We start from the raw sequence: 111898 nt of genomic DNA on the forward strand, positions 1-111898 counted from the left end.
GCCAATCCGCGAAAGAACGATTCTGCGTATCTGGCGTTGAGCAATCATCCAAACATCGAGTTGAAGTTGTTTAATCCAAGCGGCGTGAGGCAACGCAGCGTCATGCGCGCTGTGGAAATTGTATTGCGACTTTTCGCGTTGACCCGGAGAATGCACAACAAGGCATGGATCGCTGACGACCACGTCGCAATCGTAGGCGGGCGGAACGTTGGCGATGCCTATTTCGACGCAGCAGAAACCAATTTCCGCGACCTGGACGTGCTGCTCCTCGGTCCTGCCGTGCAGCAAACCGCCGAAATATTTGAGGCATTCTGGGCCTGTGAGGACGCAAAATCAATTAGTGTCCTGGGATCAGCTGCTGAGAACGAGCATTGCGATTTGTTTGCGGGAAGCGATCTCGAAACCCAATCAATGCTGTTGAACGGGATCGGTGACCGAGGATCCATCGCAGAGTTCATCGCTGCCAGCAACGACGTGCATTGGGTGGATCGAGTTCGGGTGATTTCCGATCCTCCAGAGAAGGTGAGGGGTTGGAGACGTCGCAGCTGGCTTACGAAGGAATTGCTTCCCCTCATTCAATCGGCCCGCACCTGTCTGGAAATCGTATCTCCCTATTTCATCCCCGGCAAAAGGGGCTCCGCGATCCTGTTAGACCTCGTCAGCAACGGAGTTGACGTTTCGGTTTTGACCAATTCCTTGGCCGCTACAGACGTCGCCGCAGTCCATGGAGCTTATGCGAACTATCGCAAGCGATTGCTGAGGAATGGCGTGAAACTGTTCGAGCTCCAGCCCTTCACTCGCCGACAGCCAATCTCTGTGTTTGGCTCCAAGGGTGCCAGTCTGCACACCAAATCGTTCACGGTTGACGACAGGGCTGGGTTCGTCGGTTCCTTCAATTTTGATCCCCGGTCAGTGTCTTTGAATTCGGAGATGGGCGTGCTCTTTGAGGATGCCGAATTAGTCGGTGAACTTCGGCACTTTTTTCAAACTGAGATATCACCAGAAACCAGCTATCGGCTGGAACTAAAAAACAATGTGCTTCACTGGCATGGATACGACGAAGGCAAACTGCAAGAATACACACACGAACCAGAGGCCGGAATATTTCGCCGGGTTCTGGCGGCCTTGGTCCGCCACCTTCCGGTTGAGTCTCAGCTTTAGCCAGGCCCACATAGATAGCATAGGTGCTAACGGCGGGATCGACGCGGCGTTCTTGCCGCGTCGGGTACGGCATACCTGAAGAACGGCGACGTGCATGTGCCAAGCACCCGGGCCCGCGGCGGGAAGGCCCGGAGCATGAAAGCATCGGCCCTCTGGCATTGTCAGCTTGCTGCCGCCGATCGCGTGAAGACGATGGTGACCTTCGTCCCTTCGCCGGGGCTCGAGGCGACGTTGAACTGTGCCTTGGCGTTTTCGGTCAGCGAGCGCGCGATCAGCGCGCCGAGCTTGCCGGGCTTGGGCCATGTCTCCCCTTCCGGCAGGCCGATCCCGTCGTCCGCAACTATGACCAGGCAGCCGTCGCCATCGGCGATGCTGTGCAGCTTTATCGTCCCGCCTTCACGCCCTTGGAAGGCATGCTTGAGTGCATTTGTGAGCAATTCGTTCACGACCAGTCCCGTTGGCATGGCGACGTTGATCGACACCGGATAGGTATCTACCTTCATGTCGAGGCGGATCCCCTCAACTGCATGCGACCCCATCACCGCGGACGCGATCTGGCTAAGATAAACGCCGAGATCGACATCATCCTTCTGCTCGTCTGCCGATAGCGTCTGGTAGAGGATCGCCAGAGCGTCGACGCGCCCGGCGAGCCTCTCAAACCTTTTCTGGTCGGGCTCGGTCGCGTTACGGGTTTCCAGACGGATCAATGCGGTGATCATCTGTAAGTTGTTCTTCACCCGGTGCTGCAGTTCGCGCAGCAGGGTGTCCTTCTCGCGGACGCGCTCCTCCACCAAGCGCGCTTCTTCAGTTTCGCCATGGGATGAGACGTCGACCAGAGCCACCAGTCGGAAGCAGTTCGTGCCGTTGTCGTCCACGATGATGTTTGAATAAACGTCGACAAGAGCCGGGTTGTCCCCGACGCGCTCCAGCCGGAAGGTGCCGACGAAATCGGTTTCCTCGACCAAGGCCTCGGGCAGTGGCCGGCCCTTCTGCTGGTGGATGCCAATGCCGGAAAGTGCTCCCCAGTTTTGCCGGGTAAGCTCGGCTGCCTTCAGGCCTGACACTTTTTCGAATTCTGGATTAGCATAGACGACGCGCTCCTTGGCGCCCAAATCCGACACGGCGATAGCGATCGGCACCTGGTCAAGAAATTTTTTGAACTGCTCGCTTTCCAGCGCGGTGGCAAGGTCAGGCGTATCGAGCAATTGCTCAACTGTCTGGGCCTTGTCTGAATCTGATGTCACCTTGGTCGCCTGTGCTTTGCGTGGGAGCTTCAGTCTCAGTCATGCACGTTGCTCGACACCACCAACGCTGGAAGCGGCTGAGCGATGTCAGGAGTAGGACGAGCCCGCGTCACGGAGCGGCAGAGCCATGGGCAACACAGGCCGTCTTGCTGAGAGTTCAGTCAACCTTGCGTCACTTTGCACGGCTACGACCTTTTTCCAACAGCGTTGTGCCAAAATCCCGTCTCTGCCAATCGAAATTGACGATCTGGACCTCGCCGGAATTGCCGACAGAATGTTCCAACTGGCAGCGGCGGCTCCGGTGGCGGCATGCGGTGGCCAAACCGCACCCCGCATGTGCTCACCCAGGTCTGGCTGGTTCGCCGCGACACGGTCGGGCGAAACGGTATGCTGCGCGGGCGCTGCGCCGGTTCCGGCCGCCTTAGAGTTGCCCGGTTGGCTCGCGGGACCTATCGGGTCATCGCCTGGGATACCGCGGCCGACAGGCAAACGGCGGAATGGCAAGCGAATTCCGACGGCTGGCTGAAACTTGATGTGCCGCCGTTCTCTGCCGATGTCGCGCTTGCCATTCGCCGGGTCTGAGCACGATGGAGACTGCCTGACGGTGTTCATACGCTCGCAATCTGGCTTGTCATTGCCCATGATGAGCCGGTCCTTGCAACTTTGTCGCTAATGCCGATGTCAGTGATCTGCGCGCTAGGTATTGCGCTCGCCCGAACGCGACTGCTGGTTGGCTGCATCGGCCGATCCGCCCAGCGTGTCCGCGACCGTGGCACCTCGCGCACCCATCGGCTGCTGCGCACCTGTGGTGGTGTCCTTGGCTGTCTGGTGCTCCATCTCGGCATTCAGCTCCGCCCCCACAAACAGGACAATCACAGAGATCCAGGTCCACATCATCAAGCCAATGACTGCCCCCAGAGCTCCATACGTCGCGTTATAGTCGGCGAAGTTCTCAAGATAGTACGAGAACCCTATCGAGACTGCGATCCAGACCACAGCCGCGAAGAAGGCGCCCCATGTCGCCCATTGCCACTTTGCCCTTTCGCGGCTTGGGCCGTAGCGGTAGATCAGCGTGATCCCCAGGCCGACCAGGATCAGCATCATCGGCCACCGAAAGATCCACACAAGGGTTTCGGTCCAGCCGCCGAGGTTCAGCAGCGCAAGCATGGCCGGCACGACCCCCACCGAGACGACAAAGCCGATACCGATGAGGATTGCGCCAAGTGTGAAGCCCAAGGCCAGAAGATTCAGATGGATAAAGCCGCGCTTTTCACTCTCCTCGTAGGCGATGTTCATGGCTTCGAATAGCGTCTTGATGCCGTTGCTGGCGCTCCACCGCCCGAAGGCAGTACGCCGCCGAGGAACGCAATGTGCTCGGCGATGGTCTGAGGATCGGCGACAAAACCGTAGATGGACACGAACGCGGCAAGCGCTGGAAAGAGCGCAAGGAGCAGATAGAATGCGGCCCCGGCCGCGATCAGCATAATACGGTCCTCGGATACCTCAGCAAAGACCCGCCACAGCACGTCCTTCCAGCCGCGACTGGGAATCTCTGACGGCCATTCGGCATCCCGCCCGCGGCCCGCCCTTCCTGCACGCCGCTCAGGTTGCACATGATCTTCGTAAGTGCCGTCGGTTGTTTTCTTCGACATGGCTGCCGGCCCGAAGCATCTTCTTCGCGCGTCAAACGTATGAAAGCGCCAAAGGATGCAGGTGTGGCGCTTGCGCCATGCCCGCTGCGCACGTTCGACAACAAAGCCCGTTGCGCACCCCTCGATTATACAAGCCCATAGCCAAACCACGCTGACTGGTGACACCGGACCGCTGAATAGACCCGATGATCGAAAGCACCGTCTGTGCAAATCGGTTTGCCTCGTTGATCGATATCTGTCGGCCCTAGCCGCGCCTGACCTAGTGGCACCCGAGAATACAGAAATCCTGCCATCAAGCTGGTAGTATCAAGCCTTGCACCTCAGGGAGAACTTGGTTGCGCAGTTCCCAAGGACAGCCCCAGTAGTCGAAGATACCGCCATCAACGGTGTTTTGGCCGCAGATCACAAACACGCCAGTGCCAAAACGTTGCTTCAGATGTGTGGCCAACCAGCCCACAAAGCCCGAGTTGTCGACGCCAGGTGGGAAATGAAACCTCCAGATCACGAATGCCTCGGGAGTTTCGCACTCGCTTTTCACCAATTGGCTCCACACGCTGTCGTCGCGGATCAGCGCCAGCGCTTCAGTGTTCACTTTGGCCGGAAAGTCGGCCAACGAAAACTCATCGAAAAAATACGGTACGTCAAAGACCCTAAGGCGACATTGCTTTATTACACTTTTGAGCCGAGTTGTTATTTGCCTCGATGTTTCTTTAGAGATATTAACGATTGGAGTGTTCCTTTGATTTCATGTGCGTCGGGATCGTCGCGACCATTGCTTTGCTGTGTTTGCATCGCCCGGCTCCGATCATTGCTAGGCAGTCATCCGCAGGAGTGCGACGGTGAAGGATTACCGGCGTTCAACGTCACCGGGACTCCATCGCTGGGCTTCTGGCCAAGCTGGGAACATCGGAACCAGGCTCCGCACTACAAGCTTCGGGGCAGATGCACTCGCACCCGGTCTACATCGAAGAGCCGACACTGATTCACGACGCGCGCGGCTCAACGCACAGAACCGCCGCCAAGCGGCGCGTCCCTTCCTCGATGTCTCCTTGCTGGGCAGTTGCGAACGTCAGTCGTAAGGTATCCAGGTTCGGATTGTCGGAATAAAACGGCCCTCCCGGAACATATACGACGCCGTGAGCAATGGCTTTTTCAACGACGTCTTCGGCGTTGATATCATTGAGTAACTTTACCCAAACGAACAGCCCACCTTTCGGCTGCAGATACTCGACCCTGTGACCGAGATTTCGCCTGAGAGCCTCCGAAAGCAGCTTGCATCGTTCAGAATAGGCCTTCCGGATCATCAAAAGATGTTCGGGGAGGCGGCCCGATCGAAGGTAATACTGAGCAACATACTGAGTGTACGTGCTCCCTTGGAGATCCGATCCTTGCTTTGCAATTGTAATAGGCTGAACCAGGTCTGAAGGAAGAACAGCCCAGCCAATGCGAAGACCTGGAGCCACGATCTTGGAAAGACTACCAAGATAGCAAAACCAGGGCGCACTTTCCTTACTTTTGTCCGCAAACGCATAAATCGGTGGCGCAGGCGGTGAGCCGAAGTAGATGTCACCGTAGGGATCGTCTTCGACAACAAGCACCTTCTGCCGAACGGCGACCTCAGCTATTAATCGGCGACGTTCGATAGAGGTCAGCCAGCCGGCGGGATTGGAGAAATTTGGGATGACGTATATCATCCGTGGTCGCAATCCCTGATATCTCAGCTCAAGGATCTTTCTTTCCAGCGCGTCTGTTCGCAAGCCGTCATTGTCGCTGTCGACTCCAAGGACGTTGGCGCCGCAAAGCCTGAACGTTTGAATTGCCGTCGTGTAGGTTGGCCGTTCGACAAGCACAACGTCACCTTTGTCCAAGATGACTTTGCCAATTAGTTCGAGCGCCTGTTGAGCGCCCGTCGTGACGATTATCTTGTCGACGTCCGTTCTCAGGCCTCTCCGATTCATAATCTGTACAAGCTCCTCGCGAAGGCCGATGACGCCTTCAGTGGCTCCATATTGGAGAGCGGAATGGCTATTTCTGCTGAGAACCGCGCCTGCGGCCTCCTGGAGTTCGGAGACGTCGAAAAGTTCGGGTGCCGGCAAGCCACCCGCAAAGGAGATCATTCCCGGTCGCGATGACGCCGCCAGCATTCGTCGTATCGCTGACGGCTGCAGATTCCGAACCCGACTGGACAATCTGCCCTCTGAAATCTCAGTCATGACGATTCCTTCCAATTCCCCGCTAGGTTACGCTTGACATCGTTGATAAATTATAATTTCTAATAGCGCAACACTGGAGGGGAAATTGGATTCAAATGCACTGCGCGCGATCATAGAGCGGTACCCGCGGCTGAACCTTGCTCATCTGCCTACGCCTTTCGAGCGGATGGAGCGTCTTCAGGCCTGGCTAGGCGTCGACAATCTCTGGGTCAAACGGGACGACCTGACCGGCCTCGGCATGGGCGGAAACAAGGTGCGGGCGCTCGAGTTCATTATCCCGGACGCACTCGCATTGCAGGGCGATGTGTTGGTTACTGCCGGTGTCATACAGTCCAATTCTGTCCGGCAGGTCGCTGCCGCTGCAGCGAAACATGGATTTGGGTGTCATTTCGGCATGATAGTAGATCGCGTTTCCGAGATTGATCGCGACTACAAACAAAGCGGCAACCTTCTGCTCGACTACCTTTATGGGGCGACTCACGAGGTGATGAGCTTTCGTGACGACCGCTCTCGCAGGCTCAGCGAGATTGCTGCGCGCCTGTCTACCGAGGGGCGCAAACCATATGTGGTGCCTTACGGATGCGCGAACCGACTGGGTGCTATGGGATACCTTAATGCAGCTCTCGAGGTTGCTATCCAGGCTGAGGCTTCGGATGTGCGGCTTACCCATGTTGTCCACGCTAGCGGCACGGGCGGTACGCAAGCCGGGCTGATTGCAGGTTTCGCAGCGCTTGGTTTGGACATCGAGGTAATCGGTGTTGATATTGATGCGGAACCCGAGGGTGTCCATCGGCGAGTTGCGACTATTTTGCGCGAACTTGCGATTGAGATAGGTCTCGATTTCGCCTCGCTCGAAAGACGTATCATCGTTGAGCCGAACTACTCAGCTGGGGCCTACGGAGTGGCGGAAGCACGAACGGTCGAGGCGATAGAAATCGCAGCAAAGTACGAGGGAATAATTGTTGATCCAGTCTATTCCGGAAAAGGTCTGGCGGGGTTGGTAGGACTAGTTCGGCAAAAGCGCTTTACCAAAGACGACAGAGTTCTCTTTTTTCACACTGGAGGATCACCTGCTATTTATGCGTATCGCTCCCTGTTTCCGGAGTTCACATGAAGTCCGTCGAGATAGAATCCAGTGTTTTCTTCGCCAACTCACTTCAGATTCGTGTTGTGCAATCGGTTTCGATCGTCGGGGCGGCTAGTGCTGGTCTCTTGGTCGCGGACGGGGGGGCGTGGTGGTCGGGAGGGGCTGCGGGATTGTTTTTACTCTGCTTTATCTCGACCGTGCTGCTACGACTCGATGTCCGGCGAAGTTCGATCGCGTTTCGAGTTGGCCCTTTCACGTGCGGGGTCGATCCGCGGCAAATCGCTCTTATCCAAACGATTGAATGCGAGGAAGCCTCATTCATTGATATTCAGCAGTTCGATGGACGCTGCCTTCTGATCCCCTGCGCGATGTTCAGCAAGAATCGAATAAGCCTAATGCTCACTAGGGCAGAAGAAGCTTCAAATGGTGCACACAAATGGCCGTAAAACGCGACGACATTCGAATTGATGAACCGCGAGAGATGTCGCCGTCTCGCAAGCGACATCTAAGTGTGGACGCCGATACCCATCCAACCGCAACAACATTTGCCACAGAGCGACTCCGCAAGGCCATCCTCAATGGTGAACTCAAAGCGGGCGATCGATTGCAGCAGCATTCTCTCGCCGCAAGCCTCGGTCTGAGTCATGTGCCGCTTCGGGAAGCATTCCAGCGGCTCGAATTCGAGGGGTTCATCGCGATAAACCCGCGGCGTGGCGCCTTTGTGGTCCCGCTAACCGCGAGGGATGCGGCCGAAATCTATGAGTTGCGCGCAAATCTCGAAGCTGCGGCACTATACGCGTCAGTATTACAAATCTCAGCGGAACAAATTCTTGTTGCGACTGAAATTTGTCAAGAAGCGGACCGCACACAGGATAATATTGGATACGGGGAGTTGAACTGGCAGTTTCACCGGGCGCTTTACGCAGCCTGCGACCGACCGCGCACGATGCACTTGATTGAAACGCTTTGGCAAAATGCCCGTCGTTATTCGATGCTCCTTCGCTATCGAGCGCCGTACATTCGAAAGTCCCAAAGAGAACATTGGGACATCTTGGAAGCGGTGCGAAATAGAAACGTCGACTTGGCCGTCAAACTATTGCGGTCGCACATCGAAGCGGGTTCTGCACGTATTGTCGGTCTTCTTGAAAAGTAATGACCGGCCATCTGTAATTGTGAGGTCAAATGCTGACACGAGAACAACACGAACGCGCTGCATGTATTCTTGTTGATGCCGATAAAGCGCATCGTCAGGCAACTCAGCTCTCGACAACATTCCCAGAAATCACGATCGAAGACTCGTATTTGATTTCTAGTCTTGTTCACACGAGACGCGTCGAGGCAGGTGCGAAGCTAATCGGTCATAAGATAGGCCTGACTTCGAAAGCGATGCAGGCTTCGTCGCAGATCGAAGAACCCGACTTCGGATATCTGCTCGATTCCATGTTACTCGAGGACGGGGCCAAGGTTAAATTCGCGGATTTCTGCGTGCCTCGCGTTGAACTCGAACTGGCATTCGTGCTCTCGAAGCCTTTGGCGGGGCCAGGAATCGGGTTGCTCGATGTCTTGCGGGCGACCGAGTATGTCGTGCCGTCAATTGAGATTATTGACGCCCGTGTTCTGAATCCGCGGCGCATCACTGACACCGTGGCAGACAATGGTGCTGCTGCTGGCATCGTTATAGGTGGTCGTCCGGTAGGCCCGGCCGAAGTCGACCTGCGATGGGTCGGCGGAATTATGTATCGCAACGGCGAAATCGAAGAGACTGGTTTGGCCGCGGGCGTGCTTGGACATCCGGCGCGAGCGATAGCTTGGCTCGCTAATAAGGTCGGTCGTTTCGGGACTGTTCTGCAACCTGGCCACATTATGTTGTCGGGGTCCTTCATTCGCCCTGTCTTCGCACAGAAGGGCGATACGCTACAGGGTGATTTCGGCCCCCTTGGGTCGGTCGCGGTTCAGTTCGTTTAGCGGAGGGCTGGCTATGAAGATGCCGGTAAATGGGTTCAAAGCGCGGCTAACTGCAGGCCCGGTGCAAATTGGATTCTGGACAAGCTTATGCAGTGCCACAGGCGTTGAGGTGCTTGGTCAAACGGGTTTCGACTGGCTCCTGATCGATACCGAGCACGCTCCGAATGAGTTGTCGGACGTGTTGAGCCATCTCCGAGCAAGTTCGCTAGGGGATTCGGCCTTGGTCGTAAGGCCAGCTTGGAACGACGCCGTACTGATAAAACGAATTCTGGACATTGGCGCAGCCAACCTCTTGATCCCGTTCATCCAGAATGAAACCGAAGCGGCCGCAGCCGTTAAGGCGACCCGCTATCCACCTGTCGGCACTCGTGGCGTGACCGGTAGCGCCAGGGCCTCTAACTATGGCAAATTTGAGGACTACTTCGCGCGCGCGAACGAGGAAATTTGTGTCATGGTGCAGGTCGAAACGCGTTCTGCCCTCGATAAGCTCACGGACATCGCAAGCGTGGAGGGCGTTGACGGAGTGTTTCTCGGACCGTCGGATCTTGCCGCATCATTCGGTCACCTCGGACTGCCTCAGAACGGGGATGTGCAGAGCGCACTTCGAGACGCAGTACGCCGCCTCCAGGATCTGGGAAAGCCCGCGGGCATTCTCACAACAAACCGAGAAGAAGCGGAGCGTTATATCGAGTGGGGCTACCGGTTTGTCGCGGTCGGAACAGACATCAATCTTCTGTCTCGCGAGGCGACCCGTCTAAGGGAGTGCTTCCGATAAACAACTTTGTCAGACAGATAGTCTATCGGAAAAATATTATAATATATCTAATATAACGTATGGGCGACAATAGGGAGAGTGAAATGGGCGTTTTTTTGAAGTCTCTAGCGGGCTTGGCTTTGGCATCGGCCTTTCTCGGTGCCATAGCCATATCGGCATTTGCGCAAACGACTGTGTCAACTGGACCCGGAAACAGCCCGATTTTAAAGCGGATCGCGGATCGGGGTTCTGTCGCGATAGGTCACAGGGAGGCATCGACACCGTTCTCATTCCTAAACTCGGAGCTGAAGGTCGAGGGATATTCGATCGATTTCTGTTTGAGAATTGTGGATGCAATCAAGGCGCAGTTGGGTCGCTCGGACCTGAAGGTTCAGTATGTACCTGTGAATGTCACCAGCCGAATCCCCCTGGTCGCAAATGGTACCGTGGACCTCGAATGTGGCACGACAACGAATACTTTGCAGCGCCAGGAGCAAGTCGACTTCTCACCGATCATTTACGTCACCGGCGCGCAAATCCTCGTGCCCTCGTCAAGTACAATCGCTGATTATGAAGGCTTGGCAGGCAAGAAGGTTGCCATGCTCCAGGGGTCGACGACGGAATCTAGACTTCGCGCGCTGAGCGAGAAAGAAGATCTTCGCATCGAGTTTTTGTTCGTGCGCGACAATGCGGAAGCTGTCCTGTTGGTGCAGTCGGGCCGGGCGGATGGGTTTGTAACGGACGGCGCACTGCTCAAGATCTTCGCCGCAACGAGGGCTAAGCCGGCAGGGTCGCTGAAAGTTGTCGGGCGCCTGCTTACATACGAACCTTACGGCGTAGTGATGCAGCGAGGGGACGCCGACTTTTCGCTTCTGGTCCGCAAAGCATTCGCTGAAATTTTCAGGTCAGGCGATGCGGATAGAATTTTTGAGAAGTGGTTTGGGACCTACGACATCAAGCTTGATGACCAGTCAAGGGCGGCGTTCAACCTTCAGGCGATACCACGCTGAGCGAACAATTTCTTAACGAGAGCGAGCCGCCGTGAATTACCGCTGGAACTGGGGCATAGTAATTACGGAACCATACTTGGGATGGCTTGTCTCGGGCTTGACTTGGACGCTCTTGGTGGCGGGCGCGGCCTTCTGCATTGCCATGCTAATGGGAGTGTTCGTGGGAATTATGCGAACGCTCCCTTCACGCACCGCTCGAATGGTGGGCGCAACCTATGTGGAAATTTTTCGAAACATTCCGCTGCTTCTGCAGTTGTTCCTTTGGTATTTCGTACTACCCGAAGTAGTGCCGGACAGTGTCGGCCGCTTTCTTAAGCGCGACATGCCAATGCCGGAATATTGGACCGCTGTGGTCGGGCTTGGATTATTCTCGGCGTCGCGTATAGGGGAGCAAGTTCGAGCAGGGATCGAGGCCGTCGGCCGCGGTCAAGCGATGGCGACTGCCGCCAGCGGACTGTCTCGTTTCCAGTCGTATCGCTATGTGCTGATTCCCTTGGCCGCTCGGAATATTCTTCCGCCCATGACCTCGGAGTTCTTGAGCCTGATCAAGAACTCATCTCTCGCACTAACGATTGGCGTTTTGGAACTGACGGGGCAAAGCCGACAAATCGAAAGTATAACTTTCCAAGGAATCGAGGCCTTTACCGCAGCCACTGCCATTTATTCAAGCCTTACCTTGATTGTAGTCGCTCTAATGAGAAGAGTTGAGATTGCTGTGGCTATCCCCGGAACTGTGGGTCATGGGTGAAATGGGATCCCTCGATCAGAACGTCATCGTTCAGTCCGCCCCGTTCCTGTGGGAGGGCATGAAAACGAGCTTTCTCCTTCTTGTTCTGGCAATGGCAGGAGGAATAGTCCTCGGAACCGCTATCGCGGTTGTTCGCCTTCTCGCGCCTCAGCCGATTGCAGTAATCGCGGCTGGGTATGTGAACGGCCTACGATCGCTTCCGCTCATCATGGTGATCTTCTGGTTCTATTTCTTGATGCCCCTGGTTGTGGGTCGTCCGGTCGGAGCATTCGCATCTGCTTTGATAGCGTTCGTCCTGTTCGAAGCAGCATATTACAGCGAGATCATACGCGCCGGAATTCAAGGAATATCGAAGGGGCAGGTATCGGCCGCCACGGCGTCGGGTATGACCCAGCTTCAGGTATATTGTTACGTCGTGCTGCCGCAAGCATTTCAAAGAATGATCCCAATCCTCCTGACCCAAGGGATCGTCCTATTCCAGGACACGTCGCTCGTTTACGTCGTCGGGCTGCACGACTTCATGACTGCCGTCACCGTGATAGCCAATCGCGAGGCTGCACTCGTGGAGCTGTATGTTTTCGCGGCCATTATCTACTTCGCGATAAGTTTTTCGGCGTCCCGCGCCGTAAGCCTGTTACGGCAGCGAACTGCCGCCACACGAGAACGCCAATGAGTTTTGCATCCAAAGACGCATCTTTGGCGTCCCTCTGCTGGTGAAGAACGAGATCCGATGAAACCGACGATAATGATTGACAAGGTCAGCAAGTCTTACGGCTCGTTGGAGGTCTTGAGGGAGTGCTCAACAGCGGTGCGCAAAGGCGAAGTCGTTGTGGTCTGTGGACCGTCCGGTTCTGGAAAATCGACACTGATCAAATGCGTCAATGGATTGGAAACGGTGAACCGCGGCGCAATCGAGGTGGACGGTGTATTGGTCACCGATAGGCGAACCGATTTGACGAAATTGCGCGCACGCATTGGCATGGTATTCCAGCACTTTGAGCTTTATCCGCATCTCACCGTCGAGCAGAACGTTACCTTGGCTCCAATGAAAGTTCTTGGTCGTTCGAAGGACCAGGCGCAGGAAAAGGCCCACCTGCTCCTTGAACGAGTGGGATTATTTGACAAGGTCGATCGGTTTCCAGGTCAGTTGTCAGGAGGGCAGCAGCAGCGGGTAGCAATTGCACGCGCATTAGCGATGGATCCGATTGCAATGCTCTTCGACGAGCCTACGTCGGCTCTTGATCCGGAGATGATAAACGAGGTGCTCGAAGTAATGACCGGTTTGGCCGCTGATGGGATGACAATGATGGTCGTAACACACGAAATGGGCTTCGCCCGGAAAGTTGCGCATAGGGTCGTCTTTATGGACCAAGGTGAAATTGTCGAAGATGCAAATAAGGCCGATTTTTTTGCCAATGCTAGGAGCGAGCGGGCACAGCAATTCCTGTCAAAGATCCTATCCCACTGAAATAGCTTTGGGAGACCTGAATGTTCAAGCCTAAGGCGTAAGGTGGGCCTAGCGCACGCTAGCGCGCAGGAACCGCACCCTGGCAAGGATATTTGCTCGGGCTGGGGAAGATGCGAACTGTGGATTCCCGCTCGCTTCCAAATGCCACGCTGGCGCCACAAAGCGGCTCGCGTGATCCGGTCCGCGCCGAAGCACAAGGTCTTGGCCGGGCCCTGGACCTCGTGCAGTTACCTGGGACAGGCGTCCAGCCGTCGGAGTTCATTCGCCCTGCGGGGAGGTGCTTCATCAAATCGAATCCTGTCCGTCCAGAATGGGCGTCTCTCCATCGCCTTTTGTCTCACCGTAGTTTCGCTGTTCCTTCGAGTGCCCCTGGAGCCATCGCGGGAGACGGCTCAAAATCTTCAGGACCGTGTAGATGACGCTTCTCGACCTCACGTTCAGAGACTTCGTTGACGCACTCGAAACGGCCCATGATGCGGATGGCCTCAAAGCTGCCGCTGATCGGTTCGCTGTGCGCTTAGATTTCAAATGGTTCGCTTATCTCGGGTTTGCGGAACCAACACGCAAGGTGCTGTCATCGTATCCAAGTTCATGGGCTCGGCAGTACCTCAATCAGCGATATGAGGACATTGACCCGGTCGTCATGACAGCCAGATCATCGCAACGGCTGTTTCAATGGGATCGTCGAACGCTGCGATCGCCCACAGTTTCCCAGCAGCTATTCTTCACCGAGGCCGCCAAATTCGGCATTCACAGTGGCGTGACTGTTCCGATAAGGGGAGGCTTCGGTCGCTTTGCAGCGTTCACTCTCGCAGGCAATATGGACGCAGGTGTCGACGTTCGCTCAACCAATTTGATGGATAACCTGCAACTTGCAGGGCTCTACTATCATGCTCACGTTTATGCGAAACTCCAGCTGGGTCTCACGCGGCTGGCTGATGCACCACTCACTCAACGGGAGCAGCAGTGCCTGTCCTGGGCGGCACGCGGCAAGAAGATGCCGGAAACAGCGAAAATTCTTGGCATCACCACGCGAACAGTCGTTTTCCATCTCGAGAATGCGCGGTCGAAGTTGAACGCATCCACGGTCGCTCAAGCCGTAGCTGAGGCTTCTCGCCGAGGCCTGGTCTTGTCCTGACGACCACTCGCCTTGACGATCACTCGATCCTGCTTCCCAGCTGGGGCAGCTGGCGCAGTATCACCCTGGTTCACTGTTGCGGGCCATCTCCGAATTCGGCGCCTGCTGAGTACAGCCGTCATTGCCAGTCAGCCAAATACACGCTGCGGCGTCCTTTTTTACTTACCCTGTAATATTCTACAGCTACGTGGACCGGCTCGCTGTGCTCTTTTGTCCTGCAAACAAGGAGCCATGCCATGCGCGTAATTCAAGTGTCTTACCCCAATTACTCTGAACTTCCAGATTTGATCGCCGGCATGCACCGACTGCGCTATCGTGTTTTTCGGGATCGTCTCAATTGGGACGTTTCGGTTTCAGGCGATATGGAAATCGACGCTTTCGACACGCTTAAGCCGACATACATCATAGCTGCCGACAAGAGCGGCTCGGTGGTCGGCTGCGCGAGGCTGCTGCCGACGACCGGGCCGACGATGCTGGCAAATACATTTGCCGCGCTACTCGGGTCGAACCGCCCTCCGCGAAGCGACAAGATATTCGAAAGTTCGCGCTTCTGTGTTGACACCAGCTCGGCTGCCAGTGTCGGCGCAACTGGTCTTCGCGACGCGACGTTCAGTCTGCTTGCCGGGATTCTCGAATGGGGGCTCCGGGAGGGCCAAGACTCGGTGGTCACCGTAACTGACGTTCGATTTGAGCGCATTCTGAGGCGCGCCGGGTGGCCGTTGGAACGCTTTTCTCCACCTACCCCAATTGGCGACACGAAAGCACTTGCTGGCCATCTGCCGATCTCTGAACCCGCGTTGAATAACGTGCGCGAAATGGGTCAGCTCCAAGGGCCCGTGCTCATGGTTGGCCACGCTCCGTTAGCGGCGGCGTGATCTTGGCCGTTGCAAGTCGATAATGTCCATCGAATTGCGCCACCTCCGCTACGCTGTTGCGGCCGCACACTACGGCAGCTTCCGCAGTGCGGCGGAGGCGCTTGGCGTCAAGCAGTCGTCTCTTAGCCGTAGCATTCGCCAGATGGAGGATCGCCTGGGCGTTACGGTGTTTGAGCGATCGAGCAGCGGCGTACGACTGACAGTCGCCGGCACTGAAATTCTGCGCACTTCCCGCCATTTGGTTGATGGACTGGAGCACATGGTCGCCTCGGCGAAGGCCGTGGGCCGAGGAGAGGCCGGCCGGTTGGCCATCGGTTTCTACACCTCGCTGTCGGCGGGTAATTTGTGCGCAAGCCTTATGGAACTAGCGCGACGATTGCCGCAACTGGAAATCCGCGTTGTGGAGGCAGCACGAACGAACCTCTTCGCGGGCTTGGAGCATGGCCAGCTCGACATTGCCATCATGACTGGCGAACCCGCCGTTCGCGAAAGGGGAACAATGGCCTTGTGGAGCGAACGCATCATGGTCGCGCTGCCGACGAGCCACTCGCTGGCGGCGAACGAGATCGTCTATTGGACCGACCTTAGATGCGAAACTTTCCTGCTAAGCCAGCGCGACCCCGGACCGGAACTGAGGAATATCTTATTGGCGAAACTGGCTTCGCCCCGCGTCCAGCCCAAGGTTGCCAACCAGGACGTCAGTCGCGAAAGCCTAATGGGTCTCGTCGGGGCTGGTTTTGGGATTAGCCTGATCTCTGAAGCTGGTATCGGTGCCAGTCACGCCCGCGTTGTCTATCGCGATCTGCAGGACGGCAATGGCCCGAGCCGGATCAGTTACGCTGCCTATTGGCAGAGTGACAACGACAATCCGGCTCTGCTGGCCTTTCGCAGGCTCTTGGAAGAGCGCTATCCCGCGCCTTCGAGCTAGATTTACCGCAAGCGCCGCGCCTTTGCGAATCCCCGATCCGTCGCCATGAAGCGCTCGATCATCGGCACGATCAGCCTGGTCGGTTCGCTGACGGACTGGCCAGTCTCCCGGCCGAGAATCTCGGCATAGGCAATGAGGTCGCGATGCAGGGTGGCCGGAAGTTCGATGGAGATCTTGACCGGCTTGTCGTCGGCAATGGCCCCAAGTTTCAGCTTCGCCATGGATCACCCTCCATAGGGTTCGAGGACGAGGTCGCGGGTGACGATCACGCGTACCGGGAAGCCAGGCCGGATCGTTAGCGTCGGCGCGACGCTGAGTTGTCGGCGTACGATCTGCTGGCCGGCGTCGTTAATCGTGTCCTGGGCGCCGTTCTGGATGGCTTGGACAAGCTTGTCCTCATCGTCGGTCGCTAGTTCCGCTCCGACGCTGAGCAGCGTTGATAGGCCGGCCGCCTTGGCGAGATCCCACCAGTGATAGTCGACGCCGTCCTCGAGACCGGCATAGCCCTCGGCGTCGGTGCCGGGTTGCCGCTCCAGAACGATAGACCTGCCATTCGGCATGATGATGCGGATCCAGACCAGTAGTACGCGGCGCTGACCGAAGCCGACGCTGTTGTCGTATTGGCCGATCAGCCGCGCGCCCTGCGGGATGATGAGGATGCGTCCGGTGGGACTATCATAGACGTTCTCGGTCACCTGAGCGGCGATCTGGCCGGGCAAGTCGGAGCGGATGCCGGTGATGAGGGCCGCCGCGATGATCGATCCGGCCTGCAGGACGTAGCGCGAGGCCGGCGCTGCAATGCGATCGGGGCTGACCGTGCGCCGGTCGACCGGCGCGTTGAGGAAGGCGGCCTGCCGTTCCTGTGCGGTGGGTGTGGCAGGCTCTGGCGCGAGGCCAAGGCCCGCCAGCGTTGCCGGCTCCATCGCCGGCGTATTGCCCGGCGCGGGCGCCGGCGTGGCCGCTACGGACCGCGTTTCCGTGCCGGCGAACAGCCGGCTGGTGCGCGCGGCTTCGATTTCCTGGAGCCGGTGCTGTTCCTCGGCGCTGACCCCTTGGACGGGCTGACCACGGTTCTGGGAGTTGAGTATCGGACGCCCCAGATCTCCTGGAAGTGGCGGCCCCAATTGTGGAACATTGGGCTGCGGCACCCCGGAATAGTCGTGCGGCAGTCCGGCGAGTCCATCCGCCGTGGTACTGTTGTCGGTTGAGTACAGTTCCTCGTTGCCGGGCCCGCTATGACGTGTTTGCAGCGCGTAAATCAGCGCGCCGCCAATGCCGAGGCTGGCGACCAGGCTGATCCCTGCGAGGACACGCCTAGACAAGCGGGTGACACGCGGTGCCTCGCCACGCAGGCGCATGGGCGCTGGATCAGGCGCTTCGCCACCGACCGGCGGCCGTCCATCCTCTTCCCGGTCCTCCCTCATGACGCGGGCCTTCCGTCGCTGCGCACGATGCGGACGCGCTGCTGCTTGCGGCCGCTGCCGAAACGCAGTTCGGCGGCGGCGAACATCCTGTCGACGATCATGTGATTGCCGCGGACGCGATAGTTCACGAGTTCGGAGGTGTCGCCCTCGGGGCCGACGATGAACAGGGGCGGCATTTCACCCTGGCCGATGCCGCGCGGGAATTCGATGAAGACCTGGCGGCCGTCGTCAAAGGCGCGGAGTGGTCGCCACGGCGCGCGGTCACCTTCGATCGAATAACGGAAGTTAATCGACGCGAGGTCGACGCCGGTGGCGACGGGCTGGGCGGACTCGGCTCGAGCGTTCTGCCGGCGCAGTGCGATGAGCTGGTCCTGCGGATATTGCCAGGATACGGATGCCATGTAGGTGCCGGTCGTCGAGCGCAGTTCCATATGGTACGTGCGCCGATCGGTATTGATGACGAGATTCGTCGTCAGGTCCGCACGGGTGGGCTTGACGAGGATGTGGATCTGGCGTGTTGCGCCCGAGCCGCTTTCGGTATCGCCAATCACCCAGCGCACCGTGTCTCCGGCGGCGACTGGACCGGAGCCGACGAGTTGCTCGCCAGGCTGCAGTGCGACGTCGGTGATCTGTCCGACCGCGGTATAGACTTGATAGAGCGCGCCCTGCGTAAAGGGATAGACCTGCATCGCATTGATAAAGCCGTCACGAACAGGCTGCATGCGCGCCGCGGCGTTGGCCTGATTGACTCGGGCGGTGGGCTCGCCCGGTTCCTGCGTTTGACGTGTTTCCTTGACCGGCTTCAACTGGCCCGGCAAGGGCAGGGGACGGGGAACTTCAACGACCTGGACCGGCGCCGGCGGCGCGGGCGCTAACACTGCTGGCTGCGGATCGTCGTAGGAAATCTGCGGCGGCTTTTTGGTGGCGCAGCCACCAAGCGCCGTTGCGGAGAGCAGCAGGAGCGGAAACACGGATTTACGGAAGTGAGGAAATCCGGCTTTCCGGGGTTCCGGTCTCACGGCGCTATGGGGATAAAGTATCATTGGCCCAGTTCCTTCGACCAGTTGATGGCGTTGACGAAGACGCCGAGAGGGTTCTTGCGCAGCCGCTCAGTGTCGCGCGGCGGCTGGATCACGACCGTGATGATCGCAGTCCAGCGCTCAGTGGATGCGAGCGAACCGTCCTCGTAGCGCCGTTCCACCCAGGCGACGCGGAAGCTATCCGGAGAGGCGCGTATGACGCTCGACACCTCGACGGCGATCTGCTGTTTGCCGACCTTGGAGAAAGGTTCGTTGGCGCGGGCGTAGTCGTTGAGCGCCAGCGCGCCGCGGTCGGTCGTGAAGTCGTAGGCCCTGAGCCAGTTCTGGCGAACGATGATCGCGTCGGCTGGGATCGAGCGGACCTGTTCGATGAAGCGGGCCAGGTGCCACGCGATCTGCGGATCGGTCGGGCGGTAATCGGCTACGGCCGGTTCGACGGCTTGTGCCTGTCCGATCCGGTCAACCTGCACGACCCACGGCACTACCGTCCCACGCGCCGATTGCCAAACCAGCGCTGCAGCGAAGCCACCGGCGAGCACCAGTGAGCCAAAGGCCATCAAGCGCCAGTTCTTCGCCTGGACACGCGCCGAGCCGATCCGGTCATCCCAGACCTGCGCGGCCTTTTGGTACGGGGTCTCGGGTTCGGGTGTCTTGCCGTAGTGGGTGGAGGGTCGTTTGAACATCAGCGGTCCCCTTCGGAGAGATTGACGGATGAGCCGCCGCCATGGGCGTCGCCCGATCGGACGGCGTGGCTGATAGCCGAGACCCCATGGCTGACAGTCTGGGAGCGCTTCATGCTCTTAGCCCAGGCGGGCGGTGTCGAGGAGCCGGGGGAGATGGACGGATCGTTCGCGGCCTCAGCCGTGCTGCCGACCGAGCCCATGGTCGAAGAACGCCCAGTCGCCTCGAACGCGGAATCCGCGCCACTGGAGAAGCTCTGCGCCATGCTGTCGGCAGTGCGGGACGTGGAGCGTCTGAGCGGCGATGTGGCGGCGCTGGCTCCGGCGCGCACGACGCCGCCGAGGCCCGAGGCAACGCGGGCTGCGCCCGTCTGGCCCGCGGAAGCGAGGCTGTAGGACGTCGCGGCGCCGCCGGCGAGCGCGGCGCCGCCGCGCGCCGCAGCTGAGGCACCACCTGCCACAGCGCCGAAACCCCCTGCGCCCGTTCCAAGGGCAGCACCGCCTGCCATCACCAAGCCGCCAGCAGCGAGACCCGTGCCGACAGCGGCGCCGGCGCCAACTTGGGGGCCGCCCGAGACGAGGCCATTGGCGATGCCCGGACCGAAGATACCAAGGCCGAGCAGCGCGAGCGCGGCAAGCACGATCGCCATGGCGTCGTCGATTGTGGGTGTTGCCCCCACGAAACCAGTTGTGAATTCGGAAAAGAGTGTCGAGCCAATCCCGATGATGACGGCGAGCACCAGCACCTTGATACCGGAGGAGATGACATTGCCGAGTACCCGCTCGGCCATAAAGGCGGACTTTCCGAAAAGGCCGAAGGGGATCAGCACGAAGCCCGCCAGCGTGGTCAGCTTGAACTCGATAAGGGTGACGAAGAGCTGGATCGCCAGGATGAAGAAGGCGAAGAGCACCAGCGCCCAGGCGAGAAACATGCAGGCGATCTGGATGAAGTTCTCGAAGAACGACCAGTAGCCCATCAGGCCGGAGATGGAGTCGAGCAGCGGCCGGCCGGCGTCCAAACCTGTCTGGGCGACCTTGCCGGGGCGCAGAAGATCCGCGGTCGAAAAGCCGGTGCCGGACGCTTTGAGGCCGAGGCCGGCGAAGCTCTCGAAGACGATGCGGGCGAGATTGTTCCAGTTTCCGATGATGTAGGCGAACACGCCGATGAAAAGCGTCTTCTTGACAAGGCGGGCGATGATGTCGTCGTTGGCGCCCCACGACCAGAACAGGGCGGCCAGCATCACGTCGATCACAATCAGCGTGGTGGCGATGAAGGCCACCTCGCCACCGAGCAGGCCGAAGCCGGAATCGATGTAGCGGGTGAAGACTTCGAGAAAGTGATCGATGACGCCGGTGCCACCCATGACCCTATCGGGCCTCCGGCCGATCGATCGCCGGCGGCGCGGGGGCCAGGAAGCGGCGGCGGTTCTCAGCCCAGATGCGTAGGCATGCCGGATCGCGCGTGCCCGCTTCGCCAAGCTCGCGGCACCGGATCAGCTCGCCGCGCAACGGATCGGCGCTGCCGGCCTCCCGTGGGCCGACTGAGGGGATCGCGGAGCGATCTTCCTTCCGGGTCAGCTCGAGCGCGGTCGCCACCACGGCGACCGTGACGAACACGATCGCGCCCAGCCGGGCGAGCATCTTTCCGTCCATGACTTTGCCTCAGTCGCCGTTCTGGAACATGCGGGCGTTGCCCGGCTGGTAGCCGGCGCCAGGCGTCAGGAAGCGGCGGCGCTGCTCGCGGCCCTGTTCGGCGGCCGCGGCCTGCTCTGACGATTGAAGCGCCTGCGCCCGGCCATTCGCGGCGACCACGGCGGTCAGGTCGGCCAGCTGCTGCGCCTGGAGGCCGAGAAGCTGGTTGCCGGCCTGCGCCGCCTGCAGCGCTCCGGTGGCGCCCTGGCTCTGCCCGATGAGCGCGGACATCTGGGTCCGGTTGGTGTCGATGTTGCCGACGACGCCGGCTTGCACGCGCATGGCGTCCTGGAGGCCGTCGACGGTGTTCTGCCAACGCTCGCGAGCTCCCGTGATCATCTCCTGGTCCGAATCAGAGAGCGCGGCGCTGCCGTAGGTCGTCTGGAACGCCTGGTCGATCTGCTGGACGTCGAAAGCAATGTTCTGCGCCTCGGAAAGGAGTTGCTGCGTCTTTTGGACAGACTGCTGCAGCTGCTGGAGCGAGGAGAAAGGCAGGCTGGCGAGGTTGCGGGCCTGGTTGATCAGCATCTGCGCCTCGTTCTGGAGCGAGGTGATCTGGTTGGTGATCTGCTCCAGTGCTCTGGCGGCCTGAAGGACATTCTGCCCATAATTCGTTGGATCGAAGACGATGAGCGCGTAGGCCGATGTCGTGAGCATCGGCGATAGCACAATGGGCGCGGTCACCAGGGCCGCCGCGAGGCGCGCAATGCTGGAAGGGGAACTCTTAATCATGGTTGGGTTGTCTCCTGGTTTTGAGGACTGAGGTTCGTGAGATCGGGGATGAGGTCGGCCGCCCACGCGACGCCATGTGCCCGAAGCCAAGCGGGCACGAAGCCATCACGACCGGCCTCAGCGAGGACGCGTTCGATCGCGGCCTGGTCGGACTTGGACGAGGTGGCGGTGAAGGCGAGCGCCACGTCACCGAGCCCAAGTTCGAACAGGCGGTTGCCGCGACGGCTCTGGCAGTAGTAGTCGCGCTTCGGGGTTGCCCGCGCGAGAATCTCGATCTGCCGATCGTTGAGGCCGAAGCGCCGATAGATCGCCGTGATTTGCGGCTCAATCGCACGCTCGTTCGGCAACAGCAGTCGCGTCTGGCAGCTCTCGATGATGGCGGGCGCGATCGGGCTGCGGTCGATGTCGGAGAGCGACTGCGTTGCGAACACGACGCTGGCATTCTTCTTGCGCAGCGTCTTCAGCCATTCGCGGAGCTGGCCGGCAAACCCCTCGTCGTCGAGAGCGAGCCAGCCTTCATCAACGATCAGCAGCGTTGGCCGACCGTCGAGGCGGTCCTCGATGCGATGGAACAGATAGGAGAGCACGGCCGCCGCCGCGCCCGTGCCGATCAGTCCTTCAGTCTCAAAGGCCTGGACGGACGCCTCGCCGAGCCGCTCCGTCTCGGCGTCGAGCAGCCGGCCGTATGGACCGCCGACACAATAGGGTCGAAGGGCCTGCTTCAGGGACGATGATTGCAACAGGACGGAGAAGCCCGTCAGCGTGCGCTCCGCCACCGGGGCCGACGCGAGCGAGGTCAGCGCCGACCAGAGATGCTCTTTCGCTTCCGGCGTAATGGCGACGCTCTCGCGCATAAGGATCGCCACAATCCAGTCCGCGGCCCAGGCGCGCTCGCGCGTGTCATGGATACGCGCGAGCGGCTGGAGCGAGACGGACGCCGCGGCGCCCTCGGTCAGGTCGCCACCCAGGTCATGCCAGTCGCCGCCCATGGCGAGCGCCGCAGCGCGGATCGAGCCGCCGAAGTCGAAGGCGAAGACTTGGGCTTGGCTGTAGCGCCGGAACTGCAAGGACATCAGCGCCAGCAGCACCGATTTGCCGGCGCCGGTCGGACCGACGACGAGGGTGTGGCCGACATCGCCGACGTGGAGGGAAAACCGGAACGGGGTCGAACCTTCGGTCCTGCCGAAGAGCAGGGGGGGCGCTGCAAAATGTTCGTCCCGTTCCGGCCCCGCCCACACCGCCGAGAGCGGGATCATGTGGGCGAGATTGAGTGTGGAGATTGGCGGCTGCCGGACGTTTGCGTAGACTTGGCCGGGCAAGCTGCCGAGCCAAGCGTCGACCGCGTTGATCGTCTCGGCCATCGCGGTGAAGTCGCGGCCCTGGATGACCTTCTCGACAAGGCGCAGCTTCTCGTCGGCGATGCGTGGATCCTCGTCCCAGACGGTGACGGTCGCTGTGACATAGGCTTGCCCGATCAGGTCGGAGCCCAGTTCCTGGAGCGCGAGATCGGCGTCGGCTGCCTTGTTGGCCGCGTCGCTGTCGACGAGCGTCGACGTCTCGTTGGTCATCACCTCCTTGAGGATCGCGGCGATCGACTTGCGCTTGGCGAACCACTGCCGGCGAATCCTGGTGAGGAGCTTCGTCGCATCGGTCTTGTCGAGCATGATCGCGCGGGTCGACCAGCGATACGGAAAGGCGAGCCGATTTAGTTCGTCGAGAACGCCAGGTGTCGTCGAGGTCGGGAACCCGACGATGGTGAGAATGCGCAGGTGTGAGTTGCCGAGCCGTGGCTCGAGGCCGCCGGTTAGCGGCTCGTCCGCCAGCAGCGCGTCGAGATACATCGGGATCTCGGGCAGGCGCACGCGATGGCGCTTCGTCGAGACCGTCGAGTGGAGGAATGTCAGCGTGTCGGCATCATCGAGCCATGCGCATTCGGGCATGAAGCCCTCGACGAGTTGGAGCACCCGATCGGTGCGATCGACGAAGCCGCGCAGGATGGCGCGGGCGTCGACGCCGCCTCGCGCCTTACCCTCATAGAGCCAGCTCTCGGCGCGCGCGGCGTCCTCGGCCGGCGGCAGATAAAGGAAGGTCAGGTAGTAGCTGGACTCATAGTGCGCGTCTTCTTCTTCGAAGTCGGCTTTGCGTTCGGCGTCCACGAGGGCGGATGCCGCGTCGGGGAACCGGCTCTCGGGATAGCGTTGCGCCGGCAGCCGGGCGGCTTCGACGAAGATCGCCCAGCCGGAGCCGAGCCGGCGGAAAGCATTGTTGAGACGGCTGGCGACGGCGACCAGTTCGGCCGGCACCGACGATTCAAGATCCGGCCCGCGAAAGCGCGCGGTCCTCTGGAAGGAACCATCCTTGTTGAGGACAACGCCTTCCCCAACCAGCGCTGCCCAAGGCAGGAAGTCGGCCAGGCCGGAAGAGGCGCGGCGATATTCGGCAAGGTTCATCATGACGGGTTTCCTGATCCTTGCCTCAGACGTTCAAGTGGGCGGGGATGCGCAAATGCCGGCGCACCACATCGACGAACATCGGGTCGCGCTTGGCGGCCCAGACGGCAGCGAAATGGCCGATCGCCCAGAGCAACAGGCCGACCAGCCAGAGCCGCAGGCCAAGGCCGAGTGCCGCCGCCAGCGTGCCGTTCAGGATGGCGATCGAGCGTGGCGCGCCGCCGAGAAGGATGTGGTCGGTCAGCGCGCGGTGAACCGGGGCTGTGAAGCCCGGAACTTCGCCACTGTGGTCGAGGGCGCCACTCATCAGATCAGCGCCCCGCCGCCAAACGAGAAGAACGACAGGAAGAAGGAACTGGCCGCGAACGCGATACTCAGTCCGAACACGATCTGGATCAGCCTGCGGAAGCCGCCCGAGGTGTCGCCGAAGGCCAGCGTCAGGCCGGTGACGATGATGATGATCACCGCAACGATCTTGGCGACCGGCCCCTCGATGGATTCGAGGATCGATTGCAACGGGGCTTCCCAAGGCATGGAGGAGCCGGCCGCATAGGCAGATGGCGCCAGAAGAAAAGTGACGTAGGTGACGAAGGCGGCGGTTACGATGTGACGGTGGAAATTTGGGGCGTGACGGATCATGGACGATCTCCTTGGGGCTCGAGCGTTGCTGGAGTGATGACGTAGTCGCCGGTCTGGCCGAGGCCCTCGACGCGGGCGAGTTCGGCGAGACGGCGGTGCGAGCCGCGACCGGAAAGCACGGCCACCAGGTCGATGGTTTCGGCGATCAGCGCCCGCGGCACGGTGATGACGACTTCTTGAATGAGCTGATCCATCCGGCGGAGCGCGCCTAGGGCGGTTCCGGCGTGAATGGTGCCGATGCCGCCGGGATGTCCCGTGCCCCACGCCTTCAAGAGACCTAGCGCCTCGGCGCCGCGGACCTCGCCGATGGGAATGCGATCGGGCCGCAAGCGAAGCGATGAGCGCACCAGGTCGGAAAGCGAGGCGACGCCGTCCTTGGTGCGCAGCGCGACGAGGTTGGGCGCGGCACATTGCAATTCGCGCGTATCCTCGATCAGCACGACGCGATCAGAGGTCTTGGCGACCTCGGCCAGCAGCGCGTTGGTGAGCGTGGTCTTGCCGGTCGAGGTGCCGCCGGCGACGAGGATGTTCTTGCGGGCCGCAACGGCCGCGCACAGCAGTTCGGCCTGGTCGGCGGTCATGACGCCGCTGTCCACATAGTCGCCGAGGGTGAAGACGGCAACGGCGGGCTTGCGGATCGCGAAGGCCGGAGCCGCGACGACGGGCGGCAGAAGGCCTTCAAACCGCTCCCCCGTTTCGGGCAGCTCGGCCGAGACGCGCGGGCTACCGGAATGGACCTCCGCGCCGACGTGGTGGGCGACGAGGCGGACGATGCGCTCGCCGTCGGCGGGCGACAGCCGCTCGCCCGCATCAGCGAGCCCGTGGGAAAGACGGTCGACCCAGACCCGCCCGTCGGGGTTGAGCATCACCTCGACTATTTCGGGGTCTTCCAGAAATCTGGCTATGGCTGATCCAAGGGCCGTGCGCAGCATGCGAGCGCCACGGCTGAACGCCTCAGACTGCTGGTAGGAAATCGCCATGTCGTCCCCTTTTGCCAAAGGACCGCAGCGGCGGTTCTGGCTCGGGGATGATTAGAAGAGACAAGGATCGAGCCTTTGCAACAACTACAATGCAGCGTCGTGGTGTAGCGTATGAATACAGGCAAACGACGAGGGGCCGGATGCCTGGCGTCGGTTTGCAAGGACTAATCAGCGCTCATCGCCCGACTCGCCCGTGTCGCTTGCCGAACTGGCACTGCCGATGTCGTCGGGAATTTCCCGCAGAAAGCTCTGTCCTTTCTGCAGCCGCCGACCCAGCGCTTCGATGAACCCCTCGAACCGCTCGCGGCCTTTGATTTGCGCCGCGGCTTGGGCGTCGTTCGGCAAGGGCGGCGTTATGGTCAGCCAGAAGCGGACGAACAGCGCTAGCGTCTCCGCGGTAACACCGAGATCGCGCTCCATGCGCTGTACCTGTCGCGAGAGCCGATCGAGGCGACGGGTGAACGCCGCCTCTCGCCGGTCGGCGCCGTCTGGTGACAGGAAGGAGGCGACCGCCGCCTCGACGATCGCCGAGCGGGACAGCTTTTTGCGATCGGCAAGCTCGGCGATTTGCTTCAGCATCGCGGGCGGAAAATAGACGTTCATCCGGTCGCGCATGATCGAGCCTCACATCTCGATGCCGTCGTTGGGATCGAGCGCGACCTGGCGGGCGACGCCGCGCATCTGCTGGCGCAGGATGCGGCCCTGCCGGGCGGCGTCTTCGGGCTCGTCGTCATCGATGATGGCGAACTCTTCCTGCGACCTCAGTCCGCTGGTCTCCCTCGCGATGGCGACGTGATCCGGCAGCTCGGGTTCTCGCCGCAGGCCGCTATTGGCCGTGTCCTGCGGGGCCTCCCCAGCATCGGCCAGGAGCGCGGGCGAAGGCCTATGCGGCGCAAGTGCTGACCAGTTGTCTCTGCGCGCGGATCTGCCGCTCTTGGCCGGATCGGGGGGCGGCAGGACGCGCTGCTTAAATCGCTTGTCTTCGTAATAGCGGGCCTTCTTAGCGCGGATCGGCGGGGTACCGGCCACCATGACAATCTCGTCGCCGGGCGGGAGTTGCATTACCTCGCCGGGGGTGAGCAAGGGTCTCGCCGTTTCCGCGCGCGAGACCATGAGGTGCCCGAGCCAGGGCGATAGCCGGTGCCCGGCATAGTTCCTCATCGCCTTCATTTCGGTAGCGGTGCCAAGCGCGTCCGAAACGCGCTTGGCCGTCCTCTCGTCATTGGTCGCGAAGCTTACGCGGACATGGCAGTTGTCGAGGATAGAATTGTTGGCGCCGTAGGCCTTCTCGATCTGATTGAGCGATTGTGCGATGAGGAAGGCTTTCAGGCCGTAGCCCGCCATGAACGCCAAGGCGCTCTCGAAGAAATCGAGCCGGCCGAGCGCCGGAAACTCGTCGAGCATCATCAGGACACGGTGACGTCGGTCCTTCGCATGAAGATCTTCGGTGAGGCGCCGGCCGATCTGATTGAGCACCAACCGGATGAGCGGCTTCGTGCGCGAGATGTCGGAGGGCGGCACGACGAGGTAGAGGGTCGCCGGACTGGGGTCGGCGACGATGTCGGCGATGCGCCAGTCGCAGCGGCGGGTCACCTCGGCAACGACTGGATCGCGGTAAAGGCCAAGAAACGACATCGCCGTTGAGAGCACGCCGGACCGCTCGTTGTCGGATTTGTTCAGCAGTTCGCGCGCCGTAGAGGCGACGACGGGATGCGGGCCGGCATCGCCGAGATGCGGCGTCGTCATCATCGCCGCGAGCGTGGTTTCGATTGGCCGTTTGGGATCCGACAGGAATCCGGCGACGCCGGCCAGCGTCTTGTCGGTTTCGGCGTAGAGAACATGCAGGATCGCGCCGACGAGCAGAGAATGGCTGGTCTTCTCCCAATGATTTCGCTTTTCGAGCGAACCCTCGGGATCGACCAGCACGTCCGCGACATTCTGGACGTCGCGCACTTCCCACTCGCCGCGGCGCACTTCGAGAAGCGGGTTGTAGGCAGAGGACTTTGCATTCGTGGGGTCGAACAGCAGCACCCGCCCGTGCTTGGCGCGAAAGCCCGCCGTGATCTGCCAGTTTTCCCCTTTGATGTCGTGGACGATAGCCGAACCTGGCCAGGTGAGGAGCGATGGCACGACGAGGCCGACGCCCTTGCCGGATCGGGTCGGCGCGAAGCACAGCACATGCTCGGGTCCATCGTGGCGGAGATAGTCGCGATCGAGCTTGCCGAGCACCACGCCGTCAGGGCCGAGCAGACCGGCGGACTTGACCTCGTTCGGTTTCGCCCAGCGCGCCGAGCCGTAGGTCTCGACATTCTTCGCCTCGCGCGCCCGCCAGACCGACATCCCGATCGCCACCGCGATGGAGATTAAGCCGCCGGAGGCCGCGATGAACGCGCCCTCGACGAAGATCGGCGGCGCATAGGCGTCGTAGAAGTACCACCACGCAAAGAATGACGGCGGATGGTAGAATGGGACGCCCGCCAGCTCGAACAATGGCGCGCCGAGTTGCGGCTGGAAGCCGAGCCTCCACGCCGTCCATTGCGTTGCGGCCCATGTCGTGGCGAGCACGATCAGGAAGACGATCGTGATCTGGCCCCAGAGAATTTTCGTGGCGGACAATAGCAGGCTCCTCGACAGCAAATGCCATCAAGGTCGGTGGTCTGTGGAGAGGATTGCAAGGCGTCATCTTCGCGGGTCGCAGTCCCGGCGACACTAGAGAACATATACAGGAGAAAGAGCAGGCGGGGGGTGGCCCATCTCTCCGTCAGCCGCCGGCGAAGGCAGTGGAACGCTCGCACTTATGAAGCGTCCCAGGCGTCGGCAGCCATCTCGCGTTCTCCTTGGGAGTGTCATTTCATCATGATGACTTTGCCCAGGTCGGCGAGGCGCTCGATTACGTGATCCGGTCTGAATGGAAACCGCTCCATGTCAGCCCGCGTGCTCACACCAGTAAGTACAAGCGCTGTTTTCAAGCCCGATTCCAATCCGGCGACGACGTCCGTATCCATTCTGTCACCGACCAGAATCGTATCGGCCGCACTTACTCCTAGCCGGTCGAGCGCGCTTCGCATCATGAATGGGTTCGGCTTCCCAACGAAGTAGGGCTGGCGGCCGGTAGCCTTCTCGATCAGTGCTGCAACCGCGCCGCAGGCCGGATGGAATCCGCGCTCTGTCGGGCCGGTCGCATCCGGATTGGTGGCAAGAAACCACGCGCCCTTTGCCACAAGCTCGGCGCCAGCGGCGATCTGGTTGTAGTGGTACGAAGTGGTGTCTCCGAGGACCACGAAATCGGGGCTGAATTCCGTGATCCGGCAGCCAGCACACCGCAAGGCCTCGACCAGCCCATGGTCGCCGATGACATAGGCGGATGATCCGGGCTTTTGCAACTCGACGAACCGCGCTGTAGCCAGTGCCGAGGTGTAGATGTGTTCAGGGGCTACCGGGAAGCCAATCGCCGTGAGACGCTCGGCATGATCTTCCGGCGTAAAGCGAGAGTTGTTCGTGAAGATTTGAAACGGCTTGCCAGTGGCGACCAGCGCCGCGACATAGTCGACCGAGCCTGGAATTGGTTGGCCGCCGCGGACCAGAACCCCGTCCATGTCGAGAAGGTGCGCTATGATCATCGTATCTCAACCCTCGATGTCTTTGGGTGGATCTGCGGCTTGAGCACGTGCTGTGTCAGTGTGGTAATTCGCGAAAGTGCCGGCAAAATACTCATTCAGAACGTTGGGGGAAGGGTACCTAATCGCTCGTGCGGTAACGGGATGTCGCAGCGTGAAGAAAGGTCGGCGACGTAGTCCGGTCGCCGGGCGCGCTGGCCCAGCCGCTGCGTGGATGCTTTGCATATGCGAGGCATGTCTGCGATAGACGGACCGTGATCGGCCAACGCCTGCCATCCTGCACCCTTGAAGGGTCCGTTCCGCTGGCGACAGTGAATGGTGGGGGTTCCCTGATTTCGCAGCCTTGTAAGTTAGAAACCAAGCCCCCGTTTACGGCCGTAGCTCCATTCGATGCCGCCGCCATCCCGGGCGACGCCGGCGATATGCTGGCCGAGCTTCTTTTCGAGCGGAGGCGACCACGGCACGAGCTGGAAGCCGAGGCCGTTGTCGATCATTGCGAAGCGGCCCGACGTCAGCGTGAGGCGCTGACGGTAAACTCCGGCGACATGATCGCCGGCGGTCGCCTTCATGTGCGACAGGCCGGTTTCGGCCGAAAGCCGCGCGGCGGCGGCATCCAACTCTCGACGGCTCAGCGTGTTGAGGAGGTCGCGCTGCAGGATGATACGCTGGCCTTGTCGTCGGGCGAGCCCCTCCTCGGCGAGATGGTCTGCACGGGCTGTCATGGCGTCGCGCACCTCGCGGCCGAAACCGGCCAGCGAAAGCGGCATCGGCTCGCGCTCGACGAGGCGATGATCCAGCCATGTCGCGCCCGGCGCGGTGATCTGGCGGTTTAGGTCGAAGTCCGAGCGGTTTGCGAGCACGAGCGTCGGCCGTTCGTCCTCCGGCCTGCCAAAGCGACGCACCTCGACGATGCCGCCGATCGGCGGTGAGTGCTCGAACGCCTCGATGCCGCGGAAGCGGACATGATGCGCACGGCCGTCGGTGCCGTCGATGACCGCGTAGGCCTCTCCGGTCAGCTCGTTCTGAAGCCCCTTGTCCACCAGCCGGCCGATGATCGGTGCGCTTGTCGCGCCTGTGTCTATCGCGTAGTCGGCGACACCGCGATCTTGGCCGCGCTCGGCTAAGGCGCTGTGCATCGTCTTGATGATGTCACCGCGCATTCCGAGGTCGCGGAGCGAGCGCTCGGCTTCAAGGCCGACCATCCATTCGCCGGGACCGGTCGGGGCGGCGAGGCCCATCTTCTCCAGATGCTGGATCCGGCCGATCATCAGGCGACGGCTTTCGGGTTCGGCGGCGCCGGGTGCTTGGGGGCGCAGGTCGATGTACCCAGTCTCGTCGGCCGCGATGCGGATCTCGACATCGAGCCGCGTCCAGCGCTCGGCTGTGATCTCCTTCTTCAGGGCGTTGCGGATTTCGTGCTCGGGTCGTGGTCCGAGTTCGATCGCCACGAGTTCCTCGGCGCGCGAGCGCAGGCCACGGCTGATATAGTCTCGCGAGATCACAAGATCCGCGCCGGTGTCGTCGACGCCACGTACCAGCAGATGGACGTGCGGGTTGTCGGTGTTCCAGTGATCGACAGCGACCCAATCGAGTCGCGAGCCAAGATCGGCTTCCATCTGCTTCGCGAGGTCGCGCGTGAAAGCGCGAAGGTCCGTCATCTCGCCGGCGTCCTCGGGCGAAACGATAAAGCGGAAGTGATGCCGGTCGTCCTTTGAGCGTTCAGCGAAAGCTGCGTCATCGGCGCGGTCGCCGCCAGCGTTGAACATCACCGCCTTTTCGCCGTCGCGGGTCACGCCGTCGCGCTTCAGATAGGACAGGTGTGCGGATAAAGGGGCGGAGCGGAAAGCGCGGCCCGAATGCCGGGCAATCCGCGCGGCGACGACGACACGGCGACTGGAGGAAAAGAGCCGGTTCCGGCTGAAGTTCATCCGGCCACGGCCGAAACTCGAGCGGCCCAGAACCGGCGAGCGGCTGCTCCTCGGCGTCGAGCCGGACGGGCCCGCGCTGTGGCCGGCGCGCTGGACGGCCCGCAGCACCTGGTTGATGAAGCTCTTCGCCTTGGGCGCGCGGGTGCTGCGGATGCGTCCTGGCCGGGCGCGAAAGTCGCCGTCGCCGTCGCTCATGGCTTAGCTCGCCAATGAAAGCGCTAAGTGAACGGTGCCGGAAACAGCGTTGAAATCGTTGCCAAAATCCTCAGGCGCGGCACGCGCCCCGACCGACAGGCACGCCGGAAAGCAAGCCATATCAATGGCTTGGATGACGACCGGCGAGCCTCTTTTATCTTGCCGTCCTGCCGTTGTGTTTCCTCGCCACTCCTGCAATTCCGTCCGACCCCCACCACTCCACGCGCCGCTGCGCGATCCTGCGAAACTCTTCATCGCGTGCCCCCAGACCCAGGACGGGCGACGAACAGGCCATCGGACAGGGGCGAGATGGCGGAGAGATCGTGCACCGGAGTAGCTGCTGGCGCGTCATCGAGCCGGCCATCGCGCTGCGCAGGATCGACAGCCGGCGTGTGCTCGGACTGGTAGGCGAACAGCGGTGCGCGCGTCCAGTTATTGCGCTCGACGGCCTCGGCTACGAAAGGGCGGTCGATCTTTCCACCTCCGACAAGGGGTGCGAGGGCGGCGACGTAGGCGCGGGTTTCGGCTGGCAGTGCACGACGGCCCGCGAGGTATTCCTCGTAGCGGCCGGGGCCAGCATTGTAGGCCGCGAGGAAGCCTGGAGAACCATAGCGGTCATGCATCTCGCGCAGATATGCCGCGCCCGCCAGGATGTTGTCGCGCGGGCTGTAGGGATCGCTGCCAAGACGGTGGCGAAGACGAAGGTCCGTCCACGTGTCTGGCATGATCTGCATCAGCCCCATGGCGCCTGCAGGTGAGATCGCCCGGACGTCGCCCTGGCTTTCGGCGCGCATGACGGCGCGTATCCAACTCTTCGGAACGCCGAAGCGCTGCGACGCCTCGGCGATGATAGCCGCGTAGGGATCGTCGGCAGCCGTCCGTTCGATCCGCGCATTCTGCGCGACCGCGGCGGGTGGCAATGCGGCGACCGAAAGGAACCCGGAAAGGAGGAGGAATGCGCGGCGGCAGGCGACCTTGGGAAGGCCGGCGGCGGAGCGGTCGCGAGCGATCGGCATGGCGTCAATCCTGCTCGCCGTGCCTGCGCGGACCGTTCCACTGCAGCGACCACGACGCATTATCGGCATCGGATCGGAACAGATTGGCCCGGATTGGCTGCGTGAAGAGGGGATCGTCGAACAGCAGCGAGAGGTACTCGCCGGCCTTCTCTCCGGTGCGCTTCCAGCCGGCGCCAACCTCCGGCCCATCTCCGTCATCGCCGAGATGAACGCGGTAGTCCGGCGCGTTCTCGGCGTCCGACGGCTCGGCCGGAACCAGCGCGAGTTGGACGTCGAGTGTGAGCGTGCGGAGGTGGCCAGAATATCCGGACTTCGTGCGGGTGAACTCTCCGATCTGTGGCATTGAAGACTCCTTTCTGCGGTCGGCCTTGGAGGTTCAGGCGTGATCAGTGGGTTGGAGCGCGCCATTCGTAGCGGCCGGTCCCGTCCTCGTCGGTCCACAGCGGGACCGCGCGGCCGATGATCAAGCTGGTCGCAATCGGCCCGAAGTAGCGGCCATCGAGGCTGGCGCGAACGTCCCAGTTCATGAGGAAGACTTCGCTGCTGGGGATGCGACGGCAGCCCTGCCAGGCCGGCAGCGGTCGACCGAGCCGGTCGCGTTCGCGGGCCGTGCCCATCTCGATTGCGTCGACCGTGATGGTGCTGCCGGCGCGACAGACTTCCTGTCCAGGAAGGCCAGCGACGCGCTTCATCAGCGGCACACCGCGCGGCAGGTAGCCGTTGTCGGCAAGGAAGCTCGCCAGTGGTTCCGGAGCATCGACAGTGACAAGATCGCCCGCAGCAAGCCGCCCTGCCGGGCGGATGCGGTAGAGACCGATCGGCGTGCTGGCTGAAGCGTTCCAGATCAGCTTCGGGGTGACATGGATGAACGACAACCCGCCGATCGCGAGCACGGCGAAGTATGTCGTCATGACGTAGCCGAACCGCGTCATGGTTCGGTCCTGCTGCGCTGAAGCCAGGCGTGATGACGCTCGCGGGAGTAGGGGCGGGGCTCGTGGCCGGCGTTGAGACGGTTGTGGACGTGTCGCCAATGGTCGGGCGCGACATCGACGGGATCGATGCCGAGCGCCTCAATGGTGTCAATCGCCTGCAGCACGCGCTCGACCTTCGGCCAGCGGTCGACTTTCAGCAGGATATCGCCGCCAGGTCTGACGAAGGGGAGCGTCTGGAACGGTTCGCCGTCACGAACCGTGCGCAGGATATCGATGCGCGAGATGATCGTGCCGAAGTCGTTCGCCGCCCAGCGGACGAAGGCGAAGGTCGTGTTGGGCGCAAACCCGACGACGCGGTGGCGTTGGTCGAGAACCTGCTCGTAAACCTTGTGGCCGAACCTGATCCAGTGCTCGATCCTCTTCTCGATCCACGTCAGCTCAACGAGGGTTGTGGATGGTATGGCGCCGTCGGGCTGTCGGCCGCCGCGCATACGAGGCGTCTGGTTTGGGGTCACGGAGTGTCTCCTTGGCTTTCGGGAAATTCGCGGGCGAGCAGGTCGCGCAGCATCTCGGCGACGGTCCGCCCGCGCTGGAAGGCGACGATCTTGATGCGACCGCGCAGCTCGGGTGTGACGTCGATCGTCAGCCGGGCGATGAAAGCGGAGCCGTCACTGCTTCGACCCGGCGCTATCTCGGATTCCTTGATCCAGTCCTCGGCGGTGCCGGGACGTGCGGCGAAGCCGCGCTTCGGGGATCGCCGAATCATGGTGCGATCCTCCCGGCCTCGGCGGCGAAGGCCACAATCTCGCGTGAAGCCGGGCTATCCTCGTCTGTCTCAAAGACGAGGCGACCCGATTGTGCGGCATCGGCAAAGGCGACACGCTGGCCGATGGTCGTGGCGAGCACCGGCGGATCGTGATCGGCCAGGGTCTCGGCCGTTTCGCGGGCGATGACGGTACGCGTGGCGCAACGATTCAGCACGAAGCGCGCAGCAAGTTCGGGGCGGTAGATCCGTGCCTCGCGGATCAACACCAGCATCTCGGCTGACGCCCAGCCGTCGAACGGCGACGGCTGAACCGGGACAAGCGCAAGATCGGCGGCGAGGAGCGCCGCGCGCATCAGCGGGGCGACACGGGGCGGCCCATCGATGACGATATGATCGGCACCACGGGCCAACTCGGGCGCTTCGCGATGCAACGTGTCACGCGGCAGGCCGACAACTCCGAACAGACGCGGCAGACCTTCGCGCGCCCGCTGTTGCGACCAATCGAGCGCCGAACCCTGCGGGTCGGCGTCGATCAGCGTGATGCGCTTTCCCGTCCTGGCCCATTGTCCGGCGAGATGCAGCGCCAGCGTCGTCTTGCCGACGCCGCCTTTCTGGTTGAGGAGCGCTACGATCATTTTGCCCCTCGCGGCTTAGGTTCGAGGGGAAGTTCAGGTGTCGGAACACCGGATTTACTGAAAGACGTATGCGAGGGGAGGTGGGGCTGAAGCGTCTGCTTTTCGCCGTGACTGCCGTCTTCGGCAGAGCTTTCAAAAGCGCTTCTCGCGCTATCAGAGTTAGATTCTATGTTAGATTCTAAGTTAAGTGCGCTGGTTTCGCTTGCCGTGCAGTGGGTTAACTCCTGTTTCGGTTCCCGATAGCACGAGACCCCGGTTCCCGATGGCACGATAGTGCGGGTCCCCGATAGCACGAGGCCGTGCACAGGTTTCGCCTCCGGAGATGGCTCGAAGGCGAGCAGCACCCGGCCGCTGATCTCGACCTCGATGAAAAGGGTGTAACCGGGCAGCGGCTGGCGACGGACGATATCGCGCAGTTCGAAGGAAAACCGCTTGAAGGGCGAAAGGCTGCCGGACTTCAGATAGAGATGGCGGAAGTCGAAGCGCCAGCCGGCGCGCTGGCGGCCGCCATGTTTGCGCACGAGCCGATAGAGCCAGCGATCGAGCCCACCCGTCAGCGAAAAATAGTCCCGATCGATGGTGAGCACGAGGGCCTCGTCGAGGACCGCCCTGTAGAACCAGTCGGGGACGATCAACTCGATGCCGGCGGGACGCCCGCGCCGATCCGTGCGCTCGACTCACTCGTTGATCCACGAGAAGCGGTGCCGACGACCCTGCGCGGGCTGGCGGATCGTCGTCGCCACCGTTGTCGCTTGCAGGCGATCGAGCGCCGCCTTCAGGCGCTGGTAGTCGCGAGCGCCGACGCCGCGTCCGATGAAGGTGAGAATTTCGTAGGGCGTCGCTGCCATCAGGCGCGACGTGCGGAGTCCGGCGTCGCGCGCCTCGACGATCTGGCTTGCGGCCCAGATCAGGATATCCGCGTCCCAGATGGTCGCCATACCATGTTCGGGCACGGCTTCGACGCGGATGACAACGTCCCCGGCGGAGAAGTCGATGGGCTGTATCCGATGGGATTTGGAGAGGCTGAAGAAAGGATAGGCCATGAGATCCTGCGTGTCTCGGGGTGCGAGATCGCTGCCGCGCGCACGGAACAGTTGGAGTTGTCCACGTTCCGACATGGGGCGACGGCGCACCGGCATTGAGGAAACCGGCGCGACGGTCAGCGGGCGTGACGGCCAGCGACGACAGGCGTCACGGCCTCATGGCGCTTTGCGGGAAGAACAGTGCCGCGGGGATCGGAGGTCGAAGTAACGGCGCCCCGGTCCGCCCAGGCCTGCAGGTCGTCGATCGCGTAGACAACCCGCCCGCCGAGCTTTCGATAGGATGGGCCGGTCCCGTAGGTCCGGTGTTTCTCCAGGGTGCGGCCGGACAGACCCAGGAATCGAGCAGCTTCGGGAGTACGCAGAAAGCGCGGCGGCAAGCCGGTGAGGTTGGCGGACATGATCGGGCCTCCGTGGGTTCATTGAGGCCGCTGGCGATCAGCGGCGGACGAAGGCCACGGTGGCGGAGAGGCGTCGCGAGGGGGAATGGCGAAGAAGGGTGAGCTAAATTCGCACCCCCCCGGAGCGTGTCAGGATCTGCGGCGATGGCGCAGGAGCTTGCGATAGCCGCCGGCGATCATGGCGCGGCCGTCCTTGACGAGGTCTATGGTGCTGTCTCGAAGCGCCGACGTCTTCCAGGAATTTGCTGCGACGCGCGGCGCGCCGTAAATGATGCTTGCGATCTCACGGTAGCTCGCGCCGTTCATGCTGCCGTCGACGGCCTGCAGCATGTGGCGCAATCTGCGGCGCTGCTGAGCCGTCTGGCGGGTATCGGGGAAGACGCGACGGCTATGCAGCGAGCGCCAGAGACGCGTGACGGCGTCGATGCGATCGAGGCCGTTGGCGTCAAGCGGAACAAGGGCCGCCAGCGGCTGATCGGGCCGCGCATCGCCGAGCACCAGAAGGCGGATGGCGGCGGCACCCTCGCCATGAACAATGCTCAGCCCCTCAGGGCCGAACTGCGCGTTGCGCGGATCGAGTTTAGGTGGTGCAACGCTGTCCAAACCCGGCAATGCCGGGATCGCTGTGAGCATGACTGTGCCCGGATCGGCTTCCGGCGCCCAGAACACCGTTGTCTCGATGGCACTGAAAGTGGGGTGGACAGGGAAATCGCAGCCCCCAGCGCATTCGAAGCATGTTCGCCAGGCCCTCACGGTCCGCATCGGAGTGTTCGATTTCGGCGTAGTCGCGCTGATAATCGGCATTACGGCGCAGCCATTCCCATGCGAGGTCGGCGGCGACAAGGTCGTCGAGGTAGTCATACGTCGACGAGGATCGCCACTGTGATGTGTCCGGCCGCATCAATGTCCTCCGAGCGTGCATGTCTCGTAAATGCTGGGAGCGACACGATTGCCGGATGGGAAGACCTCGGGAAGCCCTCACGTGGACAACGCGCGATGCGGGCGTTGCATCGCGGTCGAGCTAGTGACGGCCCTCGCGAACAAGCTTGCGGTAGCCGTGCTCTGTCATCCAGCGTGCGCGGGCAAGATGGGTGTCGTAGACGCGGCGGGCTCGTTCGGGTTCGAGGTCAGCATTTAGGCCAAAGAGGATCGAAACCGCCTCGTGCCAGTCGGCGCCGTCCGCCGCCGCGTCGAGAAGGCGCATATACAGCGTCATGTGCTCGCGATCGTACTTGGTGAGCTCTTGGCTCTCCGGTGGCTGGTCCAGAAACGCTTCTTGTGTCACGCCGATCTCCCGCCAGCCATCGCAGCGTCTCCATCATCGTTAGCAGTATCGGCTGGCAGGTGAATGCGCGAGTGCACGAAGGCATCGCGTGATGCGCGCGGCGCATCGCCGCCCGTCTGCGAGAGGCTAGGACGAACGCGGGGAATCGATCTTCGCACGAACAAGCATCACTCCTTCCCCTTGGTCGGAGGACAGAAAGACGATACCGCTGCTCTCAAGGGTCCGGCGCACCTGATCGCGTGTCGTCTCGTACACCTTGAAGTCGTTCTCAGACTCAAGGCGCTTCAACGCGGTCAGCGATACCAGGGCCTTCTCAGCGAGCGTCTCCTGCGTCCAACCAAGCAACGCGCGCGCGGCCCGCGTCTGTCGGGCGGTGATCATGCATGACCACCTCCTACAGACCTAAATGCGCACGCCAGAACTACGGCTAAAATAGTCGTTCTTGACTGACATAGCGAGAAAAAAGTGCCACGCGAAGCAGGCTTTTGGGGAATTGAGCCCGAACTGATTCGGTCGCCCGAAAAAGGGCTTGGCCCCGCCCGGTGTCCGGGCGGGGCGTTGTTCAGACTGCCTACTCGCCGTTACGGCGGCTGGGGCGGGACCAGATGAGGCTGAAGCCTTCGCCTTCCTCGTCGTCGAAGAGGTTGGCGTAGATCGGGGCGTTGAAGCTCGGGTCATCGAGCTTGAGGCCGAGGTAGTCGCGGCCCTCGTGGGAGGTTTTGGACCAGGCGGCGCCGATCTCGGCGCGGCCGACGAAGACGCGGTGGCTTGGGGCGTTCTCGCCGATTTGGCGGCTCTCGGGGACGATGCGGACGTTCTTGGTCTGAAGGCTCAGGGTGACGATTTCGCCGGTGAATTCGTTGCCGGACTTTTTGAAGGTTCCAATGGTCGCCATGGTAGTTCTCCTTGATCTCTGCTTCGAGCCCGCACCATTGCGGCCTCGATGGCGATCGGCAGGCCGGAGGCGATCGACGCGGCATCGCTTGCGGCCGCAGCTTCAGCGGAGGATGGCAGCCAGTCGACTTTGTTGTTTCGCGAGGAATGACGGCACAGCCGGCAGGGGAAGAAAGTCGATCGGCGCCATTGCCGCATAGGCGGTCGAGGCGTAGCCGACCTTCGGTCAGATCAGGCCATTGATGAGGCCGTTTTGGAGCGGTCGACCTGCAAGAGGATCTCGAGCGAGAACATGGCGACTATCGGTAACTTCAAATAGCCGGCATTGCTCGACGGCGCTCAGCCCGCTTTTCGACCATATCCGCGATGGCACCTGAATGAGCGCTCCCAGGGAGGAGACCGCCGTTGCATCTGCGATCAACGACCGCTCGAGGTTGTCATAGCGGTCAATGCCAGACGGGGGGCACTGCTTGCGTCTGTGCCGTGGGGGTGGAACCCCTTCGGCTTGAACGCTCCGTCCGTGGCCCTGACGCAGTGAGGGGCGGCTTGGTAGTGATCCGTGCTGTCCCGGCCGCCCTCACGCTCCGAATGGCGCCTAGCCGCGAGCGACGCCTCGCATGGCTGGCTCGGGCGGTGCCACCGCCAGCAACCGAACCCAAGCGGCAATGCCGACGGCGATTGCGCCGACGATCGAGAAAGCGATTTGCCAGCCCACGGACGGCACGGCGAGCGTCGCAAGACCATGTGTCGCGTGATAGCCGGCGACCGATGCTGGTGCGGCAAAGAGGAGCGCGACCGCAAGGCGAGCCCAGACCGGGCGAACGCATGTGAAGGTGATTTGGCCGACCGCGAGCGTCGCCCCGGCGGCGGCGATGCCGACGACGAACGCGCCGAGCGGACCCGCGCCGGTGCCGAAGGTCCACATTCCGGCGGTCACGCCCACGAAGAACGGAAGCGCGTAGACAGCGAGCGTGAACAGGAGCCAGCAAAGGAATCCGATACCGGCATGCAATGGAGGATGCCGAGGAAGATCATGGTGGTCGTCTCCGTGAGAAAAGGTCTGACGGTTTGCGCCTCCACCACCACCACGGCGCAGTCTGAACTATAGCCGAAGATGAGCGGCCGCGGGAGCGGAATCCGGCAGGACTTCCGCTCCCGCGGCGAGGTGCCTCGTCACGAGGCGAAAGGATCGATCTCGTGGACGATGGCGGCGGTATCGCCATCGTATTCACTGGCGGGCATGACGCCGAGGCTGCCGTCGCCGGCCTGAAAGATGACGATGGTGACCATGAGGGTTACGGCGAGGCTGAAGGCGAAGGCGTGAGCGTCGTTGAGTGACATTGTTCGGCTCCTGTCCTTGAAGGCGGGAGACCATCCCCCGCGCGACAGGCGCCCGATGTGTCCGGCCCGTGGCCGCAATCACCGCAGGGGCGAAGCCTCAAGGCCGCGCGCCCGCGTAGCGGACCCTTTACGGGTTGATGGCGTCAGGGCATGGGCCGGACCAAGGATCAGCGCTCTTGGAGCGGGGGAGGTGTTCGCTTGCCCAGGAGCCTGTGTCACGAGCCCTGAACGCCCATTGCCCCTTTCTGCCATCGGCGCGGGGTATCGGTCAGATCGTTTGGGAGGAATGCTGTTATGGCAGAATTCAAGGATCGCGATCTGCATTTAGTGAAGAAGGCGTTGGCCATCGCGGTGCTGGCGATCGAGCGACAGCCGGGGCCGTTTCAGTCATCATCAGATCAAAGCGACATGAAAGCGCTGCTGGACCAGCTGATCGATGGCGATGCGGAACTGGAGCACTATGCACGCGCTGCCCGTGTCGGGGTGACGGGCAAACCAGACTGAAAGCCGATTTTCGGTGGAAATGGCGATACGGCTTTGCGGAAATACAGCGGCCCTCACCCGCCGTCCTTCTTGCGGAAGTCGTAGGCATTGATGCCGAGCTTTCTCGCCTTGTCGGCGAAGTTGTCCTGGATGCCGGTGCCCGGAAAGACGATGATGCCGATCGGCATGACGCCCAGCATCTGATCATTGCGTCTGAAAGGTGCGGCCTTGGCGTGCTTGGTCCAATCGGGCTTGAAGGCGACCTGCTGCACGTTGCGATTGTCGGCCCACTTGGCCGCGATCAATTCGGCTCCTTTGGGCGATCCACCGTGCAACAACACCATGTCGGGGTGCTTGGCGTGAACCTTGTCGAGGACGTCCCAGATGAGCTGGTGATCGTTGAAGTCGAGCCCGCCCGTCAGGGCGATCTTCGGGCCTGTGGGTAGCATCACCTCGGTGTCGGCCTTACGTCGGGCGGCAAGGAAGTCGCGGCTGTCGATCATCGCCGAGGTGAGATGCCGGTGGTTGACCATCGATCCGGTGCGCGGCCGCCAGGCCGATCCGGTGTGCTGCTCGTAGTGGTCGCCGGCCTGGTCGCGCATCAGCTCGAAGGCGTCGCGCCGTTCGATCATGGTCTGGCCTTGCGCTGTGAGGTTTTCGAGCTCGACCGCCTTGATCTCGGTGCCGTCCTGTTCGCGCTGCAGCCGGCGCTGCGCCTGCTCGTTGTCGTCCAGTTGCCGCTCGATCCGCATCACGGCGCGGTGGAAGACGTTGGCGATGGACCAGAGCAGGTCGTCGAGGTCGGGTTCGAGGCGCGTATCGGCCAGGTTGGCGAGGAGGGCGTCGAAGATGTCGGCCACGGCTCCGGCCACATGATCGCCATCGGGGAGTGGCCGCGGGTCGGGCTCATCCGCAAATGCGCGCCAGCCATAGAGCTGGAGTTCGGTGAGGACGTGATCGGTGGGCGACGCTGCGTGGTGCGGTTCGGAGTCGTCGTGTGCGCTCATGGGATGTTCCCGTCGGTGGGACCGCGACCCCTCGCGGTCTTCATGGCGACGAAAGCCCACGGGCGGGATGGCCTCGCACCCGGAGCGACGCGGAGGGCCGGAGCGGCAGCGGAGGATGGCAGAGGCCGCCTATTTTGCCTCGCGATGGAAAGGCGGCGCAGCCGCCGCCGGAAAATAGTCGGCCGGCGCCATTGCCTGGCCGGACCGTTTGTGGGCCCGATCGCCCTCTCGAAGGCCGGTCGTGGCTCTCTCCGGCGGTGGCTCCTGTCCGCGTGACGCCGGCTTCGTGAACCGCAGGGCGCGCGCTCCATCCCGGTTCAGGCCACACGTTCGAGGAAACGATAGCGATCCCGGCGAACCAGTTGGTCCGCGACCGACTTGCGAAGCGCGGCGAGGCCCAAGTAGCGGAGATCATCGTTGAAGTCCTCCATCCTCGGCGAGAGGACGATCGCCTCGATCCCGGCATCGATCGCCCGCTCGATCAGGCTGTCGCGGGCACCGTCACCGGCCGGATCGTTGTCGCGGATGATGTAGAGCCGGTTCAGCGTCGGCGGGAACAGGATGGCAGCGAGATGCGCCGCCGAGAGAGCTGCCGCCATGGACATGTCGGGCAGGGCGCATCTGAGCGAAAGCGTCGTCTCGATGCCTTCGCCCGCTGCCATGACGCTGCCGGGCACTCCGAAGCGGACGGCGTTGCCCAACAGATCGCCCATCGCCCGGCGCGGTGTGTCGACGGGTGCCTTGCCCAGACCGTCCGGCGCAAGCCAGGTCCGGTGCGCGCCGGTCAGCCGCCCATCGAGATCGGTGACTGCGGCGATCATCGCCGGCCAGGTTTCGGTCGGTCCATGGTCGTCAGGCCGATAGTAGCAGCGTGGATGAAACCGGAGCGATCCGGTTCCGTGCAAAGTCGTAATGCCACGTTCACGGAGGTACGTTTCCACGATGGTTCCGATGATCGGCTGCGACATGCCCACCAGCCGGCGGGCTGCCTCCGATGAGCCGGCTGGAGCCTGGACACTCTGCCGGACAGGAGATGCCAGACGCGCTGCTTCATGCGACAGGCCGAGAAAGGCCCGGGCTTCCTTGGCGACATCTGCGAAAGCTCTGAGTCCAAGCGCCTCGCGCACCACGTCGAGCAGATCGCCATGCTCGCCGGTAGCGGCGTCGGTCCAGTGTCCGGCCGAACCTCTTGCGGAGTCCGCAAGTCGGACGAACATGGAGCGACCAGGCGTGTTGCGCACATCGCCGACGGTCCAATAGTTCCCCTGGCGGCGGCCATTGGAGAGATAATGCCGGCAGACCGCCTCGGCCCGGTCGGCGAGGCGGCGTGCCAGCTCATGCGGCGGTTCGCGCATGGTGACCTCCTTCAAAAAGAAAGGCCCGCCGTTGCCGACGGGCCAGTCGTAGGGTCGAGAGGACTATTCGGCAGCCATAATCGCTTCGACGCCGACCTCGTCATCATCGGCGATGCCGTCGTCATCAGCCATGGCCGTTTCGTCCGCTACCTCCGCCGTCTCTACGACGGCCAGTTCCACAGCCGACATGTCGGTGACCGTCTCGCGGCCCGGCGTACGGAGCGGCTCGGGCAACCAGCCGGTGCCGTTAAGCAGCGTCGTCGCCTCCGTCGCCATGTCGCCCTTCTTGAGATGGGCGATCCGGTCGGCAGCGCGCTGGCCCTTCGCTTCGGCAACGGCCTGAAGGATGCGCGCCTTGGTCACGCGACCGAGGAACGTGTCGACGGTCGGCTTCCAGCGCGCCGACATGTCGAGGTCGATGGCTTCCGCCAACTGATCGGCATGGACGAGCGCCCGCGGCCGACGGTTCCAGGCCTCGCTGACGCCATTGACCGAGAGGCTGACGACATGCGCGAACAGAGCCGCGCGGCTGTCACTGTCCCAGTCGCCCAGCGCGTCCCAGAGGCCAGTCGAGTCCTTCGGCAAGGCCTTCGTCCAGCTCTCATGCCGGGCATGGATCGCCTCGGCGGAGACGCTGTCGTTCAGCCCTGGCGCCTGGGCGCCGAAGCTGACGGTCTTGAGGTCCAGCTCAAGGCAGCTATCCGAGCCATAGTGGTAGAAGACCTTAAGCGTCAGGGCATGCAGCGCTGCGTGGAAGGCGATATCGGGATGCTCGCCGAGGGCGTGCCGGAGACCGAGCGTTCGATGCGCCGTCAATTCCGTCATCAGACGGTCGGAGATCGGCGAAAGACCCTCGTCTTCCTCTGGCTCGGGCACGGCGTCACTGTTGGTATTGTGGTCGCCATCGGCATCGTCGCCGACTGTCTCTTCCTTACCCGTTGCGCCATCGGACGCATTCTCGGGTTCGGCTGGTGCTTCATCCTCGGGCCGGACATAGCCCCGATCGACGCGCAGGCAACCATCGCCTGCGATGCTGATGAAGGCGCCGGCACGACCGATTTCATCGGCATCGAAGGATAGCGGCCGTTCGTCGAAGGACTCGAGTGCTGTCTCTAGTTCGCCGAGCCGCTCGTCGACCTCGTCGGGAAGCTCGTCCGCGCCTTCATGCTCCGCGACGAGGCGGTCGAACTCGGCCTTGAGCGCGTCGCGCGTGGCTTCCTCCTCGGCCGTGAGCGGCACGGGTTCACCATGGAGCCGCCGCAGACCATAGGTGTGCCCATAGGCAAAGTCAGGCGCGGCCTCGGTCCATTTCCAGCCCTCGGCGGCAATCGCCTCGGATTCGGAGTTGAGCTTGTCGGCCACCATCTGGTCGACGACGGCGACATCCCGCAGCCAGCCACCATCGTCACCCTCGAACAGGTCACGCAGCACCGTGCCGCCGGCTTCTACATAGGCGTCGAGGCCGATGAACTGGGCGCGCTTGTCGGAGGCACGGATGGCGCCTTCGGTTAGCATACGCCGGATGGCATACGCCGACTTGTCGTAGGAAGCCTTCAGCCGCTCGAACACCTGCTCTTGGCGAGCGTGGTCGCCCGAGACGGTGAACGCTTCGAGTTGGGCGAGCGTCATGCCGTCTTCGGCATAGATATCGAGCAGCACCGGAGAGACCGATGCGAGCTTGAGGCGCTGCTTGACCACGTTCACCGAGACGAAGAACGCCGCGGCGATTTCCTCCTCGGCCTGACCCTTCTCGCGCAGGGTGAGAAACGCCCGGAACTGGTCGAGCGGATGCAGCGGCGCGCGCTGGACGTTCTCTGCTAGAGAGTCCTCCTCCGCAATGCCGCCCTCGCGGACGACACAGGGGACTGGCGCGGTCTTGGCCAGGCGCTTCTGCTTGACGAGCAGTTCCAGCGCCCGGAAACGCCTGCCGCCGGCCGGCACTTCGAACATGCCGGTCTCAGTGCCGTTTTCATCGACGACCGGGCGGACGGTGAGACCCTGTAGGATGCCCCGGCGGGCGATGTCCTCGGCGAGTTCCTCGACCGAGACACCGGCCTTGATGCGCCGGACATTGGACTGGCTCAGCACGAGCTGGTTGAAAGGCACGTCGCGGGAGGGCGACAGGGTGATGGTGGGCTTCTTCTTGGCAGTAGCCATTGGGATGTACTCCGCGACGGGCGGCCGGGAACCTCTCTCGGCCTCCAACCCGTCACGAAAATCGGCGCCGCCCTCTCACTCTGAGGGACGGCGCCGCAAATCCTGGCTCCCGGAAAGGCACGCAACCGGAGTCACGTAAATCCGCATCGCCGGCTTTGCTGAAATCAGGCGACCCTGTCGAGGAGCTTCTTGGCCTTGCCCTCCAGGTCGAGCCGGGCATCCTGGTGCGGCTTGTCCCGCGCCACGGCGGTGATGCCCTGCACGAAATCGAAGACGCTCGCGGGCTTGCGTCCTTCCTCGGCGAGCACGGTCTCGATGATCTTCGCTGTGTCCGCCTTGGAGAATCCGCGCTTGCGGAGGAACTCCATGCGATCCTCGTCGCTGCGGGCGACGATCTTTTCGCGCGCCGCCCGGATGCCGTTGACGAATGGCATGGGCGAGGAGTTGGCGAAACGGGTCAGCGCCGGCGCCGCCTGGTGTGCGAATCGTGAGGCGGCATATTTGGAGTGGCGGATGGTGATCTCCTCGAAATCCTCGACGCCCCAGAGATTGCGGTTCTGGCACACGGCGCGAAGGTAGAAGCTGGCGATGCCGAGCGTTTTCGCGCCGACCTCGGAATTCCAGCAATAGAAACCCCGGAAGTAGAGATCGGGCGAGCCGTCCGGCAGCCTGCCTGCTTCGATTGGGTTGAGGTCATCGACCAGGAAAAGGAATACGTCGCGATCCGAAGCATACAGCGTGGTGGTATCCGAGGTGATGTCGACACGGGGATTGTAGATACCGGTCGACCAGTCGAGCACGCCGGGGATCTTCCAACGCGTGTCGCCGGTGCCATTGCCGGCGATCTTCTGCACGGCCGCAACCAGTTCGTGATCATAGATGCGCCCATAGTCTGGGCCGGTGACGGCGCGGAGCTCGACGCGCCCGTTCTCGACCTCGAGCGTCTTGACCTGCTCGGCGCGGTGCGCGGTCAGGCCATATTGCAGGTTGATACCGGCGAGCGGTGCCGGAAGTTGACGCAGATAGGTCGCCGGCGCGCCCACAATGCCGGCGAGTTGACCAAAGCTCCAATGCGTCGGGGCGACCGGCCTGTCGGCACCCGGAAGCACAAGGGCAAGCCGCTCGGCATCGTCGCGGCTGGCTTCGACCCGGATCGCGGCGCTGTCGACGGTACGGGTCCGGCTGCGCTCGGACCGCCCCTGCACAGAAGCCATCAACGCGGACAGCGAGAGGTAGCGCTCATCAGCCGGGCGGTTGAACCACTCCGAGGAAACACGCCCGATGCGCTCGCCGCGGCTCGCATCCACCTTGTAGCCGCCGGGCGCGTCGCGGCCGGCATCGATAGTCACTGAATTGTTCATGAGAGTTCTCCATGACGGGCGCCGGAAGCCTCTCTCCCAGCCCTTCGCCGTCATGGCCCTCCAAACCGCCCTCTCACTCTCGCGATGCGCAAGACCGACACTGAGAGGAGGGGGCTACGCGCTGTCGGCGCCGTGCCGCGTCAGGGATGGAAGCCCGAAGGGTGAAGACCCGCAGAGCGGGGCTTCAGCGTCAGCCGAGAGCCCGGCCCGAAGGGACGCCCACCTCGACTCATTTGCGTTTCGCGATAGAGTGCGCGGCATGTGCAATGCCTACGAACAGCATGTGAAATGGGTCGAATACGTCCAGATGATGCAGGCGCTCGAGCTTGGCATCCCGACGCAACAGACCGAACTCGATTTGCCAGAAAGCGACGACATCCGGATCAATGACATGGCGCCGGTGATGCGCGCTGCCGGCAACGGCATTGAATTGGTGCCAATGAATTTCAGCTTCCCGCCATCCAATCCGAAGGGTGGCCCAGTCTTCAACTACCGCTCTGACGGCCGGCATTTCGACAAGAGCAACCGATGCCTCATCCCTGCATCGGCCTTCTTCGAATTCACGGGCAAGAAATACCCGAAAGCAAAACATCGGTTCACGCTGAACGATGCGCCATTCATGGCGATCGCCGGCATATGGCGCGAAGGCGCAGATGGCTCCAGCCCGGCCTTCGCCATGCTGACCACCGAACCTGGTCCCGATATTGTTGCTTATCACGACCGCCAGGTGGTGGTCCTGCGTCCCACCGACTGGGCGCACTGGATCTACCTGACGAAGACAGAAGCCGAACTGCTGCGCCCCTTGCCGGAGGGCTCGCTCGCTGTTGAAACCGTTCGGCAGGGGTCGGACTAGGGCCGCGTGGGCAGGCCAAACGGCCGGAATGGGCTCATTCCACCGGCAGCTTGCGAACCATTGCGGACAATGGCGTCTAATCTCAACCTTCTTTTTGAAGCAGGTAACGGCTGGTCAAATAAGTCCCGTCTATCAAAGCATCCCGCACGATGTGGGGACGCAGATCAGCCGAGGCAAGCTCTGCAATGGGTATCCAATGCTGGCGCAGATGGGGCTCGTGGCTCTCCGCATCTCGCCGATCCAGCTTGACCAAGAAGAAGTGCTCTGCCGGTTGAATGGCATTGCCCCGGTGTCGAAAGTGGTTCTCGACGCAAAATAGATACTCACATTCGACGAGCCGCACGTTTGTCTCTTCTTCGAACTCTTTCTTCAGCCGGGTCTCGAACGTATCGCCCAGTTCGTATTCACCCCCAATGAAGGCATAACAAGCGCTCGGATCGTCGGTCGGCTGCTGAACAAGCACGCTCCCGCAGTCCACCACAATCCCCGCTACGCGAACTCGTGGAATGCGCCGTGACGCGACTGCTTGGAAAAACTGATCCTGTCTAAATGTCATTCGCTCACCCACAATAACATTGAAGCGCATCTGCCAGATCAACTGTGCTGGGCGCCAAAAGCAGGCGCAAAATCCAGAATGCCGATAGGCGGATCGCCATTGAAAACGATCCACTGGACCTCACGAGGATCGATTTGTCCGTAAGTTAGCTGCCCGTCACTCTTGAACCCGAAACGGCTGTAGATTGCGGGATTCCCCGTCAGAACACAGCCTCTCGCCCCATCCTCTTCGAGCAGCTTTAGACCGGCTTTGACCAGCGCTCGGCCAATTCCCTGCCTCTGGCGTTCCGGTTCAACCGAAATCGGTCCCAGTCCAAACCAGCCATCATGTTTGCCGTCGATTGCAACCGGAGAGAACGCCACATGTCCCGCCAACTTTCCTCGGACTTCAGCGACCAGGGAAATTGTCAGATCCCCACTTTCCCGCAGGAGATCAATTAACGGGGCTTCCGTTCCATCGCTGAAAGACATTGGCGCGAAGGCACGAATGGTAAGCTGATGAATTGACTGATAATCTCGAGGCTCTTCGGGGCGAATGAGCAAAGCGATCTCTCTGACTTGCCACTCCGCGCCTACAGCGCGCTGCGTGATCGTCTCACATTGAATGTCCGCTTTCCACCGAGGCTGTGTGGAAACTCTGCTCCGGTAGAAGTGTCTGTAGCGCGGTCTCAGTTAGTATTGTTGACCCATGGATGCCGGTATTGATCATAGACGGCCTGTGTTGGCGCGGGGAAGTCTGGATCGGCAAACGAACCAACACCGACGGCGATGACGTCCGGCTTGCGCTGAGGCTCCCAAAAAACCGTCGAGCCGCAGTCAGGACAAAAGTGAAATCTCACCGGAAAGCCGCTATCGGACTGGCGTGAGTAGCACTTGCTCGGGCCTCCTACTTGAACATCTTTCCGGTCAAAAAAGCAGCAACACCGTAGGTGCTGCCGGTCCGCTTCTGACATGCAAGGCAGTGACACAATGATACTTTGCTCGGCTCGCCCGCGCAGGTCACGCGGAGGCTTCCGCAAGCACGGGTAGCCAGTCTCGCCATGGCGGTCCCCCTTTTTTCTTCACCCTATCAGTATTTCTGTTGAGCCAGAGATCGCAACGGCACCCAAACACGACATGGACCGCCTCCGTATTATTGCTCAATGATGAGCTTCCGGGCTGCCGTATCGAGCAATGCCATCGAACCAATCGGGACCGACAAGGGGCTGTACCCATGGCCCAAAGGCAACCCGCCGAGAATGGGAACATTGAGATCGCCGAGATGGTCGCGGAGTAAATCGATGATCGTTATGCCACTGCTTGGTTTGAAATTTGTGAATTGACCTACCGCGATTCCCACTACGCCAGCCAAGTGCCCGCCCTTACGAAGCATCGTCAGATGCCTGTCGACCTGGCCGAGATACATCTCGACCGCCTCCATTAAGAGGATTGCTCCATTCAGGTCAGGCAGGGCCCAACCTGCGGCGGTCGCGATCATGTCGAGGTTTCCGCCAATCAGACGTCCCGAAGCTGTTCCTGTGGTCGTAAGAGCGGATGTCGCCTCTTCTTCTCGGGAAAAGATGACGACATTTTCAGACCTCATCAGGAGTCTTTGGAGAGAAGAGCTGGTTTCCTCGGCAATCTGCCCGCCGTCACAGCCATAGAGTGCGCCGTGGATGCCGATCAATTGGCAGTGTTTCCACAGGCTAAAGTGAAGGATGCTGATGTCACTGAAGCCGACAACAAACTTCGGGTCGTGCCTGGCAGCCTCGAAATCCAGCCGATCAGCGATGCGATAGGATCCCTTGCCGCCCCGAGTTGCGATGATTGCACGAATGTCCGGATCGCGGAGGGCAGCATTGAAATCCGCCAATCGCTCTTCGTCGGTTCCTGCCAGATAGGCGAACTTCCGAAAGGCATTCTCGCCGAGATCGACCTTAAGGCCCCAGTTCTCAAGCACTGCGGCTGCCAGCAATACCCGTTCCCGATCTGGCGTGCTTGCAGGCGAGACAAAACGGACCCTGTCGCCAACGCGCAATCTCGGCGGCATCATTCCATCGGCCCTCCCTGTCGGATCACTGATTCCTTGGAACGAGTATCGCATGACGCGAGCCCAAATGGAGGAAGCCCTTTCTCGACCGGGCCCACTATTGTCCTGATGATGGTGAGTTTTGCGGTACCCGAAGACAGTTGAACGACGGCTATCTGTATCGACAGGCGCAAAGCCGAGTGGCAGGAAACCACCCCATCTCAGCCGGCGCTTTTGCGTTTACGGCTGGCCGGACGATGCGAGCACTATCGAAAGTCTCTATTCTTCACCTTGATCGGCTCAACGTGCAGCGTTGGATCGACGAGGTCCCGTGGCCGCAGACCCTTCGGCAAGCTTCGCGGATCAATTCCAGGCCCACCATGATGGGCATCGTCGCCCCGCCCATGCGGAAGCGGAAACGGGGTCTCGCGGTTGCCCACACTGGCGAGTTCACCCGAAAGGTCGGTGAGCTCGTGCGCGACGAGATGCACCACCTCGCCCTCGCGCTGAATCTTGCCGCGGACAGCGAGCATCGAAGACGAGAGCAGCACACGGCGGAACTTCTCGAAGACCTTGACCCAGACGACGACATTGGCGGCGCCGGTCTCGTCTTCCATGGTCAGGAACATCACGCCCTTGGCCGAGCCCGGCCGCTGGCGGACGAGGACGAGGCCCGCCGCCTCCAGCCAGCGGCCATCACGCGCCTGCATTGCGTCGCGGCAGGTGACGATGCGACGGCGGGCAAGATCAGCGCGCAGAAAGGACAGCGGGTGGTTTCGAAGGGTCAGTCCGACGTGACGGTAGTCCTCGACGACTTCCCGGCCGGCCGTCATCGGCCGCAGTGTCATAGCCGGCTCTTGGATTTCCGAAACGGTTTGCTGTTCGCGAGCCGAGGCCGCCGCAAAGAGGGGCAGGGGTTCGTCACGCAAGCCGTTGAGCGCCCATAGCGCCTCGCGGCGCGCGAGACCCAGATCGGAGCGGAAGGCGTCAGCCTCGGCGAGTTGGACCAGAGATGCCGCCGGCACACCAGCGCGCTGCCAGAGATCGTCGATCGATGCAAAGGGCTCGTCGGCACGGGCCGCAACGATCGCGGCGGCGTCGGCATTCGCTAGCCCCTTGACCAGGCGCAGGCCGAGACGGACGGCGAAGCGTCCATCCTCGCCCATCGGCTCCAGCGTGCAGTCCCACCGACTGGCATTGATGCAGACCGGCCGGATTTCGACGCCATGGGCTTGGGCATCCCGCACGATCTGGGCCGGCAGGTAGAAGCCCATTGGCTGGGAATTGAGCAGCGCGCAGCAGAATACATCGGGATGGTGGCATTTCATCCAGCTCGACGCGTAAGCGATAAGCGCAAAGCTGGCGGCATGGCTCTCGGGAAAGCCGTAGCTGCCGAAGCCTTCGAGTTGCTTAAAGGTGGTCGCCGCGAATTCAGGCGTATAGCCGTTGGCGATCATGCCGCCGATCAGCTTGTCGCGGAACTTGCTGACGCCGCCCGTGTGCTTGAACGTCGCCATGGCGCGGCGCAACTGGTCGGCTTCGCCGGCACTGAAGCCGGCGCAGACCATGGCGACCTGCATGGCCTGCTCCTGGAACAGCGGGACGCCCAAAGTCTTGCCGAGTACGCGCTCGAGCTCGGGGGTAGGGAACTCGACCGGCTCCTTGCCCTCCCGGCGACGAAGATAGGGGTGGACCATGTCGCCCTGGATGGGGCCGGGGCGCACGATGGCGACCTCGACGACGAGGTCATAGAAGGTGCGCGGCTTGATGCGAGGCAGCATCGACATCTGGGCGCGGCTCTCGATCTGGAAGACACCGATCGTGTCCGCCTTGCGGATCATGGCATAGGTCGCCGGGTCTTCGGCCGGGATGGTGGCCAGGTCGAGGATCATGCCCTTGTGCTCGGCCAGCAGATCGAAGCTGCGCTTCATGCAGGTGAGCATGCCGAGCGCCAGGACGTCGACCTTCATGAATTTGAGAATGTCGATATCGTCCTTGTCCCACTCGATGACCTGGCGGTCGACCATGCGGGCCGGCTCGATCGGCACCAGATCGTCGAGCCGGTCATTGGTCAGAACGAAGCCGCCTGGATGCTGCGACAGATGGCGTGGCGTGCCCTCGAGCTCCTGCGCCAGCTCAAGGGTCAAGCGAAGGCGCCGGTCGCCAAGATTGAGATTGAGATCCTGGGCACGCTTCTCGTCGATGCCTTCCTCATGTCCCCAGACCTGGGAGGAGAGCAGCTTGGTGAGGTCCTCAGGCAGACCGAGCGCCTTGCCGATATCGCGGACGGCGCCTTTGGTGTGATAGCGCACCACGGTCGAGCAGAGCGCGCTGTGGTCACGGCCGTAGGTTTCGTAGACCCACTGCATGACGATTTCGCGCCGCTCATGCTCGAAATCGACGTCGATGTCGGGTGGCTCGTTGCGCTCCTGCGAGACGAAGCGTTCGAAGAGGAGATTGTTGCGCTCGGGATCGATGCTGGTGATGCCCAGCACGTAGCAGACGGCCGAGTTGGCGGCCGAGCCTCTGCCTTGGCACAAGATGTCCTTGCTGCGCGCGAACTGCACGATGGCGTTCACAGTGAGGAAGTACGGAGCGTATTGCAGGATTTCGATCAGGCGCAGTTCGTGTTTGATGAGCGCCACGACCTTGTCAGGCACACCCTCTGGATAACGCCGCTTCGCGCCTTCCCAGGTGAGCTGTGCGAGCGCCTGCTGCGCTGTCAGTCCGGGCAGCATCTTCTCCTCCGGGTACTGGTAGGCGAGTTCGTTGAGGGAGAAGTGGCATTGCCGCATGATCTCGACGGTGCGCGCGAGGGCTTCCGGGTAGCGCGAAAACAGCCGCGCCATCTCCTCAGGTGGCTTGAGATAGCGGTCGGCATGGCGCTCGCGCCGGAATCCCAGCTCGTCGATGGTGATGTTGTGGCGAATGGCGGTCACCACATCCTGGAGGATGCGCCGGCCGGGTTCGTGGAAGAGAACATCGTTCGTCACCACCGTCGGCACGCGCATTTGGGTGGCGAGGTTGGAAAGGTCGTGCAGCCGGACGTGGTCGTTGGGCCGGCGGCGCAAGGTTAGTGCCAGATAGGCGCGTTCGCTGAAGGTTTCCCGCAGGCGACGCAGTTGCAGGGCGCAGGTGTCGTCGGCGCGATCGGGCACGAGCACTGCGATGAGACCCTCCGCATAGTCGGCCAGGTCGCTCCACTCGAGAATACATTTCGCCTTGCCGCCGCGTTTCTTGCCCAGGGTCAGTAGCCGGCACAGCCGGGAATAGGCGGCTCGATCGGTCGGATAGACGAGCAGGGAGATGCCGTTCACGAGATCGAGGCGGCACCCGACGATGAGCCTGACACCGGTATCCTTGGCGGCCTGATGGGCTCGGACGACGCCGGCCAGAGAATTGCGGTCGACGACTGCCAAAGCCTCAATGCCCAGCGCGGCCGCCTGCGCGAAGAGGTCGTCGCAAGAGCTGGCGCCGCGGAGGAACGAGAAATGGCTGGTCACCTGCAATTCGGCATAGCACTGGGTGGTCATGCGTAGACCCCATGCAGGAACCATTTGTGGGAACCGGTCCCAGGATCCTCGCCGTCACCGGCGCGATAGATCCAGAAACGTTCGCCGGACTCGTCCTCCACCTGGAAATAGTCGCGTACCGCGATCAGTTCGGCATCACGCTGCCACCATTCGCCGAAAACACGTTCAGGCCCGTCTGCTCGCGCGACGCGATGCCGGATACCGCGCCAACTGAACCAGACCGGCGGATGGTCAGGGAGCAGCGCCATCGTTTCGATGGGTTCGGGGTTGGTCAGCAGACGCGGCGGGCGAGGCCAGTCACCGGGCCAACTCGTCCCCTCGTCCGGCGCATTCGGGGCGATGCGGCGGACTGAGCGTTCGGGCACGTCACTCTCGACCGGGGCAAAGCGGTAGAGCCGCTGCTCGCCAATTCGGTTGGCAAGCACGTCGATCAGATCGGTAATATCGGGCTCCGGCTCCTCGACCAGTGAGGAGATGATCTGCTTGGCTGCGAAGGGCTCGGCGAGCGTCGCGGCCAGGGTCATCACCTCAATGCCGAAACCGGGATCGACAGTCTCGATCCGGTCGGTCAGGAGACGAGTCAGCCGTTTGACATCGCGCACTGGCACGGCGGTGCCGACGCGAATGGCCTCGATGCGGTTGTCGACGCGATGAAACAGCAGGTCCAACCGGCGGGCGCCGAGCCCCTTGGCCTCAAGCGCCTCGCAGAGGGTTGCGACGAGCTTGCCGGTATAGCGGGCTATGGTCTCGGCGGCGCCGATCGGCTCGCCGAAGGCCTGGCGAACCTCGATGAGTTCGGGAGAGCGGGCGGGCTCGAAGGGTTCGCTGCGCCGCCCCATCGCCTGGTCCAGCCGACGGCCGAGTTCGGGCCCGAAGCGAAGGGTGAGAGAGGCGCGCGGCGCCGCCTCGACTTCGCCCACCGGCTCGAAGCCGAGTGTGAGCAAGCCCTCGACGATATCGTGGGGAAGCCGCAGCGCGCCGATCGGAAGACCGCGCATGATCGCTGCGGCTTGCCCTGCTGGCGCGACGAAGGTCGGCCGGGCGAGGAACCGCGCGCAGGCATGAGCGGCCCCCCAGGTGTCGGCGACGGCGGCACGTGCCTCGATGCCGGAGGAGGCCATGCGCGAGACCAGCCCCTCAAGCATCGTCTCCTCACCGCCATGCAGATGGTCGGCGCCCGTGGTGTCGATGATGAGGCCATCGGGCGGATCGGCGGCGACGATCGGTGCATAGCGCAGCGACCAAAGTGCCATTCTCTCGAGGGCCTCGGCGTCGCCCGCTGGATCAAGATCGAAGCTCTGCAGGTTGGGCACCAGAACCTGAGCCTTGCTCGCCGGCATGCCCACGCGCAGGCCGGCGGCGCGTGCCGCCGCATCGGCGGCCAGCACGAGCCGCCGGTTTCCCTGCCGGCCGAGCATGACGATCGGGGTTTCAGCCGATGGCGCGGACTGGCCCATTGCGCGCCTTAGGCGATCGATCGGCCAGGTCGGAAAATAGAGCGAGACGACCCTTGTCATCGCAGGCCTCCACTTCAAAATCGGCGCTTTCTCCCGCCCGTACCCGGATCAGCTCGAGCTGCCAGCGAGCGCGGCCGATACCGGGGACCGGCAAGGGACGGGAGGGGAGCGCGGTGACCCGCCAGCGGGTGACCGCGGCGGTTGGTTGTCCGAAATCGGTCGCTTCGGTTTGTCGTCGCCAACGGCGGATAGCGATGCCGATGGCGCCGGAGGCTTCGGCGGCGAGTTGCAGTCGGCGGGAGGCGGTCATGGAGAGGCGTGCCAGTTCGGCAACGACGGCGCCTAGACTGCCATGGCGAAGCCCTTCCTCGAAACAGGCGAGCACGGAAGCTTCGTCGCCCGCCTCGACATAGACGACGCGGCCGGGCGGCAGCCCGGCCTGGGCGAGGGCAGGGGCGAAGAGATCCTGCCGGGTGACGCACCAGAGCACCTTCCCTTTGGTGCGGGCGGCAATGCCGGCGGCAAAAAGCGCCGCCGCGGCGCCGTCAATCGCCCCGTTACGGCCGCCGGCAACCTCGTGCAGCGCACCGAGCGCCAGCCCGCCTCCCGGCAAGACTTTGTCGATCGTGGTAACGCCGAACGGAAGTGTCGCACGGTTGCGCGCCCGCCCGCCTTCGAGGCGTGCGATTCGCTCGCGAAGTGCGGCGATAGCAGGGCTGGCGGCCGGCTGACCCATGAACGAAACACTCTCAAACTCTCTTCCCAATGGATTTCGGGGCTGATATGTTCCTTATTTGTTCTCTTGGTGTCCGAGAGTCAATCGGACTCGTTGCGTCCCTCCGAGAGTTGATCCCAGGCTGCACTCCCTCGAGTTGCGGTCTATCTTGAACTGCCGACAGGTGTGACGCAGGGACGACGAAGTGGGCGAACGAGTTGACGGCGGCCAAGAAGGGGATGCGGCGGGGGGTGGCACGGCCTTCCTTCGCAAGATCATCCATGTCGACATGGATGCCTTCTTCGCCTCGGTCGAACAGCGCGACAATCCGGACTTGCGCGGCAAGCCGGTGGCAGTCGGCGGCTCGGCGGCACGCGGGGTGGTGGCCGCTGCCAGCTATGAGGCCAGAAAGTTCGGGGTGCGATCGGCCATGCCCTCGATCACCGCGAAGCGCAAATGCCCCGACCTGATCTTCGTGCCGCCGCGGTTTGATGCCTACCGGGCCGTCTCCCAGCAGATTCATTCGATCTTCGCCGAGCACACGCCATTGATCGAGCCACTGTCACTCGACGAGGCCTATCTCGACGTCACCGACAATCTGCAGGGCATTCCGGTCGCTACGACGATCGCGGAGATGATCCGCGCCAAGATCAAGGCCGAGACCGGCCTGACGGCCTCGGCCGGTGTCAGCTACAACAAATTCCTGGCCAAACTCGCCTCCGGCCAGAACAAGCCGGACGGGCTGTTCGTCATCACTCCGAAGCAGGGTCCCGCCTTTGTCGAGGCCTTGGCCGTGCGGAAATTTCATGGTGTCGGCCCTGCGACTGCCGACAAAATGGCTCGGCTCGGCATCGAGACCGGTGTCGACCTGCGGGCACAGAGCCTAGCGTTTCTCGAGGAGAAGTTCGGGAAGGCGGGTCCGTACTACTACTGGATCGCCCGGGGCATCGACGAACGCCCGGTGCGGGCCGACCGCGAGCGCAAGTCCGTGGGAGCCGAAGACACCTTCGCGAGCGACCTGTTTGATCTCGAAAGTGCCCGCAAGGAGCTGGCGCCATTGGTCGGTAAGGTGTGGCGCTATTGCGAGGCAAGATCGATCCAGGGTCGCACGGTGACATTGAAGGTGAAATTCGCCGACTTCCAGCAAATCACACGCAGCCGCACGATCGGAGGCGTCATCGAGAGCGAAACCGACCTAGCGACCGTCAGCGGCACGCTGCTCGAACAGTTGTTTCCGATCGCCAAGGGAATCCGCCTGCTCGGGGTGACACTTTCAAATCTAAGCGGAACGGCATCCGAGGCCGATCGGCAGATGTCACTGACGATCTAGGACTGGCTGCACCTATCGAACCGCTTTTCGGATCCGCTCCGTCAGCGTTTGTTCGACGTCGAAATAGCCTTCCCAAGGGTCGGGCTGCTGGGCTCGAGCAGCGGCAGCGAAAACGTCAAATGCGCTGGCACTTTTGAATGTCGGCAGTTTATCCCAAGTGACGGGTACGGCGCATGACGCACCGGATCGCGCCCGCGTCGACCACGGGCAAATTGCCGTCGCACCCTGGCCGTTGCGCAGATAGTCGATGAACATTCGGCCCTTGCGCCTCGCCTTGCTCATGTTCGCGACGAAGCGGGACGGATCCGTGCGGGCTAGCAGTTCGGCGAAGTCCTGGCAAAAGCCCTTCACCGCTTCCCAGTCAGCCTCGGGAACGAGTGGCACGACGACGTGAACGCCCTTGCCACCCGATAACAGCGGCCAGGATTGGAGTCCAAGTGCCTCGAGAACCCCGCGGATGTCGAGCGCGGCCTGCTTGACGTCACCAAAGCCCAGGCCCTCGTCGGGGTCGATGTCGAAGATTATCCGGTGCGGCAGGCTCGGCTGCTGGCGCAAGCTGCCCCAGACGTGGAATTCGAGCACGTTCATCTGGACGCCGGCGATCAGCCCAGCCAGGTCGTCGACCCAAAGAATGCGGCTCCCCTTGCCGGACATCTTCTCCAACTGGGCGTCATGGATCCCTGGCAGCTTGTGCTTCTGAAAGAAGGTCTGTTGCAGGTCGCCGTCGGTGTCGCGCACCAGCGAAAGGGGCCGATCCTGGATGTGCGGCAGCATCTTCTCGGCAACCGCGGCGTAGTACGCGGCGAGCGTCGCCTTTGTCACCTTGGTGCCGGGATACATGACCTTGTCCGGATGCGTGAGCTTGATGCCGACCGCAGCTGCGATCTCCTTGCCGATCGCGGGATCGAGATCAGCGGAGCCAGGCGTCGCCGGCGCCCTCGGCATTTCCATCACTACCTGATCGGCTCGCTTGTCTTCACGCATACCCTCGAAGCTTGGATGTCGCAGGCTGCCGTCGGGGGTCACCTCGGAATAGGTAACCTCAGCAACAAGCTCGGGCTTAACCCACACTGCGCGGCGCGCAATGTCGCGCGGCACGGACGCGAAGACGGGTTTGTCGAGACGGCGTTTATCCAACTGCACGAGGATGGTTCTGCGCATGGCCTGAGTAAACCCGGTGCCAACACGGCCTCGGTAGATCAGCTTGCCGTTCTCATAAGTGCCAAGGATTAGCGAGGCCATGCCGCGGCCGGTGTCGCTTGGGCGGTAGCCGCCGACCACAAATTCCTGTCGTTTCGTGCACTTGATCTTGAGCCAGCTGGCGGTGCGGTCGCCGACATAGTGACTGTCCTCGCGCTTGGCGATGATGCCCTCGTGGCCGCCGGCGCACATTGTATCGAAGACCTTCTTCCCGTTGTCGGCGATATGGCTGGAGAACTGCAGGATGTCGTCGGGGTCCCTCTCGCCCAAAAGATCCGCAAGCAGTTCCTTGCGCTCGAGTAAGGGCCGGCTGGAGAGGTCCTCGCCGTTCAATTCCAGCAGGTCGAAGGCGTAGAACTTGAGCGGCATGCCTGCGGCGATGCCGGTTTTCAGCATGGAAAAGTTGCTGCGGCCCTTGCTGTCGATAGCCACGATTTCGCCGTCGATCAGCGCCGAGCCTTTGGTGAGCGCCTGAAGCGGCGGCAGGATCACCTTGAACTGGCGGGTCCAGTCATGGCCGTTGCGCGTGTAGACGACGACCTCCGATCCCGAGATCGCGAGTTGTGCGCGATAGCCATCGAACTTCATTTCGAAGAGCCAGTTGGCGCCAACCGGTATATCGTCGGTCAGCGTGCAGAGCTGAAACGGACGAAATTTGGGTAGAGGGTATCGCGGGGTAGATTCCGAGTCCCTGCGCCGTGAGCGCTTCTTGCTGAGGGCGGCCTCTACTGCCGACATGCGGAACTCGAATGCATAGTACGATTCAATACTCTGCCATGGTTTCAGTTCCACTCTGCGCGCCGATGAATTGAACCGGAAGAGTCCGGCCGCGTTATTGGGAATTGGAACGCAATCCCTGGAGGAAGAAATGGCCACTACTCAAACAACTCGCGGGCGCAGCCAGGACCGCGCAAAGGTCGCCGGCGGGCAGGACCATGAGGTGAAGTACGAGGCGGGCAAAACTGGGTCGAGCAAGGCTGACGTCAAGTCGGCCGTGAAATCGGTCGGCAACAGTCGAAAGAAGGTTGAGGACAAGCTCGGTAAGAAGTGAGCCACGGCCGGGAGGGCAGATGGTTCGCATCGCCACCTTCAATGTGAACGGCGTCAATGGCCGGCTGCCCGTGCTCCTCAAGTGGCTCGCGGCTACCAACTACGACATCGTCTGCCTCCAGGAACTGAAAACGTCCGACGACAAATTTCCGGCCGTCGCGATCCGCGAGGCAGGGTACGGCGCCATCTGGCATGGCCAGAAATCCTACAACGGAGTGGCCATCCTAACTCGAGGGACGGACCCGGTCGAACGCCGGCGCGGCTTGCCTGGCGATCCTGATGACACCCATAGCCGCTACATCGAAGCCGACGTGAACGGGCTCATTGTTGGCTGTCTCTACCTGCCAAATGGGAATCCGGCGCCTGGTCCCAAATTCGATTACAAGCTGCGCTGGTTCGACCGCCTGACCAGCTACGGCCAGGACCTGCTCAACGGGGGCGCGCCGACTGTGCTGTGTGGAGACTACAACGTCGTTCCAACTCCGATTGACGCCGTGGCGCCCCGACGATGGCTGGGCGACGCGGTTTACTTCCCTGAGAGCCGGCAAGCCTATGCCGAGATGCTCGAGGATGGGTGGATCGATGCGGTTCGGCGCATCCATCCGGAGAAGGGCGTCTACACCTATTGGAATTTCTCTTATGGAGGCGGCTACGATAGGAGTTCGGGCCTGCGTATGGACCATCTGCTGGTGAGTCCGTCGCTGCTACACAAGCTCCGCGGAGCGGGGGTGGAGGTCGAGTTGCGAGGGTGGGAGAAGCCAAGCGATCATGCGCCAGCGTGGATCGAGCTTGAATAGCCGCCAACCGGGATGCTTGAAAGCTGAAGAACGGGAACGGCTGCGGGCTCTTGGCGAGTCACGGCAGCGAGTTACCCTGTCCTGTAAGGCAGCGCCATCTGTCCGAGAGCGGGCGCTGCGCATCGCCCAGCCGTACTGAACGCCGGCTGACATTACCTTCCATCCTGACACGAATGTGCAAACCTGAGTGTTAGGGTCTGATCGCGTTACGTCACCGTTCGACAGCCTCGAAGCAAATGGAGAGTTCGCCACGTCCAGGATCAACCGCCGCGCCTTGCTCTTCCACTCCGGCAGCGCAGCCGTCGCCTCGACGGTTGCGGCAACTGCACTCGGCAAAGAGCCGACGGGCCAAGACCCAGAACCGTCCAATAGATTGCGAACGATGATTGACGTGCACAAGACAGCATACTTGTCCTTCGTCGAAGCCTTGCACGAAATAGGCAGTGGCAGAAGCGACTCCGCCAGAGTCAGCCGAGAGGAGGAGAGGGCGCTGCTCGCGATCTGCGACTATTCCTCGGTTGGGGAAGGGGATCGTCTGGCCAAGGCCAGATATCTTTTAGAGATCGAGGCGCGCGGCGAACTCGACCTCGCAGAGCACATGCAGGCTGTTCTCCGATCGACGATGTGGAAGAAATGATATGACCGGCGCGCGGACAGTCAGCTGCTGAACGTCTGGTATGCGCCGCATGTCCACCGTTCCAATCAGTCGCTTGTCTTGCCACTGCTGCCGTCGGTACGATGGGTCGACGATGACCTAACCATAGGCACCATCGAGATGCTTATTGTGGAACAAATCGCCTTCTGCCTTCTGGGCCCTGTCACGGCGGGTTCGATGTCTGCAGCGATCACAATCCGGACGTTAGAATCATCCCCGGCGGCCGGGTTTGAAAGAGCAGGATCGTCTGGCGGTCGCCGATAGATGATAACTGCACGTGGCTGATCGGGGATATCGTCAAACTTGCCGGAATGGATCGATCTGGGCGGGCCTCGACTGCTCGTCATCTAGACTAGCGTGGCGCCAAAACGTTCAACATAGCGTCGCAGGCAACCCGCCGAACACGGATGAGACTGACAAACCCGTTCCGTCGGACCGCAGGACTGCTTAATAGACGGTTGCGGCGGTTTCGTAGCAACCCCTGAGTTCGTCGGCAGGTATTCAAAGGTTCAAACGAATTTCCGTTCTACCGGATGGAATGGCGCTCCGAAGAGAATCGAACTCCTGACCGCCAGATTCACACTGTAGGGGTCACGGGTTCGAATCCTGTGCCGCCCACCAATTTATTCAGATACTTAGACGGGTTCATGGCTGTAAGGTCTTCACCATGTAACTTTCATGTAACCGCCCCAGATTGCAGGCTAGGAGCATGACGCCATAATCCAAGATGTGTAAGAATAGTCCCATGACACTTCGGCCGGACCCGACCATCCATCGCCTCCTGATCTCTTCGACCGCCAGGTTTGTGGGAGAGTACGAAGCTGACGGGATTGCCATAAATCTGGCGTGGCCTGATATGATGCGCACAACTGTCGTCGGGTCTTCCAAGCGAACCGCCTTGGTTATTTCCTTCGAAGCCCCAGAGCCACCGAAGGTCGTTGGGACAGTTATACCTAACTACGAACATGTTGGAGATCACGTCGGCGCCTATCTGGCTGTTCTCTTTGGCAAGCGCTTTGACAGCCTTGGCATTGTGGAATCCCACGGAAGGTTTGGTTTGCCAGATGCCAGCGCCTACGGCGTCCCCTACCGGATCAGCAGTCCGCATAATAGCGATCTTCCTCGGGTAGATATTCCGGTTCCCCTTAATTTCACCGAGGTTCAACGGATCCATAAGCTGCTTCACGGCGAGACCGACAATGTCGATGTCCTGCGCCGGTTCAACGCGGCTTGCCAGTTTTACTACCGGGCCGTCCGCAATGTTGATAGCGACCCGGAGGTAGCCTACTTGCATCTTACGATGGCAGGGGAGATTCTTGCAGGTGCGGAAGACGTCTCCGACGTCGACCTGCTGGATGAGCAACTGAAAGCCGTACTTGACCAGGTAACTACCGCTCTCGCTGACCGTGGAGCAGCCGCTCGATTCCTGCGCTCACGCCTTTATCAGGTGAAACGCCGCTTCAAGCATGTCCTCAACTCCTTCCTAGACAGCGATTTTTTCGGTCGAACAGAAGCCGAACATGGCTACGGCCGGCTCAAGCACGAAAACATCGGGGATCGCCTCGCCGCTGCCTACGATCTCCGCAGCAAATATGTGCACTCCGGAGAATCATTTGGCAGGTGGATAAGTCCGGGAAGAAGCAATGACGAGGTGCAACTTGGCCGGCCCGTCGTCGCGGACAAGGAGTTTAGCCGCACGCTTCAGATGGCGCCGACCTTCGTGGGCCTTGAAAGGATTATGCGCTATTGCCTGCTCCGGTTTGCGGAGACGCATTTCGGTATCGACTTGGCTACTGAAAAGCCCACGGTACCCTCGGGTGCAACCGCTAACGCCGAAACCTAGGCGTCCAGCTCTCGACCAGATCACGTTCCTCGTCTTCTTCGGTGACCTCGTCCGGCTCACCGATTGAAGTGGAACTGAGGATCGTCAGCACCTTTCCATAGCTGCCAAGTCCGATAGCTTCCTCGGATACCCAAGCTGCTTGGGGGCCACCGAACCAGTCCCGGATATCGATTTCGCCGGTTATGACTTCTCCCGCGAGGACACGTTTTGGATCAGACGCAAGCTGGAGGGCTGCCGTGCCAGCTGGGACGGACGATCCCTTGTGGATCCAATCGAGTTTCGGAAGCGATTTCATCGCCTCCGACCGGTAGCAGTAATCGACAAACCGACCGGTGCTCAGGATCACCGCAACGGCCGCGTCAGTCAGTTCAGCCAATCGGATAGCGGTTGCCGTCAAGGAGGTCTCGCAAAGTTGGGCCATCTCCTGAACAAGGGCAAGCGACGGATCCCGACCCTTCACCGCATTTCTGAAAGGGACGGTCGGCATAAGCAGGCCCGCTGCAAAATGATCGGCTTCCAGTTCATAAGAGTTTTCGGTCACAAAACCGGCTCTCGAAACATGAACCCCGTCACCCGGCAGCACGTGGTCAAGGTGGCCTGGGAGAAAGTAATGACCGAGCTCATGGCTGACGGAAAACCGCTGGAATCCCTTCGACGCAATGCTCGTAGCGTAAATGATTCCGAACGTGTTCCCGAAGCGCTGCAGCATCCCGGATACGCCTTCGACTTCCGGCGGCTTGGCTTGGACGACTATGTCGCGACTCGCCGCTATCGCGAACGGATCCACAGGCAACGTCGTAATGCCTTCTTCGGACAGAAACCGCTCCGCCTCCTGTCTGGCGAGCAGAAGGCGGAATCGGCTCATCAGCTACTCGCCTTTCTTGGCGTTGCGCTCCGACAGGAGCTTGAGAAAGTCACGGGCGATCTCCCGGTCGTTGCCAGTGAGTTTGCCCACGTCCCGGAAAAGAGGATCGCCTGCCTCGGCAAGGCCGGGTTCCTCGACGCGCCCCAGAAGGAAGTCGGTCGTCATGTCCAGGGCGTTAGCAAGGCGTCTCAACGTGTCAAAAGAAGGTTTCCGCGTGCCAGTCTCGAAGTGGGCAATTGAGCTGGCAGGCATCCCCGCCTGCGTTGCGAGTTCGCTTTGGCTCCAGCCGCGGATTTCACGCGCACGGCGCAACCGCTGCTGAAACATTACGGAGGGAAGAGGTTGGTCGGTCATGTCTACTCCGGCATGTTTAACTTGACGACCTGCGATAGGTCTCATATATGTAGACATATATCTCATGTCTTGTTCGACAAGGGAAGGGAAAGTCACATTATGAGTTTGCAGCACGTTGCCCACGCGGACCTGGTCCGCTTCGCGGCCGAGAAAGTTAACCTGCCGAAGGAGCAGGCGGACGAGTATCGCGCCCAGGCGCGCCGGCTTCGGGAAAAGCTTGAGGGCTACCTGTCCGAGCATCCTGACTTTACCCTCCGTAAGATGATGCTGTCGGGCAGTCTGGCCAAAGGGACCGCATTGCGTTCCCTGAATGACATTGACGTGGCCTGCTACATCAGCGGGGCAAACGCGCCGAACGATGTTCAGGCCTTGCTTCAGTATCTTGCCGAGCGGCTTCGAAAGGCCTTCCCCAATTTCAGCCCTGACCAGGTCCAGCCGCAGACCTATAGTGTGAGCGTATCGTTTCGCGGTTCCGGCCTTGACGTTGACGTGGTGCCGATCCTGTATGACGGGGATTTGCAGTGGTACGGCAACCTGGTGAGCCAGGATGACGGCACCTTCCTGAAGACAAGCATTCCGCTCCATCTGGAGTTTGCCCGCAAGCGCAAGACGGCACAGGAGACGCATTTCGCCCAAGTGGTGCGGCTGGCGAAGTTCTGGACCCGGGTGATGAAACGGGAGCGAGACGGCTTTCGCTTCAAGTCCTTCATGGTTGAGATGATCCTCGCGCACCTGCAGGACAAAGGTGCTGATTTCTCAAATTATCCTGAGGCCTTGCAGGCGTTCTTCACCTACATCGCAACCAGCAACCTGCGCGAGAAGATCGTTTTCGCTGACTACTACAAGCCTTCAACCGTCGGCAGTTTCGCCGAGCCGATGCAGATCATCGACCCGGTTAACGCCCTAAACAATGTCAGCCGCCTCTATAGCGCCCAGAATGTCGACGCGATCGTCGAAGCCGCGCTGGACGCTGGCGACGCCATCGACGCGGCACGGGCGGCGCCCACCAAGGGCGAAACTGTCTACTACTGGCAAAAAGTTTTCGGCTCGGCATTTCAGGTATAAACCCATGACACAGAGTTTCACCTATACCGACACCACGACTTTTACCGTCACCCATGCCCAGCACATTGCGGCAAAGGTCGCCACCGACCTGAAGCGGATGCAGCGGTTCTATGGCGTCCCCTCGGATTCCAAGATCAGCGAGTTCGAGCAGGAGATCGTGGTCATGCTGAAAAAGAAACTGGTCGAGACCGTGACCTACGGTTTCAAGCGGGGCGACGCCTGGATTGAACCCACCCTCAGATACACCGCGCAGGAGTTGAGCGGCGTCGGCGGTGTCGACGACGATCCGGGCAAGATCCGACCGGGCGCCGACATCGCCAGCGCCTCCTTCTACTCGTACATGACCTTTACAAGTGCGTACTTCGCCCTGTCGACATCCGAGCGTGAGGCGCTCGGCCTGCCCTTCATCAGGGGAGGAGCCGAGCAGCCGGGGGTTTCGGGATACTTCAGTGATGACCGCGTCTATTCAGCCGGTGGCCGTGCCCTGAACCGATCAACAGTAAGGACATTCTGATGAACGCGATCACGATCACCGAAGGCATTTTCGAACGCCGAATCACTTACCCGGACTTTTCGGCGCGCGACAGGCTTTCGCGCCTCGTCGGGCTAGACGATCAGAAAACCCGGCTTACCAAGGTTCTCTCTCTCCTCGTCAATCCCACTGGTCTGGAAACCTGGGCGAAGCAGAACCATCCACAAATGAAAGCGCTATTGACGACCGTTCTGCGGCGCCCGCCGCTGGTGGTGCTTGCCGGCGATGTGGGCTCAGGGAAAACTGAACTGGCAGAGACTATCGGTGACGCCGTGGCACGCCAGGAGGATATCGAAATAACCTTGCTCCCCCTAAGCCTATCGGCTCGGGGACAGGGTCGTGTCGGCGAGATGACCCAGTTGATCACGTCGGCGTTCGATTATGCCATCTCGGAAGCAACAAAGCTGAAAGGTGCGTCCGGGCGCGCACGTGGCGGCATTATCCTGCTGGTTGACGAAGCCGACGCCCTCGCACAGTCCCGCGAAAACGCTCAGATGCACCACGAGGATCGTGCGGGTGTAAATGCCTTTATCCGTGGCATTGACCGGATTGCCAGTGCTGCACTTCCGGCGGCAGTGATCATGTGCACGAACCGCCTGAGCGCGCTCGACCCGGCTGTGAAGCGGCGGGCCGCAGACATATTGGCATTCGGCCGTCCCAACGCGGATCAGCGCCGCGCACTGTTGACTACCGCCTTGTCAGAACTTGCTTTCTCACCCGGCGACATCGAGAAACTCGTCGTGGCTACAGGGTCGCGCAAAGACAGCCCACTCGGGTTCACGTTTTCTGACATCATCCAGAGACTGCTGCCGTCGATCGTGCTCGATGCCTATCCGCGCAACCCCGTTAGGCCTGCCCGAGCAGTTGAAATTGCTGTGCTGATGGCGGCGACACCGCCATTCCAGGATGGAGCTGTTTAATGAGCTGGTCGCTGCCAAGGCTTCTCGAGGGTCTGCACAACGAGATGCAGCAGAAACTGGAGACGACGCGGGCCGTCTTCGGACATCCTGTCACCAAAGGCAACGCCAGTGAGGCCGTATGGTTGAAGCTGCTCCAGACCTATCTGCCGCAGCGCTACCAGGCAGAGACGGCGCATGTGGTCGACAGCAACGACAAATTCAGCGACCAGATCGATATCGTCATCTTCGATCGCCAGTACTCGCCGTTCATCTTCAAGTACGAGGGGCAGATCATCGTTCCTGCCGAAAGCGTCTATGGGGTATTCGAGGCGAAGCAGGCGATCAACGCCGAACAGGTCGAGTATGCCCAGAAGAAGGTCGAGTCGGTTCGCAAGCTTCATCGGACAAGCTTGCCGATTCCGCATGCCGGGGGCACGTATCCAGCGAAGTCCCCAATCCCGATTCTGGGCGGCATTCTAACCTTTGACAGCGATTGGACACCGCCCCTCGGCGTGGCGCTTCAGAAGGCCCTTGGCAAGGGGAATGGTGACCAGCGCCTGAACATGGGCTGTGTGGCAGCTCATGGCAACTTCCGGTACGACAGCAGCATTGCCGATTATCAGCTCATCCCGGCTAATCGTCCGGCGACCGCATTCCTGTTTGACCTGATCGCCCAGCTGCAATTCAGCGGGACCGTACCGATGATTGATATCCGCGCTTATGCTGAATGGTTGGCCAAGTAGCCGGCACGGAGTGCCATCAAAGAGCAATTTAGAGGTTTGCCGAAGCTGCAGCGTAGTTGCTCAACTTTGCGAGGTTATCGTTGAATCGATCGATTTTATCGCAGATATTTTGCGCAAGCCGTTTCTGGACGTCCGTGGAAGCATTGCCGGACCGCAATAGGTAGCTGATATCCCCTCGAATGGTTGACCTCCCGAACGATCCGAACACGGCATCGAAAAGCGTTTCCGAAAATTCTTTGCTCTTGTCGTCACCGCTCATGCCTGTAAGCGCAGCGTCGAGGCCCTGAAGCAAATCGTCAACATCCGTAGCAGTCGCCTCAAGCTTCTCACGCAGTTCGACTTGGAGATCCGGCAGAAGGCCCTCACGGACCACAGCCTCAAGCGTGGTGATCATTCCACCCCGAACAAAGGATAATTGTCTTGCCTCGTTCGCACGGTGATGATTGGCTTGCATCCGCAGAAATGCACTGACGACCCGCTTCAGCAATTCATCCTGCTCGTTCGAACGACGACTGATGTCCTGCTCCCAACGTTGTCTCTCGACCTCTTCAGCCGGTGGATGCGTGACGGCCAAGATATTTGTCAGCAGACCTGCTCCGGGAATGAGTTCCACCACGCCTTCAGCTGTGCCACGCAGGAGTGCGCGGCGCGGCTGAGATTTAGGCGGCATGATCGGGCCTGGGTCGTCGGTCACGAGTGTTTCTTCCTTTCGCAAGCACAGTATCATAGAAGCCAGTGGCGATGCGATTGCTAGCTATGGACTTCAGGAGGTTGTCGATTCGTATTGTGGCTGGACTTGGCCCCCCCATCGGGTGGTCTACCGCCTCTACTTATGTCGCGGTCGGGCCGGAAAACGCGGAAATCCGGAAAGCCGTGTGAGACCTAGAGAGCGGCGAGAGGGCGCTTTCCGCGAGGGGGCGACGCCTGCGCGTTCGTTTTGATCGTTAACCCATAGAATGCAATCACATGCGGATCCGGTCTCTATCGGGTGTAGATGCCGGATGGTCGAGACGCAGGGCTTCGATTTGGAGCGCTCATAGTGTAGGCGTTCCGCTAGCCGCGGAATCGCAAAGCACCTAAAGTCAGGATCAACCAAGGTTGAGCCTCAACGCGATGCGCGTGAAGGCTGAAACCGTTCAATATCAAGGGATTAATTCTGTAATGCCAATTGCCACCATGAATGAGCTTACTTTTGCCGGGTGGTTGGCAGAATTCACGGCAGTCAGGACCGCAGCGAGAGACACAGCGGGAGAGGTCACGCTCGTCGCCGCAGCCGCGATCGAAGAACGTCAGGTTGATGAAAAAGGGACTGTCCGGCGCTGCGATATCAGGTTCAACAGCCCCCGAGGTCGGAAACTCGCGAGCGGAGAGCTTAAGCGACCGGAAGTTCCCGAGGGCCGCGACGTTCGTAGCGAGGCACTCCGGGCTGACGCGCGGCGAAAAGCGCTGGCCCGTGGGCTGCCCTATTACTTCACCTGCAATATTGCTCAGGTCGCTCTGTACGAGGTCGCTGCTACGCCAAGCGAGGAAGATCAAGAAGTTGATTTCGTTGAGCTCGCTCCGATAAAGAATTCTTCCGAGGCTCCGGCTTACCGGGAAAAGATCCGGGAGGAATGGACACGCTTCCTTGACCGCCTGGAGAACAGGTTGGCGGCTGTCGAGCGAAGAAGACCGTCGGTCACTTCGGCTGACGTGGTGGCATTGAGGGATGGCATTTTCGCAATATCGTCGGAAGCTGCCCAGAGGGTCATGCGGCGTCTGGCGGCGGATCCAGCCTTGATTGAGGAAGTACGAACTGAGGCAGCTGCTTCCTTTAACTTCCCCGCCACCCTCAACCCGGCCCTGCCTTCACGCTTCATGGAAGAAGTGGTTCAAATCTTGAGATTTGGCGCTTTTGTGGTCGCGCAGAAGCTTGTTCTCTATCGTGTGCTCGAAGACTCCGGCCCCCGGCGAACGGAACCCTTCACGCTCGACGCACTGACGCTGTCCGCGAACTCCACGGACCCACAGGCCATCCGAGCACAGCTCGACAGTGCGTTTTCGCTAGCGATCAGGCGGTCGGGCGACTTCGAAACCGCATTCCTGCCTGAGCCATTTGTCGACCTGCTCTTCACTGACCCGGAGGGCCTGGTCGAAGCCCGAGAATGTTGGGTCGGTAAGGCTTGGAGCGAGCTGCTTGATGCAGTCTCCGGGGCGTCCTGGCTGAGTATTTCGCAGAACATCGTAGGTCTCTTGTACGAGGTTATCGTCGAAGAGCGGTTCCGCCATCAACTGGGCCAATTCTATACGCCCGAGGACGTCGTAGACATCCTGATCACTTTCGGAGTCAGAGGTCCGGGTGATCTGGTGCTGGACCCGGCCACCGGCGGGGGGAGTTTCCTCCGTTCGGCGTACGCAAGGAAGCGAGCTCTTGGGGCTTCGCACGAGAGAACACTCTCAGATATCTGGGGCTGTGAAATTACAGCATTCGCAGCGGAATTGAGCACGGTCACCCTTGCAACCAGCGACACCCACGAAGCTGCCGCTTACCCGCGCGTGCTACTCAAGGACTTCTTCGAGCTTCGACCAGGATTGAAGACCCATCTCGAAATCCCTGGCATTTTGGGCCGACTGTCGATCCCCGAGGCCTTTGATGCCGTAGTAGGGAACCCACCGTATATCTCTTACAGGCACCTCACCAACCTGGACACCATCGTGAATGCGTTGGCAAAGGATGCCACGTTGCTCCTTCCTAAGTTTAGCGGGAAGAGCGATGCCTACCTATGGTTCATTGTCCACGCTACCAGCTTTCTTCGGCAAGGCGGCCGGCTCGCTTTCGTGGTCTCATCGGGGATGCTGTTTTCTGACTACGGTATTCCGCTGATAAGGTTTCTGGGGCGCCACTATCGGATACGGGGAGTAGTGGATTCCATCGTTGAACGGTGGTTTCCAGAAGCCGACACGAATACCATCCTTCTTCTCCTTGAACGCGAAAACGACACCGCGACGCGCGAAGCCAACGAAATACGTTTCGTTCGTCTGCGTCGCCCCCTAGCTCAGATCATGCCAAGTCCAGGCGCGGCAGATCGCCGTGACGCGATTGAGAGTTTCCTTGATGACATGTTGGATGGCCCCATTGATGTGCTCGACCCGCGAATGCAAATCAACCGGGTTGCCCAGGGCGTGGACGGGGGGCTGACACTCACGGAGGCGGATGAAGGCCCGGACCTGTTGGAGGAAGACGAATGAGCACTGCAGCTATCTTAGAGCGGCTTGTTGACAAGGCTTCCTATGCGCCGGGCGCCGTCAGCGTCCGGTGGGGACAATTGCTCCGGTCGAATCCGAGCTTGAAGGATGAGCTTGCAGCTCTGGCATCTGGTCAACAGCTGAGTTCGCTAGGCGAAATGGGGAAGTTGCACAGCGGTGTGGTCCCAAGAGCGAACGCCTACTTCATTGTTCGTGAGCTTCCATTCGACCAGGTTCCAGCCCGGCTTCACCTGACCCGGTCGGATATGAAACGGGTAGCCGCAGTGGTCGACGGCATGGATTTTGTCTGCAAGATAGAGCGCGAGTTCCTTAAGCCTATTCTCAAAGGCCCAGACAGCCTGGAAAGCGCGTTTTCGCTGCGGCGATCACAGATGCGCCTTTTCGATGTCAGAGATTCGAAAGAGGCGCTGGATGCGAAATCAGCCACTGGGGCATTGGCTTACCTGAAGCGCGGTGAAACCGTCGCCTACAATAACTCCAGCGACCCGCTCAAAGGGGGCATCCCGGCGAAACGGAGCCAGGTCAAAACAGGAAACCATATTGGTACTCGCTCCAATCGGACGCCGCTGCTGCAACGCGGATTGTTCTTCCCGAACACCATGACCGGCGTTACGTCTTCACCATGGTTGATGCCGCTGACACCAGTGTGATCATCGATACTTTGTATTCTTTCACCCCATCTGACGACCAAGACGCGGCGTTCATCCATGCCGGCCTGAATAGCCTGCTCGGATGGTATCAAGTCGAACTGAGAGGACGCTCGCAGCACGGCGACGGTGTACTCAAGGTCAAGATACCCGACTACCGAGGAATCTTGCTGGCTAACCCTTCGACAGTTAGCGCCAAAAGGAAGGCCGAGGCCTTGAAAGCCTTCGCCGAGCTAGCCGGATGCGGTTCGGGACCAAGCCTTGAGGAACTGGGCACAGCGGAGAGGCTTGCATTCGATACCGCTTATCTGCGCGCCTGCGGATTCTCCGATCCGGCCAACGCTGTTTTGCTCCTGGAGCAGGAACTCCGTGCCCTTGCGGGCGAACGGGTTGAACGCAAGCTCTCAGTCGCGGATGCCAAAATCAGTCGCCGCAAGGCAACCAACGTCGCTGCTAGTGTCGAAGCCTATGCGTCTCGCATAGTTGGCGCCATGCCCGCTTATCCGGATCCGCGCGCCTTTAGAAATGCCGGGGAGGCAACCTCTAAAATCTCGATAATCGCGCCTGTAGAGGGGCCCTTGCTGATCGGGGCTGAACTGTTCGACCTTGGGGAGGTTTCCGCAGGAGGCACGCTTGTAGCGAAGACGGGAAGCCTTGAGGCGGCCAGCTTGGTACGGGCCATACTTTTGTTGGAACCCACCGCGAAAGAGATCGAACTCCCTGTCGGACAGCGGCTGCAGCGCTTAACGACAGAATGGCAGAGCGCCGTGCAGCGTTGGGATGGCGAGTTCAAGCGAGCGGCGGAGCGTTTCCTCACTGGAGTATCTGACCGTCGCACCCGAGACGCAGTTGTGAATATCGCCTTAGAGACTTTGCGAGCTAAGTGAGGCCGCTCACCAATGGCCGATATGAAGAGAACGCGCAGACGAAATCCATCAGACCTGTTGATCGAAGATATCTGGCCTCCCATGCCTGTGGGACGCCTAGCCTGTTACACGAAGCTTTGGCAGCTCGAATTGTGGTTGCGGGAAATCGTCTACGTAGAGCTAAGCGCGCGGTATGGAACAGCCTGGGCGGACCAGATTGATGTTCAATCAGGTAAGCGCTCACAGAAGCCTCCCAAAAAACGTCCACAATTAGCCGGAGCTCGGTCGATACAAGCCGATAGCCGACTAACGCATATGCCGACGCGCGAGCGCAGCCCGCTGAGCTACATCGCCTTCGACGCGCTCCTGAAGATTATCAGCAGACATCGGCGGCTGTTTGCACCTTACTTACCGGTCAAATCTGTATGGGACGCCCGTCTCGAAGAAATCCGTCAAATTCGCAATCGGGTAGCTCATTTTCGAAATGGACACCCGGCCGATCTCCAGCGGGTGACTCAGATGCTTGACGATATCGACAAAGGCGTCTGGAGATTCGTTACGACCTACAACGAGGCTCACCCGATTTATCCGGCTAAGCGAGACCCAGTAGCTAGGCAGTTCATCACACTTGACCCATTTCCTTGGTCCGCCGCCGGCGACGGCATCGCTCGGTTTGGCATCGCCCCTCCCGACCTGCGTTTTGGCGTGACAATAGAAGCCTTGCGTCGGCCGTGGCTGCTTGCCAAGCCGACAGGCCAGATTGCGGGTAGGTATGGCTATCTCTACGATGTGCATATTACCGCACGGCAGGGGCGTGGGTTCGACTACCTCCGCTTTCTTCAGGCCACAAAGCGGTACCATCCTCTTTGCTGCCACATCGTTCTCGACCGGATGGGTAATGGTGTGCGTCTTACGATGCCGGCGATCAACGCTGCCGCGCAAATTGTAGACGGCATCGATAAATTCATCACCGCGACTGAGCACGCACTTCTGCGTTCCCCTAATGCCCAAGACGTCCAGTTGATCGTAGACGACTGGCCCGAATACGTATTGGCCTCCGACAATCCAATGGCGTTTCTTAGCCCAGACATGCCATCTCGCATGACACGTGGCTCAGAGAGGTAATTTGGCCAAGCGTGGCTACATCTGATGCCGACACCGGGAGCGAAAATGCAAACAGCTGCCAGAAAATCCCACGACAGGGTTACACAAAACCTTACACATTAAATCCGCGATAGGTTACCTATGGGAAGCCACCGACGCTCTGTTTCAAAGCAGCGAGATCGTGGCCACGGCCGTCGATCGGAGGCGTTCAACGCCGCCGGAGATTGCGAACTGGTACGGTCACTCGCGGCAATTATGCAGCGCCGCTTGGATATGTGAAGCATTTCCGGCTTGAGGTGCGTATAGCGCCGCACATCTTCCAATCCTTGTGACCCCTGACCAGCGCTACTTGTTCAATGTGAACCCTGCTTCGAAAAGGCGGCTCGTCCCTTCGTGGCGCAAATCATGAAAATGAAGGTCATGGATCTTCAGTTCTGCGCACCCTCGACCGGCGTCAAAATGGCCAAGCGGCGAAAAATCCGCTGTCCCTGTGTCAACGCCAACCACCTGTGGTAATCCATGGCTCTCCCCATTCTTCTCCCGTTGCGTTGATAGTGTTGCGCTCCACCGTCCTCAACATCCTTCTTGCTCGGCACGGTTGCCGCCATGGCGCCAGGCCGCAAGCTGAGCCTAATTGGCCGTCTATCGGCGTGCCTTCATCGCTTATGCTGACCGCTAGCATTGTTCCGGTCGGAACGCCGTCGGCGTGGGGATTGGCCGTGTCGCGCGAGATTTAAGGTTGGGTCGTTCTTCGTCACCTCTGTGAGCCATTTCCAACCGTCGTACTTGTCTCCTGTTTGGCGCAAGTGCGTGTAGCGCTTGAGGGATGTCCAGGATCGGTGTCCGGAATTTGACGCGACCTTTGGGATGTTAAAGCCAAGCTCGAACAATCTCGAAACGCCGTCGTGCCGCAAGTCATGAAAACGAAGGTCCTCGATCCCCAGGATCTTGCAGGCTCGCGTGAAGGACGCGCCGATCGCGTCCGTTGTGTACGGGAAGATTTGTTCCGCAACGCTGGGCGTGGCTTCGACTATCGCCAATGCTTCCTCCTGCAGATCGCACCACACATCGTTCCCAATCTTCTGGCCCGGGTTCTTCATAGCGGGCACGAGTACGCGCTTGCCTTCCTTGTCCAGGTGTCCAGGTCTTTCCAGGCGATCCGGATGGTGATCTAGACGGCCTAAGTAGTGGAAAAGGAAAAGAAATCGCAGGTTGGCGCATCTCGGCATTTCGCCATCGCGCCAATGATGGATTGGACCGGATCGCCACTGTCGGTTCCTCGCCTGCTGACGCGCCGTGCGCTCCCGCCGAGTTGCCTTTCTACTGCGCAGATTTCAATTCCATGAAGGAACGAGCCCGGCCTTCGGCGCGACTTCGATCGGTCGGTGGCTCCTCATCGATAATGCGCTGAAGGACAGCCCGATCTATCTCGGCAAATGGTGGAGAGCCTTGCGATTTCCGAGGCGACTTTGGTCCAATGCCAGAAGCCTACACGATCGCCTGCTTTCGGCTGCGTGCCGCTGAATAGTAAGCACGAGGCCCGTCTCCGTCGATCAACCGTCGGGCATCGACCTGCCAACGGCGCCAGATGTCGCCCAGCCGTCCGAGAGGATACGCATTCATGCCGCCAGCGTGAATGTGTTCCGTGCCAGCATCTTTCTGACATATGCGTCCCATTTCTTCATCGCTGCGCGCTTCTCAGGCATGTAGGTCCAGCGATCGTAGCTCTTCGAACTGACATCCTGCAGCGCATGGTTCTGCAGGCGGTCGCGGATTTCCTTCGAGATGCCGGCTTTGCCTGCGAGGGTTTTGAAGGTCCGCCGTAGGTCTCGGTTGGTCGCGAAAGGTATGACCCCGCGGTCCCGTTGCCGCCACACGAAACTGTAGAGCGAGCCATGGCTGACCGGCCGGGATGGATCGTTCGCCGATGGGAAGTACCAGCCATATTCGTTCGGAGTGATGGACTCGATGAGTTCTGCAGCCAGGGACGGTACGGGTGCGGCGTGCGGCTGATCGTTCTTCGTCTTCGACCAGTCTATTATCTTTTCGGCCGCATCCCATTGTTCCACATGGAGACGTGCGATCTCTTCAACGCGCTGCCCGGTGAGCATGATGAGTTGGATTGCGCGCGGATAGGAGGGGTGGACCGGGACGTCAGGGCAGTCGAGCCACCAATAGAGACGGGCGAATTCGGCCTCATCGAGCCAGCGTGTGCCCCGCACCTTCGGCTCGGTCGGAATCGCGGAAGCGGGATTGAACGGAATCCGGAACCGGCGCGGTGATGAGTTCCGATAATCGTGTTCGGATTTCATGCCCCAGCTATACGCGGCGTGGACATAGCTTCTGACGTGGTCCGCCATGGCGCGGGCGCCGCGCTCATAGATCGGCCGGATCACCTCCACAATTTCCTCAGGGTCAATTTCGCGGGCAAGGCGGTGGCGGCCGAGCGTGTTGGCGATTTTGTTGAGACCCTTTTCCGTCTCTTTCCAGGAGGGCTTGCCCGCGCTCTTGAGGGCGGCGACATAGCCTGAGAAAAGGTCTTGGACAGTCCCGGCCCGTGCGTCGGTCGCGATCTTGATGCTCCGGCCCTTCTGAATAAGTCTTGCAAAATCGCGGTCGAAAATCTCGCGCGCCGTGGCGAGGGACATCGACGGGTAGGATCCGATCTTCTTTTTGACGCGCTTCTTGTCGCGCCATTGTTGCGCCATCCAATCGGCCGTCACGCGAGTCGGCATGGGCTTGAGAATGAGTATGAGCCGGCCGGTGCCGTGCCCGTCGCCATCAACAAGCGTTTCCTGCTTTCCACTTTGTTCGATCCGCCTGATTGCGGCGCGTATTTCTCCATCTGAAATAATCGGCATGCTTGTTCTCCCCTTGGGTTGAGAGTGGGCTTTGCCGACGGATGAGGAGTGGGGTTTATACCCACCAAAAAAGAAGGGTCGGCAACTGGGGTCTGAAGGGGTTTTGATCCCCCTAAAGGCACCTCGAATCTGCCACGCTAACCGGGTTTACGACAAGCTTGAAAATACAGATGAATCAGCGGGATAGAGCGTGACCCTGCGGGATCGAAATAGGCACTTGGGGGTGGTTATGCGCCAGAATGATCGCCGTGGCCGAGAGTTCGAGCGCGCGCTTGACCACTTCGCGCGGGTAGACCGGCGTGTGATCGACGGTGCCGACCTGCTGCACCTCGTCGGCGATCAGCGCGTTCTTCTTGTCGAGAAACATGATCCGGAACTGCTCGCGTTCCTCGAAGGCCATGACCGACCGGCAATATTCGAGGACCTGCGTCCAGGTCGACAATAGCTCGCGGCCGGCAATCTCGCCGCGCGCCATGCGCTGCGCGGTTGCGGCAACCACCTTCAGGTCGAGCGCCACCGCCGGACCGATGCCGTTGACCTCCTCAAGCCGCGCGACGGGCGCGCCAAGCACCTCGGCTAGCGTGCCGAAGCGCGCCAGCAATGCCTTGGCGACGGGTTTGGTGTCGGCGCGGGGGATCAGCCGAAAGAGCAGGAGCTCCAGCAATTCGTAGTCGGGGAGGGCGTCGGGACCCGCGGCTGCGAACCGTTGGCGCAAGCGATCGCGATGACCGAGATAATGCGGCTTTTCGACGGGCTCGGCTTTCGCCAAGGGCTGAACATGGTTTTCGGAGAAGAAACTCCGCTCGTCGTCGCTCTTTGTCCCCATAAGCCACCCGCACCCCATTGACCGGAAAGGTCCGGCGCCGGGAGAAACACTAGGCTGGCAGGCCGGGGCGGTCGAGTTTTTTCGGCGACAGCGTGAAAATCTCACATCCGGTCTCGGTGACGCCGATCGTGTGCTCGTATTGCGCCGACAGCGAGCGGTCGCGCGTCACCGCCGTCCAGCCGTCCGACAGGACTTTTACATGCGGCCGGCCGAGATTGATCATCGGCTCGACGGTGAAAATCATGCCCGGCCGCATCTCGACGCCCTCGTTGGCGCTGCCATAGTGCAGGATGTTCGGCGCATCATGAAAGAGCTGGCCGACGCCATGGCCGCAGAAATCGCGCACCACCGAGCAGCGCTCGCCTTCGGCATAGGTCTGGATGGCAGCGCCGATGGCGCCGGTACGGGCGCCGGGCTTGATCGCGGCGATGCCGCGCATCAGGCATTCATGCGTGACCTCGAGCAGGCGCTCGGCGGCGCGCTTGATCGTGCCCACCGGATACATGCGTGAGGAATCGCCGTGCCAGCCGTCGAGGATGTAGGTGACGTCGATGTTGACGATGTCGCCGTCCTTCAACGGTTTGTTGTCGGGAATGCCATGGCAGACGACGTGGTTGATCGAAGTGCAGGACGACTTCGTGTAGCCGCGATAGTTGAGCGTCGCCGGCAATGCGCCATGATCCATGCCGAACTCGAAGACGAAGCGGTCGAGGGCTTCAGTGGTGACGCCGGGCGCGACCATCGGCACCAGTTCGTCGAGGCAGCGCGCGGTAAGATCGCAGGCCTTGCGCATGCCGGCAAAGCCCTCTTCGCCATAGAGGCGGATCTGGCCGGTGTTTCTGAGCGGTGCCGTGGCGGCGTCGAGATAGGTGACCATTCTTGTCCGTTTTGCCGGGAGAGGGGGCTTCTAATGAGCCCGCGCGAAAATCCTCCCAGATTTGGCACCTGATGGCGTCAGGTTCAAGGACGAACTGCCGATCACGGGCACAAGCCGGCGAAAATTCCTGCCTAACACCGTCTTGTGCGTTAAGCCCGTGCAAAGATGCCCAGCCGAGTAGCGCGCAAATTCCTCTTGCGCTGTGCGCTACTTCGTTTGCACCAGATTGGACGTGGGCTGCAGGCTCAGCCAACGCTCGGTGTGCATCCGTCCGCATCGAAATCGATCGCCTATGACACTCAGGACCTCGATTTCGGGGTCCGCGATGGATGAGAAGGAGCCAGCTCGGACAACGCTCTGGCGCGATGCGATACATTAGGTCATCATGATATAGATTTCGGTGGTCGGGAGACGAGCGTTACTTCGGGAGGGATGGGGAATGTCGACTTCGAACGGCAGGCTGCCGTTGTCGAAAAGCCTGTTCGAGATCGGGGTGTTTTCCGCTGCCGTTAATGTACTGTTGCTCGTACCTCCGCTTTATCTCTTACAGATTTATGATCGGGTTCTGCCGTCGTCGAGCATGAACACCCTCATTTATCTATCGCTGTTTTCGGTCGCCGGGCTCGCGGTCCTTGGGGTTTTGGAAGTAGTCCGCTCGCTTTATGCAAATCGGTTGGCTGCACGCTTTGACGCTCGATTGGGATCTGCGGCCTTTCTCGCAGCGATGAATAGTCCGGGAGCCGGCTTCGGCGACGTCCAACCGTTGCGCGACCTAGCGACAATCCGCAGTTTCGTTGCCTCACGTTTATTGTTCTTCCTCTTCGATTTGCCTTTTGGGCCGCTTTTCCTGGTTTTGCTCTATTTTGTTCACCCATTACTGTTTGCGATCACGCTTGTTGGTGTGGTCATCATGGTTATCATCGCGCTGCTCAATCAGGCAGTTACAAGCCGAAGCGGCAGGGAGGCCGGCGACACGCTCGCCGCCACGATGAATGCCGCACAGACTTTTGCGCGTAATTTCGAAACCGTGCGCGCGCTTGGGATGGTTTCCAGCATTATCGAGTTCTGGGGCGATCGCTTTGCACAGTCGCTCCGCGCGTCGGACAAAGTCGCGCGAAACAATGCGTTCTATGGCGGCCTGTCACGGACAATCCGCATCCTGCTGCAACTGGCCGCGCTTGCCGCAGGCGCCTATCTCGTCCTGGCTGACGAAATGACGGCGGGAATGATGTTCGCGGCTTCGATCATCTCGGGGCGTGTACTGCAACCCATCGACCAGATCGTCGGCAGCTGGCGGCAAATCGCTGAAACGGGCCAGGCCTGGAAAAGAGTCACCGCGTTGCAAAAGCAGATTTTCAGCGAAAGGCACGCCGGTGTGGAACTGCCCCCGCCCGTCGGCGCGCTGACACTCGACCAGGTCGTCTACTTCCTGCCCAACACCGACCCTGGCGATCTTCCACTGATCAAGCGGTTGAGTTTTTCTGTTAACGCCGGCGAGTGCGTTGCCATCATCGGACCCAGCCAGGCTGGCAAGTCGACGCTTGCAAGATTGATAGTCGGCGCTGTCAAGCCTCGCTCTGGCGTCGTGCGGATAGACGGCGCCGACATCCAGAACTGGCGGTCGGATCAACTCGGTAAGCATTTCGGATATCTGTCGCAGGATGTGGAACTTTTTCCCGGAACGGTCGCGCAGAATATTTCACGATTTGAAGCTGATCCGTTCGACCAGGAGATCATAGCGGCTGCAGAACGCGCTCACGTGCACCAACTGGTGCTCGGTCTTCCCCGCGGCTACGCAACGGTAATCGGCCCGATGGGAGTGAGGCTCTCTGGCGGAGAAAGACAACGCATCGGGCTTGCCCGCGCGTTTTTCGGCGACCCTAGAATTCTTGTGCTCGACGAGCCAAACGCAAACCTGGACGCAGAAGGTGAAGCTGCCCTCGAGCGAGCGATCCTTAATGCCCGTTCAGACAAAAGAACAGTTCTGCTCATCACGCATCGCCCGTCGCTTGCTGCGAAATGCGACCGGATCCTGATGCTTCGAGATGGACAGATCGAGCTATACGGCGCGGCCCAGGATGTGTTGCACCGATTGGCTCAAGGACAAAACAAACCCACGACACAGTCTGCGACTGCAAAATCCCTTGTTGGAACCGCGAACGAAGGCCGAGGCTTGCCGGACCAATCGATACCGCCTCGCCTGGAGAACTGAGCCACGGCGTTGGGCTCGGCCGTCCAAAGGACATGTATGCAAGACGAAGCTGAGAATTTCCGCTGGCATAGAAAAATTCCCACGCGAACTGGGAAGATCGCCATTGCCGGCTACTCAGCGATAGCAGCCTTCATTGGTGGATTTGGCCTGTGGGCAGCCACCGTGCCGATAGCCGGCGCGGCAATTGCGCCAGGTGTTGTTGCCGCTGCCGGCAAGAACATCATGATCCAACATCTCGAAGGCGGCGTCATACGAAAGATCCACTTTAAGGAAGGCGACAGGGTCAAGAAGGGAGACCCGCTTTTCGTTATCGACGCAACAGCGGCTGAGACGCAGGTCAACCGTCTTGTCAAACAGTTGATATCCCAGAGAGCCAAAGCAGCGAGGCTTGAAGCTGAGCGCGACGGACTGTTCGAAATCGACATGCCTCCTGACCTGGAGCGCCCCTCGGGTGGACTCGACGTCCAGGATGTTATCGCCCAGCAACGAAAGGAATTTGAGGCACGTCTGGCGCGCTATCATGCCGAGCAGGAAATTCTGCGGCAGCGGATCGAAACTTTGAAGGAATCCGTCACCGGGCTTCGGGCACAAAAGAAAGCTTCGGAAGAACAGTTGACAATCGTGCGAGAAGAAGCCGAGCGCAAGAAGCAACTGCTTGAAAAAGGCCTGACAAACCGCAGCGAGTATACCGAACTCTTGCGAACCAGTGCTTCGCTTGTCGGCCAGGCTGGAGCGATAGAATCGCAGATCGCTGGAACTGCAACGCAACTTGCGGAGGCCAGTCAACAAATCGAGAGACTAACGACATCGCGAGTGGAGGAGGCCGTCAGCGAACTGAATACGGTCCGCTCATCACTGGCCGACCTCCAAGAACAGATCAACGCTGCCCAATCCATCCTTCAACGGACGATTGTGAAGGCCCCGACCGACGGCATCGTGGTTCACTCGTCATATAATTTCGAGGACGGGGTTATCCGACCCGGTGAAGTCGTAATGGAACTGCTGCCGACCACCGATGAGTTGGTTGTCGAGGCACGCATCTCTTTGCAGGATATCGACTCGATCAGGCTGGGGCAGGAAGCGCATATGATGCTGAGCGCGCTGAATGCACGCATTACGCCGCGAGTGCGTGGAAAAGTCATCTACATATCAGCCGACCGCATCGTCGACGACAAGACCGGCCAATCGTTCTATGCGACAAGAATGAAGATAGACGAGGAGCTTCCGGTGGAGATCAAGCGAGAACAGATCTATCCCGGAATGCCTGTTGAAACCTTCATCGGAACCGGCGACCGGACCTTTCTGAATTACCTCCTGCGGCCTTTCCTGGATTCTTTCGGCAAGGCGTTTCGCGAAGAATAGCTCGTCCGTCGTTCAGTTAAAGAGCCGAACTAGTCCTCCGTGATTATTGCTCGCTCTAGCCCGACAGCTTAGGACTGTGATGGGTCGGGTAGGCCTAACAGGAGAGCGTACGATGGCTAAGTCTAAACGCATTCCCTTTACGCCCGGAGATCTGTCGCATCGCCAATGGGGAACCGATGACATCCTCGTAGGCGATCTGGCTACACCTATCTTAATCGGCGATGCTGGCGGCAGCCTGTTCGATTTCTCGAGGGGCGGCAACGACACTTTCACCGAAAACGAACCCTCGACCTACACTTTCTACGGTGACGCGGTTGGCAGCATGTTCAATTCTACGCGAGGCGGCAACGACACCTTCACGGGGTCAAGCTCCTCCACCATCACTGCTTACGGTGATGCGGGCGAGGATATGTCGGGTCACAGCAAGGGCGGCAACGACACTTTCACGGGCGCCTTCCGATCCACCAACATTTTCTACGGTGACGCCGGCGGCAACATGTTCGGTCACGCTCAGGGCGGCGACGACAGTTTTAGCGTCGACGGCGAGTCCTTCAACACCTTTTACGGTGATGCGGGCGAGGACATGTCGGGTCACAGCAAGGGCGGCAACGATACCTTCAGCAGTGAAGAGGGTAGACGGCTAGACAACACCTTCTACGGTGACGCTGGCGGCAACATGTTCGGCCATGCTCAGGGCGGCGACGACACTTTTGTGACGAGCACTGTACAAGGAGCTACCCACACCTTCTACGGCGATGCGGGCGGCGAAATGTCGGGTCACAGTAAGGGCGGCAACGACACCTTCCAGGGTTCCAGACAGGCCACCAACACGTTCTTCGGCGACGCCGGCAGCAATATGTCCGGCAATGCGCAGGGCGGCGACGACAGTTTCACGAGCAGGACCGACTCCCTCAACATTTTCTACGGTGATGCCGGCGGCGATATGTCGGGTCACAGTAAGGGCGGCAACGACACCTTCACGGGCAGCTTCTTCTCAACCGCCACTTTCTTCGGTGACGCCGGCGGCAATATGTCTGGCCATGCTCAGGGCGGCGACGACCACTACACAGACTTGGGTGGAGAGATCCCGAGCAAAACTCTCTATGGCGATGCGGGCGGCGACCTTTCCGGTTTCGCCGAGGGCGGCAACGACACCTTCACGAGCGTGGGTGGGTCTCAGGTAACGTTCTACGGCGACGCGGGCGCCAACATGTCCGACGATGCTCGCGGTGGCGATGACGGGGCCGTGCTGCAAGGCACCAATAATCTGGGCTATGGCGATGCTGTTACGATGCTCGGCAGCGCTGTGGGCGGCAACGATGACCTAACCGGCGGCAATAAGAGCTTCTTTCCTGACACTCAAAACGAGCTGTACGGCGACGCATTCGCTATGTCCGGGGCCGCCACGGGCGGCAACGATATTCTTACCGGGGGCCAGAACAGCGAAAGCGGCCAAGTCAGTAACTTCTTATGCGGTGACGCTTTACAAATGTCCGGTTCGGCCACGGGCGGCAACGATGTCCTGTACGCTGGGAGCGCGGCAGCCGGCTGCACGGTCATCAATGACATGTGGGGTGATGGGCAACTGAGCGACTTCGCTGAGGGTGGCCAAGACCTGTTCATATTCAAGGACGATGGTGCAATGACGGTTGGAACCCAAAATACCATTTACGACTTCAGCCAGGACCAAGGCGATAGTATCATGTTTAGTGGTGTGGAGGGCGTGCAGTCGTTCAATGATCTCGCTATTGCCCAAAGTGGAACCAGCACCATCATTACCGCGGGGGTCGATCAAGTTATTCTCGAAAACTTTACGAACGTGCTGACGGCGGATGACTTTTTGTTCGCCTGAGAGCGAAAGCCTTTTCGTTCTGATGCGCCATCACCGGTCAGCGATGATGCTATTCGATGGGCGAAATTCGGTGAGGGTCGTTCGACCAGGATTCGCACGTCAATCCTTGCGCGCTCCGCAAGCTCGCGAATCCGTTGCTTTGTGACGGCAGTTATGCTATCGATTCAGGCACGGTGCTGATGTGCGCCAGTTACCCGCCGCTGAGGCGGGTTTTTTGTTTCAGGTTTCAGCCCATCCTTCACAGGGCTCCGATCGAAGTTAGCCACTTCTGAGACGTCGAGCCCAAGGCGAGAGCCGGTCGAGCAACCTTTCGCGATGAACGGCGTTGCTGCGGCGGTGTCGGGAGACAATGAATGGACAGATTGCAATTCAAGGTGCCGGTGCGCATCACGCCCGCATCCGGCCTGCCTATCGAGGAAATCTACAGCGTCGAACAGGCGCTGGATTTCCTGCAGGCTTGGCCGGCTCGCCGGCAAGGTCCGGTCTATCAGGCTGCGTTCAATGCATGCTTCGGCGCCACGGTCGACCTGGTCGAGACCGAGGAGGCCTGCCGGGCATTCCTGACGTTCTGCCGGGTGAGCCGCCTCCTGGCCAGGGATATGATGGTTCCAGGCAAACGTCCTGGCGAGGCAAAGGGGCTCAGGATCTAACGCCAGCCGGGCTCGAGGCTTTTGAGGAAGCGATCGAAGATCGGGTCGAACCGGTCCGGCGAATCCCAGAACGGCGCGTGGCCGGAATTGCTGATCAGGTGTTTCTTGCCTTCCCAGAGATTGGAGAACGGGATCGTATCGACGAAGTCGGTGTTGACGAACGGTTCGTCGGCGCCGTTGAGGACTGCGATCGGTGGCGTTTTGCCGAGAATTATCTGGCTCTGGTCCTTGCCTTCGCCCGCCGCGAATTTGCCGAGCATCAGTCTGCGCGCGCGGCCATCGGTGCGTGCGACGGCATTGCGGAGCAGCTGGTCATAAGGCTCGCCGCAGGTCGAGTGCGCATAGGCGTCGATGTCCTCTTCGGTGAAGACCTCCTGGCCCGCAAGGTTCATATGCGGGCTGGTCTTGAAGCCCTTGCCTAGATCGGCGGCGGCGATCGGCGGCGTGCCGGTGATCATCAGGCCGAGCATGCCGGGATAGCGGTCGATCATCTCCAGCCCGATATGACCGCCCAGCGACCAGCCGAAGACGGCTGCTTGTTCGATACCAAGCCGGTTCAACACCTCGGTCATCGCGTCGGCGTAACCCGGCATCGAATAGCTGCGCTCCGGATCGACCGCGTCGCAGGACTCGCCATGCCCCGGAAGATCGACCGCGATCAGATGGTAGGCCGCACCAATCCTGCCGTCGAACTGATTGCGGAAGACGGCGCCCGACGACGAATTGCCGTGGATCATCAGCACCGGCATGCCGGTACCGGCGCTTTCGCGCACGGCCAGCGTGCCGTGACTGGTTTCGATCGTCTTGATCGTGGTCTCCATTCGCGCCCTCTCCATTCGCACTGTCTCCTGTCTCGATTTTCGCCCGTGTCTCGATTCGCCTGACCGCTGCAGTTCGCGCGGACTGCTTAGCAGTCAAATTTGTTCGCGCCTGCATGAAAATATCTTTTCAAATTGACCCGCCTGTGCATAATTTGTCAATCATCCAACCATCGTCACGATAATAACAGGGGAACAGGATCAATGATGACCAAGTCGATGAAACGCCATTTCAGGCATATGCTGATCGGAACGTCGCTCGGTGTGATGCTGGCCACTGCGCCGGCATTCGCCGACGTCGTCAAGATCGGCCTGCTGGCGCCGCTGACCGGCCCGGCAGCAGCCGACGGCCAGGAATTCCAGCGTGGCGCACAGATGGCGATCGACGAGGCAAACAACGCCGGCGGCGTCGACGGCCATACGTTCGAGCTGGTCGTGGGCGACGTCAAGGACCAGTCGGCGGCGAACGTCACCAGCGCGGTCGAGCGCCTGCTCGGCGACCAGGACGTGCACTTCATGCTGACCGGCTATGCCAGCCTGACCAATTTCGAGATCGATAACATGGCCGAGGCGGAGATGCCTTACATGCTTGCCGCCACGTCGCAGCAGACCAAGGACATCATCGCGCCCGATCCGGAGAAATATGCCTGCTGCTGGTCCCTGACCCCGTCCTTCGACGCCTACAACACCGATGTAACGGTTTTTGTCGAGAAGCTGGCGGCCGAAGGCAAGATTACGCTGCCGACCAAGAAGGTCGCCATCATCTCGTCCGACAACGCCTATTCGAAGACCATTTCCGAGGGCATGAAGAAGACCTTCAAGGAGAAGGGCTGGACCATCACCGTCGACGAACTCGTGCCCTTCGGTGACGTGACCGACTGGCGTTCGATCCTGGCGAAGGTGCGTGAAGACGTGCCTGACGTGGTCATCAACACCGACTATCTGCCCGGCAACTCGGCCTCGTTCCTCAACCAGTTCCTGGAGCAGCCGACCAAGAGCCTGGTGTTCCTGCAATATGCGCCGAGCGTTCCGGAATTCGTCGAGCTGACCAAGGAAAAGTCGAACGGCGTGATCTACAACCTTCTCGGCGGCGCGCTGACGACGCCGAAGAACCCGCGCGCCGACGAAGTGGCGGGCAAGTTCAAGGCCAAATACGGCGTTGAAAGCGGCACCTACGGCGTCGGCCTCTACGAGATGGTCAATGTCTATTTCGACGCGCTGAAAAAGGCCGGCGACCCGAGCGACCATGCCGCGATCATGAAGGCGCTGTCCGAGACCGACAAGCAGGTCGCCGAAGGCCGCCTGAAATTCGATCCGGCGACGCATCTTGCCATGCAGGGCGACGACTACATTCCGATCACCTTTTTCCAGATATGGGACGGCAACCGCACCCTGATCTCGCCCGCCAAATACGCGACCGGCGAGTTCAAGCCGCAGCCCTGGATGAAATAGCGGCATGCCGCTGCTTGAAGTCGAGGGCGTATCGAAAGCGTTCGGTTCGCTCAAGGCGGTCGACGACGTGTCGTTCGCCGTCGAGGCCGGGGAAATCTTCGGCGTCGCCGGGCCGAACGGCAGCGGCAAGAGCACGCTGTTCAACGTCATCACCGGTATCCCGTTCGGCCCCGACAAGGGCCGGATACGGTTCGACGGAATGGAGATCCAGGGCAAAACAGGCAACGCCATTGCACAGCTCGGCCTTCTCAGGACCTTCCAGCGCGAGACCAGCTTCGACGGGCTGACCGTGTTCGAGAACGCGCTGATCGGCGCGAGCTACGGCAAGCCCGGGCGAGGGGTGGTCGAGGCGCGGACCCGCGCCGCCGAGGCGCTGGAGTTCGTCGGCCTTTCGTCGGCGACGTTTGGACGGCTTGCCGGCGAACTGTCGGTGTTCGACCGCAAATGCCTGATGCTCGCAACCGCAATCGCCACGGAACCACGCATGCTTTTGCTCGACGAGCCGGCATCGAGCCTGACCAAGCCGGAGATCGAGACGTCGATCGGTTTGATCAGGCGGACAGCGGCGCGCGGCATCACCGTGGTGCTGATCGAGCATGTGCTGACCTTCCTGATGAGCCTGTCGCAACATCTTCTGGTGCTGAACCAGGGCCGCGTGCTCGCCGCGGGCGAGCCCAAGAGCGTGATTGCCGACCACCGCGTGGTGGAAGCCTATCTCGGGACAAGGAGATCGGCGGCGTGAGCGGGATCCCGATCCTGAGCATCGAGGCGGTTACATCAGGCTATGGCCGAGTGACCGTTCTGCATGAAATCACGCTCGAGGCCGGCCGGTTCGGCAATGTCGGGCTGTTCGGGCCGAACGGTCACGGCAAGACGACGCTGCTGAGGACGATTTCCGGCCTGGTCGCGCCGAAACGCGGCCGCATCGTCTTCGACGGCAAGGACATTACCGGCTTGAGCGCGCGCGCCATCGTCGCCACCGGTCTCATCCATGTGCCGCAGGGCAACAAGCTGTTTCCCGACCTGACGATCGGCGACTGCATGGCGCTTGGCGCCTATTCGCCGCGCGCACGGCCGCACGAGGCCGAGAACCGCGAAAAGGTGGTAAAACTGTTCCCGAAACTCGCCGAACGATGGCGGCAAAGGGTGCGCACGCTTTCCGGCGGCGAACGCCAGATGGTGTCGATCGGCACGGCGCTGATGAGCCATCCGCGCCTGCTGATCCTGGACGAGCCGACGCTTGGACTGGCGCCGAAGATCAAGGACGAACTCTGCACCGCCGTCATGGATATTTCGAAGGGCGGCGTGCCGCTCGTCGTCGTCGAGCAGGATATCGAATTCCTGCTCGAACTCAGCCGGCAGCTCTTTCTTGTCGATCACGGAGCGGTCAAGACCGAGATCCGGCCGGGCGAGAGCATCGAGCACAGCGAAATCATGGCGATGTATTTCGGGCATTGAGGCAGGATTGGACAGGGTTCGGGCATGAGTATGTTTTCGGATATCTTCTTCGGCGGCCTGTTCCAGGGCTCGCTCTACGCCATGATGGCGGTCGGGCTGGCGCTGGTCTGGACGACGATCGGCGTGTTCAACTTCAGCCATGGCGTGTTCATGATGCTGGGCGCCTATTTCGCCTGGCAGCTCGTCGCCTTCGGCCTGCCGGTGGTGATCGCCTTTCCGCTCGCCGTCATCGTCATGGCCGGCGCGGGCTGGATCCTGCAGGCCTCGGTGGTGCGGCCACTGATCGGCCGTCCCAACATCGTGCTGGTCGTTGTCATCACAACGCTGGCCGCCGGCTCGCTGATGGAAAACGGCGCGCTGACGGTCTGGGGGCCGCGCTCCAAGCAGCTGCCGAGCCTGATCGAGGGCAACACCACCATCGCCGGTGTCGGCGTGTCGCTGCACCAGATCGCGATCATCGTCATCACGCCGCTGATCCTCGCAGCCTTGTGGTCGTTCCTCAACCGGACGCGGCTCGGCCTTGCGCTGAGGGCCGTCGCGCAGAACGAGGATGCGAGCCAACTCGTCGGCCTCAACGTCACGGCGCTTTACGGCCTTGCCTTCGCCATCGCCGCGTCGCTGGCGGGGCTGGCCGGGATCTTCATGGGCGGCTACCGCTTCATGAACCCGTCGATGGGCGCAGACCCGTTGCTCAAAGCGCTGATCGTGGTGGTTTTCGGTGGTATTTCAAGCATTTCAGGACCGATCTTCGCTGCCTACCTGATCGGGTTCTTCGAGGCGGCGAGCAACTACTATTTCGGCCTCTACTGGACGCCTGCACTGCTTTTCCTCGTGCTCATCGCGACGCTCATGGTGCGCCCCGAGGGCATTTTCGCCAGCCGGTCCAGGGGGCTCGCATGACCCTTCTCGACATCGCCATCCCGTCTGCTCCCGGCCGCGTCGCCTGGAACCGCGAGGCGATCGGCTTCGTGGCCGGCTTCGTGCTGCTTGCCCTGTTGCCGCTCGTCTTCGGCGACAGCTACAGCCGGCATGTGCTGATTATGATCTTCATCTACGCCATCGTCGCCTCGAACTGGGACCTCAGCCTCGGCTATGGCGGCGTCTTCAATTTCGGCCATCTGGCGCTGTTCGGCATCGGCGTCTATGCCTACAGCCTGCTTGCCAAGCTGGCCGGCGTCGATCCGTGGATCGCGCTTTTGGCGAGCGGCGCCATCGCCACCTTGGCGGCCGTGCTGGTGACCATTCCGATCCTGCGGCTCAAGGGCATCTACATCATCCTGGTGACCTTCGGCTTCGCACAACTCGTCATGCAGGTTATCATCAGCCAGTCGGACCTGACGGGCGGCACGCAAGGTCTGGTGCGGGTGCCCGGCCTCTATCTTTTCGACCACAACATGGTCCGCGACGGCAAGCTCGCCTATTTTTACATTGCGCTGACACTTCTGGTTTTCAGCACGCTGTTCCTGCGGCTGTTCGTGCGCTCTCGCGCCGGCGCCAGCATCGTGGCTCTGCGCGACAATGAGGAATACGCCATCAGCCGCGGCGTCTCGCTGGTGAGGCAGCGCATGGTAACGCTGGCGGCAAGCGCCTTCTTCACCGGGATTGCCGGCGCCTTCTACGCCGCCTACCAGCGCAACGCCTCGATCGACGTGTTCGGCATGAGCCTGGCGACCATCATCCTGTCGATGGTGCTTCTCGGCGGAACGAGCACGATCTACGGCGCGATCATCGCATCTTTCGTGCTCACCGTTTTTTCCGAGGCAATGGCCGATTTCGGCGCGTGGCGGCTGATGATCTCGGCGCTGCTCATCATCGTGATCATGCTGGTCTACCCGAGCGGCCTCGTCGGCATGATCCGCGCCGCCTGGGCGATGGTGGCCGACCGCATCAAGGTGTGTTGAGATTCAGGTCAGGCCGAGGCGCAAATGGCGGCTTCCTGCGCTTCCGGTGCTCACGTACCCAAAAGTACGCTGCGCTCCGGTTCTCGGAACCCACCATTTTCGCCTCGGCCTGACCTGAATCTCAACACACCTTAACCAGCTCGAGTCTAGCGCACGCCGCACCAGTCGATGACGGAGGCGGCGATGACCTTGGCGGTCTCCACCACCGAATCGATCTCGACATATTCGTCGGCGCCATGAAAACCGTCGCCGGACGGACCGAAGATGACGCCGTCGACGCCGGCGCCGGCATAGTGCGCGGCGTCGCAGACGGCGACGAACCCCTTCACCTCAGGCGTCTTGCCGATGCGCGCCTTGTTGGCGACGAGCGACCTGACCAGCGGATGGTCTGGCGCGGTGTTCATCGGCGGAAAATAAAGGCCGCCCAGCTCCCACTGGATGGTCGGCGGGTTGTCGCGCAGCCAGGCATCGGTGGCGGCGAAATGATGCACGAAAGTTTCGAAATCGCGGCGATAATCGGCCGAGTTCTCGTCGGGCAGGAATTTCATGTCGAGATCGAGGACCGCGACATCAGGGATGATCGCCGGATTGGTCATCACCGTCGGCAAGCCGTTCTCGCCAAGACCGGTGCCGCCGTGCATCACGCCGATGTTGATCGTGTTCATGCCGAGCGGCAGCAGCGGATGCGATCTTGCCCGCGTGCGGTCGAGTTCGTATTGGCGCACGGCCGTGATGAAACGCGCTGCGAGTTCGATGGCATTGACGCCCGGTTCTAGCCGGTCCTTGTCATGGCGCTGCGGATAGATTTCATTGTAGCGCAGCGCCGAATGCGCGTTGCGGCCGCGGATCGTCACCCGCGCCCATTCCAGCCCGCCCTCGACCGGCAGGACATCGCCCCAGGTCGGTTCGGCGACCAGCACCGCCTTGGCGAGCTTGCCCCTGGCGACCGCGTCCATGGCGCCGAAGCCGCCGGCTTCCTCGTCGACCACAGTGTGGATCGCCAGCCGGCCCTGGAGCTTGATGCCGGCCTTGCGGATGGCGTGCGCCGCCGCGATGCAGGCGGCAACGCCGCCCTTCATGTCGACAGCGCCGCGGCCGTAGAGGCGCCCGTTGGTAATGTCGCCGCCAAACGGATCGACCGACCAGTTTTTCATTTCGCCGACCGGCACGACATCGATATGACCGCACAGGATCAGGCTGCGTTCCTCGTCGCCGGCCCATTCGCCGACCAGATTGGGCCGCCCCGGCAACGCGTCCCATTGTTCGGTCGCGAAACCGTCCGCCTTGAGGATCGGCTCCAGCAGCGCCTGCACGTCGGCCTCGCGGTTCAGGCCTTGTTTGGCCTCGAATTTGGGATTCACCGAAGGAATCCGCACCATGTCGCTGGTCAGCCCGATCACCCAGTCGCGATCCTTGTCGATCTCGGCTTGCGCAGCGGCGACGGCCGCATCCCTATCCAGCATGTCGATGTCCTTTCGTGCCTCTGCGGCGTTCGTGATTGTCTCTTTGGTGCTGCGGGGTGGCTCAGCCGCTCATGCTGCGCCGATCATGTCGGGCCGGTTACGTCGATTTGGGTTTGCCCCTGACGAATGGTGCCGCCCACTTTGCCGGATCGCCGGCGGCTGCGCTGCGGCCGGGATTGACGAAATCCGAGGCGTCGAGCGTCACGCCATTGGCGCGGCGGATCCCTTCGATGTCCTCGATACGCTTGCGCACCGTCTGGCCTTCGCTCTCCAGCGCATGGGCAAATACGGTCTCCATCTGGACGACGGCGGTCGCCAGCGTGTCGAACGGCGAGTTGGCCTCTATCGCCGCGATCAGCGTCAGGTCGGCGTGTTCGGAGATCGGCGACAGCCATGGATCGGTGAAGAGCAGGATGCCCACGCCTCGCTCGCGCGCCTGGCGGGCGAAGTTCACCACGTCCGATTGGTAGCGGCGATAGTCGAAAACGACGAGCAGGTCGCGCTTGCCGAGATCGATCAGCAGGTCGAAATCCGTCGGCGCCAGAGCGCCGATGTCGTGCACGCTGGGACGGAACTGCACGAGATAACCGGCGAGCATCGAGGCGATGTGGCGGCTGAAGCGTCCGCCGAGCAGCACGACCTGGCCTTTGCAGTCGAGCAGCATCCTGGCGGCGCGGCCATAACTCTGCGAGGGAACCGCCGTGCGCGTTCGCTCCAGGCTGTCGGAAACCGAATGGAAGTAGTCGTTGACAGTGCCTTCGCTCGAATTGGCAGGCCGCTTCGCCTCCATCATCAGTAGTGGAGAATGCAGGCGGGATTCGATTTCCGCCAGAAGCTTGGCCTGGAAGGCGGCAAAGCCGCCATAGCCGAGCTTGACCATGAGGCGCATGACGGTCGGGTCGCTGACGCCCGCTGCCTTTGCCAGCCGCGAGGCAGTCCCGAGGCCCGACATTGGATAGTCGGCAAGCAGGACCTGCACGATCTTGGATTCGGCGGATGTGAGGGCCAGGGTGGTATGCGCCAACTCTTCGCGGATCGACACCGGACCTCTCCCTTCCCGTATTCAGCCGATGATAGAGAAGTTACAAATTCTGATGTCGATGTCAATTTTTGGAATTGTTTCTACAAAGACCGTAGGGGTGACTATTGATGATGGCTAAGGGGTTCGGTGCCAGCCAGCCACGAATCGGCTATGCCACAGGCATGCAGGAAACGTCTCTTTACATGCCGGTGAAGCGGTTTCTTGAGAGCCTGGAATTCACCGTCAAAGGCGAAATTGGTGGCTGCGATGTCGTGGGCGTGCGTGACGGCGAGCCGCCCGTGGTCGTCATCTGCGAGTTGAAGCTGCAGTTCAACCTTGAGCTCATACTTCAAGGTGTCGATCGTGCCGCGTCATGCGACGAGGTCTGGCTCGCGGCGCGGATGTCAAGCCGAGGCAAAGGCCGCGAGCACGATCGCCGGTTCCGCGCACTCTGCCGGCGGCTTGGCTTCGGGCTTCTGGGGGTCGGCGCCGCTGGCAACGTCGAATTGCTGCTCAGCCCGGTCGCCTTGCCGCCCCGACGGGACCCGAGGCGAAGATCGCGTCTGGTGGACGAGCATCGGCGCCGGCGCGGCGACCCTGTGGTCGGTGGTGGCTCCCGTGCGCCGATAATGACCGCTTACAGACAAGATGCGCTGGCCTGCGCCGCTGCGATGACCGATGGCCCGAAGCGGCCGCGCGATCTGAAAGCCATTTCACCGCGCGCCGCCAAGATCCTGCTTGACAACGTCTATGGATGGTTCGCCCGGGCCGAGCGTGGCGTCTATGCGCTTACAGAGGCTGGCTATGCAGCCTTACAGCGCTGGCCGCAGCACGCGGGTTGAGCGCGACGATATCCAGCTTGCAGGGGCCGTTTCGTTCCGAAAATTCTCAAAATTTCTATCAAGGGGTGCGGGTATGTGATTTGTAGCTAATATACCCGTCGAGTAGGCAGGGCACCGCGGGGCGCTAAGAAAATAAGAAAAAGGAATTTGAATGGCTACTCTGCACTACACATCGGGTGGGTCCGCTGCGGAAATCGCAACCGCCGGATTCAACCTGGCTGACGTTCAATACGCCAGCCAGCTCGACGAATTGCCGGAGGGCACGAAGGCCCTGGTCTATCTTGGCGAGGCCGACGGGGTAACTTCATCGTTCATCGACAAAGTCACGCCCTTCCTTGGCAATCCGAAGGTGTTTGGGTTCTACCTTGTTGACGAGCCGGATCCCACCGGCAGGTGGGGCACCTATGCGACCGCTGAAGACCTGAAGGCGGAATCCGACTGGATCCACGACAATTTCCCAGGCGCCAAGACCTTCATCACCATGATGAACATGGGATCCCCGGAGAATCCAGACTTCTCCAATACCTACAATCCAGCCAACACCGGTATCGATTATTTCGGATTGGACCCCTATCCGGTGCGCACGGGAACGGACACGGTCGACTATGACATGATCGACAGATCCGTGGCTGCCGCGGTTGAATCGGGCATCCCGACCAGCAGCATCGTTCCGGTCTATCAGGCCTTTGGCGGCGGCAATTGGGAGACTTCCGACGGCGGAAGACATGTCATGCCCACCGCCGAACAGCTGGAAACCATGATCGATCACTGGGGCGATCTGGTTCCGTCACCCGCCTTCGACTATACCTACAAGTGGGGAACGCAGAACGGCGACACCGCGCTTGAAAGCTCCTCGGCACTGCAAGCCGTATTCCGCGAGCACAACACCAGCGACACCGGGACCGCCACTGCCGACGCGTCCGATGACGGCTCTACCTCGACTGTCCCTGCCGACTCTAGCGACAGCAGCTCTACTGGGCACGCCGCTCCCGACGATGGCAGTTCCACTGCGACTGCTCCCTCCCAACCGACGGTCAGTGGCAGTTCTAGTGGGACCGCTTCCCACCACACGACCAGCCATGGCGGTTTTCATGCCCATGGCGATCATGCCCGCGACAGCGTGAGCGAGGGCAGCAGCGTCGACCGGTTGTTGGCTGCGATGAACCAAGCCTTTTCGGGCGGTTCGGAAAATGGGCCTCACGCCAACAAAACGGCCGGCAATTGGTTCACCCACGCCGTCGAGGGCAATGAAAATGTCGACGCCCATGCCAGCAAGGGCGGCGGCGCCGAGGGCATGTTCGGCCGCAGAGGCAGCGACTCCTTCGACTTCAGCTGGCTCCAGGAAAAGCTCCACGACAAGCTGCAGGACAAGCCCCACTTCGACCACGACTTCTTCGCTGGCCTCAAGTCGGGAGGGGGGTCATCCGACGCTCTGTCTGCCGGTACGGCTGCGCATGATCGTTCCGACCTTGTCAGCTACGACAGTTCAACGGGGTCGCTCTGGTCAGACCGCGACGGGACGGGGGACGCAGCTCAAACGCAGCTCGCCAGCCATTTCCCATGGCAGCATCATTCGCTGTGACCTGAATGAGCTATCGGCAGGAAATTAGATCAGGCCCGGCCTTTGTTCGAAGAACATTGGCCGGGCCGCTGCTGCTTGCCGCGCAGCTTTTTTTTGTCGACCATGATTCCCTCTCCGCCATCTTGCATCCATGTCGCATGGACCTGCGGATAGTGGCAGCATGCTGTTTGAAGTCAAATCCGCGCGCCCAAGTCCGTAGTCAGGGATCAATCCAACTTGCAGCGCGCGCGATCTCAATGATGGCCATGATTACCGTAGCAATGGTGACGGCCAGCGCTATGCCTCGCTCGAAGTTGGCGAGGCACTTCTCGTCGCAAGTTCCTGTCCATCCCAATAAAGTTTGTTGGTCCTCGGGTTGACGCCTAAGAGGGTGATGCCTTCCAAGCTTATTGCGCGGACGCCCTCAGGCCATTCCTGGGGAGGGGCATCTTTCGTGTAGCGAAATTTTCGAATGTGATCCCAGTCGGTCATTTCCCCTCCCGTTCAATTGAAACGGAGTGTGACAGGAACCGCGGGACTCGACAAAGGCAAAAGGAAATTGGCTAAATATTGAATAGGGAAGGGAAGTTTCGAGCTAAGCGCTTGAAAATCTCTGGTACGCCCAAGGGGAATCGAACCCCTGTTACCGCCGTGAAAGGGCGGTGTCCTGACCGCTAGACGATGGGCGCGCTCAGATGTGAGCGCTTATAGTTGCGTTGCACGAAACCGGCAACCCGTCTGCCACTGCCTGCGACAACTTTTTTCAGTGGCCGCAAAACCCCGCATTTTCGGCGCTTTAGCCCAGTTCCGCGCGGCATCGCATGCCGTCCTCAGACGGCGCACTGCGGACGTTGCGTAAACGAGAGGCTACCGCCGGCGGCGGCAGCGCCAGTTCCAGTCGCGCTCGGGGCCGACGTCGATGTGAACGGATTCGGTGTGGCAGTAGGTGCCGACGCCGCCGCGCCCGGGCATGCTGCGGACATAGCTTGCCAGTTGAGCTTTCGAGACGCCTGGGACCTGAATGTCGGCGGCAGCGCAATACATGTGCAGCGAATTCTTGGCGCCGTTGGCGCGACGATTGCGGGCCGGATCACGGTAGCCGGAGGTGACGATCATCTTCTTGCCGTAGTGGCCCTCGATTGTCTTCAGCACGCGGACCAGCGAAGGCTTGAGGCAGGCAACGTCGACATTCTCGGTCTGCTTCAAAAGACCGTTGGGAGCCAGCCGGGCAAGGCCGGCAGCGGATGCCACCTGATAGGCGCCGCCTTCATCCTCGTTCAGATCGACGTCGCTCTCGTCGTCGAGGCCGGACTTGCGCTTGATCTCGAAGAGTGCGGTTTTGCGCACGCCAGGCAGCGCATCGTCGGTAAAATGGCTGGTATCGCCGAGCGAAGCCAGTTGCACCGGCTTTTCAGCCGCTTTGGCCGAGGCCAAGGTGATGGTCGGCTTTGCCGCTTCCGCCTTGGGTTCGACGGCCGCCGGTTCTCCGCTCGATCTGTTGGTGGCCTGCGGCGCAGGCGCAGCCGAGGCGGGGGTAACGCTGAACAAGGAGGCGAGAAACCCCTTCTTCTTCGGCGCATAGGCCTGCGGCTCTCCTGCGGTCGCATAGACCGGATTGTTCATCGCCGGCGCGGAGGGCTCGGCCTTGGACTTCGGCGCGGCCGTGCCGGCATCGGCCGTTTCTGTCTTCTGCGTAGCCGCATTGGCCTTCTGCTTAGCAGCGTCGGCCTGCTCAACCGTCTGCGCGGGCTGTTCCTGCGACTGCGGCGTCTGGTTTGCAGCCGTCTCGGCGCCCGCAGGCGCCGTAACAGGGAAGCCGGCATCGGACTCGGCGCCTTCCTGGGGGGCTCCCGCCTGAATTCCAGGCTTGGCCATCGGCACATAAGCGACCTGCTCGGGAAGGCTTGCGTCGCCCTCGGCGGTCATCGTCATTTGTGAAGTCGTCATCTGCGACGACGATTCAGCGGCGACCTGTTGGCTGCCGGAGGCCGAGCCGGTGTCCGCAGCCGAGGCATTGTAGCCCGGCATGCCGACGGAGAGGGATGGGTCGCCGGCCGAGGTGCAGGACGCCAGGAGCACGGAGAAAAGCGCGGCCGCAATGGCGCGGCGTTCTCCCTTCGCGAGGCGCGATCCTGCTGATTTCAAAACAAAATTCCCCCTCGATGTCCGGCCGGTAAGTCATGGCGGCGTCGAAACGTTTCGCCGAAATAAATCCTTGTCCCCGAACGGAAACGAGACCTGTGTCAAATCCGCAAGCCCCAAAGTAATTCGACGGCTAGAGAGGAATCAGGAGAGCTTGAGGGTTGACGACACCATTTCGCCCTCTTTTACCGGCGCGTCAACTCACCACACATTACAGAAGGTTACACACGCACCTTGACATAGGTGCCCGGCGCATCGCCCAGGGTTTTCATGTGCTTGCCGGGTTTGCGGGCCGGCACGCGGGTGTTGTCCTTGGCTTCGATCCAGCGTTGCCAGTGCGGCCACCAGGAGCCGGGACGGAGGGTGGCCGTGGCGAGCCACTGGTCGAAGTCGCCTACCGGCTTGCCGCCGGTCCAGTAATGATACTTCTGCGCCGCCGGCGGATTGACGACGCCGGCGATGTGGCCGGAGCCGGCCATGACGTAGTCGACCTCGCCGCCGAAATATTGCGAGCCGAGGAACACCGAAAGCGCCGGCGCGATGTGATCTTCCTTCGAGGCGAGGTTGAAGACCGGGATGGTGATGTCCTTCAGCGATACAACGCGGCCCGCCAGCTCCATCCTGCCTTGCGAAAGTCTGTTCTCGAGATAGCAATTGCGCAGGTAAAAGGAATGGTTGGCTGCGCCCATGCGGGTCGAATCGGCGTTCCAGTAGAGCAGGTCGAAGGGCAGGGGATCCTTGCCGCGCATGTAGTTGTTGACGACGTATGGCCAGATCAGGTCGCCCGAGCGCAGCATGTTGAAGGCGGTCGCCATCTTGGTGCCGTCGAGATAGCCTTTCTCGTTCATCGCCTTTTCGACGGCCGCAACCTGCTCCTCGTCGACGAACACCTTCAGGTCGCCGGCATGGGTGAAATCGACCTGCGTGGTGAAGAAGGTGGCCGATTTGATGCGGTCGTCGCCTTCCTGCGCCATCAGCGCCAGTGCCGCCGCCATAAGGGTGCCGCCGACGCAATAGCCGACGGCGTTGACGTCTCTTTCGCCGGTCGCCTTTTCGATCGTGTCCAGGCCGTATTGCAGACCTTCCCGGATATAAGCCTCCCAGCTCTTGGCGCCGTGCCGCTCGTCCGGATTGATCCAGGAGATGACGAAGACGGTGTGGCCCTGCTCGACAGCCCAGCGGATGAAGGATTTTTGCGGATTGAGATCGAGAATGTAGAATTTGTTGATCCATGGCGGGCAGATCAGCAGCGGCCGCTTGAGCACGGTCTCGGTCGCCGGATCGTATTGCAGGATCTCGGCGACATCGCTGCGGCCCACCACCTTGCCAGGCGTCGTGGCGAGATTCTTGCCGATCTCGAAGGGCGAATAATCGGCCTGCCTCAATTTCAGGTCACCCTTGCCGGCGGCGATGTCCTCGGCCAGCATCTTCATGCCGCGCACCAGGTTTTCGCCATTCGAGGCTATGGTCTCGCGAAACAGTTCCGGGTTGGTCAGGATGAAATTCGACGGCGAGATGGCGTTGGACACCTGCTTGACGTAGAAGCTGGCCTTGTGGCGGGTGTGCTCGTCCAGGCCATCGGCGTGCTCGACCAGCTCGGACGCCCAGCGCGAGGTGACGAGATAGGCCTGCTTGAGGAAATCGAAGAAAGCGTTGCGGCCCCATTCGGGGTCCTGGAAACGCTTGTCGCCACGCTCGGGCTTGACCGCGTCTTCGGCATCCTCGCCGCCGGCGCTGAGGCGCTGGATGGAGTTGGCCCAGACGGTCATATAGCCGGAGAACAGCCGCGTCTGCGCCTCCAGCGCGCGCTGCGGGTCGGAAAGCCAGTATTCGCTGAGCTTGGAGAAGGTTTTCACCATGTCGACGACCGGCTCGGCGACATGGTCGCGCACCTCGCCTTTTTCCCGCGGCTCGGCCCATGCTGAAGCCGCCTTGCCGGCCTGCTCGATCATGCGCGCCATGTTCAAGGCGAAGCGTTCCGGGTCCTTCACCAGATATTGCTCGACGGTCGAAGGCTGGTCATCTTCCGCTTTGCCCGAATCGGGTGTTTTGGACATGGTGCGCGGGGTTCCTCCCGAAGCGTTTTCTTGACATATTATCATGGGACATCCGACAGGGTCCAACGCGCTCTATGCCGGATGCTAGGGAAACAATATGACGATTAATATTGGCGATAACGTTTTTTCTTGCACTGATTTTTCCGGCGCTGGTCGTTTTTGCCGCATGGGTGCGGCAATCGTCCTGCTGGCGGTCGCCGGCTGTTCGAGCACCAACATCGAGCGCGCCACGCCTGTCGCGGCTACCGACGGGCCGAAGGACACCGGCACCTATCCGAACCTGAACATTCCGCCGCAGGTGGCGGCGCAGCAATTCACCGACGCCGAAAAGACTGCCAAGCTCGCTCAGTTGAAGGGTGACGAGCAAGCGCAGGGCTCGAAGGGCGGTGCGGTCAAGGTGACGAACCCGGCGACGCTGAACGCGCTGGCAAAGCAACATGGCGCCGATGCGCTGAAACAGATCGAAGCCAAATGCGATCCCGCCCTCGACCCTACCTGCAAATAGGGTTATATCGCGCGACCGAAAACCACCGTCTGGAATTGATCCACCTCTGGAATTGACCCACCTCTGGAATTGATATGGAAGAATTTCACAAGGTCCGCCGGCTTCCGCCCTATGTCTTCGAGCAGGTCAACCGGCTGAAGGCCAGTGCCCGTTCGCGCGGCGCCGACATCATCGACCTTGGCATGGGCAATCCGGACCTGCCGACTCCCAAGGCCATCGTCGACAAATTGTGCGAGGTCGTGCGCGATCCGCGCACGCATCGCTATTCGTCGTCGCGCGGCATTCCGGGCCTGCGCCGTGCTCAGGCCAATTACTATGCCCGCCGTTTCGGCGTGAAACTCGATCCGGATACGCAAGTGGTGGCGACGCTGGGCTCGAAGGAAGGTTTTGCCAATATGGCGCAGGCGATCACCGCGCCCGGCGACGTGATCCTGTGCCCCAATCCGACCTATCCGATCCACGCTTTCGGCTTCATCATGTCTGGTGGCGTCATCCGGTCGTTGCAGGTGGAGCCGGACGACGGCTTCATTCCGGCGCTGGAGCGCGGCATCCGCCATTCGATCCCGAAGCCGCTGGCGTTGATCCTCAATTACCCGTCGAACCCGACGGCGCAGGTCGCCTCGCTCGATTTCTACAGGGACGTGGTGGCCTTCGCCAAGAAGAACGACATCATCATCCTGTCGGACCTTGCCTATTCGGAGATCTATTTCGACGGCAATCCGCCGCCCTCGGTGCTGCAGGTGCCGGGCGCGATCGACGTGGCGGTCGAGTTCACGTCGATGTCGAAAACCTTTTCCATGCCCGGCTGGCGCATGGGTTTTGCCGTCGGCAACGAGCGGCTGATCTCGGCGCTGACCAGGGTCAAGTCCTATCTCGACTATGGTGCCTTCACGCCGATCCAGGTGGCTGCCGCGCACGCCCTCAACGGCGACGGCGCCGATATCGCCGAAGTGCGCGACATCTATCACAAGCGCCGCGACGTGATGGTCGACGCTTTCAGCCGCGCCGGCTGGACGGTTCCCGCACCCGCGGCGTCGATGTTCGCCTGGGCGCCGATCCCGGAGCCGTTCAAGCATCTCGGTTCGCTCGAATTCTCCAAGCTTCTGATCGAGCACGCCGACGTGGCGGTGGCGCCGGGCGTCGGCTTCGGTGAGCATGGCGACGATCATGTGCGCATCGCGCTGGTCGAGAACGAGCACCGGATCCGGCAGGCGGCGCGCAACATCAAGCGCTTCCTGGCTTCCAGCGCCAAGCAGCCCAACAATGTGGTGCCGCTCGCCGCGCATCGTTGAGTTGCCTGATATCACATCGACCAAATCCTTGAGGGGCGTCGCCGGACATGGCTGAAGCGTTGCGTGTTGGAATTGCCGGTCTCGGCACCGTCGGCGCGTCGGTGGCGCGCGTGCTGCGCGACAAGGCGGCGGAACTGACGCGGCAATGCGGCCGCGAGATCGTCGTTTCGGCGGTTTCGGCCCGCGACCGCAATCGCGACCGCGGTGTCGATCTCGGCGCCGCCAGGTGGTTCGACGATCCGGTAGGAATGGCGCAGACCGCCGACATCGATGTCTTCGTCGAGCTGATCGGCGGCGACGAGGGGCCGTCACGATCATCGGTGAAAGCGGCGCTCGAAGCCGGCCGCCACGTCGTCACCGCCAACAAGGCGCTGCTTGCCAAGCATGGCGTGGCGCTGGCCGAGGCCGCCGAGAAGAAGGGCGTGTTGCTCAATTACGAGGCGGCGGTAGCGGGCGGCATTCCGGTCATCAAGACGATGCGCGAGGCGATGGCCGGCAATTCGGTTACCCGTGTCTTCGGCATCCTCAACGGCACCTGCAACTATATTCTGACCCGGATGGAAGCCGAGGGCATCTCGTTCGACGCCTGCCTGAAGGATGCGCAGCGGCTGGGCTATGCCGAGGCCGATCCGACCTTCGACATCGAGGGCCACGACACCGCGCACAAGCTGTCGATCCTGACCAGCCTTGCCTTCGGCACGAGGATCGCCGCCAACGACATCTACATGGAAGGCATTTCCAACATCAGCCAGGCCGACATCCGCGCGGCCGGCGATCTCGGCTACCGGATAAAACTGCTTGGCGTCGCCCAACGCACGGAGAGCGGCATCGAACAGCGCGTGCATCCAACCATGGTGCCGACGGCCTCGGTCATCGCGCAGGTGCATGGCGTCACCAATGCGGTGGCCATAGAAACCGACATCCTTGGCGAGCTGTTGCTCTCGGGTCCCGGTGCCGGCGGCAACGCCACCGCGTCGGCGGTGGTCGGCGATATTGCCGATATCGCCAAGAGCCGGCCCGGTTTCCAGCACGGTCCGGTTTTCGGCCTGCCGGCGAAGGAGTTGCGACCTTACAAGAAGGCGCAGATGCGCAGCCACGCCGGCGGCTACTTCATCCGGCTGACCGTGCACGATCGCATCGGCGTCTTTGCGGCAATAGCCAAGCGCATGGCCGATAACGACATTTCGCTGGAATCGATCGTACAGCATGCAGCCGGGCCGGATACCGCACTGCAGAAGACGGTGATCCTCGTCACCCACGAGACGACAGAAGCCGCGGTGCGCAAGGCCGTCGACGGCATCACCAGGGACGACCATCTGACCGACAAGCCGCAGGTGATCCGCATCGAGCGGGCGGGATAGGGATTTTCTCTTTCTCCTTCAATCGATTGATATCGTTGCGCTTTCAAAAAAGAGCCGCTCAGGTCTTGCTGTTGTCATGGAGCTTTGACACAACCAGCGCGCCTCTGGCGGGAGGCAATGTACCAACGAGGATCTTCCACCGATGAACGTTGCCCAGAACATCGTCGCCGGCCTCGACCGGATACTCACCATGGAGCTGGTGCGCGTTACCGAGCGCGCCGCGGTTGCGGCCGCCCGGCTGCGCGGACGCGGCGACGAAAAGGCCGCCGACCAGGCCGCAGTCGACGCGATGCGAGAGGAGCTCAATCGCCTTGCCATCAACGGCACAGTGGTGATCGGCGAGGGCGAGCGCGACGAGGCGCCGATGCTGTATATCGGCGAAGAGGTCGGCTTGGGTAAAGGCCCGGCGGTCGATATCGCGCTCGATCCGCTCGAAGGTACGACGATCTGCGCCAAGAACCTGCCCAATGCGCTGGCCGTCATCGCGATTGCGGAGAAGGGCAGCCTGCTGTTTGCGCCCGACGTCTATATGGACAAGATCGCCGTCGGCCCGGGCTATGCGGACGGCGTCATAGATATCGACGCCTCGCCGGCCGAAAACATCGCCAGCCTGGCCAAGGCCAAAGGCGTGGCGGTGTCGGCGATCACCGCCTGCATCCTCGACCGGCCGCGCCATGGCAGGCTGATCGAGGCCGTGCGTGCCACGGGCGCTGCGATCCGGCTGATCGGCGATGGTGATGTCGCCGGCGTCATCCACACCACCGACCCAGACGAGACCGGTATCGACATCTATCTCGGCACCGGCGGCGCCCCGGAGGGCGTTCTGGCGGCGGCAGCGTTGCGCTGCACCGGCGGCCAGATGCAGGGAAGGCTGATCCTCGACACGCCGGAAAAGGTGGCACGGGCGGCGAAGATGGGTATCTCCGATCCCAAGCGTGTCTATCGCACGCAGGACATGGCGCGCGGCGACGTGCTGTTTGCGGCAACCGGCGTGACCGACGGCAACATGCTGGCCGGCGTCAAGTTCGGCCGCAATTCCATCACCACGCACACGATCGTGCTGCGCTCGTCGTCACGCACCGTGCGCGAGATCAAGGCGCGCCATCAGGATCTGGAAAAGTTCTGATTCGCCAGATTTAGCCGTCGCATATTGTGAGAGCCGTCGCATATTGTGAGAAATGACAATTTTGCAGCCGGCGCGTCATATGACGGGCGAAAACCGTATCTTCCTCGATGTCAGGCAATCGGCATCAGGTGTTTCCTGGGAACACCGGCTGACCGAGCGGCAGGACATGACTGCGCTTGCCATAGCGCAAGGCTATGGCGTGCCGGATATTGTCGCGCGCGTCCTTGCCGGGCGCGGCGTGACCGCCGAGCAGACCGAGCGGTTCCTTGATCCGACCATCCGCGACCTTCTGCCAAACCCGGCGTCGCTGACCGACATGGACAAAGCCGCTGCCCGCATCGCCGAGGCGATCGTTGCCAGGGAAAAGGTGGCGATCTTCGGCGATTACGATGTCGATGGCGCGGCCTCGTCGGCGTTGCTCAAGCGGTTTCTCACGCATTTCTCCGTGCCATCGGAGATCTACATACCGGACCGTATTTTCGAGGGGTACGGCCCCAATCCGGAAGCCATGCGCGAACTCGTCTCGCGCGGCGCGACGCTGATCGTTACCGTCGACTGCGGCACCAACAGCGCCGTTTCCATCGACGCGGCGAAGGCTGCCGGCGCCGATGTCGTTGTGCTCGACCATCACCAGCTCGGCGGTCCGTTGCCGGCGGCGGCAGCGGTCGTCAATCCGAATCGCGAGGACGACCTTTCGGGGCAGGGCCATCTTTGTGCCGCCGGCGTCGTCTTCCTGGCTCTGGTGCAGACGGCGAAGGTGCTGCGCGGCCGCTTGCCGGATGCAACCCCGCCGGACCTGCTTGGCTTGCTCGACCTCGTGGCGCTGGCGACCGTCTGCGACGTGGTGCCGCTGATCGGCGTCAATCGCGCCTTCGTGGTCAAAGGGTTGCAGATGGCACGCCAGCAGAGGAACGAAGGGCTGGCGGCGCTGGCGCGGGTCTCGCGCATCGGCGAGCCGGTCAGCAGCTTCCATCTGGCCTATCTGATCGGCCCGCGCATCAATGCCGGCGGGCGCATCGGCGACGCAGCGCTTGGCAGCCGGCTGCTCGCCACCGACGATCCTGTCGAGGCCCGCACCATTGCCGAGACGCTGGACCGGCTCAATCAGGAGCGGCAGCAGATGGAGCTGGAAATGCTGGCCGCTGCACGGGTCGAGGCCGATGCCGAGCTTGCCGGCGGCAATGGACCCGCCATCGTCGTTACCGCCAGCTCCAATTGGCATCCGGGCATCGTCGGTCTGCTGGCCTCGCGGCTCAAAGACCACGCGCGCCGGCCAGCCTTTGCCATCGCCTTCAACGCCAATGGCATCGGCACGGGTTCAGGCCGTTCAGTGTCGGGCTTCGACCTTGGCCGGTTGGTGCGCGAGGCTGCCGATGCCGGGCTGATCGTCAAAGGCGGCGGCCATGGCATGGCGGCCGGCATTACCGTGGAGCGGGCGAACCTTGGCGCGCTGAGAGCCTTCTTCGAAGAACGAGCGGCGGCCGACGTGTTTCGGCTGCAAGGCGAAGAAAGCCTGGCGATCGACGGTGCGCTGGCCGCCGAAGGCGCGACGCTCGGCCTGCTCGATGCGCTGGAGAAAGCCGGCCCATTCGGTGCCGGGCATGTCGCGCCGGTCTTCGCGCTGCCGCGCCATCGGCTTGCCGATGCAAGGCCGGTCGGCACCAATCACATCCGCGCCGAGTTGCAGTCGGAAAGCGGCGGCCGCATCCAGGCGATCGCGTTCCGCGCCGTCGATACGGCGCTCGGTGAATTCCTGTTCAAGAACAGGGGCAAGCCGGTGCATGTCGCCGGTTCACTGTCAGGCAATCACTGGAACGGCAACCGCACGGTGCAGTTCCGCATCGTCGATGCCGCGTTGGCTTGACAATCGCTTCAGTCGGGGTCGCAGTTTAGGCCAAAACCGCCTGCAACCGGGCAAGCTCGCCGATCTGGGCCATTGTCACCTGATAGCCGATGCTGATCGCCTCGTCGGCGCGGTGGAATTCGGTCAGGCCGATATGGCTAAGCTTCGGCTGCAGCGACATGTCAGGTGGGTCGCCGGCAAGCCGCGCCCGCGAAATGCGATCCTGGATGATGTTGAAGGCCTCGATCATGACGCCGGTAATGCCGAGCCGTGTTTGGTACTGGTGCCCTGCGTCGACGACCAGTTCGCCGGCGCTGTGCTTGATGACGGCAGCGCGGCCGAACAGATCGTAATGAAGGTTCACTGCGACCACGAGCGGCTGCTCGTAGGCGCGGCAGACCGAGACCGGAACCGGATTGACCAGGGCGCCGTCGACCAGCACGCGTCCGTTGCAAGTGACCGGCTCGAACACCCCGGGCAGCGCGTAGGAGGCGCGCATGGCCGTGGTCAGTGAGCCGCTCGACAGCCATATTTCATGGCCAGTGCGGATTTCCGTAGCAATGCAGACGAAAGGCTTGGGCAAATCCTCGAAACGGATGCCGGCCATATGCTCGCGCAGCCGCGCATCGAGCTTCATGCCGCCGAACAGGCCGCTGCCACGCAGATTGAGATCGAGAAGACCGAAAATGCGCCGCTTGGTCAGGCTTCTGGCGAATTCTTCCAGCTCATCCAGCTTGCCGGCAAGGTAGCAGCCGCCGACCAGCGCGCCGATCGAGGTGCCGGCGATCATCGATACTTCGATACCGGCTTCATCGAGCGCCCGCAGCACGCCGATATGGGCCCAGCCGCGCGCGCAGCCGCCGCCCAATGCCAGCGAAATGCCCGTTTTCTTGGCGGGCTTCGTTTCGGATGCGCCGGCGGACGATGACAGGCCATTGGCCTCTCGAACGTCCAGCCTGTTGCGCGATGACGCCCATTCGAGCATCACAATCTCCCTTGTCCGTCGGCCAACATACAGGCTGGCCGTATCGAAATCATGAATATACGTGGTTGCAGTTCGGCGAATGGTTCATTTGGATGGTTCATGGGGCTTTCGATACATTTCTTTCGCATCGAACAGCGGCTTGCTCCCGTCGCTGGCAAGCGTCCCCTTGCCGTCGATCAGTCCCACCGTCCGATAGAAGCAGGAACGTCGGCCGGTGTGGCAAGTTGCGTCGTGGCCCATCACTTTGACGCGCAACCATATGGCGTCCTGGTCACAATCCGTGAGCGTCTCGACGACTTTCTGGACGTTCCCGGACGTTTCGCCCTTCTTCCACAGAGCGCTGCGCGAGCGCGACCAGTAGTGGGCGATGCCGGTTTCAAGCGTCAGCGCCAGTGCTTCGGCGTTCATGTGCGCGACCATCAGCAGCATGCCGTCCTCGGCATCCGTGACGACGGCGGTGACGAGCCCATTGGAATCGAAGCGCGGCGAAAAGACCGTGCCTTCTTCCAATGCCTTCTTGTCTGATGGAGCTTTCGGAAATTCCACTGCCGACATCGCCGGTCCTTATTCAGAGCCTCGTCCATTCAGACTGAATCGGAATGGACGAGGCTCTGCTTCTTGTTTGGCCATGATCTTATCCGAGAACCGGTTCCCACTTCTCGGGATCATAGCTAGCGACCGGCGAGGATCGTTTAGCCCCTGCCGCCGCGCACCATGGTGACGAAACGGACCTGTTCCTCCGGCGTGTCCTTGAAGACGCCGGTGAAGGTCGAGGTCAGCGTGGTGGAGCCCTCTTTGCGGATGCCGCGCATGGCCATGCACATATGCTCGGCTTCGAGCATGACGGCGACGCCGCGCGGAGCGAGCACATCCTGGATGACGCCTGCGATCTGGGCGGTCATGGCCTCCTGGGTCTGCAGGCGCTGGGCAAAGATATCGACGACGCGCGCGATCTTGGACAGGCCGACAACCTTGCCGTCCGGCAAATAGCCGACATGCGCCTTGCCGATGATCGGCACCATGTGGTGCTCGCAATGCGAATGGAATGTTATGTCCTTGACAAGAACAAGGTCGTCATAGCCGGCGACTTCCTCGAATGTGCGGCCGAGTTCCTCGGCCGGGCACTTGTCGTAGCCGCCGAACATTTCGCGATAGGCCTTCACCACACGCTTTGGCGTATCGACCAGGCCCTCCCGGTCCGGATTGTCGCCGGCCCAACGCAACAGCGTGCGAACCGCCGCCTCGGCTTCGGCTTCGGTCGGCCGATCGGTGACCGGCTTTTCCAGATAGGCGGACGGGGGCATGAATTTCTTGATGACGGCATCCATAAAGGCGTCTCCCGTAGTTCCCCTCTCAGGAGGAACGAGTTGAACGGACCACGACCTTTCGGGTGTTAGAAACGTGCCCTGTTTCCAGCCCGTAAGCGGCGTGAACTGATTGAGCAAGGACGAGGCCGTTTGGTTACCTTGTCCATACCCGACTACCAGCATTATATATGATCGTACCGAGCGAAAGGAAGACCGTCAGCGGCAATCGCTGTTCGCTCGGCGGCGACGGATTGGAAAAATATGATCGACGACGTCTACAATGCGAAAATTCTGGGATTTGCCGGGAATATCGCGCGGATCGGCCGGCTCGACCGTCCCGATGCAACCGCGCGCGCGCATTCCAAGCTGTGCGGCTCGACGGTGACCGTCGATCTGAAGATGGATGACGGCGTCGTCACCGATTTCGCCCATGACGTTAAAGCCTGCGCGCTTGGCCAGGCGTCGTCCTCGATCATGGCGCAGCACGTCATCGGCGCCAGCGCGGATGAATTGCGCAGCGTTCGCGAGACGATGCTGAAAATGCTGAAGGAAAACGGCGCGCCGCCGGAAGGTCGCTTTGCCGATCTCAGATATCTCGAACCGGTGCGCGACTATAAGGCGCGCCATGCCTCGACCATGCTGACTTTCGATGCGGTGGTCGACGCGATCGGCCAGATCGAAAAGAAGCGCGCCGAACAGGCGGCTTAAACCTCTGCAAGAAAACGCTGGTTTTCGGCGAATTCCGCCCGGATCCAGTCGGCAAAAGCCCTGGCCGGCTCGGAAAGGTCGTTCAGACTTCTGGCCACCAGCCAATAGGCACCGGATGCGACGTCGATGTCGAAAGGCTTGATCAGCGCGCCGGACGCAAGTTCTTCGCCGATCTGCAAGAGATCGCCCAGCGCGACACCATGTCCGAGCAAGGCTGCCTGCTTCGAAAGCGAAGCATCCGCCAGCATCGGGCCACGCGCAGGCACCGCTTCAGCGGTCACGCCGGCCGCTTCGAACCAGCGCGCCCAGCCCTGACGGCTTTCTTCGTGCAGCAATGTATAGCGACCAAGGTCGATCGGCTTTTCCAAAGCGGGGCCGGATGCAAGAAGCGCCGGCGACAGAACTGGTGAATCGACGACCGAAGCAAGCTGTTCGGCCTCACTGCGTGGCCATGAGGTGGCGTGCGCGCTGAAGCGTAAGGCAAGTTCGGGCTGATCGCTGCGGAACTCTATTAATCTCGGGTCGACCTCCAGGGAAACGTCGATATCGGGTCGCAACTCGCGGAATCGGTTGAGCCGCGGCACCAGCCATACGGATGCAAGCGACGGCTCGACGCTGACACGAACCACGGACTGCGCCGGGGAGGCGGCCAACTCCGAAAGCAGTCGGTCGATATCGTCGAAGCTCCTGACGAGCTGGCCAAGCAGCTGCCGGCCCGCATCGGTCAGTTCGACGCTACGATGGTGGCGTAAGAACAGGGGTTGGCGCAGGAAAGTTTCGAGCTCGCGTATCTGGCGGCTGATCGCCGCCTGCGAAACATAGAGCTCTTCGGCCGCGCGGCTGAAGCTCAGGTGGCGGCCAGCCGCCTCGAAGCTTCTGAGGGCCGTCAGAGGGAGGCGTCCGCGCTTCATTCGCATAATCTCAAGTTATCCAACTAGGAAATTATACTCGTTTGAGGACGAAGGCCAGCAGCGGTCTAATCGGCGTCGAAGGAGATCAGCCGTGAACGATTTACTGGATATTTTCGGCGACGTGGTGCGGATCGTGACGTTTCAATATCAATCGCCAAGACATCAATTGCCAAGACCGGCGCGCACCGAATTCGATGGAAATCGGCGATCCGAACCGGGTTCGCCTCAGACGATTCACCCGATCGGCCGCGCGACCCCGCGCGGCCGTTGAAATGCCAATCGGAAGCGTCTGGAAAATCGAAGAAAACATTGCTTTCCCCGGTCAACGTCCACATCTATCGACAGCAGGAAGAAAACACCGGGATTGCTATGAGCGACGAGCACCGACATGCGCATGCCGCGTTGGCGGCGCCGCGCGGGCGCAACTGGTCCGGTCCGTGGCGCAAGACGCCGGGCCGAATCCTCGGCACGTCGCTCGTGCGCTTTTACCAGCTGACGCTGTCCGGCTTTGTCGGCAATTCCTGCCGGCATCTGCCGACCTGTTCCGAATACGCGCACGAAGCGATCGCCCGCCACGGCCTGTGGGCCGGCGGCTGGATGGGGCTTTTCCGCGTGCTGCGCTGTGGGCCCTTCGGCACGCATGGCATCGACCGTGTGCCGGAGGTGCTGGAAGACCGCTACCTATGGTTCACGCCTTGGCGGTACTGGCGGATCGGAAAAAAGCGCAGTGCCCCGGAAAGCTGATGCGGTTAGGGGCGCAAGCAATCGGGCAGATCTTTACGATTTGCTAAGCTTAACCGCATCTTGCGCATTTAAGACAAAATCGAGACAAGACACCTCGCTAAGCCGCTCCTGACAGCCCTCAGGAGAGTTTGCCAAATGCGTGAGATAGACCGCCGTCCATTCGTCTTCGCCGTGGTTCTCTACCTTCTGGCCTGGTTTTTTGGTTTTCCGATCCGCGCTCAATCTGCGCCGCTGAGGGACGTCGAATGCACGCTGATCCTGGATGCTGCAAGCGGCGAGACGCTGTATCAGCAAGGGGTTTGCGACCAGCGCTTCAGTCCCGCTTCGACGTTCAAGGTCCCATTGGCCCTGATCGGCTACGACGCGGGAATCCTGAGCGACGAGCACAGGCCGAGTTGGGACTACAAGCCTGAGTTCAAGGCGGTGAAGCGGGACCAGAAAACCGTCGACCCGACGATCTGGGAAAGGGATTCGGTCCTGTGGTTTTCGCGAGAAATCACCCGCCGGCTCGGCAGCGAGGGCTTCGCCGGCTACGTGTCGAAGCTCGACTATGGCAACTCGGATGTTTCCGGCACTGCCGGTAAGAATGATAGCCTCACTCGGTCCTGGGTGAACTCTTCCCTCAAAATATCGCCCCTGGAACAGGTCGATTTCCTGCGCCGGCTGCTCGACCGCAAACTGCCGGTTTCGGACAAGGCTTACGCCATGACCGAAGCGATCTTGCCGACCTTCCAGGCCGGTGGCTGGACCGTGCAGGGAAAGACCGGGACCACCAGGCTTGGCAACGACGCCGACAAGGTCAAACGCTCGCTTGGCTGGTTTGTCGGCTGGGCGCAAAGAGATGGTCGCAAGATCGTCTTTGCCCGCCTGGTGGTCGATACGAAACGATCCGACACGCCCAAGGGCCTCAAGACGCGGGCGGTATTCCTGAAAGAACTGCCGAATCTCATCAAACAAGAGTAAGCGATCGCCCATTCGCCTTTACGGCACGGGAATCTGCCCATAAAAGACTGCCGCCGGACGCATCCGGTGGTCCTAAAACCGCTGCGCACTTTTGGGCGACATGCATTTCACCACCCGCGCTCGTTTGCGGGACTGGATAGGAGAACTCTATGCTGAATTCCGTTTCCCTGACATTTCCCGATGGCTCCGTCCGCGACTATGAAGCGGCGATGACCGGCGCCGGCCTGGCGGAATCGATCTCGAAGTCGCTGGCCAAGAAGGCCGTGGCCTACTCGATCGATGGCGTGGTGCGCGATCTTTCCGATCCGCTCGGCAAGTCCGGCAAGGTCGAGATCATCACCCGCGATGATCCACGCGCCCTTGAGCTCATCCGCCATGACGCAGCGCACGTGCTGGCCGAGGCCGTGCAAGAATTGTGGCCGGGTACGCAGGTGACCATCGGCCCGGTGATCGAGAATGGGTTCTACTACGACTTTGCCCGCAACGAGCCGTTCACGCCCGACGATTTTCCGGTGATCGAGAAGAAGATGCGCGAGATCATCGCGCGCAACAAGCCGTTCACCAAAGAGGTCTGGTCGCGCGAAAAGGCGAAAAAAGTGTTTGCCGACAAGGGCGAGCGCTACAAGCTCGAGTTGATCGACGCTATCCCGGAGGATCAGGATCTCAAGATCTATGCGCAGGGTGACTGGTTCGATCTCTGCCGTGGTCCGCACATGGCCTCGACCGGGCAGATCGGCAACGCTTTCAAGTTGATGAAGGTGGCCGGCGCCTATTGGCGCGGCGATTCGAACAACCCGATGCTGACGCGCATCTATGGGACGGCCTGGGCAGACCAGGCACAGCTTGAAGCCTATCAGACGATGCTGGAGGAAGCCGAAAAGCGCGATCACCGGAAACTCGGCCGCGAGATGGACCTGTTTCATTTTCAGGAAGAGGGGCCGGGCGTCGTCTTCTGGCATGCCAAGGGCTGGAGGATGTTCCAGAACCTGGTCAACTACATGCGCCGCCGTCTTGACGAGCAAGGCTATCAGGAGGTCAACGCGCCGCAAGTGCTCGACAAGAGCCTGTGGGAGACGTCGGGCCACTGGGGCTGGTACCGGGACAATATGTTCAAGGTGACGGTTGCTGGCGACGACACCGACGACGACCGGGTCTTTGCGCTGAAGCCGATGAACTGCCCCGGCCACGTCCAGATATTCAAGCACGGGCTGAAGTCCTACCGCGATCTGCCGGTAAAGCTTGCGGAATTCGGCAATGTGCATCGCTACGAGCCATCCGGCGCGCTGCACGGGCTGATGCGCGTGCGCGGCTTTACCCAAGACGATGCCCACATCTTCTGCACCGAGGAACAGCTCGCCGACGAATGCATCAAGATCAACGACCTGATCCTGTCGACCTATGCCGATTTCGGCTTCGACGAAATCACCGTCAAGCTGGCGACCCGCCCCGAAAAACGGGTCGGCACCGACGCGATGTGGGATCATGCCGAGGGCGTGCTGCAGGACGTGCTCGACAAGATCGCAGCGCGGTCGGGCAACCGGATCAAAACGGGCGTCAATCCGGGCGAGGGCACGTTCTACGGGCCGAAGTTCGAATATGTGCTGAAGGACGCGATCGGCCGCGACTGGCAATGCGGTACCACGCAGGTCGATTTCAACCTGCCGGAGCGTTTTGGCGCCTTCTACATCGGCTCCGATTCGGAAAAGAAGCAGCCTGTCATGGTGCATCGCGCCATCTGCGGTTCGATGGAGCGGTTCCTCGGTATCCTTATCGAGAATTATTCGGGCCATTTCCCGCTGTGGTTCGCACCGCTGCAAGTGGTGGTGGCGACGATCACCTCCGATGCCGACGATTACGCCCAAAAGGTCGTGGCGCAGTTGAAGGCGGCGGGGCTGCTGGCGGAAGCCGATCTTCGCAACGAGAAGATCAACTACAAGGTCCGCGAGCACAGCCTGGCCAAGGTTCCGGTCATCCTCGTCTGCGGCAAGCGCGAGGCGGAGGAAGAGACGGTCAACATCCGCCGGCTCGGCTCGCGCGACCAGGAATCGCTTGGCCTTGGCCAAGCGTTGGCAATGCTTACCGAAGAGGCGGTGACGCCCGACCGCAGGCGCAAGCAAGCGGCCTGAGTTTCAGCCAGATCGTCGACGAATGGCGGTGGAGCGATTCACCGCCGTTTTCACATGCCCCA

At 61.2% G+C, this 111898-nt stretch carries 109 protein-coding genes, 1 tRNA gene and 5 pseudogenes (1 of these 115 cut by a window edge); 50 read left to right on the forward strand and 65 right to left on the reverse strand.

Annotated features, from left to right (window positions below):
- Positions 1-1161 carry the 3' portion of a phospholipase D family protein gene (locus tag ABID19_RS14385; protein WP_354491404.1) on the forward strand. The gene continues 240 nt to the left of window position 1, outside the view, so only the last 1161 of its 1401 coding nucleotides appear in the window; the start codon falls outside the window, past its left edge; its stop codon occupies positions 1159-1161.
- A gap of 161 nt (positions 1162-1322) precedes the next feature.
- Here the strand turns inward: ABID19_RS14385 and ABID19_RS14390 are convergent, their stop codons facing one another.
- Entirely contained in the window at positions 1323-2405 is a 1083-nt protein-coding gene (locus ABID19_RS14390) for a sensor histidine kinase (protein ID WP_354491406.1), read from the reverse strand.
- Positions 2406-2714: 309 nt separating this feature from the next.
- Here ABID19_RS14390 and ABID19_RS14395 point away from each other — a divergent pair, with 309 nt between their 5' ends.
- Complete coding sequence (locus ABID19_RS14395) at positions 2715-2987, forward strand: hypothetical protein (RefSeq protein ID WP_354491408.1); 273 nt, start codon at positions 2715-2717, stop codon at positions 2985-2987.
- A 114-nt stretch (positions 2988-3101) separates the two neighbouring features.
- Here ABID19_RS14395 and ABID19_RS14400 read toward each other — a convergent pair.
- The 3 genes and pseudogenes from ABID19_RS14400 to ABID19_RS14410 form a co-directional block, all read right to left on the reverse strand.
- Positions 3102-4057 (reverse strand): annotated as a pseudogene (locus ABID19_RS14400) (YihY/virulence factor BrkB family protein).
- Positions 4058-4349: 292 nt separating this feature from the next.
- Positions 4350-4784 (reverse strand): DUF6196 family protein, encoded by a 435-nt coding sequence (locus tag ABID19_RS14405; RefSeq protein ID WP_354491629.1) that lies wholly within the window; start codon positions 4782-4784, stop codon positions 4350-4352.
- A gap of 256 nt (positions 4785-5040) precedes the next feature.
- Positions 5041-6270 carry an aminotransferase-like domain-containing protein gene (locus ABID19_RS14410; protein WP_354491410.1) on the reverse strand — a complete coding sequence of 410 codons (1230 nt, stop codon included), beginning with the start codon at positions 6268-6270 and terminating at the stop codon, positions 5041-5043.
- An 85-nt stretch (positions 6271-6355) separates the two neighbouring features.
- Here ABID19_RS14410 and ABID19_RS14415 point away from each other — a divergent pair, with 85 nt between their 5' ends.
- From ABID19_RS14415 to ABID19_RS14470, 12 genes are all read left to right on the forward strand, one after another.
- Positions 6356-7384 (forward strand): D-cysteine desulfhydrase family protein, encoded by a 1029-nt coding sequence (locus ABID19_RS14415; RefSeq protein ID WP_354491412.1) that lies wholly within the window; start codon positions 6356-6358, stop codon positions 7382-7384.
- Positions 7381-7803 carry a hypothetical protein gene (locus tag ABID19_RS14420; protein WP_354491414.1) on the forward strand — a complete coding sequence of 141 codons (423 nt, stop codon included), beginning with the start codon at positions 7381-7383 and terminating at the stop codon, positions 7801-7803. Before ABID19_RS14415 ends, ABID19_RS14420 begins: the two co-directional genes overlap by 4 nt.
- Complete coding sequence (locus ABID19_RS14425; RefSeq protein WP_354491416.1) at positions 7794-8510, forward strand: GntR family transcriptional regulator; 717 nt, start codon at positions 7794-7796, stop codon at positions 8508-8510. The genes ABID19_RS14420 and ABID19_RS14425 overlap by 10 nt, the downstream gene beginning before the upstream one ends.
- Before the next feature lie 29 nt (positions 8511-8539).
- Positions 8540-9322, forward strand: coding sequence for a fumarylacetoacetate hydrolase family protein (locus ABID19_RS14430; RefSeq protein WP_354491417.1), 783 nt, complete (start codon positions 8540-8542; stop codon positions 9320-9322).
- Positions 9323-9335: 13 nt separating this feature from the next.
- Entirely contained in the window at positions 9336-10097 is a 762-nt protein-coding gene (locus ABID19_RS14435; RefSeq protein WP_354491419.1) for an HpcH/HpaI aldolase family protein, read from the forward strand.
- An 83-nt stretch (positions 10098-10180) separates the two neighbouring features.
- Positions 10181-11086, forward strand: coding sequence for an amino acid ABC transporter substrate-binding protein (locus ABID19_RS14440; protein WP_354491421.1), 906 nt, complete (start codon positions 10181-10183; stop codon positions 11084-11086).
- A 31-nt stretch (positions 11087-11117) separates the two neighbouring features.
- Positions 11118-11834, forward strand: a complete 717-nt coding sequence (locus tag ABID19_RS14445; RefSeq protein ID WP_354491423.1) for an amino acid ABC transporter permease — start codon at positions 11118-11120, stop codon at positions 11832-11834.
- Complete coding sequence (locus ABID19_RS14450; RefSeq protein ID WP_435528723.1) at positions 11827-12507, forward strand: amino acid ABC transporter permease; 681 nt, start codon at positions 11827-11829, stop codon at positions 12505-12507. Before ABID19_RS14445 ends, ABID19_RS14450 begins: the two co-directional genes overlap by 8 nt.
- Before the next feature lie 57 nt (positions 12508-12564).
- A complete protein-coding gene (locus ABID19_RS14455; protein ID WP_354491425.1) occupies positions 12565-13302 on the forward strand; it encodes an amino acid ABC transporter ATP-binding protein in 738 nt (245 codons plus the stop codon).
- A 415-nt stretch (positions 13303-13717) separates the two neighbouring features.
- The gene (locus ABID19_RS14460; RefSeq protein ID WP_354491426.1) at positions 13718-14440 is read left to right on the forward strand and encodes a LuxR family transcriptional regulator; all 723 of its coding nucleotides are present in this window, start codon (positions 13718-13720) and stop codon (positions 14438-14440) included.
- Positions 14441-14676: 236 nt separating this feature from the next.
- Positions 14677-15315, forward strand: coding sequence for an acyl-homoserine-lactone synthase (locus ABID19_RS14465; protein ID WP_354491428.1), 639 nt, complete (start codon positions 14677-14679; stop codon positions 15313-15315).
- A 22-nt stretch (positions 15316-15337) separates the two neighbouring features.
- Complete coding sequence (locus tag ABID19_RS14470) at positions 15338-16243, forward strand: LysR family transcriptional regulator (RefSeq protein ID WP_354491429.1); 906 nt, start codon at positions 15338-15340, stop codon at positions 16241-16243.
- Between the two features lie 2 nt (positions 16244-16245).
- Here the strand turns inward: ABID19_RS14470 and ABID19_RS14475 are convergent, their stop codons facing one another.
- The 31 genes and pseudogenes from ABID19_RS14475 to ABID19_RS14625 all read right to left on the reverse strand — a co-directional run bounded on the left by ABID19_RS14475 (position 16246) and on the right by ABID19_RS14625 (position 39930).
- Complete coding sequence (locus tag ABID19_RS14475) at positions 16246-16464, reverse strand: DUF2274 domain-containing protein (protein WP_354491431.1); 219 nt, start codon at positions 16462-16464, stop codon at positions 16246-16248.
- Between the two features lie 3 nt (positions 16465-16467).
- Entirely contained in the window at positions 16468-17667 is a 1200-nt protein-coding gene (locus ABID19_RS14480; RefSeq protein ID WP_354491433.1) for a TraB/TrbI/VirB10 family type IV secretion system protein, read from the reverse strand.
- Positions 17664-18710, reverse strand: a complete 1047-nt coding sequence (trbG, locus tag ABID19_RS14485; RefSeq protein ID WP_354491435.1) for a P-type conjugative transfer protein TrbG — start codon at positions 18708-18710, stop codon at positions 17664-17666. The genes ABID19_RS14480 and trbG overlap by 4 nt, the downstream gene beginning before the upstream one ends.
- Complete coding sequence (gene trbF / locus ABID19_RS14490; RefSeq protein WP_354491437.1) at positions 18707-19390, reverse strand: conjugal transfer protein TrbF; 684 nt, start codon at positions 19388-19390, stop codon at positions 18707-18709. Before trbF ends, trbG begins: the two co-directional genes overlap by 4 nt.
- Entirely contained in the window at positions 19390-20751 is a 1362-nt protein-coding gene (trbL, locus tag ABID19_RS14495) for a P-type conjugative transfer protein TrbL (protein WP_354491439.1), read from the reverse strand. Before trbL ends, trbF begins: the two co-directional genes overlap by 1 nt.
- Before the next feature lie 4 nt (positions 20752-20755).
- Entirely contained in the window at positions 20756-21040 is a 285-nt protein-coding gene (trbK-alt, locus tag ABID19_RS14500; protein ID WP_354491441.1) for a putative entry exclusion protein TrbK-alt, read from the reverse strand.
- A gap of 9 nt (positions 21041-21049) precedes the next feature.
- On the reverse strand, positions 21050-21811 hold the full coding sequence (gene trbJ / locus ABID19_RS14505; RefSeq protein ID WP_354491442.1) for a P-type conjugative transfer protein TrbJ: 762 nt from the start codon (positions 21809-21811) through the stop codon (positions 21050-21052).
- Complete coding sequence (gene trbE, locus ABID19_RS14510) at positions 21808-24264, reverse strand: conjugal transfer protein TrbE (RefSeq protein ID WP_354491443.1); 2457 nt, start codon at positions 24262-24264, stop codon at positions 21808-21810. Before trbE ends, trbJ begins: the two co-directional genes overlap by 4 nt.
- Positions 24265-24286: 22 nt before the next feature.
- The gene (locus ABID19_RS14515) at positions 24287-24568 is read right to left on the reverse strand and encodes a VirB3 family type IV secretion system protein (RefSeq protein ID WP_354491445.1); all 282 of its coding nucleotides are present in this window, start codon (positions 24566-24568) and stop codon (positions 24287-24289) included.
- Positions 24568-24900 carry a TrbC/VirB2 family type IV secretion system protein gene (locus ABID19_RS14520; protein WP_354491447.1) on the reverse strand — a complete coding sequence of 111 codons (333 nt, stop codon included), beginning with the start codon at positions 24898-24900 and terminating at the stop codon, positions 24568-24570. The genes ABID19_RS14515 and ABID19_RS14520 overlap by 1 nt, the downstream gene beginning before the upstream one ends.
- On the reverse strand, positions 24897-25880 hold the full coding sequence (gene trbB, locus ABID19_RS14525) for a P-type conjugative transfer ATPase TrbB (RefSeq protein WP_354491448.1): 984 nt from the start codon (positions 25878-25880) through the stop codon (positions 24897-24899). The genes ABID19_RS14520 and trbB overlap by 4 nt, the downstream gene beginning before the upstream one ends.
- A gap of 168 nt (positions 25881-26048) precedes the next feature.
- On the reverse strand, positions 26049-26495 hold the full coding sequence (locus ABID19_RS14530; RefSeq protein WP_354491449.1) for a ribbon-helix-helix domain-containing protein: 447 nt from the start codon (positions 26493-26495) through the stop codon (positions 26049-26051).
- Positions 26496-26504: 9 nt separating this feature from the next.
- Positions 26505-28496, reverse strand: a complete 1992-nt coding sequence (locus tag ABID19_RS14535; RefSeq protein ID WP_354491450.1) for a conjugal transfer protein TraG — start codon at positions 28494-28496, stop codon at positions 26505-26507.
- Between the two features lie 230 nt (positions 28497-28726).
- Complete coding sequence (locus tag ABID19_RS14540) at positions 28727-29476, reverse strand: HAD-IIA family hydrolase (protein ID WP_354491451.1); 750 nt, start codon at positions 29474-29476, stop codon at positions 28727-28729.
- Positions 29477-29847: 371 nt separating this feature from the next.
- Positions 29848-31620 (reverse strand): relaxase/mobilization nuclease domain-containing protein, encoded by a 1773-nt coding sequence (locus ABID19_RS14545; RefSeq protein ID WP_354491452.1) that lies wholly within the window; start codon positions 31618-31620, stop codon positions 29848-29850.
- Positions 31621-31623: 3 nt separating this feature from the next.
- On the reverse strand, positions 31624-31875 hold the full coding sequence (locus ABID19_RS14550; RefSeq protein ID WP_354491453.1) for a hypothetical protein: 252 nt from the start codon (positions 31873-31875) through the stop codon (positions 31624-31626).
- Positions 31872-32636: a lytic transglycosylase domain-containing protein gene (locus tag ABID19_RS14555; protein WP_354491454.1), complete on the reverse strand. Its 765-nt coding sequence runs from the start codon at positions 32634-32636 to the stop codon at positions 31872-31874. Before ABID19_RS14555 ends, ABID19_RS14550 begins: the two co-directional genes overlap by 4 nt.
- A gap of 4 nt (positions 32637-32640) precedes the next feature.
- Positions 32641-32979 carry a DUF736 domain-containing protein gene (locus tag ABID19_RS14560; RefSeq protein ID WP_354491456.1) on the reverse strand — a complete coding sequence of 113 codons (339 nt, stop codon included), beginning with the start codon at positions 32977-32979 and terminating at the stop codon, positions 32641-32643.
- 43 nt (positions 32980-33022) lie between these two features.
- The gene (locus tag ABID19_RS14565; protein ID WP_354491458.1) at positions 33023-33568 is read right to left on the reverse strand and encodes a S26 family signal peptidase; all 546 of its coding nucleotides are present in this window, start codon (positions 33566-33568) and stop codon (positions 33023-33025) included.
- Positions 33565-34083, reverse strand: coding sequence for a DUF2840 domain-containing protein (locus tag ABID19_RS14570; protein WP_435528724.1), 519 nt, complete (start codon positions 34081-34083; stop codon positions 33565-33567). Before ABID19_RS14570 ends, ABID19_RS14565 begins: the two co-directional genes overlap by 4 nt.
- Positions 34080-34334, reverse strand: coding sequence for a hypothetical protein (locus ABID19_RS14575; protein ID WP_354491459.1), 255 nt, complete (start codon positions 34332-34334; stop codon positions 34080-34082). The genes ABID19_RS14570 and ABID19_RS14575 overlap by 4 nt, the downstream gene beginning before the upstream one ends.
- Entirely contained in the window at positions 34331-34969 is a 639-nt protein-coding gene (gene parA, locus ABID19_RS14580; RefSeq protein WP_354491460.1) for a ParA family partition ATPase, read from the reverse strand. The genes ABID19_RS14575 and parA overlap by 4 nt, the downstream gene beginning before the upstream one ends.
- Positions 34966-36108: pseudogene (locus tag ABID19_RS14585) on the reverse strand (replication initiator protein A). Before ABID19_RS14585 ends, parA begins: the two are co-directional and overlap by 4 nt.
- A 20-nt stretch (positions 36109-36128) precedes the next feature.
- Entirely contained in the window at positions 36129-36410 is a 282-nt protein-coding gene (locus ABID19_RS14590; RefSeq protein WP_023760172.1) for a helix-turn-helix transcriptional regulator, read from the reverse strand.
- A gap of 129 nt (positions 36411-36539) precedes the next feature.
- Entirely contained in the window at positions 36540-37043 is a 504-nt protein-coding gene (locus tag ABID19_RS14595; RefSeq protein ID WP_354491462.1) for a DUF2285 domain-containing protein, read from the reverse strand.
- On the reverse strand, positions 36991-37332 hold the full coding sequence (locus tag ABID19_RS14600) for a transcriptional regulator domain-containing protein (protein WP_354491463.1): 342 nt from the start codon (positions 37330-37332) through the stop codon (positions 36991-36993). The genes ABID19_RS14595 and ABID19_RS14600 overlap by 53 nt, the downstream gene beginning before the upstream one ends.
- Before the next feature lie 99 nt (positions 37333-37431).
- Positions 37432-37695: a DNA -binding domain-containing protein gene (locus tag ABID19_RS14605; RefSeq protein WP_354491464.1), complete on the reverse strand. Its 264-nt coding sequence runs from the start codon at positions 37693-37695 to the stop codon at positions 37432-37434.
- Between the two features lie 126 nt (positions 37696-37821).
- Positions 37822-38076, reverse strand: coding sequence for a helix-turn-helix transcriptional regulator (locus ABID19_RS14610; protein ID WP_354491465.1), 255 nt, complete (start codon positions 38074-38076; stop codon positions 37822-37824).
- Positions 38077-38266: 190 nt separating this feature from the next.
- Positions 38267-38590 carry a DUF736 domain-containing protein gene (locus tag ABID19_RS14615; RefSeq protein WP_354491466.1) on the reverse strand — a complete coding sequence of 108 codons (324 nt, stop codon included), beginning with the start codon at positions 38588-38590 and terminating at the stop codon, positions 38267-38269.
- Positions 38591-39184: 594 nt separating this feature from the next.
- Positions 39185-39601, reverse strand: a complete 417-nt coding sequence (locus ABID19_RS14620) for a hypothetical protein (protein ID WP_354491468.1) — start codon at positions 39599-39601, stop codon at positions 39185-39187.
- Between the two features lie 161 nt (positions 39602-39762).
- Positions 39763-39930 (reverse strand): hypothetical protein, encoded by a 168-nt coding sequence (locus ABID19_RS14625; RefSeq protein ID WP_354491469.1) that lies wholly within the window; start codon positions 39928-39930, stop codon positions 39763-39765.
- A 294-nt stretch (positions 39931-40224) separates the two neighbouring features.
- Between ABID19_RS14625 and ABID19_RS14630 the strand changes: the two genes are divergently transcribed.
- A complete protein-coding gene (locus tag ABID19_RS14630; protein WP_354491470.1) occupies positions 40225-40434 on the forward strand; it encodes a hypothetical protein in 210 nt (69 codons plus the stop codon).
- Positions 40435-40487: 53 nt separating this feature from the next.
- Here the strand turns inward: ABID19_RS14630 and ABID19_RS14635 are convergent, their stop codons facing one another.
- The 4 genes from ABID19_RS14635 to ABID19_RS14650 form a co-directional block, all read right to left on the reverse strand.
- Complete coding sequence (locus ABID19_RS14635) at positions 40488-41420, reverse strand: DUF2493 domain-containing protein (protein WP_354491472.1); 933 nt, start codon at positions 41418-41420, stop codon at positions 40488-40490.
- 317 nt (positions 41421-41737) lie between these two features.
- A complete protein-coding gene (locus ABID19_RS14640; RefSeq protein ID WP_354491473.1) occupies positions 41738-42775 on the reverse strand; it encodes a DUF7146 domain-containing protein in 1038 nt (345 codons plus the stop codon).
- Between the two features lie 63 nt (positions 42776-42838).
- A complete protein-coding gene (locus tag ABID19_RS14645; protein ID WP_354491475.1) occupies positions 42839-44932 on the reverse strand; it encodes a ParB/RepB/Spo0J family partition protein in 2094 nt (697 codons plus the stop codon).
- 164 nt (positions 44933-45096) lie between these two features.
- Positions 45097-46293 carry a DUF932 domain-containing protein gene (locus tag ABID19_RS14650; RefSeq protein WP_354491476.1) on the reverse strand — a complete coding sequence of 399 codons (1197 nt, stop codon included), beginning with the start codon at positions 46291-46293 and terminating at the stop codon, positions 45097-45099.
- Positions 46294-46552: 259 nt separating this feature from the next.
- Here ABID19_RS14650 and ABID19_RS14655 point away from each other — a divergent pair, with 259 nt between their 5' ends.
- On the forward strand, positions 46553-47146 hold the full coding sequence (locus ABID19_RS14655; RefSeq protein ID WP_354491635.1) for an SOS response-associated peptidase: 594 nt from the start codon (positions 46553-46555) through the stop codon (positions 47144-47146).
- A gap of 82 nt (positions 47147-47228) precedes the next feature.
- Here the strand turns inward: ABID19_RS14655 and ABID19_RS14660 are convergent, their stop codons facing one another.
- The 7 genes and pseudogenes from ABID19_RS14660 to ABID19_RS14690 all read right to left on the reverse strand — a co-directional run bounded on the left by ABID19_RS14660 (position 47229) and on the right by ABID19_RS14690 (position 55435).
- The gene (locus ABID19_RS14660; RefSeq protein ID WP_354491477.1) at positions 47229-47744 is read right to left on the reverse strand and encodes an NUDIX domain-containing protein; all 516 of its coding nucleotides are present in this window, start codon (positions 47742-47744) and stop codon (positions 47229-47231) included.
- Entirely contained in the window at positions 47741-48244 is a 504-nt protein-coding gene (locus ABID19_RS14665; protein WP_354491478.1) for a GNAT family N-acetyltransferase, read from the reverse strand. Before ABID19_RS14665 ends, ABID19_RS14660 begins: the two co-directional genes overlap by 4 nt.
- Positions 48245-48369: 125 nt before the next feature.
- Positions 48370-48743 (reverse strand): annotated as a pseudogene (locus ABID19_RS14670) (GFA family protein).
- Positions 48744-48833: 90 nt separating this feature from the next.
- Entirely contained in the window at positions 48834-49733 is a 900-nt protein-coding gene (locus ABID19_RS14675) for a S66 peptidase family protein (protein ID WP_354491482.1), read from the reverse strand.
- Positions 49734-49975: 242 nt separating this feature from the next.
- Positions 49976-53242 (reverse strand): error-prone DNA polymerase, encoded by a 3267-nt coding sequence (locus ABID19_RS14680; protein ID WP_354491483.1) that lies wholly within the window; start codon positions 53240-53242, stop codon positions 49976-49978.
- Positions 53239-54759 carry a Y-family DNA polymerase gene (locus tag ABID19_RS14685; protein WP_354491485.1) on the reverse strand — a complete coding sequence of 507 codons (1521 nt, stop codon included), beginning with the start codon at positions 54757-54759 and terminating at the stop codon, positions 53239-53241. The genes ABID19_RS14680 and ABID19_RS14685 overlap by 4 nt, the downstream gene beginning before the upstream one ends.
- Positions 54674-55435, reverse strand: coding sequence for an ImuA family protein (locus ABID19_RS14690; protein WP_354491487.1), 762 nt, complete (start codon positions 55433-55435; stop codon positions 54674-54676). The genes ABID19_RS14685 and ABID19_RS14690 overlap by 86 nt, the downstream gene beginning before the upstream one ends.
- A 268-nt stretch (positions 55436-55703) precedes the next feature.
- On the opposite strand from ABID19_RS14690, the gene dinB reads away from it, so the two are divergent.
- Positions 55704-56744, forward strand: coding sequence for a DNA polymerase IV (gene dinB, locus ABID19_RS14695; RefSeq protein ID WP_354491637.1), 1041 nt, complete (start codon positions 55704-55706; stop codon positions 56742-56744).
- Between the two features lie 12 nt (positions 56745-56756).
- Here the strand turns inward: dinB and ligD are convergent, their stop codons facing one another.
- The gene (gene ligD, locus ABID19_RS14700) at positions 56757-58682 is read right to left on the reverse strand and encodes a DNA ligase D (protein WP_354491489.1); all 1926 of its coding nucleotides are present in this window, start codon (positions 58680-58682) and stop codon (positions 56757-56759) included.
- Between the two features lie 130 nt (positions 58683-58812).
- Between ligD and ABID19_RS14705 the strand changes: the two genes are divergently transcribed.
- From ABID19_RS14705 to ABID19_RS14720, 4 genes are all read left to right on the forward strand, one after another.
- On the forward strand, positions 58813-58995 hold the full coding sequence (locus ABID19_RS14705) for a DUF3606 domain-containing protein (protein WP_354491491.1): 183 nt from the start codon (positions 58813-58815) through the stop codon (positions 58993-58995).
- 19 nt (positions 58996-59014) lie between these two features.
- Complete coding sequence (xth, locus tag ABID19_RS14710; protein ID WP_354491492.1) at positions 59015-59791, forward strand: exodeoxyribonuclease III; 777 nt, start codon at positions 59015-59017, stop codon at positions 59789-59791.
- Positions 59792-60173: 382 nt separating this feature from the next.
- On the forward strand, positions 60174-60428 hold the full coding sequence (locus ABID19_RS14715; RefSeq protein ID WP_354491494.1) for a hypothetical protein: 255 nt from the start codon (positions 60174-60176) through the stop codon (positions 60426-60428).
- Between the two features lie 763 nt (positions 60429-61191).
- Positions 61192-62289, forward strand: coding sequence for a hypothetical protein (locus tag ABID19_RS14720; RefSeq protein WP_354491495.1), 1098 nt, complete (start codon positions 61192-61194; stop codon positions 62287-62289).
- Here the strand turns inward: ABID19_RS14720 and ABID19_RS14725 are convergent.
- Positions 62273-63154 (reverse strand): ImmA/IrrE family metallo-endopeptidase, encoded by an 882-nt coding sequence (locus tag ABID19_RS14725; protein WP_354491496.1) that lies wholly within the window; start codon positions 63152-63154, stop codon positions 62273-62275. The genes ABID19_RS14720 and ABID19_RS14725 overlap by 17 nt on opposite strands.
- 3 nt (positions 63155-63157) lie before the next feature.
- Positions 63158-63508: a helix-turn-helix domain-containing protein gene (locus tag ABID19_RS14730; protein ID WP_354491498.1), complete on the reverse strand. Its 351-nt coding sequence runs from the start codon at positions 63506-63508 to the stop codon at positions 63158-63160.
- Positions 63509-63607: 99 nt separating this feature from the next.
- On the opposite strand from ABID19_RS14730, the gene ABID19_RS14735 reads away from it, so the two are divergent.
- The 4 genes from ABID19_RS14735 to ABID19_RS14750 are packed head-to-tail and all read left to right on the forward strand — an operon-like array spanning position 63608 to position 66747.
- Positions 63608-64573 carry a CBASS oligonucleotide cyclase gene (locus tag ABID19_RS14735; RefSeq protein ID WP_354491500.1) on the forward strand — a complete coding sequence of 322 codons (966 nt, stop codon included), beginning with the start codon at positions 63608-63610 and terminating at the stop codon, positions 64571-64573.
- A 4-nt stretch (positions 64574-64577) separates the two neighbouring features.
- A complete protein-coding gene (locus tag ABID19_RS14740; protein WP_354491502.1) occupies positions 64578-65087 on the forward strand; it encodes an HORMA-1 domain-containing protein in 510 nt (169 codons plus the stop codon).
- A complete protein-coding gene (locus ABID19_RS14745) occupies positions 65087-66025 on the forward strand; it encodes an AAA family ATPase (protein WP_354491504.1) in 939 nt (312 codons plus the stop codon). Before ABID19_RS14740 ends, ABID19_RS14745 begins: the two co-directional genes overlap by 1 nt.
- The gene (locus ABID19_RS14750) at positions 66025-66747 is read left to right on the forward strand and encodes a DUF6602 domain-containing protein (RefSeq protein ID WP_354491505.1); all 723 of its coding nucleotides are present in this window, start codon (positions 66025-66027) and stop codon (positions 66745-66747) included. Before ABID19_RS14745 ends, ABID19_RS14750 begins: the two co-directional genes overlap by 1 nt.
- Positions 66748-66775: 28 nt before the next feature.
- On the opposite strand, the gene ABID19_RS14755 is transcribed toward ABID19_RS14750, so the two are convergent.
- Positions 66776-67441 (reverse strand): hypothetical protein, encoded by a 666-nt coding sequence (locus ABID19_RS14755; RefSeq protein WP_354491507.1) that lies wholly within the window; start codon positions 67439-67441, stop codon positions 66776-66778.
- 404 nt (positions 67442-67845) lie between these two features.
- Between ABID19_RS14755 and ABID19_RS14760 the strand changes: the two genes are divergently transcribed.
- The 4 genes from ABID19_RS14760 to ABID19_RS14775 are packed head-to-tail and all read left to right on the forward strand — an operon-like array spanning position 67846 to position 72631.
- The gene (locus ABID19_RS14760) at positions 67846-69975 is read left to right on the forward strand and encodes an N-6 DNA methylase (protein WP_354491509.1); all 2130 of its coding nucleotides are present in this window, start codon (positions 67846-67848) and stop codon (positions 69973-69975) included.
- Positions 69972-70643, forward strand: coding sequence for a hypothetical protein (locus ABID19_RS14765; protein WP_354491511.1), 672 nt, complete (start codon positions 69972-69974; stop codon positions 70641-70643). Before ABID19_RS14760 ends, ABID19_RS14765 begins: the two co-directional genes overlap by 4 nt.
- Positions 70616-71527, forward strand: coding sequence for a hypothetical protein (locus tag ABID19_RS14770; protein ID WP_354491513.1), 912 nt, complete (start codon positions 70616-70618; stop codon positions 71525-71527). The genes ABID19_RS14765 and ABID19_RS14770 overlap by 28 nt, the downstream gene beginning before the upstream one ends.
- 12 nt (positions 71528-71539) lie before the next feature.
- Positions 71540-72631: a hypothetical protein gene (locus ABID19_RS14775; RefSeq protein WP_354491514.1), complete on the forward strand. Its 1092-nt coding sequence runs from the start codon at positions 71540-71542 to the stop codon at positions 72629-72631.
- A 98-nt stretch (positions 72632-72729) separates the two neighbouring features.
- Here ABID19_RS14775 and ABID19_RS14780 read toward each other — a convergent pair.
- The 5 genes and pseudogenes from ABID19_RS14780 to map form a co-directional block, all read right to left on the reverse strand.
- A pseudogene (locus ABID19_RS14780) lies at positions 72730-73057 on the reverse strand (tyrosine-type recombinase/integrase); the annotation flags it as partial.
- A gap of 317 nt (positions 73058-73374) precedes the next feature.
- A pseudogene (locus tag ABID19_RS14785) lies at positions 73375-73743 on the reverse strand (tyrosine-type recombinase/integrase); the annotation flags it as partial.
- A 486-nt stretch (positions 73744-74229) separates the two neighbouring features.
- Entirely contained in the window at positions 74230-75471 is a 1242-nt protein-coding gene (locus tag ABID19_RS14790; protein WP_287339756.1) for a tyrosine-type recombinase/integrase, read from the reverse strand.
- Positions 75472-75646: 175 nt separating this feature from the next.
- Positions 75647-76297 carry a JAB domain-containing protein gene (locus ABID19_RS14795; RefSeq protein ID WP_354491516.1) on the reverse strand — a complete coding sequence of 217 codons (651 nt, stop codon included), beginning with the start codon at positions 76295-76297 and terminating at the stop codon, positions 75647-75649.
- Between the two features lie 49 nt (positions 76298-76346).
- A complete protein-coding gene (map, locus tag ABID19_RS14800) occupies positions 76347-77174 on the reverse strand; it encodes a type I methionyl aminopeptidase (RefSeq protein WP_354491518.1) in 828 nt (275 codons plus the stop codon).
- 439 nt (positions 77175-77613) lie between these two features.
- Here map and ABID19_RS14805 point away from each other — a divergent pair, with 439 nt between their 5' ends.
- From ABID19_RS14805 to ABID19_RS14820, 4 genes are all read left to right on the forward strand, one after another.
- A complete protein-coding gene (locus ABID19_RS14805; protein ID WP_354491520.1) occupies positions 77614-79386 on the forward strand; it encodes a type I secretion system permease/ATPase in 1773 nt (590 codons plus the stop codon).
- Positions 79387-79422: 36 nt separating this feature from the next.
- Positions 79423-80748 carry an HlyD family type I secretion periplasmic adaptor subunit gene (locus tag ABID19_RS14810; RefSeq protein WP_354491521.1) on the forward strand — a complete coding sequence of 442 codons (1326 nt, stop codon included), beginning with the start codon at positions 79423-79425 and terminating at the stop codon, positions 80746-80748.
- Between the two features lie 112 nt (positions 80749-80860).
- Positions 80861-82600, forward strand: a complete 1740-nt coding sequence (locus ABID19_RS14815; protein ID WP_354491523.1) for a hypothetical protein — start codon at positions 80861-80863, stop codon at positions 82598-82600.
- A gap of 353 nt (positions 82601-82953) precedes the next feature.
- Positions 82954-83250, forward strand: coding sequence for a DUF982 domain-containing protein (locus ABID19_RS14820; protein WP_354491525.1), 297 nt, complete (start codon positions 82954-82956; stop codon positions 83248-83250).
- Here the strand turns inward: ABID19_RS14820 and ABID19_RS14825 are convergent.
- The gene (locus ABID19_RS14825; protein WP_354491527.1) at positions 83247-84071 is read right to left on the reverse strand and encodes an alpha/beta fold hydrolase; all 825 of its coding nucleotides are present in this window, start codon (positions 84069-84071) and stop codon (positions 83247-83249) included. The two genes, ABID19_RS14820 and ABID19_RS14825, sit on opposite strands and share 4 nt — an antisense overlap.
- A gap of 204 nt (positions 84072-84275) precedes the next feature.
- On the opposite strand from ABID19_RS14825, the gene ABID19_RS14830 reads away from it, so the two are divergent.
- The 5 genes from ABID19_RS14830 to ABID19_RS14850 are packed head-to-tail and all read left to right on the forward strand — an operon-like array spanning position 84276 to position 88879.
- Positions 84276-85520 (forward strand): ABC transporter substrate-binding protein, encoded by a 1245-nt coding sequence (locus tag ABID19_RS14830; RefSeq protein WP_354491528.1) that lies wholly within the window; start codon positions 84276-84278, stop codon positions 85518-85520.
- Positions 85521-85524: 4 nt separating this feature from the next.
- On the forward strand, positions 85525-86262 hold the full coding sequence (locus ABID19_RS14835) for an ABC transporter ATP-binding protein (RefSeq protein ID WP_354491530.1): 738 nt from the start codon (positions 85525-85527) through the stop codon (positions 86260-86262).
- Positions 86259-86978, forward strand: a complete 720-nt coding sequence (locus ABID19_RS14840; RefSeq protein WP_354491532.1) for an ABC transporter ATP-binding protein — start codon at positions 86259-86261, stop codon at positions 86976-86978. The genes ABID19_RS14835 and ABID19_RS14840 overlap by 4 nt, the downstream gene beginning before the upstream one ends.
- A gap of 24 nt (positions 86979-87002) precedes the next feature.
- Positions 87003-87878 (forward strand): branched-chain amino acid ABC transporter permease, encoded by an 876-nt coding sequence (locus ABID19_RS14845; RefSeq protein ID WP_095485428.1) that lies wholly within the window; start codon positions 87003-87005, stop codon positions 87876-87878.
- Positions 87875-88879, forward strand: coding sequence for a branched-chain amino acid ABC transporter permease (locus tag ABID19_RS14850; protein WP_354491534.1), 1005 nt, complete (start codon positions 87875-87877; stop codon positions 88877-88879). The genes ABID19_RS14845 and ABID19_RS14850 overlap by 4 nt, the downstream gene beginning before the upstream one ends.
- A 146-nt stretch (positions 88880-89025) precedes the next feature.
- On the opposite strand, the gene ABID19_RS14855 is transcribed toward ABID19_RS14850, so the two are convergent.
- Both ABID19_RS14855 and ABID19_RS14860 read right to left on the reverse strand, forming a co-directional pair.
- The gene (locus ABID19_RS14855; protein ID WP_354491536.1) at positions 89026-90342 is read right to left on the reverse strand and encodes a M20 family metallopeptidase; all 1317 of its coding nucleotides are present in this window, start codon (positions 90340-90342) and stop codon (positions 89026-89028) included.
- A gap of 97 nt (positions 90343-90439) precedes the next feature.
- On the reverse strand, positions 90440-91384 hold the full coding sequence (locus ABID19_RS14860; protein WP_354491537.1) for a MurR/RpiR family transcriptional regulator: 945 nt from the start codon (positions 91382-91384) through the stop codon (positions 90440-90442).
- 161 nt (positions 91385-91545) lie between these two features.
- Here ABID19_RS14860 and ABID19_RS14865 point away from each other — a divergent pair, with 161 nt between their 5' ends.
- Both ABID19_RS14865 and ABID19_RS14870 read left to right on the forward strand, forming a co-directional pair.
- Positions 91546-92205: a DUF2161 domain-containing phosphodiesterase gene (locus ABID19_RS14865; protein ID WP_354491639.1), complete on the forward strand. Its 660-nt coding sequence runs from the start codon at positions 91546-91548 to the stop codon at positions 92203-92205.
- 151 nt (positions 92206-92356) lie between these two features.
- Positions 92357-93787: a RodZ family helix-turn-helix domain-containing protein gene (locus ABID19_RS14870; protein ID WP_354491539.1), complete on the forward strand. Its 1431-nt coding sequence runs from the start codon at positions 92357-92359 to the stop codon at positions 93785-93787.
- A gap of 593 nt (positions 93788-94380) precedes the next feature.
- On the opposite strand, the gene ABID19_RS14875 is transcribed toward ABID19_RS14870, so the two are convergent.
- The 3 genes from ABID19_RS14875 to ABID19_RS14885 all read right to left on the reverse strand — a co-directional run bounded on the left by ABID19_RS14875 (position 94381) and on the right by ABID19_RS14885 (position 97965).
- A tRNA-Glu gene (locus ABID19_RS14875) sits at positions 94381-94455 on the reverse strand.
- Positions 94456-94633: 178 nt separating this feature from the next.
- Positions 94634-95794, reverse strand: coding sequence for a D-Ala-D-Ala carboxypeptidase family metallohydrolase (locus ABID19_RS14880; RefSeq protein ID WP_354491641.1), 1161 nt, complete (start codon positions 95792-95794; stop codon positions 94634-94636).
- A gap of 335 nt (positions 95795-96129) precedes the next feature.
- Entirely contained in the window at positions 96130-97965 is a 1836-nt protein-coding gene (locus ABID19_RS14885) for a PHA/PHB synthase family protein (RefSeq protein WP_354491541.1), read from the reverse strand.
- 97 nt (positions 97966-98062) lie between these two features.
- On the opposite strand from ABID19_RS14885, the gene ABID19_RS14890 reads away from it, so the two are divergent.
- The 5 genes from ABID19_RS14890 to recJ all read left to right on the forward strand — a co-directional run bounded on the left by ABID19_RS14890 (position 98063) and on the right by recJ (position 104113).
- Entirely contained in the window at positions 98063-98470 is a 408-nt protein-coding gene (locus tag ABID19_RS14890; protein WP_354491543.1) for a hypothetical protein, read from the forward strand.
- Between the two features lie 74 nt (positions 98471-98544).
- Positions 98545-99762, forward strand: a complete 1218-nt coding sequence (locus ABID19_RS14895) for an LL-diaminopimelate aminotransferase (RefSeq protein WP_354491545.1) — start codon at positions 98545-98547, stop codon at positions 99760-99762.
- A gap of 47 nt (positions 99763-99809) precedes the next feature.
- A complete protein-coding gene (locus tag ABID19_RS14900) occupies positions 99810-101123 on the forward strand; it encodes a homoserine dehydrogenase (RefSeq protein ID WP_352939224.1) in 1314 nt (437 codons plus the stop codon).
- Between the two features lie 142 nt (positions 101124-101265).
- The gene (gene glpX, locus ABID19_RS14905; protein ID WP_354491547.1) at positions 101266-102249 is read left to right on the forward strand and encodes a class II fructose-bisphosphatase; all 984 of its coding nucleotides are present in this window, start codon (positions 101266-101268) and stop codon (positions 102247-102249) included.
- A 79-nt stretch (positions 102250-102328) separates the two neighbouring features.
- Entirely contained in the window at positions 102329-104113 is a 1785-nt protein-coding gene (gene recJ / locus ABID19_RS14910; RefSeq protein ID WP_354491549.1) for a single-stranded-DNA-specific exonuclease RecJ, read from the forward strand.
- Positions 104114-104138: 25 nt separating this feature from the next.
- On the opposite strand, the gene ABID19_RS14915 is transcribed toward recJ, so the two are convergent.
- The 3 genes from ABID19_RS14915 to folE all read right to left on the reverse strand — a co-directional run bounded on the left by ABID19_RS14915 (position 104139) and on the right by folE (position 106405).
- Positions 104139-105077 (reverse strand): patatin family protein, encoded by a 939-nt coding sequence (locus tag ABID19_RS14915; RefSeq protein ID WP_354491551.1) that lies wholly within the window; start codon positions 105075-105077, stop codon positions 104139-104141.
- A gap of 84 nt (positions 105078-105161) precedes the next feature.
- A complete protein-coding gene (gene hisI, locus ABID19_RS14920; protein ID WP_354491553.1) occupies positions 105162-105632 on the reverse strand; it encodes a phosphoribosyl-AMP cyclohydrolase in 471 nt (156 codons plus the stop codon).
- Between the two features lie 137 nt (positions 105633-105769).
- Positions 105770-106405 carry a GTP cyclohydrolase I FolE gene (folE, locus tag ABID19_RS14925; protein ID WP_352939238.1) on the reverse strand — a complete coding sequence of 212 codons (636 nt, stop codon included), beginning with the start codon at positions 106403-106405 and terminating at the stop codon, positions 105770-105772.
- Between the two features lie 240 nt (positions 106406-106645).
- On the opposite strand from folE, the gene ABID19_RS14930 reads away from it, so the two are divergent.
- Positions 106646-107092, forward strand: coding sequence for an iron-sulfur cluster assembly scaffold protein (locus ABID19_RS14930; protein ID WP_354491555.1), 447 nt, complete (start codon positions 106646-106648; stop codon positions 107090-107092).
- Here ABID19_RS14930 and ABID19_RS14935 read toward each other — a convergent pair.
- Positions 107089-108003: a LysR substrate-binding domain-containing protein gene (locus ABID19_RS14935; protein WP_354491557.1), complete on the reverse strand. Its 915-nt coding sequence runs from the start codon at positions 108001-108003 to the stop codon at positions 107089-107091. The two genes, ABID19_RS14930 and ABID19_RS14935, sit on opposite strands and share 4 nt — an antisense overlap.
- A 91-nt stretch (positions 108004-108094) precedes the next feature.
- On the opposite strand from ABID19_RS14935, the gene ABID19_RS14940 reads away from it, so the two are divergent.
- From ABID19_RS14940 to thrS, 4 genes are all read left to right on the forward strand, one after another.
- Complete coding sequence (locus ABID19_RS14940) at positions 108095-108274, forward strand: hypothetical protein (protein WP_354491559.1); 180 nt, start codon at positions 108095-108097, stop codon at positions 108272-108274.
- Positions 108275-108372: 98 nt separating this feature from the next.
- Positions 108373-108747, forward strand: a complete 375-nt coding sequence (gene yidD, locus ABID19_RS14945) for a membrane protein insertion efficiency factor YidD (RefSeq protein WP_354491643.1) — start codon at positions 108373-108375, stop codon at positions 108745-108747.
- A 135-nt stretch (positions 108748-108882) separates the two neighbouring features.
- Positions 108883-109710: a class D beta-lactamase gene (blaOXA, locus tag ABID19_RS14950; RefSeq protein WP_354491561.1), complete on the forward strand. Its 828-nt coding sequence runs from the start codon at positions 108883-108885 to the stop codon at positions 109708-109710.
- A gap of 149 nt (positions 109711-109859) precedes the next feature.
- Positions 109860-111836 (forward strand): threonine--tRNA ligase, encoded by a 1977-nt coding sequence (gene thrS, locus ABID19_RS14955; protein ID WP_354491563.1) that lies wholly within the window; start codon positions 109860-109862, stop codon positions 111834-111836.
- Positions 111837-111898 lie beyond the last annotated feature (62 nt).

It is taken from the genome of Mesorhizobium robiniae (assembly GCF_040545535.1).
GTDB lineage: Bacteria > Pseudomonadota > Alphaproteobacteria > Rhizobiales > Rhizobiaceae > Mesorhizobium > Mesorhizobium robiniae.

Excerpts from the sequence above, each read along its gene's own strand:
- ABID19_RS14395 (WP_354491408.1), top strand. The coding sequence starts at position 2,715 with ATGCGGTGGCCAAACCGCACCCCGCATGTGCTCACCCAGGTCTGGCTG.
- ABID19_RS14410 (WP_354491410.1), bottom strand. The coding sequence starts at position 6,270 with ATGACTGAGATTTCAGAGGGCAGATTGTCCAGTCGGGTTCGGAATCTG.
- ABID19_RS14420 (WP_354491414.1), top strand. The coding sequence starts at position 7,381 with ATGAAGTCCGTCGAGATAGAATCCAGTGTTTTCTTCGCCAACTCACTT.
- ABID19_RS14425 (WP_354491416.1), top strand. The coding sequence starts at position 7,794 with ATGGCCGTAAAACGCGACGACATTCGAATTGATGAACCGCGAGAGATG.
- ABID19_RS14430 (WP_354491417.1), top strand. The coding sequence starts at position 8,540 with ATGCTGACACGAGAACAACACGAACGCGCTGCATGTATTCTTGTTGAT.
- ABID19_RS14435 (WP_354491419.1), top strand. The coding sequence starts at position 9,336 with ATGAAGATGCCGGTAAATGGGTTCAAAGCGCGGCTAACTGCAGGCCCG.
- ABID19_RS14440 (WP_354491421.1), top strand. The coding sequence starts at position 10,181 with ATGGGCGTTTTTTTGAAGTCTCTAGCGGGCTTGGCTTTGGCATCGGCC.
- ABID19_RS14450 (WP_435528723.1), top strand. The coding sequence starts at position 11,827 with ATGGGTGAAATGGGATCCCTCGATCAGAACGTCATCGTTCAGTCCGCC.
- ABID19_RS14455 (WP_354491425.1), top strand. The coding sequence starts at position 12,565 with ATGAAACCGACGATAATGATTGACAAGGTCAGCAAGTCTTACGGCTCG.
- ABID19_RS14460 (WP_354491426.1), top strand. The coding sequence starts at position 13,718 with ATGACGCTTCTCGACCTCACGTTCAGAGACTTCGTTGACGCACTCGAA.
- ABID19_RS14465 (WP_354491428.1), top strand. The coding sequence starts at position 14,677 with ATGCGCGTAATTCAAGTGTCTTACCCCAATTACTCTGAACTTCCAGAT.
- ABID19_RS14470 (WP_354491429.1), top strand. The coding sequence starts at position 15,338 with ATGTCCATCGAATTGCGCCACCTCCGCTACGCTGTTGCGGCCGCACAC.
- ABID19_RS14475 (WP_354491431.1), bottom strand. The coding sequence starts at position 16,464 with ATGGCGAAGCTGAAACTTGGGGCCATTGCCGACGACAAGCCGGTCAAG.
- ABID19_RS14480 (WP_354491433.1), bottom strand. The coding sequence starts at position 17,667 with ATGAGGGAGGACCGGGAAGAGGATGGACGGCCGCCGGTCGGTGGCGAA.
- trbG (WP_354491435.1), bottom strand. The coding sequence starts at position 18,710 with ATGATACTTTATCCCCATAGCGCCGTGAGACCGGAACCCCGGAAAGCC.
- trbF (WP_354491437.1), bottom strand. The coding sequence starts at position 19,390 with ATGTTCAAACGACCCTCCACCCACTACGGCAAGACACCCGAACCCGAG.
- trbL (WP_354491439.1), bottom strand. The coding sequence starts at position 20,751 with ATGGGTGGCACCGGCGTCATCGATCACTTTCTCGAAGTCTTCACCCGC.
- trbK-alt (WP_354491441.1), bottom strand. The coding sequence starts at position 21,040 with ATGGACGGAAAGATGCTCGCCCGGCTGGGCGCGATCGTGTTCGTCACG.
- trbJ (WP_354491442.1), bottom strand. The coding sequence starts at position 21,811 with ATGATTAAGAGTTCCCCTTCCAGCATTGCGCGCCTCGCGGCGGCCCTG.
- trbE (WP_354491443.1), bottom strand. The coding sequence starts at position 24,264 with ATGATGAACCTTGCCGAATATCGCCGCGCCTCTTCCGGCCTGGCCGAC.
- ABID19_RS14515 (WP_354491445.1), bottom strand. The coding sequence starts at position 24,568 with ATGAGTGGCGCCCTCGACCACAGTGGCGAAGTTCCGGGCTTCACAGCC.
- ABID19_RS14520 (WP_354491447.1), bottom strand. The coding sequence starts at position 24,900 with ATGATCCGTCACGCCCCAAATTTCCACCGTCACATCGTAACCGCCGCC.
- trbB (WP_354491448.1), bottom strand. The coding sequence starts at position 25,880 with ATGGCGATTTCCTACCAGCAGTCTGAGGCGTTCAGCCGTGGCGCTCGC.
- ABID19_RS14530 (WP_354491449.1), bottom strand. The coding sequence starts at position 26,495 with ATGCGCGACCGGATGAACGTCTATTTTCCGCCCGCGATGCTGAAGCAA.
- ABID19_RS14540 (WP_354491451.1), bottom strand. The coding sequence starts at position 29,476 with ATGGACGGGGTTCTGGTCCGCGGCGGCCAACCAATTCCAGGCTCGGTC.
- ABID19_RS14545 (WP_354491452.1), bottom strand. The coding sequence starts at position 31,620 with ATGAGCGACGGCGACGGCGACTTTCGCGCCCGGCCAGGACGCATCCGC.
- ABID19_RS14550 (WP_354491453.1), bottom strand. The coding sequence starts at position 31,875 with ATGAAGAGTTTCGCAGGATCGCGCAGCGGCGCGTGGAGTGGTGGGGGT.
- ABID19_RS14555 (WP_354491454.1), bottom strand. The coding sequence starts at position 32,636 with ATGCCGATCGCTCGCGACCGCTCCGCCGCCGGCCTTCCCAAGGTCGCC.
- ABID19_RS14560 (WP_354491456.1), bottom strand. The coding sequence starts at position 32,979 with ATGCCACAGATCGGAGAGTTCACCCGCACGAAGTCCGGATATTCTGGC.
- ABID19_RS14565 (WP_354491458.1), bottom strand. The coding sequence starts at position 33,568 with ATGACGCGGTTCGGCTACGTCATGACGACATACTTCGCCGTGCTCGCG.
- ABID19_RS14575 (WP_354491459.1), bottom strand. The coding sequence starts at position 34,334 with ATGATTCGGCGATCCCCGAAGCGCGGCTTCGCCGCACGTCCCGGCACC.
- parA (WP_354491460.1), bottom strand. The coding sequence starts at position 34,969 with ATGATCGTAGCGCTCCTCAACCAGAAAGGCGGCGTCGGCAAGACGACG.
- ABID19_RS14590 (WP_023760172.1), bottom strand. The coding sequence starts at position 36,410 with ATGTCCGCCAACCTCACCGGCTTGCCGCCGCGCTTTCTGCGTACTCCC.
- ABID19_RS14595 (WP_354491462.1), bottom strand. The coding sequence starts at position 37,043 with ATGCTCACAGCGATCCCGGCATTGCCGGGTTTGGACAGCGTTGCACCA.
- ABID19_RS14600 (WP_354491463.1), bottom strand. The coding sequence starts at position 37,332 with ATGCACGCTCGGAGGACATTGATGCGGCCGGACACATCACAGTGGCGA.
- ABID19_RS14610 (WP_354491465.1), bottom strand. The coding sequence starts at position 38,076 with ATGATCACCGCCCGACAGACGCGGGCCGCGCGCGCGTTGCTTGGTTGG.
- ABID19_RS14615 (WP_354491466.1), bottom strand. The coding sequence starts at position 38,590 with ATGGCGACCATTGGAACCTTCAAAAAGTCCGGCAACGAATTCACCGGC.
- ABID19_RS14625 (WP_354491469.1), bottom strand. The coding sequence starts at position 39,930 with ATGTCACTCAACGACGCTCACGCCTTCGCCTTCAGCCTCGCCGTAACC.
- ABID19_RS14630 (WP_354491470.1), top strand. The coding sequence starts at position 40,225 with ATGGCAGAATTCAAGGATCGCGATCTGCATTTAGTGAAGAAGGCGTTG.
- ABID19_RS14635 (WP_354491472.1), bottom strand. The coding sequence starts at position 41,420 with ATGAGCGCACACGACGACTCCGAACCGCACCACGCAGCGTCGCCCACC.
- ABID19_RS14640 (WP_354491473.1), bottom strand. The coding sequence starts at position 42,775 with ATGCGCGAACCGCCGCATGAGCTGGCACGCCGCCTCGCCGACCGGGCC.
- ABID19_RS14645 (WP_354491475.1), bottom strand. The coding sequence starts at position 44,932 with ATGGCTACTGCCAAGAAGAAGCCCACCATCACCCTGTCGCCCTCCCGC.
- ABID19_RS14650 (WP_354491476.1), bottom strand. The coding sequence starts at position 46,293 with ATGAACAATTCAGTGACTATCGATGCCGGCCGCGACGCGCCCGGCGGC.
- ABID19_RS14655 (WP_354491635.1), top strand. The coding sequence starts at position 46,553 with ATGTGCAATGCCTACGAACAGCATGTGAAATGGGTCGAATACGTCCAG.
- ABID19_RS14675 (WP_354491482.1), bottom strand. The coding sequence starts at position 49,733 with ATGATGCCGCCGAGATTGCGCGTTGGCGACAGGGTCCGTTTTGTCTCG.
- ABID19_RS14680 (WP_354491483.1), bottom strand. The coding sequence starts at position 53,242 with ATGACCACCCAGTGCTATGCCGAATTGCAGGTGACCAGCCATTTCTCG.
- ABID19_RS14685 (WP_354491485.1), bottom strand. The coding sequence starts at position 54,759 with ATGACAAGGGTCGTCTCGCTCTATTTTCCGACCTGGCCGATCGATCGC.
- ABID19_RS14690 (WP_354491487.1), bottom strand. The coding sequence starts at position 55,435 with ATGGGTCAGCCGGCCGCCAGCCCTGCTATCGCCGCACTTCGCGAGCGA.
- dinB (WP_354491637.1), top strand. The coding sequence starts at position 55,704 with ATGGATGCCTTCTTCGCCTCGGTCGAACAGCGCGACAATCCGGACTTG.
- ligD (WP_354491489.1), bottom strand. The coding sequence starts at position 58,682 with ATGTCGGCAGTAGAGGCCGCCCTCAGCAAGAAGCGCTCACGGCGCAGG.
- ABID19_RS14705 (WP_354491491.1), top strand. The coding sequence starts at position 58,813 with ATGGCCACTACTCAAACAACTCGCGGGCGCAGCCAGGACCGCGCAAAG.
- xth (WP_354491492.1), top strand. The coding sequence starts at position 59,015 with ATGGTTCGCATCGCCACCTTCAATGTGAACGGCGTCAATGGCCGGCTG.
- ABID19_RS14715 (WP_354491494.1), top strand. The coding sequence starts at position 60,174 with ATGATTGACGTGCACAAGACAGCATACTTGTCCTTCGTCGAAGCCTTG.
- ABID19_RS14720 (WP_354491495.1), top strand. The coding sequence starts at position 61,192 with ATGACACTTCGGCCGGACCCGACCATCCATCGCCTCCTGATCTCTTCG.
- ABID19_RS14725 (WP_354491496.1), bottom strand. The coding sequence starts at position 63,154 with ATGAGCCGATTCCGCCTTCTGCTCGCCAGACAGGAGGCGGAGCGGTTT.
- ABID19_RS14730 (WP_354491498.1), bottom strand. The coding sequence starts at position 63,508 with ATGACCGACCAACCTCTTCCCTCCGTAATGTTTCAGCAGCGGTTGCGC.
- ABID19_RS14735 (WP_354491500.1), top strand. The coding sequence starts at position 63,608 with ATGAGTTTGCAGCACGTTGCCCACGCGGACCTGGTCCGCTTCGCGGCC.
- ABID19_RS14740 (WP_354491502.1), top strand. The coding sequence starts at position 64,578 with ATGACACAGAGTTTCACCTATACCGACACCACGACTTTTACCGTCACC.
- ABID19_RS14745 (WP_354491504.1), top strand. The coding sequence starts at position 65,087 with ATGAACGCGATCACGATCACCGAAGGCATTTTCGAACGCCGAATCACT.
- ABID19_RS14750 (WP_354491505.1), top strand. The coding sequence starts at position 66,025 with ATGAGCTGGTCGCTGCCAAGGCTTCTCGAGGGTCTGCACAACGAGATG.
- ABID19_RS14765 (WP_354491511.1), top strand. The coding sequence starts at position 69,972 with ATGAGCACTGCAGCTATCTTAGAGCGGCTTGTTGACAAGGCTTCCTAT.
- ABID19_RS14770 (WP_354491513.1), top strand. The coding sequence starts at position 70,616 with ATGGTTGATGCCGCTGACACCAGTGTGATCATCGATACTTTGTATTCT.
- ABID19_RS14775 (WP_354491514.1), top strand. The coding sequence starts at position 71,540 with ATGGCCGATATGAAGAGAACGCGCAGACGAAATCCATCAGACCTGTTG.
- ABID19_RS14790 (WP_287339756.1), bottom strand. The coding sequence starts at position 75,471 with ATGCCGATTATTTCAGATGGAGAAATACGCGCCGCAATCAGGCGGATC.
- ABID19_RS14795 (WP_354491516.1), bottom strand. The coding sequence starts at position 76,297 with ATGGGGACAAAGAGCGACGACGAGCGGAGTTTCTTCTCCGAAAACCAT.
- map (WP_354491518.1), bottom strand. The coding sequence starts at position 77,174 with ATGGTCACCTATCTCGACGCCGCCACGGCACCGCTCAGAAACACCGGC.
- ABID19_RS14805 (WP_354491520.1), top strand. The coding sequence starts at position 77,614 with ATGTCGACTTCGAACGGCAGGCTGCCGTTGTCGAAAAGCCTGTTCGAG.
- ABID19_RS14810 (WP_354491521.1), top strand. The coding sequence starts at position 79,423 with ATGCAAGACGAAGCTGAGAATTTCCGCTGGCATAGAAAAATTCCCACG.
- ABID19_RS14815 (WP_354491523.1), top strand. The coding sequence starts at position 80,861 with ATGGCTAAGTCTAAACGCATTCCCTTTACGCCCGGAGATCTGTCGCAT.
- ABID19_RS14820 (WP_354491525.1), top strand. The coding sequence starts at position 82,954 with ATGGACAGATTGCAATTCAAGGTGCCGGTGCGCATCACGCCCGCATCC.
- ABID19_RS14825 (WP_354491527.1), bottom strand. The coding sequence starts at position 84,071 with ATGGAGACCACGATCAAGACGATCGAAACCAGTCACGGCACGCTGGCC.
- ABID19_RS14830 (WP_354491528.1), top strand. The coding sequence starts at position 84,276 with ATGACCAAGTCGATGAAACGCCATTTCAGGCATATGCTGATCGGAACG.
- ABID19_RS14835 (WP_354491530.1), top strand. The coding sequence starts at position 85,525 with ATGCCGCTGCTTGAAGTCGAGGGCGTATCGAAAGCGTTCGGTTCGCTC.
- ABID19_RS14845 (WP_095485428.1), top strand. The coding sequence starts at position 87,003 with ATGAGTATGTTTTCGGATATCTTCTTCGGCGGCCTGTTCCAGGGCTCG.
- ABID19_RS14850 (WP_354491534.1), top strand. The coding sequence starts at position 87,875 with ATGACCCTTCTCGACATCGCCATCCCGTCTGCTCCCGGCCGCGTCGCC.
- ABID19_RS14855 (WP_354491536.1), bottom strand. The coding sequence starts at position 90,342 with ATGCTGGATAGGGATGCGGCCGTCGCCGCTGCGCAAGCCGAGATCGAC.
- ABID19_RS14865 (WP_354491639.1), top strand. The coding sequence starts at position 91,546 with ATGCAGGAAACGTCTCTTTACATGCCGGTGAAGCGGTTTCTTGAGAGC.
- ABID19_RS14870 (WP_354491539.1), top strand. The coding sequence starts at position 92,357 with ATGGCTACTCTGCACTACACATCGGGTGGGTCCGCTGCGGAAATCGCA.
- ABID19_RS14880 (WP_354491641.1), bottom strand. The coding sequence starts at position 95,794 with ATGCCGGGCTACAATGCCTCGGCTGCGGACACCGGCTCGGCCTCCGGC.
- ABID19_RS14885 (WP_354491541.1), bottom strand. The coding sequence starts at position 97,965 with ATGTCCAAAACACCCGATTCGGGCAAAGCGGAAGATGACCAGCCTTCG.
- ABID19_RS14890 (WP_354491543.1), top strand. The coding sequence starts at position 98,063 with ATGACGATTAATATTGGCGATAACGTTTTTTCTTGCACTGATTTTTCC.
- ABID19_RS14895 (WP_354491545.1), top strand. The coding sequence starts at position 98,545 with ATGGAAGAATTTCACAAGGTCCGCCGGCTTCCGCCCTATGTCTTCGAG.
- ABID19_RS14900 (WP_352939224.1), top strand. The coding sequence starts at position 99,810 with ATGGCTGAAGCGTTGCGTGTTGGAATTGCCGGTCTCGGCACCGTCGGC.
- glpX (WP_354491547.1), top strand. The coding sequence starts at position 101,266 with ATGAACGTTGCCCAGAACATCGTCGCCGGCCTCGACCGGATACTCACC.
- recJ (WP_354491549.1), top strand. The coding sequence starts at position 102,329 with ATGACGGGCGAAAACCGTATCTTCCTCGATGTCAGGCAATCGGCATCA.
- ABID19_RS14915 (WP_354491551.1), bottom strand. The coding sequence starts at position 105,077 with ATGCTCGAATGGGCGTCATCGCGCAACAGGCTGGACGTTCGAGAGGCC.
- hisI (WP_354491553.1), bottom strand. The coding sequence starts at position 105,632 with ATGTCGGCAGTGGAATTTCCGAAAGCTCCATCAGACAAGAAGGCATTG.
- folE (WP_352939238.1), bottom strand. The coding sequence starts at position 106,405 with ATGGATGCCGTCATCAAGAAATTCATGCCCCCGTCCGCCTATCTGGAA.
- ABID19_RS14930 (WP_354491555.1), top strand. The coding sequence starts at position 106,646 with ATGATCGACGACGTCTACAATGCGAAAATTCTGGGATTTGCCGGGAAT.
- ABID19_RS14935 (WP_354491557.1), bottom strand. The coding sequence starts at position 108,003 with ATGAAGCGCGGACGCCTCCCTCTGACGGCCCTCAGAAGCTTCGAGGCG.
- yidD (WP_354491643.1), top strand. The coding sequence starts at position 108,373 with ATGAGCGACGAGCACCGACATGCGCATGCCGCGTTGGCGGCGCCGCGC.
- blaOXA (WP_354491561.1), top strand. The coding sequence starts at position 108,883 with ATGCGTGAGATAGACCGCCGTCCATTCGTCTTCGCCGTGGTTCTCTAC.
- thrS (WP_354491563.1), top strand. The coding sequence starts at position 109,860 with ATGCTGAATTCCGTTTCCCTGACATTTCCCGATGGCTCCGTCCGCGAC.